The sequence below is a fragment of the Ruegeria sp. E1 genome, assembly GCF_056534225.1.
On the sequence record NZ_JBQFPE010000006.1, the window covers coordinates 170,286 to 283,853 of the forward strand.

Consider the following 113,568-nt stretch of genomic DNA (forward strand, 5'->3'; position numbering starts at 1 on the left):
CCGGTCAGCTTGACCTCGCCCACGCCCAACGCGTAGCCGCGCCCTTGCCAGCCGCGCCAGCCCAGGTTGAACCCGGTCAGTTGCCACAGCCCGTCCAGGCCAAGGCAGCCGGGCATGATCGGGTTGCCGGGAAAGTGGCAGTCAAAGAACCAAAGGTCGGGGGTGATGTCGAATTCGGCCACTACATGGCCTTTGCCATGGGCGCCGCCGTCACCCGAAACCTCGGTGATCCGGTCCATCATCAGCATCGGCGGGGCGGGCAATTGCGCGTTGCCGGGGCCGAATAATTCGCCGCGCGCGCATTTCAGCAGATCGTCTTTGTCAAAGCTGCTCGGGAATTGGGACATTCTGCCGCCTCTCGTGCCAGGGTCTGTTCGTTCGCTATATCTGGCCTCGTCTATCACCCGTATGCAAGGTCCTGCAAGAGCAGCGCGCCACATCATGTTGTGCTTACGACATTCTTTGCGAATGAATTTCATTTGAAATTGCCTATTGAGAGCACTTATATATAGGATCAGCGAAAATGGGTATCGGACATATGACACCTCAGAGCCGGAACATAGCGACGAACTGGCTGGTTGATGCCGGGCTGCGACCGACGCGTCAGCGGGTGGCATTGGCAGAACTGCTTGTGGGCGATGGCCGCCACCGCCATGTGACGGCGGAAAGCCTGTTTGACTCGGCCAAAAGCAATGGTGATGCCGTGTCTCTGGCGACGGTCTACAACACTCTGCGCGCGTTCTGCGATGCAGGTGTGTTGCAGGAAATCACTGTCGATGGCTCGAAAAGCTATTTTGACACCAACACCCATGATCACCCGCATTTCTTCTGGGAAGACGAAGGCCGCCTGAGCGATGCGCCGTCGGATCAGCTGGTGATTCAGCGCCTGCCCGAAGCCCCTGAGGGGGTCGAGATTGCATCGGTGGATGTGGTGATCCGCCTGCGGAAGAAGCCCTGAAGTTCCGATTTAGCTGACCTGTGCGGCTTGGCATCGTTGGATGGCGAGGCTGATGTGATTCGCGCGTGGTGTCACGGTGATTGAATACGCCCCCGAACTATGCGCAGATCGGTCGGAGCGATTCACGGAGACCGAAATGCCACACCCTCTTGTCACCCGGGAAATGATCGATGCCTATCAGGCGGATGGCGTTGTGCTGGTCAAAGGTCTGTTTGCCGATCACGTCGATGAGTTGCGCGAAGGGGTCGCCGCGAACATGGCGGAGCCGGGGCCTTATGCCTCGGAAAACAAAAAGGCGGGTGAAACGGGGCGGTTCTTTGACGATTATTGCAACTGGTCGCGTATCCCGCAGTTTCAGACGGTGATTCAAAACTCCCCGGCGGCTGAGGTGGCTGCGGATCTGATGCAGTCTCAATCAGTTCAGATGTTTCATGATCATGTGCTGGTCAAAGAACCCGGCACGTCGATGGCAACGCCGTGGCATCAGGATGGGCCGTATTATTTTGTTGAAGGGCAACAGACCGTCAGTTTCTGGTCGCCGCTCGATCCGGTGAAACACGCGACGCTGCGGTGTGTTGCGGGATCGCACAGGTGGGAGAAAGAGGTTCTGCCGACCCGTTGGGTGTCCGAGGAAGGGTTCTTTGCGGATGAGGGCCAGTATATGCCTGTGCCCGATCCGGATACTGAGGGTATGCGGGTGGTTGAATTCGAGATGGAGCCCGGCGATGCGGTTGCGTTCAACTATCGGACGCTGCACGGCGCGCGCGGAAATCAGTCGGACAGCCGCCGCCGGGCGTTTTCTTTGCGACTGGTCGGCGATGATGCGCGCTATGTCGAGCGGCCGGGGCGGACATCACCACCCTTTCCGGGGCATGATATGGTTCCGGGTCAGCGCCTGCGCGAGGACTGGTTTCCGGTTTTGTTGCAGCGTTGATTGGGGGCTCTGCCCCCGCCGCCTTCGGCGACTCCCCCGGGACATTTTTAGACAGATGAAGAACGGATCAGAACCACTGGCCCGGTTCTATCAGGCCGAGGTCGAGCAGTTGTTGTGAGGTCCATTGGAACGGGGTCGAATGGGTCCAGCAGAAACTGGGGATGTCGAAGGTTGATCCGGCGTTGGTTTTCAGCGCTTTGGCGGCGCGGAATGAGCAAATCGCTGCGGTCAGGTTGTGGTGCCACGGGCAGGCGTAGGTGTTGTATTCGGATATATTGAACGTGTGGTCCGGCAGGAGTTTCAGGCCCGACTGGGTCTTGAACAGCGCGATCCGGTCGATGCGGCGGCGGGCGTAGGGGATGTGATCCTCGAACCGCCAGCGCAGGCCACCGGACATGTCCAGTTGACGATCCAGCGCTTTGCCCGAGGCGTCATGGCGAGCATGGGCGTAATATCCGGTGCTGTCCAGCATGGCGCTGTCGGGCGCGACCCCGTTCGGATGGGCGGTCAGGTCGTCGGCATAGAGGTCGACCACATAGGTCATCATCGCATTGCGGCGTTCTTCGGTGTGAAAGGCCAGCAGTTCCCCGATGCTGCGCGTTTCACAGAAGGGATAGAACAGGTATTCGGCGTTGTAGCCGTAGTACATCCAGATACCCGGCGCGGCCTGAATGACGCGGTTGATGACGTCGAAGACGACATCTCGGGGGGCGCAAGTCAGGGGGACGCGGTGGACCCTATTGGCCAGCGCGTCGTCGACAGTGAACTCGGCTGGCGCAAAGAGGATCAAGGATTTGAAGCCAAGCCCCAGATGGTGGCGCAGGGTGCTGTCCAGTTCCACATCGTCTTCGGCGAAAATCAATGCCACCGGACCTTTCGATAGCGCCGCCCGTCCGGTTTTCAGAAATTGGTCCAGAGAGTCGTACTGCATGGCCCGGTTTGGTTCCGCATTGCTGGAAGTTTTCGCCAAACTCGGGTAAATGCGCCGCCATTGCAAGCGGCGTTCGTTGGGTATAGACGACGCCGATCCCGCGACTGCAAAGGCCCGTCCCATGTCTGAACCGAAAAAGCTGTTTATCAAGACCTATGGCTGTCAGATGAACGTCTATGACAGTGAACGCATGTCCGAAGCGCTGGGCGGGCAGGGGTATGTCGAGACCAAGTCACCAGATGACGCGGATATGATCCTGCTGAACACCTGCCACATTCGGGAAAAGGCAGCCGAGAAGGTCTATTCCGAGTTGGGGCGGTTCAAGGGGCTGAAGGCGGAAAAACCGGATCTGAAGATCGGCGTGGCGGGGTGTGTGGCGCAGGCCGAGGGCGAAGAGATCATGCGCCGCCAGCCTCTGGTCGATCTGGTGGTGGGGCCGCAAAGCTATCACCGTCTGCCCGAGATGGAGGCGAAGACTCGCGAGGGTGAAAAGGCGCTGGATACCGATTTCCCCGAAGAGGACAAGTTCGAGAAGCTCAAGAACCGGCCCAAAGCCAAGCGCGGCCCGACGGCGTTTCTGACGGTTCAGGAGGGGTGTGACAAGTTCTGTGCCTTCTGCGTGGTGCCCTATACCCGTGGTGCCGAGGTCAGCCGCCCGGCCGATCGTATCATCCGCGAGGCGCAGGATCTGGTCGAGCGCGGCGTGCGCGAGATCACGCTGCTGGGGCAGAACGTCAACGCCTATCACGGGGCCGGGCGAGACGGGGACATGACGCTGGCGGCGCTGATCTGGGAATTGAACAAGGTCGACGGGCTGGAGCGCATTCGTTTCACCACCTCGCACCCCAACGACATGAGCGAGGATCTGATCGAAGCGCATGGCACTTGTGACAAGCTGATGCCCTATCTGCATCTGCCGGTTCAGTCAGGCTCGGATCGGATTTTGAAGCGTATGAACCGCAGCCACACGGCGGAAAGCTATCTGCGGCTGATCGAACGGATTCGCGAAGCGAGGCCCGATATCCTGATGTCGGGTGACTTTATCGTGGGCTTCCCGGAAGAAACGGATGAGGATTTTCAGGCCACTTTGGACCTCGTGGAAGAGGTCAGGTATGGCTATGCCTATTCGTTCAAGTATTCGACGCGCCCGGGCACACCTGCGGCAGAACGGCCACAGGTCGATGCGGAACAGGCGGATGACCGCCTGCAGCGACTGCAGGCTGTGATCACGCGCCACCAGCGCGAGATTCAGGAATCGATGGTGGGTCGCTCCGTGCGTGTATTGTTTGAAAAGCCGGGGCGGCAGCCCGGGCAGATGGTTGGAAAATCCGAGTATCTTCACGCGGTTCACGTGGACGGGGCAGAGCTGGCTGTGGGTGAGCTGCGCGACGTCCGGATCAAGGCTTCGGGCGCGAATTCGCTGGCGGGCGAACTGATCTGAAGGTCGCTAGTTCTCGGGACTGAGGGTTTCACTAGAAATTAACCCTTGATTTAGGGGCGGGAACTATGCTCGGACATATCCCAGTTTTTTGACAGGGGTGCGCGTGCTCAGTGGCCTGGGTTGCAGGGTCGCTGGTCGCAACAAGAACGCACTGGAGGGTACGAGTGGTGAGTAGAGCGCGTTTTCAACGTTCGGAGTGTATAAGGTTTGCATCGGCGTTTCTGCTGTCTGCATTGTGTGCTGCACCGACAATGGCGGGGGACGTGATCGGGGATGTGACGGAACCCGACGTTATCTCTCCGGATATCGTTTCTCATGACATCAGCGCGTTTTATCTGGGCCTCAGCGCGGGCTATGGGTCCGGTGGGGATGACCGGTTCGGGCTGACCGTCCCCGGGGGCAGGCTGAATATCGGTGATCTTGAGCCCAGCGGCAGCTATGGCGGCATTCGCGGCGGCTGGCGCGGCACGGTGCCGACCTTTGGCGGGCGCGACTATGTGTATGGCATTGAACTGCTGTATGATTTCGGAACGCTGGATGATACGGCATCGACGCTTGTGGGAACAACCACTGTAGAGGCGGGATCCGAGATTTCGGATGTTCTGTCGATCCGGTTTCGCAACGGGATCACTAACCGCAGCCGTAACATGCTGTATTTCGTGACCATCGGGTATGTGCAGGGTGACATTCGAACCACCACCTCGCTAAGCAGCGAGGATTCGGTGATGGCGTTTGAGGACTCGGACAAGCGCAACGGGTTTTCAGCCAGCCTTGGCGCAGAGCATCGCTTTAACGAGAACTGGTCGATCACCGGAGAGTTCGAGTATTTTCAGTTCGATTCGAAAACGGTTGATTTCGGCCAGGGCTTTTCGACGAAATCCACTCCGAAATTTCAGGGGTTTCGGGTCGGTTTGAACTATACGTTCTGAACTGCGCGGTGATTTCGCGACGGATGCTGACGGTGGCGCAGACATGTCCCCGGATTTGGTTGGCCGAATTATCATTCCCGGATCAAAATTCCAAAGTGCCGCTTGCGTCCGGCCAGAGATGTTGTCTACGCTCAAGGTGAAACGCCGAGACAGGAGAACGTATTGGCCATCGGTGCACTGACCCCACCGCCAGATGACGACATGCCCCAACGTGAGGCTTTTGTTGAATTTCCCGACAACCGGTTATTGATTGATCTATGCGGCGAATATGACCGCAATCTTGCCGATATCGAGCAGAAACTGACTGTTCAGATCGTGCGGCGGGGGAATCAACTGGCCGTCATGGGCGAGGAAGATGCCCAGAAGCAAGCGATTGAGGTCTTGCAGGCGCTGTATACCCGTCTTGAGGGCGGGCGCGACGTTGAAGCCGCCGATGTCGATCGCGAGCTGCGCATGGGCAATTCCGAGGCCGGGACCGGCACGCGCGACGGCGATCAGCTTGAGATGTTCCGCGGCGGAACAGTCGAGATCAAGACCCGCAAAAAGCTGGTCGAACCGCGCACGGATGCGCAAAAGGCCTATGTGCAATCGCTGTTCAACAATGAACTGGCGTTTGGAATCGGTCCTGCCGGGACGGGTAAGACCTATCTTGCCGTCGCGGTAGGGGTTTCGATGTTCATCGGCGGGCATGTAGACCGGATCATTCTCAGCCGTCCCGCGGTCGAGGCGGGTGAAAAGCTGGGCTATCTGCCGGGGGACATGAAGGACAAGGTCGATCCTTATATGCAGCCCCTGTATGACGCGCTGAACGATTTTCTGCCGGGCAAGCAACTGGCCAAGCTGATCGAGGAAAAGCGGATCGAGATTGCTCCGCTGGCGTTTATGCGGGGCCGGACGCTGGCGAATGCCTTTGTCGTGCTGGATGAGGCGCAAAATGCGACGACCATGCAGATGAAGATGTTTCTGACCCGCTTGGGTGAGGGCAGCCGGATGGTTATCACCGGCGACCGGTCGCAGGTTGATCTGCCGCGCGGGGTGCAGTCGGGTCTGGCCGATGCTGAACGGTTGCTGAAGACGATCCCGAATATCAGCTTCAACTACTTCACGTCCAAGGATGTTGTGCGCCACCCGCTTGTCGCCGCCATTATCGAGGCGTATGAGGCAGATTCGGGACGCGAGACAGGTTGACCTGATCGGTCCCGAGCGAATTTGCAGCCCGGAACCGTTGGCATGAACCTGGACATATCGATTGAAGACGACCGCTGGCAGGCGCTTGAACCGCTCGCGCGTGGTGCGATTGTAGCGGTTCTGGACCATTGTGGCGTGGCGTCAGATGATTGTGAGGTCAGCGTTCTGGGCTGTGACGATTCGCGGATCGCAGAGCTGAATGCCGAGTTTCGGCAAAAGCCGACGCCGACAAATGTGCTGAGCTGGCCTGCAGAAGATTTATCAGCCGATGCCCCCGGACAAGTACCGGTCCCGCCGGAGGCGGATTTTACCGGCGAGATTGCTTTGGGCGACATTGCAATCTCATATGACACCTGCGCGCGCGAGGCGGCCACGGCGGGCAAGGCCTTTGACGATCATGTCACGCATCTGATCGTTCACGGAACATTGCATTTGCTGGGATATGATCACATTCGTGACCCTGACGCCACTTTGATGGAAGCTGTCGAGGTCGAGATACTTGGCAAACTGGGTATAGATGACCCATATACGATATGACATGGGGCTTCGGGCCCGATCATTTGGAACAGGATAATGGGCGATACAGACGGCAGTTCTAGGGCGGCGCACAGCGCGCAACCAGAGAATGGCGACGAACAGAGCGAAGAAAAGAGCGGGCTTTTTACCCGTTTGATAGATGCATTTTCTTCTCAAGGTGACGAGGGTGAACCGGAAAACGGTGCTCAGGTCATCCCCCCGCTATCCCGCGGCATGATCAACCTGCGACGCAAGCGCGTCGAGGATGTGGCTATTCCAACGGTCGAGATCATCTCGGTGCCGGTGACAACGCCCAAGGATGAGCTGGCGCAGGTCTTTCGCGACAGCGGATTGTCGCGCATCCCGGTTTATGACGGCACGTTGGACACGCCGCTTGGGTTTGTGCACCTCAAGGATTTTGCCCTGACCCACGGGTTCAACGGAAACTCCACCGAGTTTGATCTGAAGTCGATGCTGCGCACGTTGCTGTTTGTGCCTCCGTCGATGCCGATTGGTGTTTTGCTGACCAAAATGCAGACCGAGCGGCGGCATATGGCGCTGGTGATCGACGAATATGGCGGTGTCGACGGGCTGCTGACCATCGAGGATCTGATCGAGCAGGTCGTGGGCGAGATTGCCGACGAACATGATGTGGATGAAGATCAGCTTTGGGTGCAGGAAAAGCACGGTTGCTACGTCGTACATGCACGTGCGCCGCTGGAAGAGTTCGAGGCCGAGATTGGACGCTCGCTGACCAGCCACGAGGATGTCGACGAAGAAGAGATCGATACGCTGGGCGGTCTTGTCGTCATGTTGTCGGGCCGTGTTCCGGCCCGTGGCGAAGTCGTTTGCCATCCCGAAGGGGCCGAGTTCGAAGTGATCGATGCGGACCCGCGTCGGATCAAGCGGCTGCGGGTGATGTTGCCGGACAACGCGCGATGAACCCTGCCCCGGGCTGGCCCCTTTGGCTCAGGCTGGTCGTGGCGGGTTTGCTGGGGGCGGGTGCCGCCCTGGGGTTGGCCCCTTATGGATTCTGGTGGGCAACCCTGATTGGCCTTGTGCTGATCATGCCCTTGTATCTGGCCTGTGAAACACCCCGCCGTGCGGCTTGGCTGGGCTGGGCTTTTGCGACGGGGTATTTCGCAAACGCGCTGAGCTGGATTATCGAGCCCTTTCTGGTCGATGTTCAGCGTCACGGGTGGATGGCCCCGTTTGCGCTTGTGTTCATGGCAGGCGGGTTGGCCTTGTTCTGGGCGCTTGCCTTCTGGTCGGCGCGGCGCATCGGCGGTCGGCCCGGGCAGCAGGCGTTGTTGCTGGCCATAGCGGTGTCGCTGGTTGAACTGGCGCGGGGTTATGTGCTGACTGGATTTCCCTGGGCCGGTATCGCGCAGGTCTGGGTGGACACGCCGGTTGCGCAGCTATTGTCGCTGATCGGACCATACGGTCTGGCGGTGCTGACTTTGCTGGCGACGCTGCCTTTGGGGGCTGCGCTGGTCAGCGCAACGGGCGCGCGTGGATTTGTCGGGCCTTTGGTTTTGACCGCAGGGTTTGCCGCTTTGGCGACCGGGTACGCCGCCATGCGCCCACCGGTTTCGCTGTCGGAACATACTGTTCGCCTGATTCAGCCCAACGCCCCGCAACATCAGAAATGGGATCCGCTTTATGCCCCTATGTTCTTTGCCCGCCAGATCGAGTTTACCGCGGCTAAACCCCGGCCCGACCTGATCGTCTGGCCCGAAACAGCGATCCCTGCCTGGCTTGGCAGCGCACAGCCTTACCTGCAGGCGGTGACGGATGCGGCGCAGGGCAGTCCGGTGGTTTTGGGCATCCAGCGCGGCGATGGCCCGCGCATCTACAACTCGATGATCTATCTGGATCACGAGGGGACACAAACCGGGCTATATGACAAGCACCATCTGGCCCCGTTCGGAGAATACGTGCCCTTTGGTGATCTGATGGCGCGGTTCGGCATTTACGGAATGGCTGCAACCTCAGGGCAAGGATTCAGCAGCGGCCCTGGGGCCGCCTTGTTGGATACCGGTGCACTGGGCAAGGCCCTGCCGCTGATCTGCTACGAGGCGGTTTTTACTCAGGATGTGCTGTCCGCTCCGGGGCGGGCGGATTTTTTGTTGCAGATCACCAACGACGCGTGGTTCGGCACCCGGTCGGGGCCGTTTCAGCATCTGGCGCAGGCGCGGATGCGAGCGATAGAACAGGGCTTGCCGATGATGCGATCGGCCAATACCGGCGTGACAGCGATGATCGACCCGCTGGGGCAGATCACACAGTCGCTGGCCCTTGGGCAGGCCGGTTACATCGATGCGGCGTTGCCGGACCCACAGCCATCGACGCTTTACGCGCGGTTAGGGGATCGCGCGGTTCTGGTGGTTTTGCTGGCGCTGATGGCGCTGCTTTGGCGCAACGTTCGAATCGCAGGTGCAAATACGGATTGACCCTGTGTGCCAGCGGGCGTATGCCCGCCCAAACCCCTCACAACGGCTTCCTGGCGTGAAGGGAAAATCTTAATGGAGCACATTCATGTCCCGACAGAACTACATTTTCACTTCGGAATCCGTCTCCGAAGGACACCCGGATAAGGTTTGCGACCGGATTTCCGATGCCGTCCTTGACGCTTTTCTGCGTGAAGAGCCCGAGGCCCGCGTAGCCTGCGAAACCTTTGCCACAACCGACCGGGTTGTCATCGGCGGCGAGGTTGGCCTGTCGGATCAGGAAAAGCTGCACGACTATATGGGTCGCATCGATGAAATCGCGCGGGCCTGTATCAAGGACATCGGCTACGAGCAGGACAAGTTCCACCACGAAACTGTCGAGGTGACGAACCTGCTGCACGAGCAATCCGCGCATATCGCTCAGGGTGTGGATGCGTCCGGTGACAAGGACGAAGGTGCGGGCGATCAGGGCATCATGTTCGGCTATGCGACGACGGAAACGCCTGCGCTGATGCCAGCCCCGATCCAGTACTCGCACGCGATCCTGCGTCGCCTTGCCGAGGTGCGCAAGAATGGCACCGAACCTGCGCTGGGCCCGGATGCCAAGTCGCAGCTGTCGGTTGTCTATCGTGATGGCAAGCCGGTCGGTGTCAGTTCCATCGTGCTGTCGACCCAGCATCTGGATGAGTCTCTGACGTCAGACGACATTCGCGCCATCGTCGAACCCTACATCACCGAAACCCTGCCACAGGGCTGGTTGACTGCCGAGACCGAGTGGCACGTCAACCCGACCGGCAAGTTCGTCATCGGCGGCCCGGATGGCGATGCGGGCCTGACCGGTCGCAAGATCATTGTCGACACCTATGGCGGTGCCGCGCCGCATGGGGGCGGCGCCTTCTCGGGCAAAGACCCGACCAAGGTGGACCGTTCGGCAGCCTATGCCGCGCGCTATCTGGCCAAGAACGTGGTCGCCTCAGGCATGGCCGAACGCTGCACCATCCAGCTGAGCTATGCGATTGGCGTGTCCCGACCGCTGTCGATCTATGCCGACACGCACGGCACTGGCCAGATCGCCGACGCGGCCATCGAGCAGGCCGTCGGCCAGGTCATGGACCTGACCCCGCGCGGTATTCGTGAACACCTGCAACTGAACAAACCGATCTATCAGCGCACCGCCGCCTATGGCCACTTTGGCCGTGAGCCGGACGCCGATGGCGGGTTCAGTTGGGAACGCACCGACCTGATCGAGGCCCTAAAACGCGCCGCATAGAGGCCGCTGCTTCATCTTTTTGAAAATACTCCGGGGGCGTGGGGGCTGGCCCCCACTCCAGCCCCTTGCCACACGCCCAACGTCACAGTATGGCCACCGGCATGAGCACCCAGACCCCACAACGCCCGCGCAGAAACTTCTATGGCCGCTTCAAGGGCAAGACCCTGAAGCCCAGCCAAAAGACCTATCTGAACGAAGACCTTGATGCTTTGTCTCCCGGTGCGGTCGATTGGGACTCGAACCCCAACCGCGATCCGCTGGACCTGCAGGCGCTGTTCGGCGGCAAGGATATCTGGCTTGAGGTCGGCTTTGGCGGGGGTGAGCACTTGGTGCATCAGGCCGAAAGCAATCCCGATATCGGCATCATCGGGGCTGAACCTTATCTAAACGGTGTCGCCATGTTGCTGGGCAAGATCCGTAAGGCCGGGGTCGACAATCTGGCGGTGCATCCGGGTGATGCGCGGGACCTGTTCGATGTGCTGCCCGAGGCCAGCATCTCGCGGGCCTTTCTGCTCTATCCCGATCCATGGCCCAAAACGCGGCATCATCGCCGCCGGTTTGTAACGCCCGAGCATCTGGAACCACTGGCGCGTGTGCTGAAACCGGGCGCGATCTTTCGTGTTGCCACCGACATTCCGGACTATGTGCGTCAGACGCTCGAAGAAGTGCCGCGCGCCGGATTTGAATGGCTGGCCGAACGTCCCGGCGATTGGCGCGAGCCGTGGGGTGACTGGATTTCGACCCGCTACGAACAGAAGGCCCTACGCGAAGGCCGTACGCCGCATTACCTGACCTTCCGCCGCACAGGCTGATTGTCGCTGGACCAACCGGCCCCAATTCGCTAATCCGCCTTGAACTGATAGCGAAAACAGGAGCCCCCATGTCCGGACACGGCACGCCCATCCCGATGACCTCGCATCCTTGCGGCCCGCTGACCGGCACGGCAGAGGTGCCTGGTGACAAGTCGATCTCGCACCGGTCGCTGATCCTTGGCGCGATGGCCGTGGGGGAAACCAAAATCTCGGGTCTGCTGGAAGGCGAAGACGTTCTGGACACCGCCAAGGCTATGCGCGCCTTTGGGGCCGAGGTGACAGATCACGGCGGCGGTGAATGGACGGTCTATGGCGTTGGCGTTGGTGGCTTTGCCGAACCTGATCAGGTGATCGATTGTGGCAACTCGGGCACTGGCGTGCGGCTGATCATGGGCGCGATGGCGACCTCTCCGATCACTGCGACCTTTACTGGGGACGCAAGCCTGAACAAGCGCCCCATGGCGCGGGTCACTGATCCGCTGGCTCTGTTCGGGACGCAGTCGGTCGGGCGCAGCGGTGGGCGGTTGCCGATGACCATTGTTGGGGCCGCTGATCCTGTTCCTGTCCGCTACGAAGTGCCGGTGCCGTCAGCGCAGGTGAAATCGGCCGTGTTGCTGGCCGGTTTGAACGCACCGGGCAAAACCGTGGTGATCGAGAAAGAGGCAACCCGCGATCATTCCGAACGAATGCTGGCTGGGTTCGGGGCCGAGATCACGGTTGAGCAAACCGATGAAGGCAACGTGATCACCCTGACGGGACGACCCGAGTTGAAACCGCAGGTCATAGCCGTGCCGCGTGATCCGTCCAGCGCGGCCTTTCCCGTCTGTGCGGCGCTGATCACGCCCGGATCGGATGTGCTGGTGCCCGGCATCGGCCTGAACCCGACCCGGGCGGGGCTGTTTACCACGCTGCGCGAGATGGGGGCCGATCTGACCTATGAAAACGAACGCGAAGAAGGTGGCGAGCCGGTTGCTGATCTGCGGGCGCGGTATTCGCCCGATATGAAGGGCATCAACGTGCCGCCGGAACGTGCAGCCTCGATGATCGATGAATATCCCGTACTTTCGGTTGTCGCCGCCAATGCCACCGGCAAAACGCTGATGACCGGCGTGAAAGAGCTGCGCGTGAAGGAAAGCGACCGTATTGATGCGATGGCGCGCGGGCTGCGGGCCAATGGCGTGACCGTGGATGAGGGCGACGACTGGTGGTCGGTTGAGGGGCTGGGCATCGGCGCTGTCCCCGGCGGAGGCACCTGCGAAAGCTTTCTGGACCACCGCATTGCCATGTCGTTCATGGTTATGGGCATGGGTGCGCAAAAGCCGGTGACAGTGGATGACGGCGGCCCCATCGCGACCTCGTTCCCGATTTTTGAGCCTTTGATGGCCAGATTGGGTGCCAGGCTCTTACGCAACAACCGACCGGTTTGACCAAGATGCAGCGTTTCACAGTCGCCATCGATGGTCCGGCTGCCGCGGGCAAGGGGACCATTTCCAAGGGTGTCGCAGCGCATTTCGGCTTTGCCCATCTGGACACAGGGTTGCTGTACCGCGCGGTTGGGCGGCGCACTTTGGATGGCTTGGACCCGATCGAGGCGGCGCAGGCGCTGACGGCGGATGAGCTGGAACAGGGCGATCTGCGGACGGCTGAGATTGCACAGGCAGCATCGAAAGTTGCGGTCATCCCCGAGGTGCGCGCGGCATTGGTCGATTTTCAGCGAGCCTTTGCCCGTCGCGCCGGAGGGGCGGTACTGGACGGGCGCGATATCGGGACGGTGATCTGCCCCGATGCCGAGGTAAAGCTGTTTGTCACCGCAAGCGCCGAGGTGCGGGCGGAGCGGCGCTATCTGGAACTGAGCGGCAAGGGCGCGGGCGTGACCCGTGATCAGGTTCTGGCGGATGTACGCGAACGCGATGCACGCGACGCCGAGCGCAGCACTGCTCCCATGAAGCCAGCCCAAGACGCCGTTCTGCTGGACACATCAGAGTTGAGTATCGACGAGGCACTGGCGCAGGCCATCGCGGTCATCGCACAGGCAAAACCCGCGGCGTAGCAACGCCACGGGCAAGGGTTGAACAGCGGCTTACAATTCGCCGACCGCGATGCTTTTGATGTTCGCCCACTGATCGTCAGCGGTTTTTGCGGTGCCGGTGACGTCTTTCAGGAATGCCGCGCGGGTTTCTGCGTTCAGGAACAGATACAGCTTGCCATCGGCCAGAAGATACTGATCCGGGTCGCCATCGAATTTCTTGCCGACGGATACCCCGAACGAGCAGTAGCCGCCGTGCTGCGGCAGGTAGGCTGCCGGATTGGCCTCGAACGCTTCGCGGTTTTCTGCGCTGGTGAAGTAGTAGGATGCCCCGTCATAGGTGGCCGAGTGATTGGCGAAGCCGTCAACGGGATTGCCGCTGTTGACCAGCGCAACCAGATCGACGCCATGCGCGGCCAAGGGCGCACCCGCCGCCGAGATGCCTTTCGAGACGTTGATTTCATCGGCAGCAAAGGCGGGGGCTGCGATCAGGGGCAGGGTGGCGACAAGCGCCGTCAGAACGAGGTTTTTCATGGGTAAGTCCCTTTCAGTTGAGGTGCCTGGTCAGAGTGATCTCCGACCCGTGCAATGAAGTTAGGAGAGGTGTGTGGAACGTTTAATCTCAGATAAACCGCAAAACATTGCAGATCGTGCAAAGTGATGAACGTCAAATTCGGCGTGTTCACATAGCTTTGTTTGGTCAGCCTCGGCTTGGCCTCTTATGCTTGGATTATATCTGCAGGAGTGGCCCAATGATCCGTGTAATTCTGTTTCTGATATTGATCGCCGGAAGTCTGGCCGCTCAGGAGGTCGAGGGTCCGGTTCCGCAGACCGAACCGCCGATGACTTATGAACGTCTGGGCAAAATCCTGTTTGCGCTTGATCCCGAGACACAGCCGCAAGGGCCGGGGTTTCAGCTGACCGTCGCGGGCTTTACGGTTTTGGTGATCACCGACACCAGTACGGACAGGATGCGGGCGATGGTTCCGATCCGCAGTGCTGCGGACCTGTCGCAGCAGGATATGCAGCGGATGATGCAGGCCAATTTCGACAGCACTCTGGACGCGCGATATGCGATTGCCAACGGAACGCTTTGGGCGGCGTTCATTCATCCGTTGTCGGCGCTTGAAAAGGATCAGATGATCTCGGGCCTGGCTCAGACGGTGAACATCGCGCAGACCTATGGCACGCTGTATTCCAGCGGCGTGGCGCTGTTTGGCGGCGGCGACAGCAATGATCTGCAACGCGCACTGATCGAAGAGCTTCTGAAAAAAGGCGAAGAAATCTAGCCCAGTACCAGCGTCGCATGTCGGTTGCAGGGGGGCTTGTGTTGCTCAATGTTTATGTTATGAAATAACATATATATTAAGAGGCATCGATGACACTTTGTTTTGACACGCTTGTTGTGCACGCGGATGCGTCGATGGACTTTCGGAGGCCCAATGCGTAGCCGCCGGTCGGGCCGTAATCTGGGCACGTCGATGAAAACCCGGCGGCGTCGGGGATCACGGATGCAGGTCTATGATACGCTGCCCAAGGAATTGCGCGGATGGCTTGCCTCGGCCTGCCTGCCGTGGAGCCCGGAATCGGCGTTGAAAATCTGGCGCAGTGCCAATGGCGCGCACAGCCCTGGGGCTGCGATCTCGCGGCTGAATGCCATCGAAAGCGCGATGCTGGTGCTGGATGCAAAGATCTGGGGCGGAAATGCCAGTCAGGACCAGTAGCGGAACCGCCGATCTCCTTGCAGATATGGCTTTTTGCTTGCGCATGGTAGGAATACCGCCTATACGCGCGCTGTCTGAACAAGGGCGGTCAACGTCCGGATGACGTTTCTGAGCAGGGCCGGGTTACCTCGGCCCTTTGTGTTTGTTTGCTCGGGGACGTTCCGGATCACGCCTGAGGACATCATGAAACAAGACCGGCGGAGACAACCGCTCGGCCAGCAAAAACGTTTTGTAAAGGAAATGAACGCCACATGGCTAACGCATCCATGGAGGAATTCGAAGCCCTCCTGAATGAAAGCTTCGAAATGGACACGCCCGAAGAGGGTTCTGTTGTCAAAGGCAAGGTTCTGGCGGTTGAAGCCGGTCAAGCCATCATCGACGTAGGCTACAAAATGGAAGGCCGCGTTGATCTGAAAGAATTCGCAAATCCCGGCGAAGCCCCTGAAATCGCTGTCGGTGACGAGGTTGAAGTTTACCTGCGCGCCGCAGAAAACGCCCGTGGCGAAGCCGTCATCTCGCGCGAGATGGCCCGCCGTGAAGAGGCATGGGACCGTCTGGAAAAAGCATATGCCGACGACCAGCGCGTCGAAGGTGCAATCTTTGGTCGCGTCAAAGGTGGCTTCACCGTCGATCTGGGTGGCGCAGTTGCGTTCCTGCCCGGCTCGCAGGTTGACGTACGCCCCGTACGCGACGCTGGCCCGCTGATGGGTCTGAAGCAGCCGTTCCAGATTCTGAAAATGGACCGCCGCCGTGGCAACATCGTTGTGTCGCGCCGCGCAATCCTGGAAGAATCGCGTGCCGAACAGCGTGCCGAAGTCATCGGCAACCTGTCCGAAGGTCAGACCGTCGAGGGTGTTGTCAAGAACATCACCGAATACGGCGCATTTGTTGACCTGGGCGGCGTTGACGGCCTGCTGCACGTCACCGACATGGCATGGCGTCGTGTGAACCACCCGTCCGAGATCCTGACGATCGGCGAAACCATCAAGGTTCAGGTCATCAAGATCAACAAAGAAACCCACCGCATCAGCCTGGGCATGAAGCAGCTGCAGGAAGATCCGTGGGATCTGGTTGCTGCCAAATACCCGCTGGGCTCGGTCCATCAGGGTCGCGTCACCAACATCACCGACTACGGCGCGTTCGTCGAGCTGGAAGCCGGTGTCGAAGGTCTGGTGCACGTGTCCGAGATGTCCTGGACCAAGAAAAACGTCCACCCCGGCAAGATCGTTTCGACCAGCCAGGAAGTCGACGTCATGGTTCTGGAAATCGACGGCGCCAAGCGTCGCGTGTCTCTGGGCCTGAAGCAGACTCAGCGCAACCCATGGGAAGTGTTTGCAGAAACGCACCCCGAGGGCACCGAGGTCGAAGGCGAAGTCAAGAACATCACCGAATTCGGTCTGTTCATTGGCCTGGAAGGCGACATCGACGGCATGGTTCACCTGTCCGACCTGTCCTGGGACGAGCGTGGTGAAGATGCGATCCAGAACTACCGCAAAGGCGACATGGTTTCGGCCGTTGTCTCGGAAGTTGACGTCGAGAAAGAGCGTATCTCGCTGTCGATCAAAGCCCTGGGCGGTGACAAGTTCGCTGAAGCCGTGGGCGGCGTGAAGCGCGGCTCGATCGTGACCGTTGAAGTGACCGCAATCGAAGATGGCGGCATCGAGGTCGAGTACGAAGGCATGAAGTCGTTCATCCGTCGTTCGGACCTGTCGCGTGACCGCGCTGAACAGCGCCCCGAGCGTTTCTCGGTCGGTGACAAGGTCGACGTCCGCGTCACCAACGTTGACAGCAAGACCCGCCGTCTTGGCCTGTCGATCAAGGCACGCGAGATCGCCGAAGAGAAAGAGGCCGTGGAACAGTACGGTTCTTCCGACTCGGGCGCATCGCTGGGCGATATCCTGGGTGCAGCGCTGAAATCCGGCGACTAAGTCCGGGCCGCAGCCAAAGCCGAATTTACGGCCCCGCGTTGATGCGCGGGGCCGTTTTTGTTGCGAATCAATATGTTCCGATTTTCCGACATAATTGACGCCGCGTTCGCTCAATACGTGTGAAAACCGGGCTAATGGGTAAAAAATTGCGTGAGATTGCCACAATTAGAACCCTGAACGCCCAGAGTTTACGTTCCCCCGAACCGGGTTTTTTCTTATACTGTCCAGAACAATAGGCTTGATAAACCGGTCGCCTGGGAGGGTAACACGCATGATCCGTTCAGAACTGATTCAGAAAATCGCCGACGAAAATCCGCATCTTTATCAGCGCGACGTCGAACGGATTGTGAATACCGTTTTTGAAGAGGTTACCGATGCTATGGCGCGCGGCGACCGTGTGGAACTGCGTGGGTTCGGCGCGTTTTCGGTGAAAAAGCGAGACGCCCGGGTCGGTCGCAATCCTCGCACCGGCGAAACCGTGCAGGTCGAGGAAAAATGTGTTCCCTTTTTCAAGACCGGCAAGTTGCTAAGGGATCGCTTGAACGGTAAAGCGTGATCCCATGATGCGCTATATTCGCTATGCTTTTCTTGCGATCCTGGGGATCGTTCTTGTGTCTATCTCGCTGGCCAACCGCGAGATGGTTGAACTGAAACTGATGCCGGATGCTCTGGCCGAGCTTTTGGGCTTTAACCTGAGTACATCCTTGCCCCTGTTCATCGTGGTGCTTGGCGGTGTCGCCGCAGGTTTGGTGATCGGCTTCATTTGGGAATGGCTGCGCGAACACAAACACCGCAAGGATGCGTCCGTGAAACAGGGTGAAGTGCGCAAGCTTGAGCGCGAGGTCAAAAAGCTCAAGAAAAAGCAGAATGCCGACAAGGATGAAGTTCTGGCCCTGTTGGACGAAGCAAGCTGAGCGCATCCAATGCCCGATGTTTCTGTCAAAATCTGCGGCCTGACCGCGCCTGAACAGGTGCGTGCTGCTGTTGATGCAGGCGCGCGTTATCTAGGGTTCAACTTTTTCCCGAAGTCGCCGCGCTATGTCTCGCCCGAACAGGCTGCCGAATTGATGGCTGACGTGCCGGTGGGCGTGGCCAAAGTGGCGTTGGTTGTAAATGCTTCGGACGAGACGCTCGACGACATCACGCGGGCCGCTCCGTTTGACATGCTGCAATTGCACGGCTCTGAAACGGTCGAGCGGGTTCAGGAGGTCAAAGCCCGCTATGGCTTGCCGGTGATGAAGGTCATTGGCGTTGCAGATGCCGAAGATCTGGCCGCGATTGATGTCTACAGCGAGGTCGCAGACCAACTGCTGATCGATGCCAAGGCGCCTAAGAATGCTGTTTTGCCGGGCGGGAATGGCCTTGCCTTTGACTGGCGCTTGCTGGCCGGTCGCAAGTATTGGCGCAAGCCTTGGATGCTGGCCGGAGGGCTTAACCCAGCCAATGTGGCCGAGGCTATTCGCATGACCGGAGCCCGCCAGGTCGATGTCGCCTCGGGCGTCGAAAGCGCGCCGGGCGTCAAGGACGCACAAAAGATCCGGGACTTTATTGCCGCGGCCAATTGATCTGGTTGTCTACTAGGCGCGTACCTCCGATAGGAGGAATGCGGCACATGTTGGCAGCCATTGGCGGAGTTTCCCTGAAGCACTGGTACAACGCGCCTGAGTTTTTCTGGCGCGCACGCAAGGCGTTGAAACAGGCGCAAGGCGATCCGCTGTGTCTGCACGCGACTGTATTTCCGCACGATGGCTTCTATTTCTCGTTCAGCGTCTGGCAGGACATCGAGGCGATGCTGACCTTTTCCCAATCTGGCCCGCATCGTCGTGTCTTGCAGGTGTCTGAAAGATTGTCGGCAACGCACGCCTTTCATCATTTCCCATGTATTGCGGTTCCAACCCGGGAGCAGGCTTTGGCGATTTGGCGGCAACGCTATCAACCCGAGCGGTAATGCGTTTTGCGATGGCAAATCTCCGCGCCACCTCCTATGAACAACGGGTACGACGCGGGAGACTTCCATGGCCAACGATCTTTTCAATTCCTTCATGTCCGGCCCTGATGAACAGGGGCGTTTTGGCATTTTCGGCGGGCGGTTTGTCAGTGAGACACTGATGCCTCTGATCCTGTCGCTGGAAGAGGAATATGACAAAGCCAAGGATGATCCCACATTCTGGGCCGAGATGGACGATCTGTGGGCCAATTACGTGGGCCGCCCTTCGCCGCTGTATTACGCGGAACGCCTGACCGAGCATCTGGGCGGTGCCAAGATTTACCTCAAGCGCGATGAGCTGAACCATACCGGCGCGCATAAGATTAACAATGTGCTGGGCCAGATCATTCTGGCGCGGCGCATGGGCAAGACCCGGATCATCGCCGAAACCGGGGCAGGGCAGCACGGTGTGGCAACAGCCACTGTCTGCGCCAAGTTCGGTTTGAAATGCATCGTCTACATGGGTGCCCATGACGTGCAGCGTCAGGCCCCGAACGTGTTCCGTATGCGTCTGCTGGGGGCCGAAGTGATCCCGGTGACAAGCGGCAGAGGCACGCTGAAAGACGCGATGAACGACGCGTTGCGCGATTGGGTGACCAATGTGCGTGACACCTTCTACTGCATCGGCACCGTCGCTGGTCCGCACCCCTATCCGGCGATGGTGCGTGACTTCCAGTCGATCATCGGCAAGGAAGCCAAGGAACAGATGCATAAGGCCGAGGGTCGCCTGCCTGATACGATCATTGCCGCCATCGGTGGCGGATCTAATGCGATGGGCCTGTTCTACCCGTTCCTCGACGACAAGGATGTGAATATTATCGGCGTCGAAGCGGGCGGAAAAGGCGTGAACGAGAAGATGGAGCATTGCGCCTCATTGACCGGAGGTCGTCCGGGTGTGCTGCACGGCAACCGTACCTATCTGCTACAGGATGATGACGGGCAAATTCTGGAAGGGTATTCGATCTCGGCCGGTCTGGATTACCCTGGCATCGGGCCCGAGCATTCGTGGCTGAACGATGTGGGCCGCGCACAATATGTCTCGATCACCGATAAAGAAGCGCTGGAAGCGTTCCAGTTGTGCTGCGCGACCGAAGGGATCATCCCCGCGTTGGAACCCTGCCACGCGCTGGCCCATGTGATGAAGATCGCGCCGGATCTGCCCAAAGATCACTTGATCTGTATGAATATGTGCGGGCGGGGGGATAAGGATGTTCAGACCGTGGCGCGCTATCTGAACTTTGACATGTCGGATACCGAGGGTCGTTCGGCAGATTGATCCCGGGCTAGGCGGTTTGCCAGAATCGTGTCAGGTTGCGTGTCATGCGCAACCCCTCTGCCACCGCCGAGCTTGACCAGAAATACGATGCCGCTGCACCCGGCTGGGCCGATAAGATGCGGTTGCTTGGGTATTTCGACGCCTATCTGGGATTTCTGTCCGCTGACCCGCAGGCCGAGTTGGGCGAAAACGCTCTGGATGTCGGTTGTGGCACCGGCGCATTCGCTGAAGCCCGTGCAGTGATACGGCCCGAAGGGCGCGTGACGCTGTTGGAGCCGTCAGAGAAGATGCTCCGACAGGCCCAAAGTGCTCTGACCAAACGGGGTTCTACCGTCGAGCTTGCTCAGACGCGGTTGGAGGACTTTACGCCGTCGCGCCCATTCGACTGCGTGCTTGCCGCACATGTTCTGGAACATTGTCCGGACCCGGTTTCAGCGCTGCGTCAAATGCGTTCACTGGCCGAACCCGGCGCGACGCTTTGGCTGGTGGTCAGCAAGCCACATTGGTGCAACGCCATCATCTGGTTTCAATGGCGACATCGCACCTTTCGCCCGGAAATGGTGGCCGGGATGCTGGGGGAAACGGGATGGGAATTGCAATCGCAGCATAGCTTTCCAACCGGCCCGCCGTCGCGCACGTCCCGAGGGTATCGCGCGGTTGCGGTTTAGTATCAGGAATCGGCTTCATTCATCTTCAGGACGTCCAGCGTCACAATTTCCAACGCCCGTTTATGTGTCGCCTCAAGATGAACCTTGGGCGCGCAGCCCTCGTCATGGGCTTGCAGAAACCGCGCGGCGCACAGGCACCAGCTGTCGCCGGGTTTCAGACCGGGAAAGTCAAATTCGGGGCGCGGTGTGCTGAGGTCATTGCCCACATATTTGGAATAGGCCAGAAACTCTGCCGTCATGACCGCACAGACCGTATGGCTACCCTGATCCTCGGGGCAGGTGTTACACGCACCGTCACGGAAAAACCCGGTCAGCGGCTTGCGAGAGCAGGGGGCCAGAACGCCACCCAACACATTGATGCTATCTTGCTTTTGCATGACCGCACTCTACAGGCTTTGCGCGATCTTGCGGAACATTTCTATGTTGGCGTCGTTTACGCCCGGTTCGCGAAACTGACGATCGGCCCCGGTGGAGACGATCAGGACACCGCGCGGCTGATCGAAATAGATGTATTGCCCATAGACACCACGCGCCACAAACTCGCCCTCATGCGCGTTTTTGGGGATCCACCATTGGTAGCCATATCCCATCTTTCCGGGTTCAGTTGGTGCGCTGGGCCATGTCGAATCCGCAATCCAGTCTGCGGGCACAATCTGGTTGCCGTCCCGAACGCCATTCTGCAGGATCATTTGTCCAAACCGCGCGAAATCACGCGTCGTAAAGTTCAACCCGCCCAGCACAAAGGCGACGCCTGCGCCATCGGTGATGTAATACCCGTCATATTCCAGCCCCAGCGGCTGAATGATCCGTTCGACCAGCAACTCGGACACGCTGCGTCCGGTCGCCCCGCGAACCACCATCCCGACCACATGCGTGTCGATTGATACGTATTGCCAGCTTTCGCCGGGCTCGATGAAGCTGTCCTGCAAGGACGCGGCGAAATCATCCAGCTCTCCGCCCAGTGCCACCACGCGGCCCATGCGGTTGATGTCCGAGTTGTAGTCCAGATAATCCTCGTCAAATGTCACGCCGCTGGCCATGTTCAGAACATTGCGGATCGTAGCGCCGTCATAGGCGCTGCCTTCGAGTTTTGGCGCGTATTTCACAACCGGATCGTCCAGCGACCCGATTGCGCCTTCGGTAAGCAGGATTCCCAAAAGGGCCGACAGATAGCTTTTGGCAACCGACCACGAAATCCGCCGATCCTCGGGCGCGGTGCCCAGATAGTATTCTTCGAACCGAATTTGCCCATTCTGCATGACCAGCAGAGAGGTGACAGAGCGGTCCGCGATCCACTGGTCTGTCCCTTCGGGCAGGTCAAAACCGGGTCCATATGACAGCTCCCATGTCGGACCATTGCCGCGTGGCAGATCGACGGTCAGAAACGCGTCATCCATATGCGAGAAGTTGTGAACGATCTTGTCTTCGGAAAACAGAGAGTTAACGGCCAATAGGCGCTGAATTTCTTCTCGTTTCCAAATTCCGACGACCAGCGCTGCCAGAATCAGGGCCAGCAGGATGCGCAGCATCCACCTGAATAGGGTTCTCATGCGTTTCCTCCCTTACGCACGTCCCATAGGACCGGCACCAGACGCATACCGCAATCCGGAACGTTGCGGCACGGGCGATTTTGCTAGCGGAATTTGTCCAACAATTTTTGCATGGGTGAGCGATCGTCAGAGGCTGGTTCAACCGGTTCGGCTTGCCGCGGCTCGGCAGCAGGCTTGATAGGGGTCTTGGATGATCGCGCCGGGGCGGTGCGCAGGGCGACGGCATTCATGAACTTGCCACCCTCGTCTTCGGCCAGAAATGCAGCCCCGTCCGAAACACCACGCAGAACATCCTCAAGCCAGTCGGAATCCGCCTTGGCGAAATCGCTCAGAACATAAGGAGAGACCATTTCTTTCCGACCCGGATGGCCAATGCCCAACCGAACCCGGTCATAAGCCGGGCTGATATGTTCGTGGATCGAGCGCAGCCCATTGTGGCCAGCGTGGCCACCGCCCGCCTTGACGCGCACCTTGCCGGGGGCGAGGTCAAGCTCATCATGGAAAACGGTGACGTCCGTCGAGTCCAGTTTGTAAAACCGCATCGCCTCGCCAACGGACTGGCCGGAGCGATTCATAAACGTCTGGGGCTTCACCAACAGGACCTTTTCTCGCCCCAGACGACCTTCGGAGATTTCGGCCTGAAACTTGGATTTCCAAGGCCCAAAGCCGTGATCTGCGGCAATGCGATCCAATGCCATGAAACCGATGTTGTGCCGGTTGCGGGCATATTTTGATCCGGGATTTCCCAATCCGACAAACAGCTTCATCGCGTGGTCCTTTGCCTGCGCAAAATGCCCCTGGTTGATGGCACGAATTGGCCTTGGGTTTCCACCCCGTGCCGACCAAAAGAAAACGGGCCTCCAAGGGAAGCCCGTTTCAAAACTCCAGAAAGGCCCGGAATTATTCTTCCGCTGCCTCTTCCTTGCCGACAACTTCGACTTCATCTGCGGCGACTTCTTCTTCGCCCTCTTCATCGTCACTGGTCGACAGACCGGTCGGTGCCGAAACGTTGGCGATCACGAAGTCACGGTCGATGGTCGGCTTGGTGCCTGCAGGCAGATCAACCGACGAGATGGTGACAACGTCGTTGATTTCCATTCCGGTCAGATCGACAGTGATCTTTTCAGGAATGTCACCGGCGGTGCACATCAGCTCAACTTCGGGGCGGACAACGGTTAGAACGCCACCCTTTTTGATGCCGGGCGCTGCTTCTTCGTTGATGAACTCAACGGGGATAAACAGTGCGATCTTGGTGGTCCGACGCAGGCGCATCAGGTCCAGGTGGGTCGGCAGGTCTTTGACAACGTCGCGCTGAACGTCGCGGCAGATGACGCGGACGTCTTCGTGGCCTTCAACCTTCAGGTTCCACAGGGTCGACTTGAACCGGCCCGCTTTCAGGCGCTTGAACAGGACGTTGAACGGGATCTGGATCGGCAGCGGGTCTTTGTCGCCACCAAATACAATGCCCGGAACCATGCCGTCGCGGCGTGCCTGACGAGCGGCGCCCTTGCCTGTCCCCGTCCGTTCCAGAGCTACGAGATCAGGAATCTCTCCAGCCATGATAATTCTCCAAATGTTAGGGCGAGCATCCTCCAAGGCTGTATGCCCGCGTGAAACCGCGTCCTTAGCTTGATTCATTGGGTTTGGAAAGTGGTTTTTTGCGAGGCTCTGCCTCGCGCTCCGAGGTATTTCTGAACAGAAGAAGCAAGGGACGCCGCGCATTCTTCTTCTGTTTGAAAATACCTCGGGGGAGTCGCCGCTTGCCGCGGCGGGGGCAGAGCCCTCTTTTGCGCTGGTCAGCCTTGCCAGCGACCGCCGAAATCCTCTGGAACCAGCAGGTTGTGTCGCCCCAGATCACCCACTTTGCGTTCGCCGCACAGCGCCATGGTGGTGTCGAGTTCCTTTTGAATAACCTCAAGCGCGGCTGTTACGCCCTTCTGGCCCATTGCTCCGAGCCCGTAGATAAAGGCGCGTCCGATAAAGGTTCCTTTTGCCCCCAGTGCCAGCGCCTTGAGCACGTCCTGACCGGACCGGATACCGCTGTCCAGATGCACTTCGATGTCACCGCCGACGGCATCCATAATTTCGGGCAGAACGCGGATCGAACTCAGCGCGCCATCCAGTTGGCGGCCGCCGTGGTTTGACACGATGATGGCATCCGCCCCAAGTTTGGCGGCCATCTTGGCGTCTTCGGCATCCAGGATGCCCTTGAGAATGACCTTGCCACCCCATTGTTCCATCAACCTTTCGACCTTCGACCAATCAAGGCTGGGGTCGAATTGTTCTGCCGTCCATGCACCCAAAGCCCGCGTGTCCGATACATTGTCCACATGACCCACGATATTGCCGAACTCACGCCGTTTTGCGCCCAGCATCTCGATCCCCCAGGCCCATTTGGTCATCAGGTTGGCGATGGTTTTCGGGGTCAGTTTCGGCGGCGCGGACAGCCCGTTCTTAAGATCCTTGTGGCGCTGGCCCAGGATTTGCAGGTCCAGTGTGATCACCAGAGCCGAGCACTTGGCGTCTTTCGCGCGCTGGATCAGGCGCGAGACATAATCCTCGTCCTTCATGGTATAAAGCTGAAACCAGAACGGTTTGCTGGTCGCCTCGGCCACGTCTTCGATCGAGTTGATGGACATAGTCGACAGGGTAAAGGGCACCCCAAACGCCTCTGCGGCGCGGGCGGCTTTGATCTCGCCATCGGCGTGCTGCATCCCCGTCAGCCCAACCGGTGCCAGTGCAACCGGCATCGAGACATCCTGACCAATCATCTGCGACGCGGTTGTTCGCCCCGACATGTCCACGGCAACCCGTTGGCGCAGGCGGATATCTACGAAATCCGACGTGTTTTCGCGAAAGGTCTGTTCCGTCCAGCTTCCGCTTTCGGCGTAGTCGAAAAACATGCGCGGTACGCGGCGCTCATAGATTCGCTTGAGGTCTTCGATATTGGTAATGACGGGCATATTCGGGGCCTTCGAAGGATTGGTTAACATTCTTTACCAATTGAAGTGGGCCACCGCAACTATTCGGGGATGCGGCTGCTTGTCGCCCGACGCAAAAAAGCCGCACCCGATATCTATCGGCTGCGGCGCAAGCGGTGGGTCGGATATGTAAGGCTTCAGGCGGAATGCGCGCCATCGGCAAGGGATCTGACAAAATCGAGTATCTCGGGAACAGGTTTGCCTGCTCCGATCTGGCTTACGATGGCCGAGCCGACAACCGCACCATCGGCGACGCTGGCGATGGCTTTGGACTTGTCGGGGGTATTGATGCCAAATCCGACAATGACCGGAAGGTCGGTTCCAGCTTTGATCCGCGCAACCTCGGGGGCCACATCGGTGGCCTGCGCTTCGGCCGCGCCGGTGATACCGGTGATCGATACGTAATAGACAAACCCTGATGTGTTCTGCAAAACGCGCGGCAAGCGGGTGTCATCTGTTGTCGGGGTGGCCAGTCGGATGAAGTTCAGCCCCGCTGCCTGCGCGGGCAGGCACAATTCCTGATCTTCCTCGGGCGGCAGATCGACAACGATCAGGCCGTCGATCCCGGCCTCTTTGGCGTCAGCCAGGAACCTGTCGACGCCACGGCTGTAGATCGGGTTGTAATACCCCATCAGGACAATCGGGGTCGTGTCATCGGTTTCACGAAACGCGCGCGCCAGATCAAGGGTGCGCTGCAGCGTCATGCCGCCATCCAGCGCCCGTTGGCCCGCCGCCTGAATAGTGGGGCCGTCGGCCATCGGGTCGGTAAACGGCAGCCCCAGTTCGATCACATCGACACCCGCGCCAGGCAAGCCCTTCACCACCTCAAGAGAGGTGTCATAATCGGGGTCTCCGGCCATGACGTAGGCGACAAAAGCCTTTTTGCCCTGTTCCTTCAAAGCGGCGAATTTGGCGTCTATACGGGTCATCTGCGGTCCTTGCATACAGGTTTCGACCTGATGTGCAGAAAGTTTGACCGAAAATCAATCCCGGTTCCGCAGCGCAACCTCAGAACGCCCAGTGATACCGCAGCAGCACCGAGTTGACGCCGGGGTTGTCATCGTTTGTGCTGGCGTTGGATTTATGCGTGATGGCGACCGAAACTTTGTTGCCGTTGTCCAACGTATACCCGACGCCCAGAAGGCTGCGGATCTGAAACTCGCCCCCAAGGTCGTTGAGCTGATCGGATTCGGAAAAATACCCCGGCATCACGCTGCCTTCGACAAACCAGCGCTCGGCAAAACTGTAATACCCGACGAGACCGATGCCGACATGAACATTCCCGGCTTCGTCCACGGTCAGGGCGCTGCCCCAAGTCGCGGACAGGCGTGTCGCTTCGTAAAAAGGGCTGTGATGGTATTCGAGAGAGAAAACAGCATGATCATCAGCCTGATTATCGGAAAAGTCCGAGTATCCGGCGCCGAGAATGACGGATTGAGCCTGTGCGATTGTCGCGGACAGGCACAGCGCGGTTGCAATGCAGAGAGGTTTCATGGCGTGTCTTCACTCTTCAACTGTATCTGTACTTTTACCTTTGCGCCCGAGTGTGGCGTTTCAATGTTCGCAATCACACGAATGCGTGACAACCTGCCCGGGCAGCGTAACTGCCAACTGTGACCAATAAACCCAGCGTCTTGCGCATTGCGCCCGACCTGCATAGAAGCGGCGCTGATCTGGCATCAGGAGGCCGCTATGGGCTTTAAAATGGGAATCGTGGGTCTGCCGAATGTGGGCAAATCGACCCTCTTCAATGCGCTGACCAAAACCGCTGCCGCGCAGGCTGCGAACTTCCCGTTCTGCACAATTGAACCCAATGTGGGCGACGTTGCCGTTCCCGATGACCGGCTGGACAAGCTGGCGGCGATTGCGTCGTCGAAACAGATCATTCCGACGCGGATGACTTTTGTGGATATCGCCGGTCTGGTGAAGGGGGCCTCGAAAGGCGAAGGGCTGGGCAACCAGTTTCTGGCCAATATCCGCGAGACGGATGCGATTGCTCATGTGCTGCGCTGCTTTGAGGATGGCGACGTGACCCATGTGGATGGTCGCGTCGATCCCGTGGCTGATGCTGATACCATCGAGACCGAGCTGATGCTGGCGGATCTGGAAAGCATCGAAAAGCGCCGCGCCAATCTGGTGCGCAAGCTGAAGGGCAACGACAAAGAGGCTGCACAGCAGGATCGTTTGCTGGCCACCGCGCAAGAGATGCTGGAAAACGGCAAGCCCGCGCGACTGGTTGAGGTTTCGGACGAGGATGCCAAGGCCTGGAAGATGCTGCAACTGCTGACCACCAAACCGGTGCTCTATGTCTGCAATGTCTCCGAGGAGGAAGCCGCCGAGGGCAATGAATATTCTGCGAAAGTGGCTGAAATGGCCGCTGCGCAGGGCAATTCTCATGTCATCATCAGCGCGAAGATCGAAGAAGAGATCAGCCTGTTGGAAGCGGACGAGGCGCAGATGTTCCTAGAGGAAATGGGTCTGGAAGAACCCGGACTCGACCGTCTGATCCGCGCTGGTTACGATCTGCTGAAACTGGAAACCTATTTCACCGTCGGCCCGAAAGAGGCCCGCGCCTGGACCATTCGCACCGGCACCGCCGCCCCGCAGGCCGCTGGTGTGATCCACGGGGACTTTGAGAAAGGCTTTATCCGCGCTGAAACAATCGCCTATGACGACTACATCGCCGCCAATGGCGAGCAAGGCGCGAAAGAGGCGGGCAAAATGCGGGCCGAGGGCAAGGGCTACATCGTCAAGGACGGCGATGTGATGCACTTCCTGTTTAATACGTAACCCGACTTAAGTGCCCGACAACCGATTTCATTAAATGAAATCGTGCCGGAAACTTTTGAAGTTTCCGGCGCGTAGCCCTCGCTTTCAACGACACGCTTGCTCTTTTCTATTGCGTAAAAACTTCGCTAATGTTGCGGTGATCAGCCTACAGAGACACCCCCACATGATCGAAATCCGCGACCTCCAACTGCTCAGCGCCCTTGCGCGGCATCGCCATTTTGCCAAGGCGGCGGAGGAGTGTGGGATTTCGCAGCCCGCGTTTTCTATGCGTATCCGCAACCTCGAAGACCGGTTGGGCGTTTCGATCGTCCGCCGTGCCAATCGGTTTCAGGGTCTGACCGAAGAGGGCGAGATGATCGTTCTGCGGGCGCGGCGTATTCTGGATGACACCAAGGCGCTGGAACAACAGGTGCTGGCCTCGAAGGGTGAGATCACCGGAACGCTGATCCTTGGCGTGATCCCAACGGCGATTGCCTTCACGGGGCGGCTGATCAAGCGGCTGCAACAGGCGCATCCACGCATCCTGTCACGGATCGAGACCATGTCGGCATCGGCCATTCAGCATCGGCTGGACGAGGGCAGTCTGGACGCCGGGATCACCTATGGCGACAGTATCGGTACTGATTTCCGGCAGGTGCAGCCGCTTTATGAAGAAACCTATGTGCTGCTGATTCCGTCCCATATGACCGAGGAAACCGGCCCGATCCCCTGGGCGCAGGTGGCCGATTTCCCGATCAGCCTGCTTGAGCCGCAGATGCAGAACCGGCGCATTCTGGACCGGGTCTTTGCCGAACAGGGCCTGCACCCGCATGTGGTGGCCGAAACCAGCGGCTTTACTGCCGCAATGGTCATGGCCCGCGAGGGGCTGGCGGCCACCGTGGTGCCGCGCGTTCTGGTGCGCGCTTTTGGAGAGTTGCGCGGGACAAAAGTGCTTCCTCTGATCGATCCGGTCGTGAGCAAACCAATCTGTCTTGCGACCCTGACTCGCGCGCCGGAATTGCCCACGGTCGAAGCGTTGCGGGCCGTGGTCGCCTCATTGCGGTGATAAGCTGTCGTTATCGTGCGATTGCGACAAGAGATTTGACGATATGCTAGTCTGATGAGACACGGGGCCTGAATCGGAGGGCATCATGGCACCATTAGACACCAAGCCATCAGGCGCACCAAAGGGCGTCTGGAAGTCAGGTAAAGGCAAAGGGCGGCACACGCCGAAAGGCCGTCAATTCTCGGACGACGCACAGGCGGAAATTGCGCGCCTGCTGGGCGACCGTCCGCGCCGCCGCGATCTGCTGATCGAATTCCTGCATTTGATTCAGGATGAACACGGCCATATTAGCGCCGACCACATCGCCGCGCTGGCGGTTGAGATGCGGGTCGGTCAGGCTGAGATTTACGAAACCGCGACCTTCTATGCTCATTTCGATGTGGTGAAAGAAGGCGAGGCGCCTCCACCCGCCCTGACCATCCGGGTCTGCGATTCCCTGTCTTGTGAGATGGCAGGCGCCCAACAGTTGCAGAAAGCTTTGGAAGATGGGCTGGATGCGTCGCAGGTCCGTGTTGTGCGCGCGCCTTGCATGGGTCGCTGTGATACCGCTCCGGTACTTGAGATCGGCCATAACCACATCGACCACGCGACCCCTGAAAAGGTGCAGGCTGCGATTGCCGCCGATGACACCCATGCACATCTGCCCGATTATGAGATCTTCGCTACCTATGAGGCCAACGGCGGTTACGCCAAGCTGAAAGAGTTGCGCGACGGTGGCGATTGGGAGAAGGTGCAGGAAGATGTCCTGTCCTCGGGCCTGCGTGGTCTGGGTGGCGCCGGTTTCCCGTCCGGCAAGAAATGGGGCTTTGTTCGCATGAACGAAGGCCCGCGCTATCTGGCCGTTAACGGGGATGAGGGCGAACCGGGCACGTTCAAAGACCGTTACTATCTTGAGCGCACGCCGCATGTCTTTCTTGAGGGCATGTTGATCGCCGCTTGGGCGGTCGAGGCCGAGACCTGCTTTATCTACATGCGCGACGAATATCCGGCGGTACTTGAGATTCTGCGCCGTGAGATCGCTGCACTGGAGCAGGCCGGAATTGTTGAGCCCGGCTATGTCGATCTGCGCCGCGGTGCTGGTGCTTATATCTGCGGTGAAGAATCCGCGATGATTGAATCGATCGAAGGCAAGAAGGGCCTGCCGCGTCATCGTCCTCCGTTTGTGGCGCAGGTTGGGGTCTTTAACCGCCCGACCTTGGTGCACAATGTCGAGACGCTGTATTGGGTCACCAAAGTGTGCCGCGAGGGGCCGGAATGCCTGAGCAGCACCGAAAAGAATGGCCGCAAGGGCCTGCGCAGCTATTCGGTCTCGGGCCGGGTGGCGCAGCCGGGGGTTTACCTGCTGCCTGCGGGCTCGACCATTCTGGACGTGATCGAGGCGGCTGGTGGCATGGCCGAAGGGCAGACATTCAAGGCCTATCAGCCGGGTGGGCCGTCCTCGGGCCTGCTGCCTGCGTCGATGGATGACATCCCGCTGGATTTCGACACGCTGCAGCCGCATGGCACCTTTATCGGGTCGGCCGCCGTGGTGGTTCTGTCCGATCAGGACACCGCCCGCGATGCGGCGCTGAACATGCTGCGCTTCTTCGAAGATGAAAGCTGCGGCCAGTGCACGCCCTGCCGGGCGGGCTGCGAAAAGGCGGTCAAGCTGATGCAAGCCGACAAGTGGGACACCGATCTGTTGGAAGATCTGTGTCAGGTAATGGGCGATGCTTCGATCTGCGGTCTGGGGCAGGCGGCCCCGAACCCGATCCGCCTTGTCATGAAACATTTCGCTGACGAAATCTGAAGGGAGACAGAGCCATGCTAGACGCAAGCCCAAACAAGACCGTCACCTTCAACCTGAACGGCGAAGATGTCACCGTGCCCGAGGGCTGGACCATCTGGGAAGCCGCCAAGGGGCAGGGTTTCACCATCCCTCATCTGTGCCACAAGCCGCAGCCGGGTTATCGCCCCGACGGCAACTGCCGTGCCTGTATGGTCGAGGTGGAAGGTGAGCGCACGCTGGTCGCCTCGTGCATCCGTCCAGCGGCGGACGGTATGGTGGTGAAGACCGACAGCGCGCGGGCCGATAAATCGCGCGCGATGGTCATGGAACTGTTGGTCGCGGATCAGCCCGAGGAAGCACACGATGCCTCCAGCCATTTCTGGGACATGGCCAAACTGAACGATGTCAGCGACAGTCGTTTTCCGGCGAAAGAGGCCGAGAAAATCCCGCTGCTGGATGACAGCCACCTTGCGATGCGCGTTAATCTGGACGCCTGCATCAACTGCAACCTCTGCGTCCGCGCCTGCCGTGATGTGCAGGTGAATGACGTGATCGGCATGGCTGGTCGCGGCCACACCGCGCAGGTGGTGTTTGACCAGAACGACCCGATGGGCGATTCAACCTGTGTGGCCTGCGGTGAATGCGTTCAGGCCTGCCCAACCGGCGCACTGATGCCTGCCACCGTGCTGGACGACCAGCAGAAGGGTGACAGCAAGGATTACGACAGTGAAACCGAAAGCGTCTGCCCGTTCTGCGGTGTGGGCTGTAAAGTCTCGCTGAAGGTCAAGGACGGCAAGGTCAAGTATGTCGAGGGCATAAACGGCCCCGCAAACGAAGGCCGCCTGTGCGTCAAGGGCCGGTTCGGCTTTGACTATATCCACCACCCGCACCGCCTGACCAAGCCACTGATCCGGCGTGAGGATGCTCCTGAAAAGGGTCTGAACGTTGATCCGGGCAATCTCTCGACCCATTTCCGCGAAGCGACCTGGGAAGAGGCGATGGATCTGGCCGCCACCAAACTGAAAGCCCTGCGCGAAGAAGACCCGCGCAGCGTCGCAGGCTTTGGTTCGGCCAAGTGTACCAACGAAGAAGCGTATCTGTTCCAGAAGTTCATCCGTCAGGGGTTCAAGCACAACAACGTCGATCACTGCACCCGCCTGTGCCATGCGTCGTCTGTTGCTGCTTTGATCGAGAACGTGGGCTCGGGCGCCGTAACCGCGACTTTCAACGAGATCGAAAACGCGGATGTGGCGATCATCATCGGCTCGAACCCGATTGAAAACCACCCCGTCGCGGCGACCTACTTCAAGCAGTTCGCCAAGCGCGGCGGCAAGCTGATCGTGATGGATCCGCGCGGCGTCGGGATGCGCAAGTTTGCGGATGAGATGCTGCAATTCCGTCCGGGTGCCGACGTGTCGATGCTCAACGCGATCATGAATGTGATCGTCGAAGAAGAGCTGTACGATAGCCAATACATCCACCGCTGGACCGAAAACTGGGAAGCCGAGAAAGAGCATCTGCGCCAGTTCACGCCCGAGGCGATGGCCCCAATCTGCGGCATCGAGCCGGATCAGTTGCGCCGCGTCGCGCGGACCTTCGCGCAGGCCAAGGCCGGTCTGATCTTCTGGGGTATGGGCGTCAGCCAGCACATCCACGGCACGGACAATTCGCGCTGTCTGATCTCGCTGGCGCTGATGACTGGCAATGTCGGCAAACCCGGCGCAGGTCTGCACCCGCTGCGCGGTCAGAACAATGTGCAAGGTGCGTCCGACGCGGGTCTGATCCCGATGTTCCTGCCGGACTATCAGTCAGTGATGGATGACGGCATCCGCGCGAAGTTCAACAATGTCTGGAACTCGGATGACTTCTCGAACGAGAAGGGTTTGACCGTGACCGAGATCATCGACCAAGCCTATCAGGGCAACATCAAGGGCATGTACATCATGGGTGAAAACCCGGCCATGTCCGACCCGGATGTAAACCACGCGCGCGATGCGCTGGCCAAGCTGGACCTGATGATCGTGCAGGACATCTTCCTGACCGAAACGGCGAACTATGCCGATATCATCCTGCCTGCCTCAGCGCTGTATGAAAAGAACGGCACCGTATCGAACACCAACCGTCAGGTGCAGCGGGTGCGTCCTGCCGTGACGCCTCCGGGTGAGGCGCGCGAGGATTGGAAGATCACAGTCGAACTGGCGCAGCGGATCGGGCTGAACTGGGATTACACCGATGTGTCCCAGGTCTTTGCCGAGATGAAGTTGACGATGAACTCGCTCAACAACATCACGTGGGAGCGTCTGGAGACCGAGACGATCACCTATCCGTCGCTGTCCGAGACAGACCCGGGGCAGGCGATTGTGTTTGGCGATGGTTTCCCGCGCGCGGATGGCCGTGCTCGGTTCACCCCCGCCAGCGTCATCCCGCCGGATGAAGCCCCGGATGACGAATACCCGATGATCGCCACCACAGGTCGTCAGCTGGAACATTGGCATACGGGCTCGATGACGCGCCGGTCCAACGTTCTGGATGCGGTTGAACCGGAAGCGAACTGTTCGATGAACCCGCGTACGCTGAAACTGATGGGCATTGAACCGGGCGAAATGGTCCGTCTGACCACCAGGCGCGGCTCGATCGAGATCATGGTACGGGCCGACCGGGCGATTGCCGAAGATATGGTGTTTATCCCGTTCGCCTATGTTGAGGCGGCGGCGAATATCCTGACCAACTCGGCCATCGACCCTTATGGCAAGATCCCCGAGTTCAAGTTCTCGGCCATCCGCGTCGAAAAGATCGAGGACGCTATCGCAGCGGAATAGTCAGGGCATCCGCAGATGACAAAAAGGGTTGGCACGGTTTCGAGCCAACCCTTTTACGTTCGGGGCCCAGTCGCATCGCGTTGCGAAAGCCCGCCTTCAACAGGTTTTACTTCGAAACCAGCACTTTACCCTTCTGCGGTTTGGGCATTCGGCCCCGTGCCTGCTGGACCACATGCGTCAGCTCATGTGCGATGAGCTTGTTGTTTTTTGCATCCGCACCTTTAGCAAAGTAGATATCGTTTCCGTTTGTGAAAGCCTTTGCCTTCAGGTCTTTGCAAATATCTGCGGCGTTGCCGCCGACATGAATACGAACTTTCGACAGATCAGCGCCAAGAGCGCCTTCCAGACCCTCGCGCAGCTTTTTGTCCAGCTTGGTCGCCTTGGTGCCGGAAACTTCGGTTCCGATGGCCTTTACCTTCGCCTTTTTGTTCTTCAGCGCTCCGACGATTTTCTCGGCCTCGTTCGCTTGCATGGGATACTCCTAAGTGCAGATTTCTGGGTCTTTATAGCGCCAAATCGGGAACCTTGGTCTGTGATAAGAGTCACACTTAGCATGGCATTTTTGAGGCGGGTGGCTGTTCTTTTGTCTTGATGGTTTGGAAATTGCAGGTGTTAGTTGGCGTCATAGGCGCTTGATAATCGGAGAAGTGATCACATGCCCGACAGTCCTTTGGCCGGTTATGACGGCCCCTATCCGGCACCGGTTGAGGTCAGGGGGTTCACCGTTGATCCAGAGTGGATCGATTACAATGGCCATATGAACGTGGGCTATTACGGCGTTGCCTTCGACAACGCGTTAGAGATGGTGATGGTCGAACATCTGGGGCTGGGCGCGCCGCAGGTTCAGGCCGACGGGCAGGGCCCCTATATTATCCAATCCAGCCAGAGCTTCCTGCGCGAGATTGTCGCTGATATGCCGTTCTATTTCCGCTTTCGCCTGCTGGATGCCGACCATAAACGCGGCCACTATTTTGCGCAGATGATCTCAGAGCAGGACGACATGGTCTGCGCGACACAAGAGGCGCTGTTCATGAATGTCAGCCACGCAACCGGTCGCTCGGTTAACTATCCGGATTGGGCCGTCGCGCGATTGTCGCGGATGGTGGCGGATCACAAAGACCTTGAGGCGGTGCCTCAGATCGGCCAGCAGATCGGCATCCGGCGTTAATAGTCACGTTCAAAAAAGATACCGACGCCGGTTTCACCGCGCCCATCCACGGTGCCGCGCACGGTGAAGCTGTCGGTGACATCAAGGTTCAGGTTCACCTCGGTGTTGCCTTCGGTATTGACGGTGAAATCGGTATAGAGATTGTCGCTCAGATAGGCTCCGGCACCCAGTTGACCGGTTCCGCCTTCCGAGGCACCAACGTCGATTGTGTCTAGCCCGGTCGCCTCGCGTACGCCTTTGGTGGCATCCCCACCTGCGCCGCTGAGCTGCGCCAGCGAGGCGGCCATCTGGGCGATGACAAAGGGAGACAGTTCGGAAAAGCGATTGCCGAACAACAACATGGCCAGCGCCTCTTCGGTTGGGCGTTCGGGGTCCGAAAACACGTCGACCTGCGGCGAATCCAGCGGACCGGCGATTTCGATGGTCGCAGTGCCGTCGGACGTGCTGCTTGAGGATTCGAACTCGATATAAGGCGTCAGGTCGCCCTGCAGCGAGACCAGACCCTTGGTCAACGCCAGACGGCGGCCAAGTATGTCGATGTTGCCGCGGATCAGCTCGATCTGACCCGAAGGGACAATCGACGCGGTGGTCCCGCCAATATTGATGCGCCCACCCAGTTCGGCGTTCACACCGCGCCCGCGCACGAATACGGCCTTGGGGGCCAACAGGCTGACATCCAGCGCAATGCGCGAGTTGCTTTTGGTGGTTTCTTCCTTGGCCACCAACTGCGCGCGTTCCCGGGTGACATAGCTGGCGTTGCTTTCGTTGACGTGTTCAATGTCCGGGATCGGGGCTGCGCCAACCGCACCCGAGGCGGCGGCCAGATTGATGTTCGTTTCACCAAAGTTGATCTGCCCTGCGACGGAACTGTTGCCCGCGAGTGAGCCGGCCATGACGATTTGGCCGTTCAGCGTTGTCTCGTACAGCAGCTTGTCGGTCAGAACCAGATTGTTGATCGATGTAGTGATCTGGGCGTTGAAAGGCGGTGCCAGATCAACCGGACCGTTGACTGTGAACCCGCCGCCCGCGCGCATTCCGCCCTGAAGCGCAATCGTGGCGCGGCTTTGTCCAAGGGTGATTGTGCCGCCGATGCCGGTGATGGTTTGGCCGATGTTGGGCAAGGCCATAGCGGTTCCGGATGTCGAGACCGTGCCGCTGAGCGATTGCAGTGCGGGTGGGCCCTTAAGCGCCAGATCGAAGCTTGCGGTGCCCTCGATCGTATTGGGTGAGATAAATCGGTTGGCGATCCCGATATTGACGCCACCCTGCATTTTCAGATCGGCCTGACCACTGGATTCGTCGAATGTTCCGGCAACCGTGCTGTTGATCTGTGCCGGGCCTTCGGCCTTGGCATCAATGGTCCAGACACCGGCATTGCGGCGAGCTTTGCCATTGGCCGAGATTGTCCCCGGAAATTCGGGGGCGAAGCGTTCGACCTTGTTCAGGCGCGCCTCGAAATCCAGATCGGCGGCACCATCGGTGGTCACGGTCCCGTCGAGCGCGGCATAAGAGCTGTCGGGGCCTTGCAGCCTTACGTTGCCTTCCAACCCCGACCCGGTCGGCGCGACGTTGCCGTTCAGCGTTAGCGGGCCGCTGAGCGTGGGGGAAATACGGCCCAGATTGTCCAGCGCGGCCTCAAAATCCAGCCCGCCCTGCGTCCGGTCCAGCGCGCCTGAGGCACTGGCGGTCAGGGCCGTCCCGTTCAGGCGGAATGTGCGGATGTTCAGCCCCTGATCATCGTTCACGGCATCAACGTTCAGCGTCGTACGCCCTTGCGTCAGCGCGTCGATAGTGTCGATCCCGGTCGCGATATCGTTGGCTGTTACGTTGCCCTGAACGTCAAATGTCTTGTCCGCCAGATCGCCGCTGCCGGTGACATCCGCGCGGATGGACCCGCCAAGATCGCGCTGTGCGAGGCCCGAGAACAGCGATAGATCGGGCACGTTCAGCTTGGCCTGACCGTCGGCAGACACATCGCCGGTTGGATCATTGATCGTTGCTGCGACCTCGGCCGACAAAGCGGCACCGTTCACGGTCGCCTTGCGGATAACGATCTGATCGCCCGAACGGGATCCGTCCAGATCGATTGTGGTTTTGCCGGTCAGCAGCGGGTCAATCTCGGCCATGCCGGTCCGGATGTTGTTACCCACGACATTTGCGGTGCCGTCGAATTCCAGCGTCTGTACCGTACCCGTTCCATCCATTTGTGCCTGCAGTGATCCGCTGAGGTCGCGTTGGGCAAGGCCCGAAAATACTGACAGATCGGTGGCATTCACATTGGCCTGGCCGTCTATCGTCAGGTTGCCGCCGGGGGTTGTCACCACGCCGCTCGCCTCGGCGGTCAGGGCCTGCGATGAAATGGTGAATTCCCGCACCGAAATCCCGTCCGCGCCGCGTTTGGCGTCCAGAACGATGTCGGTTTCCCCGGCGATGACCGGATCGATATCGTTGCGCCCCGTGGACAGGTCGCGCCCGCTGACCGTCACCCGGCCATCAAAGCTTTGTTCCAGAGGTGAGCCGCTGCCCTCGACCCGGATCGAGGCGTTTCCGCCCAAATCCAGCTTGGCCACGTCGGAAAACCGCGATAGATCGTCGGCCAGCAGGGCTGCGGATCCGTCGATGTTCAGGCCGGTTTCCAGCCCGCTGATAACCGCGTCAACCTCAAGCGAATAATCGCTGCCGACGACTTCGAACCCTGAAAGCTCTACTGCCTTGTCGCTGCCATAGGCGAACTGCCCGTCCAGTGTGATGCGATCCCCCACGGCGGTGTTGAGCGCAGGAGCAGACATGTCGATGCCATCAAGTGCTGCCTGCAGGTCGCCATCCAGCGACAGACCGTTGCTTTGATCCAGTGTGCCTTGCCCGATGATCTGTGCGCGGCCCAGATCAAGCTGCGCCGCCTTGATGTCGTCTGCGGTCAGGCTGAGATCCCACAGATTGCCGTTCTTAACGTCATACAAGGCAGAAAGCTGTGCCGCACCGATCGAGGTCTCGCCGCCACTGACGGGCAGCACCACGCTGTCGCCCTCGGGCGGGGTGATGCGACCCTGAACCGCCACCAGTTGCAAGGCACCGCCAGCCGCAAGGCTCAATTGGCTTTCCAGTTTCAGGGCCTGCGACGTGATCTCGATGCTCGAGATATCCAGCGCGCCGTCGGAATGGGTGCGTCCGTCCACGAACAGTTTTGTCTCGGTGCCAAAGAACGTGTCCATATCCTCGGCCAGAAACGGCGTCAGATCGCCGCCCAGATCAGCGGTAAAGGCGATGCCGCCATCCGCACTGGCCGCCGCCGTCGGGGCCGAGCGCAGGCGGACCTGACCCGTCACGCGAAGTTGTTCGTCGCTGCTGAGCCCGATATCGGCGGTGAAATCCGTAACCGGGCCTGCGCCTTTGGCAGTCAGCCCTATCGGAGGGCTGTCGGGGATTTTCAGGGCGGTTGCGATCAACCCGCCCGACGCCTCGGCCACGGTCAGGTCCAGATTGATCTCGCGGCTGGAGTTTTCAAAGCCGGCGATCAGGTCCACCGTGTCGCCTGCACGGTCTGTTCGGTCGATGTCCAGCGTGGTGTCCAGCGCCCCGTCTGCAAGCGACAGATTGCCATTCACGGTCAGGTCCGCAGCCACGCCGATCAACGGTTCGCCCAGCGACAGATCGTCGATGCGCAGCTCTCCAATCTCGATCGAAACTGGCAGTTCCGGCAGTTGAAAGGGCTTTGTTTCAGCCGAGGGCGGCGGGGCCTCTTTCGTTGTGGTGCCCGGTGCGCGGGCGATGTCGATCTCTTGCGCGGTCAGGGTGTTGACGGAAAAGCGCCCGCGCAGCAAAGCCAGCCGGTTCCAGTCAAGCTCGGCCCCTTTGATGGTCAGCCAGACGCCTTCGTCATCAGCAACCGTGATCTCGCGGATCGTGGCGCGGGAACTCAGCGCGCCTTCCAACCCGATGACCCGCACGTTCTGATCGTCGCCCGACAGCGTGTCCTGCAGGAACCGTTCGATCATGCTGCCGCCGTCTTCGTCCTGTGCCGACGCAGGCAGCGGTGCGGTGAAGGCCACCGACCCAAGCAAAAGGGGATATGCAACACGACGCATCAAAAGGCTTGTCCGATCCCAAGATAGAATTGCAGCCCGCTGCCGGTGTCGCCCTGAACAGGCAAGGCCAGATCAAAGCGCAGCGGGCCAAAGCCCCCCAGATCGTATCGAACCCCGATACCCGCGCCAGAGTGAAACTCGGCATCCGTACCGACAAAGGCCGACGAATCGACCGCGCCATAGTCGTAGAATCCGACCAGCGAAATCGCTTCTGTCACCTTGCCTCGAATTTCACCGGAGAATCCCAGGAAGGATTTGCCGCCCGCCACGCCGCCGGCGACCGGAATGCCAAGGCTTTCAAATGGCTGGCCGCGCACTGTGCCTGCACCGCCTGAGAAAAACAGGAAATCCGGCGTGACCCCATCGGCAGACGGGCCAAAGACCGAACCGACCTGCACCCGACCAGCCAGCACCAGCCGTCCGCCTGTTCCCAGACTGGTATAGGCGCGGCCATCGAAGAACAGGCGCATACCCGAGTCGGTGCCCGATAGCCCGGCAAAGGGCATCGCCTGCGCATCCAGATAGAACCCGCGCGTGGCGCTGACCTTGCTGTCGCGTTCGTCCCACTCGGACCGGAAGGGCAGGATGAAATACCGGAATCTGCGATCAAAGCCATAGGCATCGTCGGCGCTCGACCACTGAAACCCGGCCGAGGCTTCGGCGTAGAGCCGGTCGGAAAATGTACGGCGGGCACCATACGCCAGCGAGGCGATGGTGACGTTGTAATTCTCGGTATTGCGTCGCTCGATCAGAGCGTTCCAGAATGTGTTGTCGTCTGGGCCCAGACGGTCGGGCTGATCCAGACGCAGGCCGAACCGGCCATCCAGTTCCTCGGCACCGCCAATATTGCGCAACGCAAATTCAAAGCGCAGGCGTTCCGCGCGCCGGAAGACGTTGCGATGGGTCCAGGTGGCGGTCAGGTCCACCCCATCGCGCGAGGCGATCTCGGCCCCGAAGGTGATGCGGCGCGGGGGCAAGTCCTCGAATGTGGCGTCGAAATCCAGTGTGCCGTCCGGGTTGGGTGTCTCGCGCTCTTTGATCGATACCGTGGCGAAGGTGCCTGTGCGGCGCAGACGGGTGCCGACTTTTTGCACCTGCGCAGGCGAATAGACCTCGCCCGAGGGAAAGCCTGCAATCTTCTCGATGGACCTGTGCTGCACATTTGTGTTGCCCTTGATGAACATCCTGCCGAATGTCAGCCGGGGTCCGGGGGCCAGTTCGATATCGGAATCCAGTCGCGCCTGCGCGTGGCGGGCGATGACCTTTTGATCTTCGACCCCGGCCTTGGCGTGGCCTGCATCCCGCCATGCCTGAACCCCGTCCGATGCCGCCTGTTGAATCGCGCCGGTGGTGGCGCGTTTGCCGGTGGCATATTCCTCGGGCAGTTCGGTTCCCGGTGTCAGGGGCTGCACAATGGCAGTACCAAATGTATAGGTTGGGCCCGGCTTGACCGAGATCACGGCGCGCCTGAATTGCTGCGGGGCTTCAAGCGAGTTGATATCGGCTGCTTCTTGCCCATCCAGCTTGATGCTGACGACAGGGGCAAAATACCCTTCGTCATACATGATCTGCACGATGGTGCGATAGTCAGACAGCGCCGCTGACAGGATTTCCAGCGAGGTGTCCAGCCCCCGGGATTCGGCGGTGAAAACGGATGAGGTCTCTTCGAGGCGATCAACCAGATCTTTCGACGCGCCGGGAGCAGACAGGCTGATTTCAAGGGCGGAAGCGAAGTTGGGGGCCAAAGCGGTCAGAGCGCTCAACAGCCAGCACCTCAGAACGCGTCGCGGTCTGCTCCCAGTCATCATTTGCCTCAACTGCCCCAAGCTGAAATCATTATGGCCGCGAAAATTCGGATCATGCGACCTGTTGAATGTATCTTAGAGCATCTGAGTGCAATCAGGGAAAGGTTTTATGTCAGGTCACGCTGGAAATGCGTCGGACGACCGGGGTTTGGCCAGTCAGAGACCGGCATTGCGGAACCAGCGGATGATCGCATCGCGATCTTCGGGTTCCATGTAGGTTACGTTTGCAGGCGGCATTGCGTGGGTTACGCCTGCCTGCAGGTATATCTGTTGCGCATTGCGGGCGATATCGGCTTCGGTTTCCAGCAAAACGCCCTTTGGTGCCCACAGGATGCCCTCCCACACCGGTTCGCGCGCGTGGCACATGGAACAGCGGCCAAGCACGATGTCATGGGCCTGTTCGAACCCGTCGGCGGCGGCAAAGCGTTGTTCATAGGGCGTAAGCGGCTGCGCCTCGGCCTCTTCGACTGGTTTGTACATCGGCGCGGTCGACAGCCACATGATGGCAATGAACAGCAGCGCAGTCACGAGCCAGGTCCATGTCGGGTTGCCTGCACGGGCATGGCGAGTGTTGAAATAGTGCCGGATCGTGACACCCATCAGGAACACAAGCGCGGCGATGATCCAGTTGTATTCCGTCGCGAAGGCCAGCGGATAGTGGTTCGACAGCATCAGGAACACGACCGGCAGCGTCAGATAATTGTTATGGGTTGATCGCAGCTTGGCGATTTTGCCGTATTTCGGGTCCGGCGTGCGCCCATTCTTGAGATCATCTACCACTATGCGCTGGTTCGGCATGATGATGAAGAACACATTCGCCGTCATGATCGTGGCCGTGAACGCCCCCAGATGCAGCATCATCGCGCGCCCGGTGAACACCTGACTATACCCCCAGCCCATGACCACCAGCAGCACAAACAGCAGCACCATCAGCAGGGTTGGACGCTCGCCCAGACCGGATTTGCACAGGTAGTCATAGATAAGCCAGCCAATTGTCAATGACGCGGCCGAGATCAGAATGCCTTGCCATAGGGCCAGATCAGCCTTTTCGGCATCGATCAGGTATAGCTCACCTCCCACCCAATAGACGATCATCAGCAACCCGGCCCCGCTGAGCCAGGTGGCGTAGCTTTCCCATTTGAACCACACCAGATGGTCAGGCATCCGTTCGGGCGCGACCAGATATTTCTGGATGTGATAAAAGCCGCCGCCATGCACCTGCCATTCTTCGCCATCCGCAGGGCCGGGGATGTCGCGGTTCAGGCCTAAGTCCAGCGCGATGAAATAGAAAGAAGATCCGATCCAGGCGATGGCGGTGATGACGTGCAGCCAGCGCACGGCAAAGGCCATCCAGTCCCAGAACACGGCGAAGTCGTACATGAGAAAGGTCTCCGATAGCGTCGCCCCAGACTAGGCAAACGCGCTTTTATTCGGTATTCCCGTATATTGCCAAACTGTATCAAAAAAAACGATAAGATGTCCTATCTCGACAACATTCGCACCTTCGTCAGGGTTTACGATCTGGGCAGCATGTCTGCTGCGGGGCGTGATCTAAGGATTTCTCCGGCGGTTACTTCGGCCCGGATTTCACAGATCGAGGATCATCTGGGCGTCAGGTTGTTTCAGCGCACCACGCGCAATCTGACCCCGACCGAGCAGGGCCGAGCCTTCTATCCCGGTGCGGTTGCCGTTCTGGATGCGGTGGACGAAGCAGAGGCGCAGGTCACGCACCTGACCGAAGCCCCGCGCGGATCGTTGTTCGTGGCAGCTCCGCTTGGGGTTGGGCGTCGGTTGCTTGCACCACATGTGCCTGATTTTCTAGCGGAATATCCTGAGATCGACGTTCGGTTGCGGCTGACGGATCGATCGGTCGATCTGACGACCGAGGGCCTTGATCTGGCGTTCTTCATCGGTCAGCCCGAGGACAGCACCTTGCGCATTCGCAAGATCGCGGATTGTCAGCGGATTCTGTGCGCCGCGCCAGACTACGTGAAGCGTCGCGGTATGCCGCAATCAGGCAGCGATCTGATTGCGGACAAGCACGAGTGCCTGAACCTTCGCTATCCCGGTGCGACCGAGTTCCAGTGGCTGCTGGACACGCCCGACGGTGCCAAACGGTTTGCCGTGACCGGGCGGTTTGAGTGCGATGACGGAGATGTGCTGACAGATTGGGCGCTGTCCGGTCAGGGTATCGCCATGAAGCCCGTGTTCGAAGTCGCCGACCACCTGAAAGCGGGGCGACTAATCGCAGTGGCGCAGGATACGCCGCCAACCCCGGTTCAAATGGCTTGCCTTTATACGCATCGCAGGCACCAAGACCCCAAGGCGCGGCTGTTCATGGATTTCATGATTGACCGGATCGGCAAAGTGGTGCGCCAGTCCGAGGCTTGAAACCTCAGCTGCCGCGATAGGTGGAATAGCCGAAGGGCGACAGCAAAAGCGGCACGTGGTAGTGGGCCTGCGGGTCTGACATGCCGAACCGGATCGGCACCTGATCCAGAAACATAGGATCCTCGGCCGACTGATCGGTTGCGCGCAGGTAATCTCCGGCAAAGAAAACCAACTCATAAGTTCCCGTTTCAAAATCGTCTTGCGGCAGGATCGGGCTGTTGGTCCGCCCGTCCGAATTGGTCTCTGTCTCGGCAAGCTTGTGGCGCGCGTCTTCGGACACACGGTAGAGCACGATTTTCAGCCCTTCGGCAGGGCACCCTCGTGCAGTGTCCAGAACATGGGTCGTTAGATAGCCTGCCACGTGGGGTCTCCTTTGGGTGTCTTGTTGGGTTTGTCACAGTGTGCGGCGAATCCCAAAACCATGGAAATGCCGAAAGAAATGGAAACAGCGTTCGGATTGATTTGATAATCCTGCCCCGATTTCTGCGATAAAGCTAATGTGAAGATCAAAAACAAAATCGGAAAACACCATGCAGCCCCCTCGTTATCCCCGCGACATGATCGGATACGGAGCGAACCCTCCGAACGCGCAATGGCCGGGTGGTGCGAAGCTGGCCGTACAAATCGTGCTGAACTATGAAGAGGGCGGCGAAAACTGCACCCTTCATGGGGATGCCGCATCCGAGGCGTTTCTGTCCGAGATTGTGGGCGCGGCGCAATGGCCTGGGCAGCGCCATTGGAACATGGAATCGATCTATGAATACGGCGCGCGCGCCGGGTTCTGGCGCTTGCATCGATTGATGCAGGGCCTGCCGATCACCGTCTATGGCGTCGCCAGCGCGTTGGCGCGGTCGCCGGATCAGGTGGCGGCAATGAAATCTGCCGGGTGGGAAATCGCCAGCCACGGTCTGAAATGGGTCGAACACAAGGACATGGCCGAAGACGAAGAACGCGCGCAGATTGCCGAGGCAATCCGCCTGCACACCGAGGTTGTCGGTGAACGCCCCTATGGCTGGTACACCGGGCGCTGTTCCGAGAACACCGTGCGTTTGGTGGCGGAAGAGGGCGGCTTTGACTATGTGGCCGACACCTATGCCGACGATCTGCCCTATTGGGTGCGGCTGGACGGGCGGGATCAGTTGATCGTGCCTTATACGCTGGATTGCAACGATATGCGGTTTGCTACGCCGCAGGGGTTCAACTCGGGCGATCAGTTCTTTGCCTATCTCAAGGACAGTTTCGATGCACTTTATGAAGAAGGTGAAGCAGGCGCGCCCAAGATGCTGTCGATCGGGTTGCATTGCCGCCTGATCGGACGCCCCGGACGGGTGGTGGCGCTGAAACGGTTTCTGGACTACGCAAGCGGGTTTTCCGATGTCTGGTTCGCGACACGGCAACAGATCGCGCAGCACTGGGCCGAACGTCATCCGCCACACGCAGCACCGAAGCCGTCCGAAATGGATCAATCGGAATTCGTCGCGACCTATGGCGGTATCTTCGAGCATTCGGCCTGGATAGCCGAGCGTGCCTATGATCTGGAGCTTGGCCCGGCCCATGACACTGCCGGAGGGTTGCACAACGCGCTCACCCGCATGTTCCGGTCGGCCAGTGACGAGGAACGTTTGGGCGTTCTGACCGCACACCCGGATCTGGCTGGCAAGCTGGCGCAGGCCAAGCGATTGACGCAAGAAAGCACGTCCGAGCAGGCCTCGGCCGGGCTGGATGCGTTGACGGATGAGGAACGCGCAACGTTCACCGATTTGAACGCGCAATATACTGAAAAGTTTGGATTTCCGTTTATCATCGCGGTGCGGGATCATGACAAAGCCTCGATCCTGAGCGCATTCCAGCGTCGCATCGGCCATGATCGCGAAACGGAATTTGCCGAGGCGTGCCGCCAGGTTGAACGCATCGCTGAATTCCGCCTGCGGGACATATTGCCGTCATGAGCCGTAAGATCGTGATCGAACCGATCTCGGCTGAGGTGTTCGCGCCATTCGGTGATCTGATCGATGCCTCCGGTGATCCAGACAAGATCATCAATCAGGGGCAATGTGGTCGGTTTCATGACCGCGCGGCGCTTGATTTTTCCGATGGCCGCGCCGGGATCAGCGTCTTCAACGCCAATCCGCGATCCCTGCCATACACGCTGGACATGGTCGAGCGGCATCCCGATGGCAGTCAGGCTTTTATCCCGATGACCCATCAACCCTTTCTGGTTGTTGTCGCACCGGATGAGGGCGACAAGCCCGGTCAGCCTCGCGCTTTCGTCGCGCAACCGGGGCAGATGGTGAACTACCATCGCGGCATGTGGCACGGCGTTTTGACCCCTTTGCACGGCCCCGGCCTGTTTGCCGTGATCGACCGCATCGGCGACGGCTCCAATCTTGAGGAATACTGGTTTGACGCACCCTACGAGGTGGTCGAACCGTAAAACCGAAGCCGCCGGAGAAGCGGTAAGACCCCCATCAGATCTTACGGAGGACACTGAGATCATGGCTGAAACTTCGATAGGGACGCCCGAACAGCTTCGGGATCCGAACTACACTCCTGCCTTGCACAAGGCGATACCGTTGGGCATTCAGCATGTGCTTGCGATGTTCGTGTCGAATGTGACGCCTGCGATCATCGTTGCTGGTGCTGCCGGGTTTGGGTTCGGGTCGAACTCACCCGATTTTCCGCAGCTTTTGTATCTGATCCAGATGTCTATGCTGTTTGCGGGACTGGCGACGTTGCTACAGACGGTGACAATCGGCCCTGTCGGGGCGGCGCTGCCGATTGTGCAGGGCACCAGCTTTGCGTTCCTGCCGATCATGATCCCGCTGGTTGCAGGTAAGGGGGTGGATGCACTGGGCGCGCTATTCTGCGGTGTGCTTGTGGGCGGGTTGTTTCACGCATGTCTCGGCCTCTTCATCGGAAAAATCCGCTTTGCCCTGCCGCCTTTGGTGACTGGTCTTGTTGTGACGATGATCGGTCTGGCGCTGGTCAAGGTCGGCATTCAATATGCCGCCGGAGGGGTACCGGCCATCGGGACGCCCGAATATGGCTCGCTTCTGAACTGGTCCGCCGCGCTGGTTGTGGTGGTTGTGACGCTGGGGCTGAAATTCTTCACACGCGGTATGCTGTCGGTTTCCGCCGTTCTGGTCGGGCTGGCAGTGGGCTATGTCTATGCGCTGATGATCGGGATGGTCACGTTCGAGGCGATTGGCACCAGTTGGAACCGCGCCGCAGCCTTTGCGCTGCCCGTTCCATTCAAATACGGGTTTGAATTCTCGGCGGCTGCGATCATCGGCTTTTGCCTCATGTCCTTTGTGTCGGCGGTTGAGACCGTGGGCGACGTTTCAGGCATCACCAAGGGCGGCGCGGGGCGCGAGGCGACGGATAAAGAGATCGCAGGCGCGACCTATGCCGACGGTGTAGGCACCGCCGTCGCAGGTCTCTTTGGCGGGTTTCCGAACACGTCGTTCAGCCAGAATGTCGGTCTGATCGCCATGACCGGCGTGATGAGCCGTCATGTGGTGACCTGTGGTGCGCTGTTCCTGATCCTGTGCGGGCTGGTGCCGAAGGTGGGCGCGATCATCCGCACCATTCCCATCGAAGTGCTGGGCGGTGGTGTGATCGTGATGTTCGGCATGGTTGTGGCCGCCGGTATCTCGATGCTGTCGGACGTGAACTGGAACCGCCGCAATATGGTGATCTTTGCAATCTCGCTGTCCATCGGGTTGGGGCTGCAACTGGAACCCGGCGCGGTTCAGCACCTGCCGGATACGTTGCGCATCCTGATGACCAGCGGATTGCTTCCCGCTGCGCTGATCGCAATTGTTCTGAACCTGGTCCTGCCTGAAGAACTGGCGGCGGAATCGACCGAAGAGGTCTCGGGCGGCATGGCAGGGCATGGCTCGGGCAGTTTGCCAGGCGAATAAATCATTCCCCGCAGCGCCCGACGGTGCTGCGGGTTCAACCCTTGTTCGTCATGAGCCTGGCGACATCCAGCATACGTGCGGAAAATCCCCATTCATTGTCGTACCAGCCAAAGACGCGCACCTGGTGGTCGCCGACCACGCGGGTTTCCGGGCCAGCGATGATCAGCGACTCGGGGCGGGCACGCAGGTCGGATGAGACCAGCGGCATATCGGTCCAACCAAGAACAGGCGAGGCATCGATGGCCTGCCGAAAAGCGGTATCGAACTGCTGAGCATCCATCGCCCGATCCAGCGTGACCATCAGATCAACTGCCGAGACACTGGCCGTAGGCACCCGCACCGCCGCGCCCGAAATGCGCCCTGCAAGATACGGCAGAACCACATCGATCAGATGCGTTGCGCTCGAGGTTGTAGGCACCATCGACATGGCCCCGGCGCGGGACCGGGCCAGATCGCCGCGCGGCGCGTCGACCATGGGCTGGCTGTTGGTGTAGCAGTGGATCGTCGTCATGTGACCCGCCGCAATACCGCCGATCTCGTCCAGAACCTTGACCAGTGGAGCAAGCCCGTTTGTGGTGCAGGAGGCGTTGGACACGATACGCGCAGCGCCAAGATCGCCTTCGTTTGCACCCAGAACCACGGTTACTTCGGCGGCGGGCGAAGGGCCAGAGATCAGAACCTTTCCGGCCCCGGCACTTAACCCGCGCCGCGCGACGTCAGAGGTTCGGGCGATGCCGGTGCAATCCAGCAGAACGTCAACGCCGCTAAGATCGACATTTGCCAGATCGGCGCTGTGGGTCATCGCAATCTCGCGCCCGTCGACAACCAGCATATCGTTTCGGCCCGCAACCTCTCCGGCGTAGGGGCCGAACGTGCTGTCGTATTTGAACAGATAGGCGCAGGTGTCCAGCGGTGCGATATCGTTGATCAGCACCAGTTCGATATCGCTGTCCTGAGGCAGCGCCAGAACCTGTCTTAGAATCGTGCGGCCAATGCGACCGAATCCATTGATTGCGAGTTTCATACGCAAGCTATGGCAGGCCGATCAGGCGACCTCAACGAAAGTATTGTACCAATTTCAGCCGCAGCTGACCTGCGAAAAGAACTGGCCCGAGATGTTCTGATACATGCTGGTATAGATCGGTTTGCACCCGGTTGCCTTTTGGATCGCAGCCATGGCCTGAATCGTGCGCAGGCGTGGTGGAGGGCCAAACGGGTTCAGATTGTTGTTGTCGCGGGTGGCGCGATAGATGACCGGTTCTTCGGAAACCTGTGTGACCGCCCATGTTCGGCTCATGACGAAAACGGATTTGGTTTCTTCCTTGGCTGCAACAGGTGTTGCTTCCAAAGCTGTCAGGCCAACCACTGCCGCAAGGGCCAAAATCGTTCCACGCAAAAACATCGAAATTCTCCAGTGCTGAAATTTCGACTGTATTTCAACAGATTCGGGCGATTCTGTGAACCCCTGTCAGGTCAGCGTCCGGACAGGCTCAGCGGCATGTGTCGGTTCACATCTTTATATAGCAGATAGCGGAATCGACCCGGTCCACCGGCATAGCAGGCCTGTGGGCAGAAAGCGCGCAGCCACATGTAGTCTCCGGCTTCGACCTCAACCCAATCCTGGTTCAGCCGGTAAACCGCTTTGCCTTCAAGGACATAGAGCCCATGCTCCATCACGTGAGTTTCGGCAAAGGGAATGACGCCACCGGGTTCGAAATTGACGATGTTTACATGCATGTCGTGGCGCAAATCCTGCGGATCGGTAAAGCGCGTCGTGGACCAGCGGCCTTCGGTGCCCGGCATCTCGGTCGGCGCAATGTCGCGTTCGTTGGTGATGATCGGATCGGGGGCGGCAAGGCCGGGTACGGCCTGATATGCCTTGCGCACCCAGTGGAAACGCGCAACCGCATCACCGCGATTGTGCAGGGACCAATCTGATCCCGGCGGGATATAGGCGTAGCCGCCGGTTTCCAGAACATGCTCGGTTCCGGCCAAGGTCAGGTTCACTGCGCCTTCGACAACAAACAACACGGCTTGCGCCTGTGGATCGGTTTCAGGCTTGTCGCTACCGCCGCCGGGCTGCACCTCCATAATGTATTGCGAAAACGTCTCGGCAAACCCGCTGAGAGGGCGGGACAAGACCCAAAGCCGAGTGTCTTCCCAAAATGGCAAAAAGCTGGTGACAATGTCGCGCATCGTCCCTTTCGGGATCACCGCATAGGCGTCGGTAAACATGGCGCGATCGGTCAAAAGCTGTTCCTGACCGGGATGCCCGCCGGTCGGCGCGAAGTAGTTCGGTTTTGCCATCAGAAGCCTCAGATTTGGTGGTCAAGGCACTATGCGTTTATCGCGCGGGATGTCCTAGCAGCGGTGTTGCAATAGGAACATTCGGGAAATTTTGAAGATGGCGCGGCAGGGCTTGGCCCCGGCGCGCGCGGGGTATAGTGTTGAATGCAAATCTATTTCAGTATTGCGAGGCCACAATGAAGGCTTGGATTCCCCCCGTATTGGCAACTGCAGTCGCGCTGAGCCTGAGTTGCGCTGTTCAGGCAAAGCCCCTGTCTCGGATCATATCGGAACTTGGATTGACCCCGGCTGATTTCGAAGTGCTAAGCGCGACCGCTGATGCAATGCTGGCCAGCGGCACACCCGGCACCGGGCAGGAACGTGAATGGGTCAATGCCGATTCCGGTTCAAAGGGCACAATCCGGGTTGTTGGGGTTCAGGACAATTGCGTTGATCTTCAGCACTTCGTCCGGCCCGCCGGGGCTGATCAGACACGACGTGCCACAACGCGCAGATGCCGGGACGCCGACGGCAACTGGCTGTTGGCGCCCTGACCTGATCATGCGCGGCTAGTACCCGCGCAGGCGATCGACTTCGTGCAGCAAAGGCTTGCCAGAACTTAGCCGCTGAAAGTTCTCAGCCACATCGGCCAGCGCGTCGCCCAGATGCCAGCCGGAAACATGCGGCGTAATGGTGACGCCCGGATGTGCCCATAGTGGACTTTCAGCCGGCAAGGGTTCAACGCGCGTGACGTCCAGAACCGCATGGCCCGGTGTGCCATGATCCAGCGCAGCGATCAGCGCGTCCTCGTCAATCAGTGTGCCACGCCCTGCGTTCAGCAATTGGCTGCCGGGTTTCATCGCTGCCAGCATCCGTTCTCCGAATAGCCCGACGGTTTCAGGGGTCGAGGGCAGGATCGCGCAGACATGATCGCATTCTGCCAATAGCGCGGGCAGGGCAGCGTTGCCGTGCAGACAGGTGACGCCATCAAGATCTTTGGGCGAGCGGCTCCAACCCATGACCTGAAATCCGACCGCCCGCAGCATATGCGCGGTGCGGGCTCCGATATGGCCAAGACCAAGTACACCGACCTTGGTGTCGGGGCTGAAAAGAGGCTCTTGCGGGGACCATTCAGCGCGGCTCTGAGCGGCTTGGTAAACCGCCATGTGTCGCTGTTTTCGCAGGATGTAGGCCAGGAACCACTCGGCGATCTCTTGCGCTGGCGCGTCAGGCTTCAGTCGCGCGACACGTATATGATCCGGCAGGTTGGGGTTGGCTACGATGGTTTCAACCCCGGCCCCCAGTTTTTGAACCAGTTGCAGATTGGGCAGGCGGCCCGGTTGATCGTCCCGCAGGCCAGCCACAGCCAGCATGGTGATCTCTGACGCATCCCCGACCGTATCGCCGGTTCTGACATCCGCTCCGGGTGCAAGTTTCCGGATTTCGCGGGCGATCTCATCATCGCTCATCCAATTGGTCAGGCCGGTTTCGATCAACAACGCCATTTGCATCCCCCCAAATTCAAATCACATTTTACGTCCCGTCACATGGCTGGACATGCCGACTGCAGCTAAGTCATTCTCGGACCCAAGGTAAAGCCGCGTTTGCGGCGAAAAGGAGAGATTTCTGATGATCATGTCATTCGGGTTGCGGGAAGAAAATCGCCAACTGTTGTCACGCGTGGCAGGCATGATCCGCGATGAGATCATGCCCTTAGAGCAGGAATATCAGGCCGAGATCGGCAAGGGCGACCGCTGGCAATACACGGAACGGCAGACAGAAATCCTTGAGGGTTTGAAAGACAAGGCCAAGGCTGCGGGCCTGTGGAATTTCTGGCTGACCGACAGCGACAAGGGTTTTGGCCTGAGCACGGTGGAATACGCCTATTTTGCCGAAGAGATGGGGAAAACCCCGCTGGGGGCCGAGGTATTCAACTGTTCCGCGCCCGATACGGGCAATATGGAAGTGTTCGAGCGCTACGGGTCTGACGCGATGAAGGAGCAGTGGCTGAAACCACTGCTCAATGGTGAAATCCGCTCGGCCTATTTGATGACGGAACCGGATGTGGCCTCGTCGGATGCCACCAACATTTCGATGTCCTGCGTGCGGGACGGCGACGCCTATGTTCTGAATGGCGAAAAATGGTGGGCATCAGGCGCGGGAGATCCGCGCTGCATGGTCTATATCGTCATGGTCAGAACCGGTGGGGATGAGCTGCCGAAACACAAGCGCCAGTCGATGATCGTGGTGCCCGCAAATACGCCGGGGATCGAGGTTTTGCGCCCGATGGAGGTTTATGGCCATGACGACGCGCCCCATGGTCATATGCATATCCGCTTCACCGATGTCCGGGTTCCGGCTGAAAACATCCTGCTGGGTGAGGGGCGCGGGTTCGAGATTGCGCAAGGTCGCCTTGGGCCGGGGCGGATCCACCACTGTATGCGCGCGATCGGGCAGGCCGAGGCCGCGCTGGAACAGATGTGCAAGCGATCGCTGCAACGCGAGGCGTTCGGTAAAAAGCTGGCACAGCTTGGCGCGAATTACGACATCATCGCCGAATGCCGGCTGGAGATCGAGATGGCCCGCCTGCTATGCCTCAAGGCGGCGTGGTACATGGATCAGGGCGATGCGCGGGCTGCCGCGCCGTGGATCAGCCAGGTCAAGGTCATTGCGCCCCGCGTGGCATTGAAAGTCATTGACGAAGCGGTGCAGATGTTCGGCGCGCAGGGCATCAGCCAGGACACGCCGCTGGCCTCGGCCTGGACCCATGTGCGTACCCTGCGGCTGGCCGATGGCCCTGATGCGGTGCATCGCCGTCAGGTGGCGCGGGCCGAATTGAAGAAGCACACGCAGGAAAAGGTCTGAGCAGGCGTTCATGGCAACAAACAAAGCCAAACCGGCGTTTTTTAATATCGCCGCCGATGGGTCCTTTGTCGGCAATGATCCGGCGCGGGGGCCGTGGTCGCCGGATCACTGTCACGCGGGCCCGGTCTCGGGGCTGATCGTGCGTGCGGCGGAAATCGAGGTCGGGCCAGATAAGATGCTGACCCGGCTGACAGTTGATCTGTTGCGCCCTTTGCCGCTGTCAGGACTGCGCGTCGCGGCAGAGACCACGCGCCACACCAAGACTTTGGCAACCACGCGGGTCACAGTGCACGATCTGGACGACACACTATGCGCGACGGCGACGACCATGCATATGGTGCGCAGAAATCTGGGACCGGTGCCGGATGCGTCAACCGAGCCCGTGGTGTTTGATGACGTCGTAAATGGCCCCTTCCCAATTGGTGAGATGCGCCATGATCTGCCCGGTTTCGCGCATTATGCTGATGTTCGATACCCGAAGGGCGGCAATCAGGGTGCAGGCCCGAAAACGATCTGGATGCATACGCCCGCGCTGTTGGAGGGTGAAACGCAATCTCCGATACAGGCGCTGTGCCCGTTGGCCGATTGCGGAAACGGTATTTCGTGGAACGCGCCAACGTCCGAGATGGGGTTCATGAACACCGACCTCACTGTTCAGATCCACCGCGAGCCGGTGCCGGGATGGTTCGCATCGCAGTCGATATCGCACTGGCAGCCAAACGGGATCGGCATGTCGCAATCCGTCCTCTATGACACCGAAGGTCCGGTCGGCACGGCCCTGCAAACGCTGGTTCTATTTCCGCCGCGATAGGCGGATGGGCCGGATTCCGCATCGATCGCCGGATTGGCATTGCCGCCAGATGGCAGGCAACCTATCTTCACCCCATGAGATGGCTGGCGACATTCCTGACCTGCTGTTTGCCCATCCAGGCGGCGGCGCATCCTCATGTCTTTATCGACACGGGGCTCGAATTCATTGTCGATGATGCGGGCAATCTTACGCATGTCCGTGTCACCTGGGTCTATGACGAGTTATACTCGCTGTTTCAGCTTGAAGATATGCGGCTTGATCAGGATGGCGACGGTATCCTGACCCAAGCTGAAGAGGGGTTTCTGGCCGGGTTCGACGCTCAATGGATGGAAGGCTATAACGGCGATCTGGTGGTGAAGGCAGCGGGCGAGCCGGTGCAGCTGTCGGGACCGGCCGAGGCGACAGCGACCACCGAAGACGGGCGCATCGTAACAACACATCTGCGCACGGTCGAAGGCGGGCCGGTTGCCGCACGAGCCCTGTCGGCGAAACCCTTTGATGAGACCTATTACACAGCCTATGAGGTGACGCGACCCGTCACCGTAACCGGCCCTGCAGTATGCGCGGTCGAGCGTATTGACCCCGATATCGACGGACAACTGGCACAGATGCAGGCGTTTCTGAGGACGTTGGATGCGGACTACGACCTTGAGGAAAACGATATCCCGCTGATCGGTGAGAACTTTGCCACCGAGATACGTGTTTCATGTCCCGGTACCTGATTATTCCGGTCGCGCTGGCCTGTGGCCTGTTGCTGTGGTTCTGGGGCAGCGGCGGTTTCGACAGCCTTGCGGCCTGGGCTGCCGGAGAGCAACGTGCGTTTCAGAACCAGATCGCCCGATCCCTGCGTGCCGCGCGGGCTGAGCAGCCTCAGGCCGTCGCGACGCTGTTGACGGTATGTTTTGCCTATGGGTTCTTCCATGCCATCGGGCCGGGTCACGGCAAGGTGCTGATCGGAGGCTACGGGCTGGGTCGTCGGGTTGCGTTCTGGCGTCTGTCGGCGATCAGCGTCCTGTCTAGCTTAGGGCAGGCGGTGACGGCTGTGGTTCTGGTCTATACCGGCGTTCTGGTGTTTCAGATGTCGCGCCAGTCGCTGATCGGCACGACCGAGCAGATCATGGCGCCGATCAGCTATGGGGCCATCGCGGCGATTGGATTGTGGCTGGTGTTCCGCGCCATGCGCAGTTTTGCAAAACGCCAGCGCAGCGAGGCGGCGCATCACCACCATCATCACGACCACAACCATGACCATGATCACGGTGTTTGCAGCGATTGCGGTCACAAGCACGGGCCGTCAGCGGAAGAGGTCGCCAATGTCGGAAGCCTGCGCGAGGCTTTGGTTCTGATCGCAGGGATTGCCGCACGACCCTGCACGGGCGCGCTATTTGTTCTGATCCTGACCTGGCAGATGGGTATCGCAATGGTGGGCATTGCCGGGGCTTTTGCGATGGCGCTGGGTACAGCAACCGTAACCACTCTGGTCGGGTGGACGTCGTTTGGATTGCGTGGCGGGTTGCTGGCTTCGGCCTCGGCCACGCGGTTTGCGTCGGTGCTTGCCCCGACAATCGAATTGGTTGCGGGGCTTGTGATTGCGGTGATTGCAAGCGGGTTGTTGCTTCGGGCGCTTTAGTCGAAAACCGGATCAGGATAACCAACCCGCGCAAGGTAAAGGCCCTGCGGCGGGCACACCGGCCCGCAGGCGGCGCGGTCGGCTGCCTCTAACGCATCGCGTACATCCTGCGGGGTCCATGAGCCCGCCCCAACCCGTTCCAGCGTGCCTACAAAACTGCGTACCTGATTGTGCAGGAACGACCGGGCGCGGACGTGAAAATGTATTTCGGGGCCGGAAAAGCCCTGCACCTGCTCAACCCGCAACTCATCCAGCGTTTTGACCGGGCTGGCGGCCTGACAGATCGAGGATCGGAACGTGGTAAAATCATGCCGGCCAATGAGCATATCCGCCCCGGCCTGCATCGCGTCGACATCCAGCTGGTGATTGATCTGCCAGACCTGCCCCGCGTCATGTGTGGCTGGCGCGCGGCGTATCAGGATGCGGAATAGATATTGCCTCTCAACGGCCGAGAACCGAGCGTGCCAGTCGTCGCCCACCTGCGCTGCTGCGACAATGGCAACCGGCTGCGGCTTGAGGTGATAGTTCAGCGCCTCGGACAGGCGGAACGGATCCCATTCCTTGTCCATGTCGCAATGAGCCACCTGACCCAGCGCATGAACACCTGCGTCCGTGCGTCCGGCGGCGGCAATCGTATGTGCCCCCGGTTGCAGGCGCGACAGGGCCTGTTCGATGGCACCCTGTACGGATGGCAGGTCTTTCTGCCGCTGCCATCCGGCAAACGGTTCCCCCTGGTATTCAATTTTCAATGCGTATCTGGGCATAGGCGCGCTGGTATCGCGGGACGCGCAAACGGGCAAGGGGGGTAAAAGCGCTGGCACATCGGCAAACCGCTACCTATCTTGGGAAAAACGATAATTGCGGGGCGACAGATTGGTCATCTCATCACTGGCAGACAGTCTTGTGCGCGGCGTCGAATCCATCGGCGACAGCGTGTCCGAGACGTTTTTTGAGCCGGTCATCCGTCTGGGCGTGACCGGTCTGGCCCGTTCAGGCAAGACCGTGTTCATCACATCACTTGTCGCGAACCTGCTGGACCGGGGGCGAATGACAGGGTTGGTGGCGCAGCAAGAGGGGCGCATCACCGCATCTTATCTGCAACCGCAGCCCGACGACACAGTGCCGCGCTTTGACTACGAATCCCATCTGTCCGCCCTGACCGGTGCCGCGCCCCATTGGCCGGACAGCACGCGCGCGGTGTCAGAGCTGCGCCTGTCGCTCAAGGTGCAACCGGCGGGGTTGTTGTCGGGCCTTCAGGGGCCGCGCAAAATCCATCTGGATATTGTGGATTACCCCGGCGAATGGCTACTGGATTTGGCGCTGTTGGAAAAATCCTATGCCGATTGGTCTGTCGAAACCCTATCACGGATCGAAAACCGCGCAGAAGCTGCCGAGTATCTGGCCGCAGCGCGCGGCGCTGACCCTGTCGCCGCCCACGATGAACCTGCGGCCCAAGCGCTGGCGCGCGGGTTCACAGCATACCTCAACGTGGCTCGGGATGCCGGGTTCTACGATTGCACGCCGGGCCGGTTCCTGCTGCCGGGCGATTTGGAAGGGTCTCCGGTACTGACCTTTGCACCTTTGCCAGTTTCCGGGGCCTCGCGCAGGCGGTCGCTTCAGCGCGAGATGGAGCGGCGGTTTGAGGCCTACAAGGCTCGGGTGGTTAAGCCGTTTTTCCGCGATCACTTTGCCCGCATTGACCGTCAGGTCGTACTGGTTGATGCGTTGGGCGCGATCCACAAAGGACCGCAGGCGGTCGAGGATATGCGTCGCGCGATGGCGGATATTCTGTCGGCGTTTCGCCCCGGTCGGAACGCATGGCTCAGCCAGTTGTTGCTGGGCAAGCGCGTTGAACGCATCCTGTTTGCCGCCACCAAGGCCGATCACCTGCACCATCAGCAGCACCCTCGCCTGACCGCGATTATCGAAGCCCTGACGCGCGAGGCCCGCGACCGGGCCAAATTCGCAGGGGCCGAAACGGCAGCCCTATCGCTGGCGTCCCTGCGGGCAACAACCGAAGAGATGCGCAGCCATAACGGCACGGACCTGCCTTGTGTGCGCGGCACCTTGCAGGACAGTGGCAAACAGGCGGCGTTTTACCCCGGAGAGCTGCCGGAAGACCCATCGCACCTGCTTGGCCCTGCGCGGGACGGGGCAGAAAGCTGGCTGGGGGCCGAGTATGGGTTCATGAGTTTTGCGCCGTCGCATCTGTCTTTGCGCCCAGGCGATGGGCCCCCGCATATCCGGCTGGACCGTGCCGCGCAGTTCTTGATAGGAGATCGCCTGTGATCGTTACTCTCCGCCCTGCGCGCAGTACCGATGCTGGGTCTACCGGGGAAATCCTGCACGGGTTTGCGCGCGAACATGACTGGATGCCCGAGTTGCACAGCCGCGCAGAAACCATCGCCTTTTGCGGGCACATGATCGATCAGGGCTGGGTGACAGTCGCCGAGTCCGATGCGGATGTGGTTGGCTTCATGGCGCGCAACGGGGATGAGATCCACGCGCTTTACCTGACGCAGGCGGCGCGGGGGCAGGGCATCGGGCGGCGTCTTTTGGACCATGCAAAGGCGGCCCGCTCCAAACTTTCTCTGTTCACGTTTCAGGACAATGTCCGAGCGCACAAGTTCTACGAGGCCAACGGATTTACCGAAGCCGCCCGCAGCGACGGGGCCGAGAACGATGAAAACCTGCCGGACATCAGATATGTCTGGCGCAGAAATGAGGCGAAGGATGGCTAAAGGCCCGGTTCTGATCGATCTGGATGCGGATGAACCCGTCGCGCATGTGGCCGAGGCTCCGCCGGTGCCTGATATCGCTCAGCCCGAAGGGCAGGCGATGCACGCCGCCGCGCGGTTCGCATCGCGCAAACCTTCGGCCTTGGCACGCTGGTTCTGGGGGCTGGCACTGGCAGTGATCGGCGCTGTCGCCTCGGTCGCGGCGTGGGATTTTGCAACATCGGTGATGGCGCGCGCTCCGATCCTTGGGTGGATCGTTACGGGTCTGTTTGCAGCGTTTGTTCTGGTGGCACTGATCATAGCCCTACGGGAACTGGCCGCGATTGCCCGCTTGTCGCGCGTCGATGGTCTGCGCCGTGCCGCGGATGCTGCATTGGCCGAGGATGATCTGGCGCAGGCCCGGTCGGTCACCAACCGTTTGCTGGCCTTCTACAAAGGGCGCGAGGAAACGCGATGGGGACGAGACCGCACGCGGGAACGGATTGAGGACCAATTCGATGCAAGCACGCTGCTGGCACTGGCCGAGGACGAAATACTCGCGTCCTTAGACGCTGCTGCCAGCCGCGAAGTCGAAGCTGCTGCGCGGCAGGTTGCGACGGTGACTGCATTGGTGCCTCTGGCGCTGGCGGATGTGGTGACTGCCCTTGCAGCCTCGCTGCGCATGATCCGGCGCATTGCTGAAATCTACGGTGGCCGCGCTGGGTTTCTGGGCAGCTGGCGCCTGACCCGGGCGGTCTTTGTGCATCTGGTCGCAACCGGCGCGGTGGCTGTCGGTGACGACCTGCTGGAACCGGTTCTGGGTGGCTCGATCCTCAGCAAACTGTCGCGTCGCTTTGGCGAAGGGCTGGTCAACGGCGCGCTCAGCGCAAGGGTTGGCGTTGCTGCGATGGAGGTCTGCCGCCCGTTACCATTCTCTGACCGGCACAGGCCATCAACACGTGGCATGATCAAGCGGGCGCTGAGCGGCTTGTTCTTCAAAAACTGACTTGCTGCATCGTCGATATCTGGATTGAACACCTATGCCGTACTCGGAAGAGAACGATAAGACAGTGCTGGTTCTGGGCGCGTACGGGTTTATCGGGGCGGCGATCACGCGCGCTTTGCGCAGCGAAGGGTTCCGTGTCATCGGCATGGTGCGAGACCTTGAAACCGGGCGGAAAGTGCTGCCTGATATCGACTTGATCCGGGGCGATCTGCGCGATTTGCAGGCCGTGACCGATTGGACCGATGCACTGTCCGACATCAACGTTGTCGTGAACTGCGCCGGAGCGCTGCAGGACGGGGGCGAGGACGATCTTGAAGCCGTCCATCATTTCGCAATTGCTGCATTGGCAAAGGCATGTGCTTTGCGTGGTGTGGCGATTGTTCAGATATCGGCCATCGGGGCCCAGCCAGACGCGTCAACAGCATTCATGCGCACGAAGGCAGCAGGGGATGCGGCGTTGCGGGACAGCGGTGCGCCCTTGTGGGTGCTCAGACCGGGATTGGTGATCGGGCAAAACGACTATGGCGGAACCGCTCTGCTGCGGATGCTGGCAGCGGTTCCTTTGGTGCAGCCAGTCGCTTATCCCGACGTCCCTGTACAGTCGGTTGGAATGCCTGATCTGTGCCATGCGGTTATCGACGCCGTTCATAACCGGCTACCACCGGGAAGTTACGATCTGGTCGAGGATACGCCGCGACCGCTGATCGAGGTCCTGTCAACCACGCGCCGTTGGCTGGGCTTCCCAACGGCGCGTGTTAACATCCGAATTCCACCGCTGCTGACCCGCGGGATTGCGGCGGTTGCCGACCTGCTGGGTCTGCTCGGCTGGCGCTCGCCGCTGCGTACAACCGCGATGACTGTGATGGCGCAGGGTGTAACCGGGGATCCGGTGCCGTTTCGCACAGCAAGCGGGCGTTCCGTGGTGCCGCTGGACAAAATCTATCAAAATCTGGCCTGCACACGAGAGCATCGGCTTGCCGCGCGGATGGCTTTGTTTCTGCCGCTCGTGCTTGCGACGCTTTGTTTGTTCTGGGTGATGTCCGGTTTGTTTGGTTTGATCGGTTTATCCGAGGCCACGCAGGTGCTGACGCAGGTTGGCTGGCCTGTCTGGGTTGCGGCGGCCAGCGTTGTCATTTGGTCCCTCGTCGATGTCGGTCTGGGGCTTGCGCTACTTTGGCGGCCCTGGGCTGCACGGGTCTGTCCGGCTCAGGCCGGTGTGGCGCTGTTCTATCTGCTGACTGCATCGTTTGTGGTTCCCGCCCTCTGGATTGATCCGTTGGGGCCGCTGGTCAAGGTGATCCCGGCGCTGATACTGTCTTTACTGGCGCGCGTCATGTTAGAGAGCCGATGATGGACCCGGAACTGATCTTGCGTTGGTTGCACGTCATCGGGGCCTGCGTTCTGCTGGGCACCGGAGCGGGCATCGCCTTTTTCATGCTGATGGCTCATCGCAGCCGCGACGCACATCTGATCGCGCATACGGCAGGGATCGTGGTTCTGGCCGATCTGCTATTCACGACCACTGCTGTCATTGCTCAACCCGTGACCGGAGCATTGCTGGCCTGGCATCTGGGTTGGTCACTTAGCGAGGGCTGGATCGCGCTGTCGCTGGCGTTGTACGTACTGACGGGGCTGTTCTGGCTGCCGGTGGTCTGGATTCAGATCAAACTGCGCGATCATGCGGTCGAGGCCAGCCGTATGGGTGTTGAACTGCCGACGGCCTATGATCGTCTATTCCGGATGTGGTTTTCTTGTGGTGTGCCTGCCTTTGGTGCCGTTTTGATAATCCTATGGCTCATGCTGGCGCGTCCAGACATACCGCTTTGGTGATACACCCGCTGGTGCAACAGTTTGAAAACGTCCGAAATTCCGGACTGTTCGCCAAAAGCGCGCAACGTTAGCGTTGAGGCAATTTTCGGAGGTCACGCTTGGAATCCCTGATTGCGCTTATTGGTCTTATCGTGCTGGCGATACCGGTTTCGATCGTCGTCCTGCTGGTCAGCCAGTCGCGAATGCGCCGCCGCCTTGAAGAGCTTGAGCGTCAAATGACGCTGCTGAAAGGGGACGCTGCGCCGAGCGAGCCAGAGGCCAAGATACGGCCAGAGCCATCAAAACCGGCACCTTGGTCGCGATCGAAACCCAGTGAGAAACCTGCGCAGATTGAACCCAATAAATTGGACCGGCCCGCGAAAATGCCGACAGAGCAAGCGCGCCGAAATGATCTGTTTGTCAGATTTAGTGCATGTATGCGGGAAAACTGGTTCTATGCGGTTTCTGCTTTGTCGCTGGCGCTGGCCGGTATCTTTCTGGTTCAGTACGGCGTTGAAAATGGCCTGCTACCACCAGCGGCGCGTGTGATCGCGGCTCTGTGCTTCGGCGTTGCTCTGATCGTAGTCGGAGAGATTGTGCGACGTCGCTTTGGTGACGATGAGGCGTCGGCCTCGGCCTATATCCCATCCGTTTTTTCCGGAGCGGGTCTGGTCACGTTGTTCGGCGGCGTGTTGGCCGCGCGACAATTGTACGATTTGATCGGGGCCGAGTTTGGTCTGGTCGCAATGATCCTGATCGCTCTGATCGGTTTGGTCCTTGGATGGTTTCATGGGCCCTTGCTGGCCGCTGTTGGCCTGATCGGGGCTTACGCTGCGCCGTTTGTCGTCGGCGGTTCGTCCGAGGATCCAAGCTGGCTCTACGGCTACTTCTTTGTCACTGCCATTCTGGGGTTGGGGATCGACACGGTCCGGCGTTGGGGCTGGATTTCGGTTTTGACGCTGCTTGGGGCCTATGGGGCGGCGCTGCTGTTGGTGCTGTCAGCCCCATCGACTGAACCGGTCTATCTGACTTTTGTCACCGCAATTGCCTTGATTGCCATCGCCATACCCGTGCGCCGCCTTTGGCCGAACCACGAAGGGCCGATGGTTCTGGAAATGGTCATGCGCAAAAAAGCAGACGCATGGCCTCGGTTCCCAACTTGCCTGGCCTTTGGCGCGGTCACTGCAACGTCTGGAATTTTGGCGCTGCATTGGGCCGAATCCTCGGCCGAGTTTTGGTTGGCTGTGGCACTGCTTGCGGCACTGACTTTGGCGCTTGTCCTCTGGGCTCGGGGGGCACCTGCGTTGCAGGATGCCGCAGCGCTGCCTGCATTTGGGTTGATCTGGTTTGTGCTGGCGCATGGTTTGGGCGGTGGAGCGGTCTTACGGGACTTTGCGGCGACCTATGCCGAAACGCTTGAGGCTGATTTTCCTTGGGCTGCAACCGTTCTTGTAGCGCTTGGTGTGCTTGTGTCCATTTGCACTGCGATCCGGTCCTTTGCATCGGGACGATATGCCAAGATTTGGTCCGGTGCGGCGGTTGTTTTGGCGCCGTTTGTGGCGATTGCCGTCGAGATTGGTTGGCATCCGGCTGAGGTGATCGGAGCTTACCCTTGGGCTTTGCACGCGGTTGCGCTTGCCGTCCTGATGGTGGTTCTGGCCGAGCGTTTTGCCCGCGTGGACGGGCCGGACAGGATGCGCGCGGCGCTTGCCACTCTGTCGGCGCTGTCCTGCCTGACATTCGCCTGTGTGATCGTTCTGAGCTCGGCGGCCCTGACCATTGCGCTGGTTGTCATGATCGTTGTTGCGGCGGTGCTGGACCGTCAGTTCACCTTGCCGCCGATGAGTTGGTTCATCTGGGCTGGGGTGTTCACCGTTACAGTGCGTTTGGTTCTGGACCCCGGATTGGAATGGGCCGAGGCAGCGCCATTGACCGAAATGGCGCTGGTCTATGGCGGTGCAACGGCGGGCTTCATCCTTGGATGGTACGTGTTGCGACCCCTCGATCGCCCTGTCGCAACCCTGTTGCTGGAAAGCGCTGCGTGGGCGACAGGTGGTATCTTGTTGTCGCTGTTGCTGCTGCGCTGGCTGGATGGGTTCGGCGAAGGCGGGGCGCAGGACAGCCACTGGGGTCTGGGACTGCTTGCGGTGATCTGGTTGCTGCTGGCCTATGCACAGGTGCAACGGTTCGAGCTCGGCGGCAAGCTGACTTATCTGCGCTATCTGTTTGCGGCGTTCTTTGCCGGTCACGCGGTGTTTCGGCTGGGGCAGGCCCTGTCCGAAGCCAACCCGCTGCTGACCTCATATGCCGACCCGGTTCTGGGTCCACCTGTCGTCAATACCCTTGCGGTGGCCTATCTGCTGCCCGCGCTTGCCATGGGGTTCTCGGCATGGCGTATTCGTTCGATGCCCGTACGGCTGAGGCAACTTAGCTATGGTCTTGCCGGGCTTTTGTGTGCCGTTTGGTTGGGTCTTGCCATCCGCCATTTCTGGCAGGGTGCGGATGGCATGTATGAAGCGAACGGGGTGTCTCAGCCCGAGCTTTACACCTACACCCTGACCCTGTTGTTGATCGGAGGGGCGCTGTTCTACCAGTCACTGGCTCGCCAGTCGGACGTGATGCGCAAGGCGGGTTTGGTGGTGATCGGGTTGGCCGTGGCCAAGGTTTTCCTGATCGATATTGCCGGTCTTGGCGGATTGATCCGGGTCTTCTCGCTGCTGGCGCTTGGCCTGGCGTTGGCGGGGCTTGCGTGGCTGAACCGCTGGGCCAAGCTGCGCCATTCGCCGCAGGGGCCGGAACCTCTGGACCATTGAGGGCGGGCGTCCTATAAGCGCGGCCATGTTTGCCCGTCTGGCCATCATTATTCGAATTATATCCCCGGCGCTCTGATATCGCGAGACGCCGGGCAAAGGTGCTTGAGATATCGCACTGACCGCTTCGATCCATACGACGACAAGACCATCCAAGGGACGCCCCCAATGTGCGCCGAAACACCTGACTACAAAGACACGCTGAACCTGCCCAAAACCGATTTCCCCATGCGCGCGGGCCTGCCCAAGCGCGAGCCAGCCTGGCTGGAACGCTGGGAAAAGATCGGCGTCTATGACCGCCTGCGCGAGAAACAGGGCCGTAAGCCGTTCACGCTGCACGACGGCCCCCCCTACGCCAACGGTCACCTGCATATCGGCCACGCGTTGAACAAGACCATCAAGGACATGATTGTGCGCAGCCATCAGATGATGGGCCATGACGCGCGTTACGTGCCCGGCTGGGACTGCCATGGCCTGCCCATCGAGTGGAAAATCGAGGAACAGTACCGCAAGAAGGGCAAGAACAAGGACGAGGTGAACATCGTCGATTTCCGTCAGGAATGCCGCAAGTTCGCCGAGGGTTGGATCGACATCCAGCGCGAGGAATTCAAGCGTCTGGGCATCACCGGCAACTGGCCCGATCCCTATATCACCATGGACTATCACGCCGAGGCGGTGATTGCCGACGAGTTCATGAAGTTCCTGATGAACGGCACGCTCTATCAGGGTTCGAAACCCGTGATGTGGTCGCCCATCGAAAAGACCGCTCTGGCCGAGGCCGAGGTTGAGTATCACGACAAGGAAAGCTTCACCATCTGGGTGAAATTCAAAGTCGTGAACACAGGCGACGTGACGCTGGATAACGCTTATGTTGTGATCTGGACGACGACTCCGTGGACCATGCCGTCGAACAAAGCTGTGGTTTATGGCGAGGACATTTCCTATGGCCTCTATGAGGTTATCGGCCGACCGGAGGAATGCTGGGCGCGGATCGGTGAGAGGTACCTGCTGGCCGATGACCGCGCGGCGGATGTGTTTGCCCGCGCCCGTCTGGATGACACGATGTATCGCCGCCTGTGTGATGTGACGCAGGAAGATCTGGCCAAGATCCAGCTGACCCACCCGCTGGCCGGGGCCGAGGGCGGCAATGGCGAATGGGACGACATCCGCGACTTCCGCGCGGCGGAGTTTGTGACCGACACCGAAGGCACCGGTTTCGTTCACTGTGCACCGTCGCACGGGATGGAGGAATTCGAGCTTTACCGCGATCTGGGCATGTTGGAGCAGGTCATCACCTATAACGTGATGGACGATGGCTCTTTCCGTGCCGATCTGCCGTTCTTTGGTGGCACATACATCCTGTCACGCAAGGGTGGCGAGGGTGACGCCAACAAGACGGTCATTGACAAGCTGGCCGAGGTCGGCGGACTGCTTGCGCGTGGCAAGATCAAGCACAGCTATCCGCATTCGTGGCGCTCGAAAGCTCCGATCATCTATCGCAACACGCCGCAGTGGTTTGCGTCCGTTGATCGCAAGCTGGATGACGGCATGGGCGAGATGGGCGACACCATCCGCGAACGCGCCCTGCGGTCGATTGATGAACTGGTCAAGTGGACGCCGCAGACCGGCCGCAACCGTTTGTATTCGATGATCGAAGCGCGCCCGGACTGGGTTCTGTCCCGCCAGCGTGCATGGGGCGTTCCGCTGACCTGTTTCACCAAGAAAGGTGCTCTGCCCACCGACGCGGATTACCTGCTGCGCAATGAGGACCTCAACGCCCGTATCAAGGCGGCGTTTGAAAAGGACGGCGCGGATATCTGGTACACCGACGGGTTCAAGGAACAGGTGCTGGACGGCATCGCCAACCCCGAGGACTACGACCAGGTCTTCGACGTGCTGGACGTGTGGTTCGACTCGGGCTCGACCCACGCTTTTGTTCTGCGCGACCGCGAGGACGGGACCGAGGACGGCATCGCGGACGTCTACATGGAAGGCACCGACCAGCATCGCGGCTGGTTCCATTCGTCCATGCTGCAGGCGTGTGGCACTAAGGGACGTGCACCGTATCGCAACGTGGTGACCCATGGCTTTACGCTGGATGCCAAGGGCAACAAGATGTCCAAATCGCTGGGCAACACCATCGTGCCCGAGGAAGTCGTCAAGCAATACGGCGCCGATATCCTGCGGCTGTGGGTGGCTCAGACCGATTACACCGCCGACCAGCGGATCGGGCCGGAGATTCTGAAAGGCACCGCCGACAGCTATCGCCGTCTGCGTAACACCATGCGGTTCATGCTGGGATCATTGGCGGACTTCACCGAGGCTGACCGCGTTGATCCGGCAGATATGCCACGTCTGGAACGCTGGGTGCTGAGCCGTCTAGCGGAACTGGATGAGCAGGTGCGCAAAGGCTATGCCTCGTTCGATTTCCAGGGTGTGTTCAGCGCGGTCTTCACCTTTGCGACCGTCGATCTGTCGTCCTTCTACTTCGACGTCCGCAAGGATGCGCTGTACTGCGACGGCGACAGCCTGCGCCGCCGTGCGGCGCGCACGGTGTTGGATATCCTGTTCCACCGCCTGACCACCTGGCTGGCCCCGGTGCTGGTCTTCACCATGGAAGAGGTCTGGCTTGAGCGGTTCGGAGCCGACGACAGCTCGGTCCATCTGGTCGACTTCCCGGACACGCCCGCCGACTGGCGCGACGCGGAACTGGAGGTCAACATGGCCAAGGTGCGCCGCGTGCGTCGGGCCGTAACGGCTGCGCTGGAAATTCAGCGTCAGGACAAGGTCATCGGATCCAGTCTTGAGGCTGCCCCGATTGTTCATGTCGAAGATCAGGAAACCCGCGATCTGCTGGCCACGTTCGACGTGGATGACATGTGCATCACGTCAGGGCTGACCGTTTCGGCGGACCCGGCTCCGGCCGAGGCATTCCGCGTGCCCGAGATCGAAGGCGTGGGTGTGGTGTTCGAGAAGGCCGATGGGGCAAAGTGCCAGCGGTGCTGGAAGATCTTGCCCGATGTCGGTCTCCACAAACACGCTGGCGTCTGTGGACGTTGCGATGAGGCATTGAGCTAAATCCGCGTCGGAGCGTGTGTGGTCGGGGTCTTTTTCGAGGCTCTGCCTCGCGCTCCGAGGTATTTTTGAACAGAAGAAGCAGGGGCGGGCGCGATGTGGGTTGCGCTCTGCCCTGAAATGCGGGCAGCATTCGGGTATGCCGATGATAGCCGTAAGAACCCAGTTTGGTTGCCTTGGTGTCGAAGAAATTGACGGTGCCATTACGCGTCTTGTCTGGAATGGCCAGGACGAAGGACCAGCGACCCCTGTGCTGCAAGAGGCCGCGGCGCAGTTGCGTGCCTATGATGCCGGGCGGCTGCATCGGTTCGACTTACCATACCGAATTAACGGGTCCGAGTTCCAGCGGCAGGTGTGTGATCTGATGTATGCGATCCCCTTGGGCGACACGCGAACCTATGGCGACATTGCAAAGCAGCTAGGCCAGCCAGCGCAACCGGTGGGGCAGGCCTGCGGGGCCAATCCGATCCCGGTGATCATTCCCTGCCATCGTGTGCTTGCCGCTAACGGGTTGGGCGGCTTTTCTGGCGATGGCGGGATCGAGACCAAGGTGGCGTTGCTGCGTCACGAAGGGGCGGCGGGCCTGTTGATTTGAACGTGGAAAGCGGTTGCAATCGGCAGGGTTGCGGCCCAACTTATGTGCATTGTTGAATTTGAGGACGAAATTGCATGACCTCCACACCCGATCCGGCTACCCGGAAGAAAACCATTATCGATCGCCTTATGTCGCTTGAAGAACAGGAACTGGCGACCGCTCAGGCGCACTATGATGCTTACTTGAAAGATGCCCAATTGGATGATCGCGAAGGGCATGACAAGGATGACATTGCCGCTTCGCGCGAGAATGCTGATCTGGCGGCAGCGTTTGATGCGCCGGTCCACGCGCACCATGCCAAGATTGATGTGATCGAGAATACCGATTTCGGCCTGACCGACACGGTAAAGCCGGGCGCGGTGATCAAGTTCAACAACCGGCGGTTCGTGGTGTGCGTTTCAACCACCCGGTTCGATGTGGACGGAAAAACCTATATGGGCATCTCGACTCAAAGCCCGATCTATCTGGCCATGGCGGGCCTGCAAGAGGGCGATGTCTTTACCCATAACGGGACCGAGTTCGAGGTGCAGGAGGTTCTGTGACCTCAGGTGTTGCGCGGCGGGATGATCTGCTGCGCGATCCCGGCAAAGACCAGATACAGGCTGGTGACAACAAGCCCCCAATGTGCCCAGCTTTCGGGGTGGAAATCGACCCATGCAGCCCAGCCGGCAAAGAAGGTCCAGGCAAAGGCGATGGGCAGAGACAGGCTGCGCCAGCGCTCGGTGCGCACGGGGTGGATGAATTTCAGCGGCAGGAACATTGCCAGCGACAGCAGCGTCACAAGCATCAGGATCACCCAGAAGTTGGGTTCGAGCGCGAAGATCACAATGACGAACATGTTCCAGCAGCCGGGAAAGCCGGAAAACGAGTTGTCTTTGGTTTTCATTCGCGTGTCGGCAAAATACATCGCGCTGGCAAAGGTGATCACGATGATCGCAAACCAGCCGGTCCAGCCATCCATCAACCCTGACTTGAACAGGGCAAAAGCCGGAATGAATACATATGTCAGGTAATCGATGATCAGATCCAGCAAAACGCCGTCAAATTCGGGCGCGTTTTTCTTGACGTGATAGTGGCGGGCAAGCGGCCCGTCGATGCCATCGACGATGAAAGAAACCACCAGCCAGAGATACATCAGGCTCCATTTTTCCTCGACAGCGGCCAACATGGCCAGCATCGCAAAAACGGCGCCGGTGGCGGTGAACAGGTGGACTGCGAGGGCTTTGAATCTGAGAGTCATGGGCGTGTCATGGACCAAGCGCCGCCGGGATGCAAAGCAAAAGACGCGTGGCGTCAGGCTTTAGGGTGGGCGCGGTTGTAGACCTCCATCAAACGGGCGGTGTCGACGGCGGTATAGGTCTGGGTTGTTGACAGCGACGCGTGGCCCAGCAATTCCTGAATGGCGCGCAAATCGCCGCCTGCGGACAGCAGATGCGTCGCAAAACTGTGCCGCATGGCGTGTGGTGTGGCGGTTGCGGGCAGGCCAAGCTGCATCCGCGCCTTGGCCATCACTTTTTGAATGATGCCGGGGTTCAATGCGCCGCCGCGCACGCCGCGGAACAGAGGCGCGTCGGCCGATTGTGCATGTGGAGATGCTGCAAGATAGCGGTCCACGGCGGCGCGCGCCGCAGGGATCACGGGAACAATCCTTTCTTTGCCACCCTTGCCGAGAATGCGAAGCGTTTCAGGCAGCGGCGCATCCGCGCCGGTCAGCGACAAAGCCTCGGATATGCGCAGGCCGCAGCCGTATAGAAGCGTGACAACGGCGACATCCCGCGCTGCGACCCAGTCTGAAGTCGATTGCAGCTCGACCGTGTCGATCATCGCGCGAGCGGCGTCTTCGGCCAAGGGGCGGGGCAGTTTCTTGGTGAATTTGGGCGCGCGGGTGGACAGAACCGCCGTGGGTTCAAACCCCTCTCGCTCGGCCAGCCAACGGTAAAAGCTTTTGACGGCCGAGAGTTTGCGGGCCAGTGATCGGGCACCCACGCCGTTGTTGCGCTGATCGGCCATCCAGGCCCGCATATCGGCGACCGTGATGCGTTCCAGCGCCGCCAGCCCCTGACGCGCGCTGTGATGCAGGGTCATGAAAGACAGGAACTCGGTCACATCCCCGCGATAGGCGGTCTGAGTGTTCTCGGACCGTCCTGCCAGAGCCCCCAGACTGTCCAGCCAATGCTGCAGCGCATCGCGGCAGGCCGGGGAGATCAGGCTCATGACAGCCAGTGGCGCATGGATCGTTCGAATACGCCTGCGAAGAACGCCAGAAGATCAGTTCCCAATTGTGGCGTGAAATGCCGGGGGTCGTTTGCGGCCATGACGATCATGCCGGGCAGTCTGCCAGCGCCCAGATCCAGTTTCAGACACGCCTCGGACCGAAGTTGTGTGGCCTTGTCGCCATAGATCTTGGGGCAGGGTTGCTGGATTTCGCGCAACACAACCTCACGCGATGGATTGCCGCGATCCAGGGTCAGGTGTTTGTCGACAAAACCCGGTTCGGCAATAGTCAGCACTCCGCCCAGATTGTCGACCGAAGGATCATCCTGAAACGCGGTTGTTTCCAGCACCAGTGTGATGTGATCAACGCGCAGGATTTCGGCAACATCATTGCCCAGCGCGTGCAAAAAGCCTTCGAACTCGACAGGTTCCAACAGGCGCAGGATCGCGCGGTGGACCTGATTGGTGCCTGCCAGATTTTCATAGGCGGCAGCGATGACCGAACGATGCGTATCCTCCAGCCGGTCCAGCCGCGCCTCGAGCCGTTGCATGGCGATGCCACGCAGGTCGATGACATTGTCACCGCGCGCCTGCTCATTGGCGGCCACCAACGCCTGCATCAGGTCCTTGTCATCCAGCACAGCATCCGGTTCAGCCAGAATCGCGGCGCGGAGATTATCCTTGAGTTTGGGGTTACTGCTCATGTCCCGTCCGGTCGTTTTTTTGTTTTGGCGGTTTATAACACGCCTTGCCGGATTTGCCTTGGGAAAAATGCACGTTCTGGTGGATTTCGTCTGAACTGTGCCGGAACGGCTCCCGCCTGCAAATCGCTGATCACAGATCAGCTTCTTGCAGTTGGGCCGGGCGCGGAGCCTTACGGCTCCGCGCGGTAGCGCAATGGATCAGAGGATTTTCTGACCGGTTTTGGCCCAATCCGCCAGGAAGGTTTCCAGACCTTTGTCGGTCAGCGGGTGATCGGCCAGCTTCTTGATCACGCCCGGAGGTGCGGTGATGACATCGGCCCCGATCCGGGCGCTGTCGGTCACGTGGTTTACCGAACGGATCGACGCGGCGAGGATTTCGGTCTCGAACCCGTAATTGTCGTAGACCTGACGGATATCGGCGATCAGGTCCATGCCGTCGAGGTTGATATCGTCCAGCCGTCCGATGAAGGGCGAGATGAAGGTCGCACCTGCCTTGGCGGCCAGAATCGCCTGATTGGTCGAGAAGCACAGGGTAACGTTGACCATCTGACCTTCGTCCGAAAGTGTCTTGCAGGTTTTCAGACCGGCCCATGTCAGCGGCACTTTGACGGCGATGTTCGGGGCGATCTTGGCCAGCTTGCGGCCTTCGGCGATCATGTCGTCGGCTTCGGTCGCAACCACTTCGGCAGAAACCGGCCCGTCGACCAGATCGCAGATTTCCTTGGTCACTTCCAGAATGTCGCGGCCCGATTTCAGGATCAGCGAGGGGTTGGTGGTGACGCCGTCCACCATGCCCAGATCATTCAGTTCGGCGATGGCGTCGATCTCGGCTGTGTCTACGAAGAATTTCATGAGGGCAGTCCTTTGATGGGTTGGCCTTGGTCGCGGATGGCTTTACCTCAATAAGACCCATGCTGGAACCCCCTGCGAAGGATATGCCGTGAGCGCTAACGGATTTTTCGACGAAGGAGAGCTGGTTGCGGTGCTAACTACGCAGCCGCTGGACCGGACGTTGGACTATAAAGCGCCCGAAGGCGGGTGCTTTCTGGGTGCGTTTGTCGAGGTGCCTTTGGGCCCGCGCAAGGTTTTGGGTGTGGTTTGGGGGACAGGGCAGGGTGGCTTTGATCTGGCCAAGGCGCGGTCGGTCATCCGGGTGCTTGAGGTCGCGCCGATGCGCGAAGAAATGCGCGTGTTTCTGGGCCGGGTCGCTGATTACACGTTGACGCCTATGCCGTCGATGCTGCGTTTGGCGACGCGCGCGCCGGGGTTGAGCGATCCGCCGTCGATGCGGACAATCTACCGTTTGGGTAGCGCTGAACCAGACCGCATGACCGATGCCCGGACCCGTGTGCTTGAGGTGCTGCGCAACTATGGCGGCTTGGCGTTCACGCTGAAAGAACTGGCCGAGCAAGCTGGGGTAACGTCATCGGTCGTCAAGGGTTTGGTGAAACAGGGCGCCGTTCGCGAGGAAGACAGCCCGCGTGATCTGCCCTATCCGCATCTTGATCCCGATTTGCCGGGGAAATCGCTGACCGAAGATCAGGCCGCTGCCGTTGTGCGGCTACAGACGGGCCAGCGTACAGGCGACTATGGAACAACGCTGCTTAAAGGCGTGACAGGTTCGGGCAAGACCGAGGTTTATCTGGAAGCTGTGGCCGAAGCCCTGCGCAAGGGGCGGCAAGCACTGGTTTTGCTGCCTGAGATCGCTCTGACCGCAGAATTTCTGACGCGGGTCGAGGCGCGGTTCGGTGCGCGCCCAGCGGAATGGCATTCAGGCGCAACCATGACCGAACGCCGCCGGGTCTGGCGGATGGTCGGGCAGGGCGATGCGCAATTGGTCGTGGGGGCTCGGTCGGCGCTATTCCTACCGTTCCGCGATCTGGGGCTGGTGGTCGTAGATGAGGAGCATGACACTTCGTACAAACAAGAGGACGGCGTGCATTACAGCGCGCGGGATATGGCCGTGCTGCGGTCCTCGATCTGCGGGGCGCGAGTTGTGCTGGCCAGTGCGACGCCGTCGCTGGAAAGCTGGGTCAATGCCGAGGCGGGGAAATATGAACGTCTCGACCTGACCTCACGCTTTGGCGCGGCGGTGCTGCCAGAGATGAAGCCCATCGATATGCGGGCCGAGCAGATGCAGCCGGGGACGTGGATATCGCCGTCGCTGCGGCAGTCCGTGACCCAGCGAATCGAAAAGGGCGAACAATCGCTGCTGTTCATCAACCGTCGAGGGTATGCGCCAGTGACACTGTGTCGGGCATGTGGGGAACAGATCGCTTGTGACCATTGCGACGCGCGGATGGTTGAACACCGGTTTCTGAAACGCCTGATGTGCCACCAGTGCGGTGAGACCAAGCCGATGCCCGACACCTGCCCGTCCTGTGGCGTCGAAGGCAAGCTGGCTCCGGTCGGGCCGGGGATCGAACGGCTGGCGGAAGAGGCCGAGGCCACTTTCCCTGAGGCCAAGATTGCGATGCTCAGCTCTGACCTGTTTGGCTCGGCCCGGGCGTTGAAGGCCAAGATCGAAGAAATTGCCGAGGGCGACGCCGATATCGTGATTGGGACGCAGCTAGTGGCCAAAGGGCACAATTTTCCCAAGTTGACACTGGTGGGTGTCATTGACGCAGACCTCAGCCTGCACGGTGCAGACCTGCGGGCCGCCGAGCGGACGTTCCAGTTGATGCGGCAGGTTGCCGGTCGCGCGGGGCGGGCCGACAAGCCGGGACAGGCCTTGTTGCAGACCTTTCAGCCGGAACATCCTGTGATCCGTGCGATTTTATCGGGTGACGAGGAAGGATTCTGGAAAGCCGAAGCCGCCGGACGGCAGGCGGCAGGCGTACCGCCTTACGGGCGCATGGCGGGGATCGTCCTGTCCGGTCCCGCGGTCGGGCCGGTTTTCGACATTGGCAACGCGATGGCCCGCAACGACGCGCCGCTGCGCGAGATCGACGCGCAGGTGTTTGGCCCGGCCCCGGCCCCCATCGCCCGCATTCGCGGCAGGCATCGTGTGCGCCTTTTGGTCAAGGCCCCGAAAGGTGCGCCGATCCAGGACGCCATCGCCCGATGGATTGCACCCCTGCGCCTGAAGGGCGATATTCGCCTGACTGTCGATATCGACCCGCAGAGTTTTTACTGACCTCTGCATCAGTGCAGAACCCTTGTGCGCGCGCTGCTTTGGTCTCGCCAAGTCATGGAAATGGGCGTAGAGAGCTCTCATGCTGAAACCCGTTCCTCTTTCCGAGGCGCAGAGCCTTCCGTTCTGGCGCCGTCCCATCACACTGCTTTTTGTGATGGCGTTGACCATGCCGATTGCATTCAACGGGTGGAGCGCGCTGCTGAACAACTTTGTTATCGAGGTCGCAAACTTCGATGGGGCCGATATCGGCCTGTTGCACACAGTGCGCGAGATACCGGGGTTTCTGGCCGTTGGCGTGATCGCGGTGATCCTGTTCATCCGCGAGCAGGTTCTGGCGATGATCTCGTTGATGATGCTGGGGGTTGCCACGGCAGTGACCGCATGGTTCCCAAGCTTGGGCGGCTTGTTGTTCGTGACGCTCTTCAGTTCGATCGGATTTCATTACTATGAGACGGTGAACCAGTCGCTGCAGTTGCAATGGCTGCCTAAAGACCGGGCGCCGCAGGTGCTGGGCTGGCTGGTCGCAATGGGCTCGGCCGCGACGGCAGTTGTTTATGGCCTGATCGTATTGACCTGGGATCGATTTGACCTGTCCTACAACACGGTTTTCATGATCACCGGCGGAGTTACCGCCTTGTTAGCGCTGTTCTGCTTGGTCGCATTCCCACAATTCGATGCTCCGACCCCCCAGACGAAAAAGATCGTTCTGCGTCGCCGCTATTGGCTGTACTACGCTTTGCAATTCATGGCTGGTGCCCGGCGGCAGATATTCATCGTCTTCGCCGGGTTCATGATGGTCGAGAAATTCGGCTTTGAAGTACATGAACTGACCAGTCTCTATCTGATCAACCTTGTGATCAATATGTTGGCCGCCCCGCTGCTGGGCAAGGCCGTAGCGCGGTTCGGAGAGCGTCGAACGCTGATCTTTGAATATACCGGGCTGGCCATCGTTTTCGCGGCCTATGGCGGGATCTACTGGTTCGGTTGGGGCGTTCTGCTGGCGGCGATCCTTTATGTGATCGACCATGTATTGTTCGCGTTGGCGCTGGCGCTGAAAACCTATTTCCAGAAGATCGCCGACCCGGCGGATATTGCTCCGACGGCGGCGGTGGCCTTCACCATCAACCATATCGCGGCGGTGTTCCTGCCTGCGCTTCTGGGATTGCTTTGGGTGATTTCGCCGGGTGCAGTGTTTGGTCTCGCGGCGGCAATGGCTCTGGTCTCCCTGGCGTTGTCTCTGCTGATCCCGCGTCATCCCGAACCGGGCAACGAGACCACCCTGTCGAAATACGCGCCAGCCCCTGCAGAATGACGGCCAGCGCTTGACCTTGTGTTCGACTGGCCCTAGGCGCTTGGTCAGTTTGGACAGGAGGCCCCCATGCCCACATTCACCGCGCTGACGACTCTGACCGGTAAGGCCGCAGCCGAAGGGCTGGGCGAGGCGATGGAGCGTTTGGATCCGGAACCCACCGGCGTAGGCGTGTTCGAGGTCGAAGATGGCTCGGGCCTGTGGGAGGTTGGCGGCTATTTCACCGAAACACCCGACGAAACGGCGCTCGCGGTTCTGGCTGTGGCGTTTGAGGCAAAGCCGTTTGTGGTCTCGGAACTGCCCGAAACCGATTGGGTTGCTCATGTCCGCCGCGAACTGGCCCCGGTCGAGGCTGGTCGGTTCTTTGTCTACGGCAGCCACGATGCTGACAAACTGCCCGAGGGGCGAATTCCGTTACTGATCGAGGCTGCAATGGCCTTTGGCACCGGGCATCACGGCACGACGCTGGGGTGCCTCAAGGCGCTGGATCATCTTTTGGACGAAGGGTTCACCGCGTCCAAAGTGGCGGATATCGGCTGCGGCACCGCTGTGCTTGCAATGGCCGCAGCCCGGGTTTGGGGCGGGGATATCATCGCCAGCGACATCGATCAGGTTGCCGTAGATGTGGCCGAGGCCAATCTCAAAGCAAACGGCATGTCCGGCGCGGTTCGCTGCGTCGAGGCGGCGGGCTTTGATCACCCCGAGTTGCAGGCGCACGCACCCTACGATCTGATCTTCGCAAACATCCTGAAAGGCCCGCTGGTGGCCCTCGCGCCCGAAATATCGGGCAATTTGCGTCCTGGAGGGCAGGCGATTCTCTCGGGAATCCTCAATGAGCAGGCTGATGATGTGCTGTCCGTTTATTCACGAAACGGATTTAATCTGCATCTTCGGAACGAGATTGGTGAATGGACGACGCTAATCTTAACGAAACAGGGCAGAATTTAGGCCATTTACAGGAGTTTTATGGAATTTCGCCACGGATTCGTCGCATTCTCGATCTAGCGTAACTAGTGAGATCGGGGGGCGGTTTTTGGAGGCTGCCATGATGGAAAAACAACTGGAGTTTGGTCAACGCGTCACGCGGTTGAACAAGAAACACGAAAAACTAAGCCGCGGCTATCGTGCCACGATGCGCTCGGATGGCTTGGTCGTAATGAAGCCGCAGCGCGTCAGATCGGCTGTTCCAGCCAAGGTTCTGCTGCTGTGCGTCCTCGCCTTCTTTGGGTTCAAGGCGCTGTTGCTGTTCAATTTGGGCGAATCTGCCTATGACGGTCGTGTCGAGGCCCTGAAAGAAGGGACCGAGGTTGAGGTCGCGGGTGCCTGGATTATGCAGGCCGATCCGGTAACGCAGTTCCTGTCAGCACAGATCACCAAATTCTGGTACTGACCTGATCCGCGCATTGGAAGTCAAAAGAAAACACCGCCTGCTGGTACGCAAGCGGTGTCTTTGTTTGCTTTCCGATACCGAAAAACAGGTGAGTGGTGGTTTGGTCCGGCCTTAGCGACGGGCGTCGGCGACAAGGTCGATGTCACCACGGCACATGCCGATATCTTCCAGTTCGCGGTCAGTCAGACCGTTCAGCGCGTTGCGCGTGACGCGGGCGTTGTTCCAATCGACAACGGCGTTTACCACCGATGCGAAATAAGCGCCGATACGGCCGACAAGGCCGAATGAGCCAGTGGCGATTTGGGTGTGATCCAGTGCAGCCATATCCTGTTTCCTTCTGGTTTGTGTGAACTTGTGATCTTGCGATCTGAGCGGCACTTAGTGACGAGTTTGCCTCAGCGCAAGCGCAGAATTTGCATGTGTCCTATGCAATTTCTGCATTGCTCGATCAGTGTGTAATTACTTTAAATTACAGGTTAATTTCCGTTCACCTTTGGGTCGATTTCAGGCATTTCTCTGTCGCATCCCGACCTTTAGGTCGCGCTTTGGCTGCCGATGTCGTTTTTAGACTTTTGGTCAAATCGCTTGGAAAATGTTCACGCTTCGTGCTAGTCCGGTAAAAAGAACACAAAAACCCGAGCGGGCCGAGGCAAAGGATGCGAATTCTGGGCATTGATCCGGGTCTTAGGACCCTGGGATGGGGCGTCATCGAATCGCATGGCAGCCGAATGAGTCACGTCGCCAACGGCCTGTGCAAGTCCGACGGGGACGATCTGGGCGAGCGGCTTTTGTCGTTGCACAACCAGATCGTTGAAGTGATCGCCGAACATCAGCCAGATCAGGCGGCGATTGAGCAGACTTTTGTTAACAAGGACGGCGCCGGGACGCTGAAATTGGGTCAGGCGCGCGGCGTGGCTTTGCTGACGTTGGCGCAGGCCGGATTGCCGGTTGGTGAATACGCGCCGAACCGGGTCAAGAAAACGGTTGTCGGCGTTGGTCACGCGGAAAAAGAGCAGGTCTTGCATATGGTCAAGCTGCAACTGCCGGGGTGTCAGCCCAAGGGCGCGGATGCGGCAGATGCGCTGGCGATCGCTATCTGTCACGCGTATTACGGAAAGGCCACGCCAGGACAGCTGAAAGAGGTGCGCGCATGATCGGCAAATTGACGGGGCGGCTGGACTACCGTGCGGCAGATCACATCCTGATTGATGTGCGGGGGGTCGGCTACATCGTCTATTGCTCGGACCGGACCATGGCGGCCCTGCCGGGCGTGGGCGAGGCGGTGGCGATCTATACCGATATGGTCGTGCGCGAAGACCTGATGCAGCTCTATGGGTTCCTGTCTCTGGTCGAGAAAGAATGGCATCGCCTTCTGTGTTCTGTGCAGGGAGTTGGGGCCAAGGTTTCGCTGGCGATCCTTAGCGCATTGGGGCCGGACGGGGTCAGCAGAGCGATAGCATTGGGTGATTGGGGGGCTGTCAAAGCCGCAAAAGGGGTTGGCCCCAAAACAGCCCAACGGATCGTGCTGGATCTGAAGGACAAGGCTCCGGGCGTGATGGCGATGGGCGGCACGATTGTTGAGGCGACAGATGGTCCCGCGCCCGAGGTTGTTGAGGCGCCAGATGCCGCGCCCATTGCGAAACCCACGGTGCGCGCGTCCTCGGGATCTGCGGCGGCTTCGGCTGGGGCTTTATCGGCACTTTCGAATTTGGGTTATGGTCCGTCAGAGGCTGCCTCGGCCGTGGCCGAAGCTGCGGCCAGTTTGCCAGACGCGGGCGAGGCTGACCTGATCCGGGCCGCGTTGAAATTGCTGGCTCCGAAAGGGTGATTGAATGGTAGACGCTGATCCCGCCCTGCGCCCCGAGCCTTTGCCGGAAGACAATGATCGGGCCTTACGCCCGCAGGGTCTGGACGAATTCATTGGTCAGGCTGAGGCACGCGCCAACCTGCGTATTTTCATTCAGTCTGCGCGACAGCGCGGCGAGGCGATGGATCACACGCTGTTCCATGGCCCGCCGGGATTGGGCAAGACCACACTGGCGCAGATCATGGCGCGGGAACTGGGCGTCAACTTCCGCATGACTTCGGGGCCGGTTCTGGCCAAGGCAGGCGATCTGGCGGCGATCCTGACCAATCTTGAGGCGCGCGATGTGCTGTTCATCGACGAAATTCACCGCCTGAATCCGGCGGTCGAAGAGGTGTTGTACCCGGCGATGGAGGATTTCGAACTTGATCTGGTCATCGGCGAAGGTCCGGCCGCGCGGACCGTCCGGATCGAGTTGCAACCCTTCACGCTGGTTGGTGCCACAACGCGAATGGGTCTGCTGACCACACCCCTGCGCGATCGGTTCGGTATCCCGACACGGCTCCAATTCTACACGGTGGACGAATTGCACGAGATCGTGACCCGCAACGCCCGCAAGCTGGGTGCCCCTGCCGACACAGATGGCGCGCGCGAGATTGCGCGACGCTCGCGCGGCACCCCCCGGATCGCAGGGCGCTTGCTGCGCCGGGTTGTGGATTTTGCCATTGTCGAAGGTGACGGGCGGATTACGCGTGAACTGGCGGACAGTTCCCTGACCCGACTGGGCGTGGACAATCTGGGGTTGGATGGCGCGGACCGGCGGTATCTGACGCTGATTGCCGAGAACTATGGCGGTGGTCCGGTGGGGATCGAGACGCTCTCGGCGGCGCTGTCTGAAAGCCGGGATTCCCTGGAAGAAGTGATCGAGCCCTATTTGCTGCAGCAAGGTTTGATCCAGCGCACACCGCGCGGCCGAATGTTGGCGCAAAAGGCGTGGACGCATTTGGGAATGAAAGCGCCCAAAGGGCAGAGCGATCTGTTTGATTGAAATGGCGCGCCTGAGATTTTAAGCCTCCGGCGGGAGTATTTTGAAAAGATGAAGGGCGAGGCGTGACACCGGACGAGATCGAAGCGCATTTTACGCGCGAAAGCGGAGAGTTCCTGTTTGCGCGTTGGGGTCGGCCCATCGTTCCGATCGTCTTTGGTGTCGAGGATGAAACACTGCGCACCATCAAGGGCGCGTTCGAGGCGGTGGTGGCGCTGGCCGGGCACAAGATGGCCGAGACGGACCCGGAACTGGGCGCTAACTGCATGGTCTTTTTCTTTCGGGATTGGCGGGAATTGTTGGAAGTGCCTGATCTGGATCGTCTGATCCCTGATCTTGCGCCCTTGGTCGAGCGGCTGGTTGAGGCGGGTGCCAATCAATATCGGATTTTCCGATTTGAAGAAGATGGTGCGATCCGGGCGGCGTTTGTGTTTCTGCAGATGGAAGGTGAATTGGCCAAAGTGCCTGCTGAAACGTTGGCGCTGGGGCAAGTGGTGCAGACGGTTTTGTTGTGGTCAGACACCGCGTTCCGGTCCCAGTCCCCTTTGGCTGTTGCAGGTAGCACGACGATCTTGCGGCCTGAGATTGCAGCGTTGATCCGGGCGGCCTACGATCCGGTTTTGCCGGGCGTGGCGCAAGATCCGTCTCATGCGCTGCGCCTGTTCGCCCGAATGGAGGCACCGCAATGAGCCACAGCTATACTGTGCGTGTCTATTATGAAGACACCGACATGGGCGGTGTGGTTTACCACGCGAACTATCTGAAATTCATTGAACGGGCGCGGTCCGACTATGTTCGCGGGCTTGGCAATGATCAGAACGCGATGCGCGAGGACGGGATCGTCTGGGTCGTAAGGCGGATCGAGGCAGATTACATTGCCCCGGCCAAGTTCGACGACGAGTTGGAGATTGAAACCGAAGTTATCTCGTTGTCTGGCGTGCGCCTGACAATGGCGCAGGTCGTGCGGCGCGGAGGGCAAGAGCTGTTTCGCGCCACCGTCACTGCCGTTTGCATCAACAAAGACGGCAAGCCGATCCGCCTTCCGGCAGAGATTCGCGCATTGATGTAACAAATTGCCCGGTCGGGGTGGTTCTGTTGGCTTTTTGGCCCCATCTGCGTTAGCGTTTGGCAAAACAAGGCCAAATGGCCATCAGGCAAAACAAAGAGCAGGTTCATGGAAGCTGAAACGCTGGCGCTGGCGCAGGAGATCGATTTCTCCATGTGGGGGCTGTTTGCCCGTGCAACATTTATCGTCAAACTTGTGATGTTGATGTTGATCGTCGCATCGATTTGGTCTTGGGGGATCATTATTCAAAAGCTGATCAACTACCGCGCGGCACGACGTGAGGCGCAGGTGTTTGACGAAAGCTTTTGGTCCGGCAATCCACTGGATGAACTATTCGAGCGGATCGGCACGCAGCCCGATGGCAGTTCGGAAAAGATATTTGCATCCGGCATGATCGAGTGGCGACGCTCGCACCGAACCGATGGTGGGTTGATCGCAGGCGCAACCGCTCGGATCGACCGGTCCATGGATGTGGCAATCGCCAAAGAGGCCGAGACGCTGCAAAAAGGGCTACCCATTCTGGCGACCGTCGGATCGACCGCACCCTTCATTGGTCTGTTTGGCACGGTCTGGGGTATCATGAACGCCTTTATCGAGATAGCCGAGCAGCAGAACACCAACCTAGCCGTTGTTGCGCCCGGTATTGCCGAGGCGCTATTGGCCACCGGACTCGGTCTGTTGGCTGCGATCCCGGCGGTGATTTTTTACAACAAGCTCAGCGCGGATAGCGATCGGATTGTCGGCGGGTATGAGGCCTTTGCCGATGAGTTTGCCACTATCCTGTCGCGTCAGTTGGATAGCTGACGATGGGTGCGGCGGTTCAACAATCAAACGGCAACGGGCGCAGGCGCGGGCGGCGGCGCGGGCGCGCTCAGCCGATGGCAGAGATCAACGTGACACCCTTTGTCGATGTCATGCTGGTGTTGCTGATCATCTTTATGGTCGCAGCCCCGCTGCTGACGGTTGGCGTGCCGGTTGATCTGCCAAAGACCGCTGCCAGTGCGTTGCCGGGGGATAACGAGGAACCACTGACCGTGACATTGACGGCAAATGGTCAGGTCCAGATACAGACGACAGATGTGTTGCGCGAGGAACTGATTGGCAAGTTGCGGGCCATTGCGGCGGAGCGCAGCAGTGACCGGGTGTTTTTACGTGCCGATGGCTCGATTCCTTACGCTCAGGTGATGGAAGTTATGGGCGCATTGAACGCAGGCGGGTTTTCGAACGTGGGTCTGGTGACGGATACCGGCGGGCCAACGCTGGACGACGGGTAAAGGTGAGGTTGCGCGGTGGATACCGGCACCAAAATTTCAGCGTTTGCGCATGTCAGCCTGATCGGCTGGGCGCTGTTCGGCGGCACTTTCCGGTCCGAGCCGTTGCCGATGGCTGTGCAGGAGGTTTCGTTAGTTACTGCCGAGCAATTCGCGGCGATGACGGCGCAGCGCGAGGCCCCCGAGATTTCGACGACTCCAAGCGAATTGCAACCGCCCGAAGTGCCTGTTGAAGAGGTGTCGGCCCCGGAGCCGGTCCCCGAATTGCAACCCGATCAGGAACCAACCCCTGCGGTCGAGCCCGAACCGGAACTTGCGCCCGAACCGCTGGAGTCGCCACCCGAACCCGAGGTGGTCGAAGAGCCGCCGGTTCTGGAACAGCCGGATACCGAGCTTGCTGCACTGCCCGTACCGCCGGGGCCTGAGGCAGAGCCAAGCCCAGCTGACAAAGTGGCACCCGAACCGATCGCGCCACCGCCGCCCGAGGCCAAGCCGGATGACATCGAAACCCCGCCCGTTTCGCTGGACGAGGGGGCTGAGATTCAGCAGGAGCAGCAGGATCAAACCGCACCCGAAGAAGCCGCACCCGAGATCGTGACCGAGGCCGAAGAAGTGGACAACCCCGCGCCCAGAACTTCGCCTCGCCCGCGGGTCAGGCCAAGCCGTCCCTCCCCTCCGGCGGAACCGGAAGTGGCCGAAGCGCCCGAACCCGAAGCGGAAGAACCCGCGCAAACAGATCAGGCGGCAATCAATGATGCCCTGACCGAGGCACTGCAGGAGGCCGCCGCGCCGTCTGGTCCACCACTGACCAGCGGAGAGAAAGATGCCATGCGCCTGGCCGTGTCAAAGTGTTGGAATGTCGGCTCGCTATCGACGGATGCTTTGAATGTCGTCGTTGTTGTTGGGTTCTCGCTGACACCTGATGGCAAAGTGAAAGGCGGCACTCTGCAATTGATCGACAGCTCCGGTGGTTCATCCGGAGCTGCGAAGCAAGCCTACGAGGCCGCCCGGCGCGCGATTTTGCGCTGTGGTGCCAAAGGATACGACCTGCCTGCTGACAAATATGCTCAGTGGAAGGATATTGAGATTACCTTTAATCCCGAGAGGATGCGGATCAAATGATGAAACTTCTGACCAGCCTCTTTGTCGGTCTGACCCTGCTGTCGGCACCGGTTTATGCGCAAAGCGGACCTCTGCGTCTGGAACTGGACCAGGGGATCATCGAACCCTTGCCCTTTGCGGTGCCGAATTTTGTGCCCGATGGGGCGTCGGCCGGGCAATACGCGCAGGATATCTCGCGCGTTGTGGCCGCTGACCTGACGGGAACGGGATTGTTCCGCGAAATCTCATCAGACGCGTTCATCAGCCGGGTCAGCAGCTTTGAAGCCCCGGTTCAGTTTGCTGATTGGAAAGCAATCAATGCCGAGGCCCTGGTGACCGGCGGTGTTAATGTGTCGGGCAATCGCCTGACCGTCCGCTTCCGGGTTTGGGACGTGTTCTCGGGTCAGGAACTGGGCGAGGGTCTGCAATTTGCCGGAACCACCGAAGGCTGGCGGCGCATGGCGCACAAAGTGGCGGATCAAGTCTATAGCCGTGTCACGGGCGAAAGCGGGTACTTTGACAGCCGCGTTGCGTTTGTCTCGGAAAGCGGGCCTAAGAACCAACGGGCCAAGCGGTTGGCAATCATGGACTATGACGGTGCCAATGTGCAGTACCTGACAGACAGCTCCGCCATCGTTCTGGCCCCACGGTTTTCTCCGAACGGGGATCAGCTGCTTTATACCAGCTACGAAACAGGCCAGCCCAGGATCTACGTGTTGGATGTGGGCCGCGTGAAACGGCAGGAGCTGAACACCCAGGAAGGCACGATGAGCTTTTCGCCACGCTTCTCGCCAGATGGTCAGTCGATTGTTTATTCGCTGTCACAGGGTGGCAATACCGATCTGTGGAAGATGGATCTGGCCACACGGCAAAGCGTTCGCCTGACCAACACACCCGCAATTGAAACAGCGCCCAGCTATTCTCCGGATGGCAGCCGGATCGTTTTCGAAAGCGACCGCTCAGGCACGCCGCAGCTGTATATCATGCCCGCCAACGGGGGTGAGGCGACGCGGATCAGCTTTGGTCAGGGTCGCTATGGCACGCCGGTCTGGTCGCCGCGCGGTGATCTGATCGCCTTTACCAAGCAGAACAAGGGCCGGTTCCATATCGGGGTCATGCGCACCGATGGCAGCGAGGAACGGCTGCTGACCGCCTCGTTCCTGGATGAAGGTCCGACATGGTCGCCAAATGGCCGGGTCATCATGTTCACGCGTGAAACCCAAGGGGCCAGCGGGCGGTCGTCGCTTTACTCGGTGGACATCTCGGGGCGAAACCTGCGCCCGGTTCGGACGCCGGATGGCGGCAGCGACCCATCCTGGGGACCGTTGCAGAATTGATCGCGGCACGGCGCGGGTGACGTTCACAACAAACGCGCCCTGTGTTAAACAAATGATAATAAACAAATCGAAAACGAGGCACATGAGATGAACCTTTTGAGCAAAGTGGCGGCGGTAGGTGCATTGGCGCTGATGGCTGCCTGTACGAACAATGATCCATCGGCATTGGGTGGCGGCGGTGCTGGTGGCAACGGCGCGCTTGTGCCCGGATCGCCCAGTGATCCGCGTTCGCCCGCTTATTTCCAGCAAACCGTTGGCGACCGGGTGTTGTTCGAAGTCGACCAATCAACCCTGACCCCGGCGGCGCAGACGGTATTGCAGGGACAGGCCGACTGGCTGTTGGCCAATACCGATTTCGTGGCAACCATCGAAGGCCACGCGGACGAGCAGGGCACGCGGGAATATAACCTTGCTCTGGGTGCGCGCCGGGCCAACGCTGCGCGTGAATACCTGATCTCGCGCGGGGTGGCGGGCAACCGGCTGACCACGGTCAGCTTTGGCAAAGAACGACCGATCGAAATTTGCAGCACCGAGGAATGCTATTCCAAGAACCGCCGCGCGGTGACGGTGCTGACCGGTTCAACCTTGGGGTAAGATGATGAGACTTGCGGGTTTGGTTCTGGCGGCGGTTGTGGCCGTCGCTGGTGTGGCGCAGGCGCAGGATCAGCAGACATTGGCGGATATCCGGCAAGAGCTGACGGTGCTGCATGTGGAAATCCAGCGGTTGAAGCGCGAGTTTTCGACCACGGGCGCTCCGACGCAGAACCTGTCAGGCAGTTCCATTCTGGAACGCGTCGACGCGATCGAGGCCGAATTGCAGCGCCTGACCCGCCAGACCGAACAATTGAACCAGCGGGTGCAGAACATCGTCACCGACGGCACCAACCGGATCGGTGATCTGGAGTTTCGTCTGGTTGAACTGGAAGGCGGCGACCTGAGCACGTTGGGCGAAACCAGTACTCTGGGCGGTGAGGATCAAGGCACGGTTGCAGCGATTCAACCCGCTACGCAACCTGCCGAGGTCGATCAGGGCGAACTCGCTGTTGGCGAGCAGGCTGATTTCGATGCCGCGGCACAAGCTCTGGCGGACGGAGATTTTCAGGCGGCGGCGGATCGGTTTGCCCAGTTTGATCTGTCCTATCCCGGCAGCCCGCTGGCCTCGCAAGCCAATTTGCGGCGTGGGCAGGCACTGGAAGGTTTGGGGGACACCCGCGAGGCGGCGCGCGCGTTCCTTGCAAGTTTCACGGGCGATTCCGAAGGTCCGCTCGCCCCCGAGGCCCTGTTCGAACTCGGCGCGGCGCTGGGGCGTTTGGGGCAGACGGATCAGGCCTGCATAACGCTGGGTGAGGTTGGCGTACGCTTCCCAGGCTCGGCCCCTGCTGGATCGGCAGAGCAGGAAATGGCATCGCTGGGCTGTTCTTGACCTCAAACGCTGACACTCTTCGCAAGGAAATCCGTGCGAAACTGCCAGACCCGATGCCTAAACGCTTGGGTATTGCCGTATCAGGCGGCAGCGATTCGACCGCATTGCTGTACCTGCTGTCGGATATCGCGCGGCACGAGCAGTGCGCGCTTTACGCGGCCACCGTCGATCATGGGTTGCGGCCTGAAGCGGCGAATGAGGCCGAGGTGGTCGCCGCGCTGGCCCGCAAGCTCGGCATCCCGCACCAAACACTGAAATGGCGAGGCTGGGATCAGACCGGTAACCTGCAGGATAAGGCGCGCCGTGCGCGGTATCAGCTGTTGCAGGGCTGGGCCGAACGCCTTGGGCTGAGGGCTATTGCGTTGGGTCATACGGCAGATGATCAGGCCGAAACCGTTCTGATGCGCTTGGCTCGGTCGGCGGGCGTGTCCGGGTTGTCCGCGATGGCAGGTATTCGCAGACAGGGCGAGGTCGACCTGCTGCGCCCGATGCTGTCCATCTCCCGCCAACAGTTGCGGGATTATCTGACCGAAAGGGGCGTGGCGTGGATCGATGATCCATCGAATCAAGACGAACGCTTTGACCGGATCAGGATGCGGAACGCCCTGTCTCAGCTTGATCAGATCGGGGTCACGGCGCTGTCCCTGTCGCGGGTTGCTGAAAACCTTGCACAAGCGCGTGAGGCGCTGGCGCAATACGCGCAGGAATCCGCGCGACGTGTCGTCAACGTGGTCGATGGGGATCTGAGTCTGGATCGCAGCGAATTTTGCGAACTGCCCGAAGAAATCCAACGCCGCCTTGTCGTCTCGGCAGTGGCTTGGATCGCGGGTGGTGACTATCCGCCCCGCCAGAGTTCGACGGATCAGGCACTGAATGCGATATCCGCTGGACAGACAGCGACGCTTGGCGGGTGTCTGTTGCTTTCGGATAACGGAAAAGCGTGGATTTGCAGAGAGCTAAAGGCTGTTTCTGATCAGATCACCCGGCCAGATGCGCTTTGGGACAACCGCTGGATTCTACACGGGCCTGTAACTGATGGTGTTGAAATCCGCGCATTGGGCGAACAGGGGATTCGTCAGCTTGCCGACTGGCGTTTGTTGGGCAAACCGCGCGCCTGTCTGTTGTCTTCGCCCGCCGTTTGGTTGGGGGATGCCTTGATCGAGGCGCCGTTACTGGGTTTTGGCAGCGAATGGCGGGCTGAAATGTCCCCTGACAGGTCCGATTTCTACGCATCCATTTTATCGCATTGAACCTGCCTCAATCATCTCTATTTTAAAGAGCAACTCCGGCAGAACCCCATCTGCCGAAACCGTTTGGGAGATTTTCCTTGGGCAACGCTCGTAACATCGCCTTTTGGGTCGTTCTGTTCCTGTTGATCCTTGCACTGTTCAATTTGTTCAGCGGATCGGGCGGATCGCTTCAGAACAACGAAAGAACCTATTCCGAATTTGTCAGTGCCGTGGATGCCGGGGACGTCACCAATGTGACGCTGGATGGCGAACAGATCCGCTATCGCACCAGTGATAATCGCGACTATGTCACCATCAAGCCCGGCGATGCCGAGGTGACAAAACTGCTGATCGACAAGAACATCCCCGTTCGCGCTGAAAAGCAGCAGCAATCGGGATTCCAGTCGTTCCTGATCACATTGCTGCCCTTCCTGCTGCTGATCGGTGTTTGGGTCTATTTCATGAACCGGATGCAGGGCGGCGGCAAAGGCGGCGCGATGGGCTTTGGCAAGTCCAAGGCCAAGATGCTGACCGAAAAGCATGGCCGCGTGACCTTTGATGATGTCGCTGGCATCGACGAGGCCAAGGAAGAGCTGGAAGAGATCGTCGAATTCCTGCGCAACCCGCAGAAATTCTCGCGCCTTGGCGGCAAGATTCCCAAGGGCGCGCTGCTGGTTGGCCCTCCGGGCACCGGTAAAACGCTGCTGGCCCGCGCGATTGCGGGCGAGGCGGGCGTTCCGTTCTTCACCATCTCGGGCTCGGACTTTGTTGAAATGTTCGTCGGTGTCGGTGCATCCCGTGTGCGCGACATGTTCGAACAGGCCAAGAAGAACGCGCCTTGTATCGTGTTTATCGACGAAATTGACGCCGTGGGTCGCCATCGTGGTGCCGGTTACGGCGGAGGCAACGACGAACGCGAACAGACGCTCAACCAGTTGCTGGTCGAGATGGACGGGTTCGAAGCAAACGAAGGCGTGATCATTTTGGCGGCTACCAACCGCAAAGATGTTCTGGACCCTGCGCTGCTGCGCCCGGGCCGGTTTGACCGGAACGTGACCGTGGGCAATCCTGATATCAAAGGCCGCGAGAAGATTCTTGGCGTGCACGCACGCAAGACGCCTCTGGGTCCTGATGTCGATCTGCGCATCATCGCGCGGGGTACTCCGGGCTTCTCGGGTGCGGATCTGGCGAACCTTGTGAACGAGGCCGCGCTGATGGCCGCGCGTGTGGGCCGTCGCTTTGTCACCATGGAAGATTTCGAGAACGCCAAGGACAAAGTGATGATGGGGGCCGAGCGTCGCTCGATGGTGCTGACCCAGGATCAGAAGGAAAAGACCGCCTATCACGAATCGGGCCACGCCGTTGTTGGCATGACCCTGCCGCTGTGCGACCCGGTCTATAAGGCAACGATCATTCCACGCGGTGGAGCGCTGGGTATGGTTGTCAGCCTGCCTGAGATGGATCAGCTGAACTATCACCGGGATGAGTGCGAACAGAAGCTGGCGATGACTATGGCGGGCAAAGCTGCCGAGGTGATCAAATATGGCGAAGATCACGTCTCGAACGGCCCGGCTGGCGACATCATGCAGGCCAGCCAGTTGGCCCGCGCGATGGTAATGCGCTGGGGCATGTCCGACAAGGTCGGCAATATTGACTACGCCGAAGCGCATGAGGGGTATTCGGGCAATACCGCCGGGTTCTCGGTTTCGGCCCATACCAAAGAGTTGATCGAGGAAGAGGTGAAACGCCTGATCCAACAGGGCTACGAACGCGCCCATGGCATCCTGACCGAGAAGAACGAGGAATGGGAGCGTCTGGCGCAGGGTCTGCTGGAATACGAAACCCTCACCGGCGATGAGATCAAGCGCGTCATGAATGGTGAGCCGCCCACCGCGGACGATGACGAAGGCGACAGTCCCGATGAGGGCAACGCGCCAAGCGTCACGGCCATTCCCAAGACCAAGGCCAAGAAGTCGCCGCCCGAGGGCGGGATGGAGCCTGAGCCTTCGGCTTAAAAGACAAAACCCGGGCGAAGGTCCGGGTTTTCTTTTCTTACCCACCAATCTGCCGTCCGATTTCCACCGGATGCATGGAACGAAAGGGGCAGCTATGCCGGTCTTGCGCGAAACGGAATTCACGGCCGAGGTCGTGTGGCTGGGGCATGTGCCTGAGGGCGGCACCATCCGGGCCGAGGAAGCCAAGGTTCTGCCCCTCGGGTTCTCTGGCGCTGAGGGTGAGCGGCATGAAGGCGTCAACCGCGCCTCATGCGTGCGGGTCAGGAACCTTTACCCACAGGGCACCGAAATTCGCAACGTGCGCCAGCTTTCAATCCTGTCCGAGGAAGAGATGCAGGCCACTGCAGTCGAGATGGGGCTGGACCGGCTTGATCCGTCTTATCTGGGCGTCAGCATCCTGTTGCGTGGTATCCCCGATTTCACCCATATCCCGCCCTCGTCGCGCCTGCAGGGGCCAGATGGCGTGACGCTGACGGTGGATATGGAAAACCGCCCCTGCGTCATTCTGGGCCGAGAGGTCGAGGCTGATCTACCCGGCCACGGCGCCGCATTCAAACCCGCCGCGCAGGGACGGCGCGGTGTGACCGCATGGGTCGAGCGGCCCGGGACATTGCAGCCCGGTGACAGATTGAAACTGTTCGTCCCCGACCAACGGGCATGGGCCCCTTAAGGGCAGGCGGCTCTGATCGGGCACGTTCAAAGTCATGTGATATGGGCGGCTAAGTGACCCAACGCCGTTTCGCGGCATGAATATGTCGGAATCCATATTCACCATCTTTGTACACAACGGTATGGATTGACCAGCACCGACGCCCTGCGTCGGTTTTGCACGGCATTCAATCAGGGACCCTGGCCAATGAGCTACAAATCCGACATCGAAATCGCTCGCGAAGCGAACAAAAAGCCGATTCAGGAAATCGGTGCAAAGATCGGCATCGAATCTGCGGATCTGCTGCCCTATGGCCACGACAAGGCGAAGGTCAGCCAGGACTTTATCAACTCGGTTCAAGGTCGCGAAGATGGCAAGCTGATCCTTGTCACCGCGATCAACCCGACCCCTGCGGGTGAAGGCAAAACCACGACCACCGTTGGTCTGGGCGACGGTCTGAACCGTATCGGCAAGAACGCGATGATCTGCATCCGCGAAGCCTCGCTTGGCCCGAACTTCGGCATGAAGGGTGGCGCTGCGGGTGGCGGATACGCGCAGGTTGTTCCGATGGAGGAAATGAACCTGCACTTCACCGGCGATTTCCACGCCATCACCTCGGCGCACTCGCTGCTGTCGGCGATGATCGACAACCACATCTACTGGGGCAACGAATGCGACATCGACACCCGCCGCGTCGCATGGCGTCGTGTGGTCGACATGAATGACCGCGCACTGCGTCAGATCACCGCCTCGCTGGGTGGCGTGTCGAACGGCTTCCCGCGTGAGGCCGGGTTTGACATCACCGTTGCGTCCGAGGTTATGGCCATCCTGTGCCTGGCAAACGACCTGAAAGACCTGGAAAAGCGTCTGGGCGACATCATCGTAGCTTATCGCCGCGACAAGACCCCGGTCTACTGCCGCGATATCAAAGCCGAAGGCGCAATGACCGTTCTGCTGAAGGACGCCATGCAGCCAAACCTTGTGCAGACGCTGGAAAACAACCCGGCATTTGTTCATGGTGGTCCCTTCGCGAACATCGCGCACGGCTGCAACTCGGTCATCGCGACCAAGACTGCGCTGAAAGTCGCTGACTACGTCGTGACCGAAGCGGGCTTTGGTGCTGACCTGGGCGCCGAGAAGTTCATGAACATCAAGTGCCGCAAGGCGGGCATCGCTCCGTCGGCTGTGGTTCTGGTTGCCACTGTGCGCGCGATGAAGATGAACGGCGGCGTGGCCAAGGCCGATCTGGGTGCTGAAAACGTCGAAGCCGTTCAGTCGGGCTGCGCCAACCTGGGTCGCCACATCGAGAACGTGAAATCGTTCGGCGTCCCGGTTGTTGTTGCCATCAACCACTTTGTCACCGACACCGACGCCGAAGTGCAGGCTGTCAAAGACTATTGCGGCGATCACGGGGTCGAGGCGGTTCTGTCGCGTCACTGGGAACTGGGTTCGGAAGGCTCGGCCCCGCTGGCCGAGAAGGTTGTCGAAATCGTTGATGGTGGTGCCGCGAACTTCTCGCCGATCTACCCCGACGAGATGCCGCTGTTCGAGAAAATCGAAACCATCGCTAAACGCATCTACCGTGCTGACGAAGTTCTGGCTGACAATAAGATCCGCAACCAGCTGAAGGAATGGGAAGACGCGGGATACGGCAACCTGCCGGTCTGCATGGCGAAAACCCAGTACTCGTTCTCGACCGATCCGTCCCTGCGCGGCGCGCCCACCGGCCATTCGGTTCCGGTGCGTGAGGTCCGCCTGTCCGCCGGTGCCGGTTTCATCGTGGTTGTCTGCGGTGAGATCATGACCATGCCCGGTCTGCCCCGCAAACCTGCCGCGGAAACCATCTGCCTTAACGACGCAGGTGAGATCGAGGGCTTGTTCTAAGCCGCTGAATAAGACATCTCGTGGTCCGGGGACTACCCCGGGCCATGAGGAGATCACGATGCCCACTCTGACACCGCCGCAAGACTGTCATTCGATGCGGGACTTGCGGGTTCAGATTGACCAGTTGGACAGCCAGCTGATCAGGTTGCTGGCAACGCGAGCCAGCTACATTGACCGCGCATCCGATCTGAAACCAGGCGCTGGTCTGCCCGCGCGCATTCCGGCCAGGGTCGAGGAAGTGGTGCAGAATGTGCGCGCCAGATCCGGTGAATCGGGAATGGACCCCGACCTTGCCGAGACGCTGTGGCGCATCCTGATAGACTGGTCGATTGCGCGCGAAGAGCGCGTGATCGGCGCCGAGTAAAGACCGGGCGCGCTTTGCGCCCGTTTGGGTTTTGAAAGAAGGGACCAAAGAATGGTAGCGCAGGTAATCGACGGTAAGGCTTTTGCGGCCAAGGTACGCGCACAGGTAGCCGATCAGGTTGCGAAGCTTAAGGAAGAAAACGGCATCACCCCCGGTCTGGCGGTGGTTCTGGTGGGCGAAGACCCGGCCAGCCAGGTCTATGTCCGTTCCAAGGGCAAGATGACCGTCGAAGTCGGCATGAACTCGTACGAGCACAAGCTGGATGTGGACACGTCCGAAGAAGACTTGCTGGCGCTGATCGACACGCTGAACAATGATCCGGCTGTGCACGGCATTCTGGTGCAACTGCCGCTGCCCAAACACCTGAACGAAGATCTGGTGATCAACTCGATCGATCCGGCTAAGGATGTGGACGGGTTCCATATCTCGAATGTGGGCCTGCTGGGCACCGGTCAGAAATCGATGGTACCCTGCACCCCGCTGGGCTGCCTGATGATGCTGCGCGACCACCACGGCTCACTTTCGGGGATGGACGCGGTTGTGATCGGCCGCTCGAACATCGTGGGCAAGCCAATGGCGCAGCTGCTGCTGGGTGACAGCTGCACCGTGACCATCGCGCATAGCCGCACCAAGGACTTGCCCGATGTTGTCCGCCGCGCCGATATCGTTGTCGCCGCCGTTGGCCGCCCCGAGATGGTGCCCGGCGATTGGATCAAGGAGGGCGCGACCGTCATCGATGTGGGCATCAACCGGATCGAGCGGGACGGTAAGAACAAACTGGTCGGCGACGTGGACTATGCCAGTGCGGCGGAACGCGCCGGTGCCATCACTCCGGTCCCTGGTGGCGTCGGCCCGATGACCATTGCCTGTCTGTTGGCCAATACGCTGACCGCCGCGTGCCGCGCGAACGGCTTGCCAGAGCCTGAAGGGCTCACCGCGTAGCACAAAGTATCTTCAGGCAGGCTCATTGCCGGTTTGAAATGCGGGGTTGAAGGGACGTTCCTCCCTTCAACCCCTTTTTTTGTCGTTCACGGTTTCATGAATTCGCACATATTGGGCTTTGACTGTGTCTGAGCTGATGATAAACCTTGTATTCCAAGTGGTTAGGTCTGGAGTTCGAACTGCCGACTACCACGGGATCGAAGGCGAGGGAGCGTGTGTTAGCGAGTGTGAAGCTTAAGTGGAGGCTGGTTTGTGCCTTGTGCTCGCCGCAACGGGTGGTAGCAGGGCTCGTATTCATTCCATTGCTGGCCTATTCGTTTGCGCCCTTCAGGGACGCCGCCTTGTCTTTCCCACAGCGTCTGGTGTTCTGGACCGGAGTAATGGTTCTGGCCATCGGTGTGACCGGAGTGGTTGGTCATCTGCTGCGAAATCGCCTGCATCATTACGCGCTGCTGACCCGCGATATCGTGTTTTCTGCGCTGATTCTGGTGCTTTTTGCACCTGCATTGTGGGTTCTGGCCGGGTTGGTTTTCTGGTGCGGCGGCCAGAATGCGCCGGGTCTGACGGCGGTTCTGCCTTATGGGGGCCTGTTCGCAACCGGGTTGCTGTTGGTTCGCCGCCGCGAAGACCCCAAAGGGCAACCAGTTCGGCAACCGGCCAGACTGTGCCGTCGGTTGCCGCAAGAGTTCGACGGGCAGATTTATCGTCTCACCTCGCGCGATCATCTTGTGGACGTTGTCACTTCCGAGGGGGTGTTTACCATCCGATCCCGTTTCACCGACGCAATCGCCGAGATGGAGCCCGAACCCGGATTTTGCGCGCACAGGTCTCATTGGGTCGCGACAGGGGCTATAGCGGGGGTCGAAAAGCAGGGTTCCAAAACCCATTTGCGTCTGCACAATGGTGATCTGGTTCCCGTCAGTCGCAAATATGCGCCAGAGTTAGAGGCGGCAGGCCTGCTCTGATTGCCGCCTATCGCGGCATAGGCATTTTTTGCGGCTGCGGACCTGTCAAAATGGCCTGTGCATCAGCTGCCATAAGGTCTGCCAAAACCTGCTCGGAACTGCGCAGGCCGCCTGTATAGGCGCCATAGGCCGGTAGAATCAAACGGGACTGATCAAAGAGAAAAGCCGCGCGCGAGATCGAGCGCCCCCGGACCCTTAACCGGGCCTTGGGATGAAAATGACCAGAAACCTCACCACGGCCGTTCTGCTGCGCTATATGGCGAAACACCAGCGGCCCGCAGGACCATTCCGCCAGATGCGCACCGCCCAGTTCCACAGGGCCGGGATCATGGTTGCCCTCGATCCAGATCCACCGCCGTCCGGCCTGAAGCGCTGTGATCTGTAGCCGATCGCTAGAGCAAAGTGATTCCGAGGCTTCCAGATCGTCGAAACTGTCGCCCAGACAGACGACTGTTGTGGCCGGGCAAACTTCCAGGTCTCTTGCAAGCCGGGACAGGGTTTCCCGGCTGTCATAGGGCGGCAGAACCTGCCCGCTGCGGCGCGCAATCCGTTCGGATTTGCCCAGATGCAGGTCAGACACGCACAAAAGCCTCTGGTCGGGCCACCAGAGCCCACCGGTGCCCAATGCCGCCAACCTTTGACCGGCGAAGACAAATTCTAGTCCGTTCATGATACGTTCTTCGCGTGTTGTCTCCAATTTTGCAAGAGGGATCAGCCAGGGGTCAGGCCGGCCTCGTGCAACAGCCGCGCGGTTTCTTCGGCCAGCAAACGCTCTTCGGCTTCTCCTTTGACGGGAACCTTTCCAACCTCAAGGAACAGTGGAGCGGCAAGGGGCGAGACGCGATCCAGACGCAGCAAATCAACTCGCCCGTCGATGCGGTTCAGCATCTCTTCGATCCGTCCGAAATCGACCAGACCGCGCATAGCCTCTTCGCGGGTGATTTGCATCAAAAGATGATCAGGATCGTATTTCAACAGCGTGTCATACAGGATGTCCGAGGAAAACGTCGCCTGCCGCCCGGATTTGCGCTGGCCACCTGTGTTGCGTTCGATCAATCCCGCAATCGTGGCCGAGGCGCGAAAGGTCCGTTTCATCACCGCATTTCCTGCCAGCCAGGTATCCAATCCCTGCCGCAGGGCATCCGGTTCTAACAAAGGGCGCGGGTCGGTCACGGCGTCCAGGCCCCAGATCAGCGTGGCATAGTCGGTGGCGACAAAGCCCAAAGGCGCAAGGCCGATTTCCTCCATGCGTTTGGTCAGCAACAGGCCCAGCGTCTGCTGCGCGTTGCGTCCGGCAAAGCCGTAGACGCACAGATGCTCGTGCCCTTTGTCGGGAAAGCTTTCGATCAGCAGGCGGTCCCGCCGGGGCAAGCGGGACATGTCGCGCTGCAAAGCCAGCCAATCAGCGGTGTGCTGCGGCAATTGCGGCCAGTCGGGCTGCGCGAACATGTGCAAGATACGGTCGCTCAACTGGGTTGAGGTGGCGAATTTCGTGCCCGAGAACGTGGCGATCTTGGGCTTGCGGTCCGCGCGGCGGCTGACCTCGACAACCATCTCGCGCAGGCCTTCGTAGCGGACGATCTGGCCTCCGATCAGAAAGGTGTCACCGGGTGTCAGCGAGGCGGCAAAACCTTCCTCGACCTCTCCCAGTGGCTTGCCGCCCCGGTTGCGTTTCAGGCGCACTTTTAGAGTATCGGTATCTTGAATTGTGCCCAGATTCATGCGGATACGCTGCGCAGCGCGGGGGTCGCGCAATTGCCAGCGCCCGTCAGGACGCTGTTGCAGCCGTTGCCAGCGATCATAGGCGCGCAAGGCGTAACCTCCGGTGGCGCAGAACTCCAGACAGGCATCAAAGGCTGGGCGGGTAAGGTCTGCATAAGGCCCCGCCGCCGTCATTTCGGTGAAAAGAGCATCTGCATCGAATGGCCCCGCAGCGGCAGCGATCAGGATGTGCTGACACAGTACATCGCGCGGGCCAGAGCCGCGCGGATCTCCGTCCAGATCATGTGCCAGCACGGCCTCAAGCGCGGCAATGCACTCAACCACTTCGAACCGGTTTGCAGGGACAAGCAGGGCCTTGGACGGCGCATTGTAGCGATGGTTTGCCCGTCCAATCCGCTGCACCAGCCGTTTGACATTCTTGGGCGCGCCGATCTGTATCACCAGATCCACATCGCCCCAGTCGATGCCCAGATCAAGGCTGCCGGTACAAACAATGGCCCGCAGATCGCCACGCACCATTGCAGCCTCAACGCGTTCGCGTTGCTGTCGGTCCAGACTGCCATGATGGATGCCGATGGGGAGACCATCCTCATTCGCAAGCCATAGATTGTGAAAGAAGATCTCGGCCTGCGCGCGGGTATTGTGAAAGATTAAAGTGGTCTTGTGCTCCCTGATCTGCGCAAGAACCGCCGGGATCGAATAGGCTGCGCCACCACCGGACCAGGGCGGCATCTCTTCGGTTTGCAGCATTGCAATATCGGGGTTGGGGCCCGGATCTGCCTGCACAATCTGGCACGGGTCGGGGTGACGGGCCAGAAAACGGGCAATGGCCTCGGGGTCCTCGACCGTTGCCGACAAACCGACGCGGCGCATATCCGGGCACAGGCTCTGCAATCGGGCCAGGGCCAGCATCAGTTGATCGCCGCGCTTGCTTTCCGATAGCGCATGGATTTCATCGACGATGACGCGCTGCACGCCGTCAAACATGCGCGGTGCATCCTCGTAGGATGTCAGCAATGCCAGACTTTCCGGTGTGGTCAGCAGAATATGAGGAGGGTCCGCGCGCTGACGTTTCTTTTGCGTGGCCGAGGTATCGCCGGTTCGATCCTCGATGCGGATGGGCAAGCCAATCTCATCTGCGGGTACACGCAAGTTGCGACGGATATCGGCTGCCAGCGCCTTGAGCGGCGATATATAGATCGTATGCAGCCCCTGATGCGATCCATCGGCAAGTTCTGCCAACGAGGGCAGAAAACCCGCCATGGTCTTGCCGCCGCCGGTTGGCGCAATCAGCAAGGTCGCAGGGTGGTGCGCCCGGTCAAACATCTCTTGCTGATGCGGATGGATGGACCAGCCTTTGCTGTCAAACCAGTCAGTCATTCGGGCGGGTATCTGCGTCATGCTCGCAGACTACCCGGCCCTGAGTGGAATTGGCACGTCTCTAAAGCGTTTTGCGTTTTATCTGAGGCAAAGCTATCGAAATGCGCGTTCGACCGCAGGAAGAGGCAGCGTATTTCGATTCAAATCAAACGCAAAGCGATCTAGTGGACGATTTTCTCTTCTTTGACGAACATGTTTGCCCAGGCGCGGTCGATCAGATCGGGGCTCATTTGATAGGGGATACCTTCAAATTCGCAGATCGAGATCATCTGGTCGATCAGGAAGATCGGCTGATAGTTTGCATAGATGTTCTGGATGGTCGGATATTTTACCTTCAGCAGATGCACCAGCGCAGCCTCGTCCAGAGGCATCCCGCGCTTGCGGGCCACCATGGCAAAGATTTTCAGGAAGTTTTCCTGATTTGGACCATCGATTTTGATCTTGAAGAAAATCCGGCGCAAAGCCGCTTGGTCGAAGATCTCGTTCGGGTGGAAGTTGGTCGAGAAGATGACCAGCGTGTCAAAAGGCACCTCGAACTTCTCACCCGATTGCAGGCCAAGGATATCCTTGCTTTCTTCCAGCGGAACGATCCAGCGGTTGATCAGGGCCTGAGGGGGTTCGGCCTGACGTCCAAGGTCGTCCACGATGAAGATGCCACCGGTCGATTTCAGCTGCAACGGCGCCTGATAGGTTCGCGCTGTGGGGTTGTAGACCAAATCCAACATGCTGAGTGAAAGTTCACCACCGGTCACAACGGTCGGGCGTTCGCATTGAACATAGCGCGTGTCGAACCGTTTGCGGCGGCGCAGGCTGTTGGGGTCATCGGCCTCTTGCTCGATCGCGGTGTGCACGATTGGGTCATACACCGTGATCACCTGACCGGCATATTCGATGGCGCGCGGGACATAGACGTTGTCCCCCAGCGCGTCGCGAATACCGTTCGAGATCGAGGATTTACCGTTGCCCGGCGGGCCATACATCAGGATCGACCGGCCAGCACTGACCGCGGGGCCAAGGTGGTCCAGCAGACTGTCGGGCAGAACCAGATGGCCCATGGCCCCGACCAACTGGTCACGCGTGACCTGAATGTTGCGGATGGATTGGCGTTTGACCTGTTCGCGATAAACGTCCAGCGGCACCGGCATCGCCCCGAAATATTCCGACTGGCTCAGCGCGTCCAGCGCGCGCGCCTTGCCCGCATCTGTCAGCTGATAACCCATTTCGTTGCCCGAATTGGCATTCAGCGTACCGGTCGCCTCAAGCAGTTTCTGCTCGCGCGCGATGTCGATCAGTTCTTGCGTCACCGAACCGGGCAGGCACACGGCCTCGGCCACTTCGGTTACGGTGTCCACGTTCTTGCGGAAAATCGTCTTTAGCAGAATGTCCCGCATCATCACCAGCGGAAGCTGCATTTCAGCCAGACCCTTGGGGGCAGGGGGGGCCACAACGGAATTGTTTTGCATATTCATGAGCGTTGCTCGTCTATCTGTCCATCGCACCAAATGTCCGAAAACCGGACTGCTTGGGGAAAATCTGGCCCGGCTTTGTGGCAGCACCAAGGCGCGGGCGTGGCGTACAGATGATTGTTTACGAGCCGTAAATAATGCCCAATATCAGATACATGATCAGGCTGCCCGCCAGGGTCAGCCCCATCGGGAATTTCTTGCCGCGATCCCAGCTTTCCCAATGCGGTGCGATCCGGCGCAACGGCGTGTGTTTGGCGAGGCGATGCGCCGCCACGGCGCCCAGCGTCGTGGACATCAAGATCACCATGACAACCATGATATCCCCCACCCAGACGAAAGGGGCCGCCGCTGCGCAGAACTTGGCGTCGCCTGCCCCCATGATACCAGCTGCGTTCATCACGATCCCAGCGATCAGGACAACCGGAATGTGGACAAGTTGCCATGCATAGACCGGCAGCGAGAAAGAAAGAGGCCCGACCTCACCCGTGGCCCACGCTGCGGACCAAGGGGGCAGGACAAACAGGCCGAGTACGACAAATACAAAGGCCAGTGCACCAACCGCATGATTCTTGATCCGCATTTCACGCATGTCGGTGAATGCGACGTAAAAACAAATCGGCAGCACGAATGGTAAGAACCATGCAGCCGCCGATACGGGGATGGCCATAGATCAGGCTTCCTCGAGCGCGCGGAGCGAGCGGACGGCCTCGTCGAAATGCTGCGGATGGGTGGCTATTGCCTCGCGGAACAGGTTCTTGGCCGTGTTCAGATCACCTTGCTTGACCGCAGAAATACCCATCGTGTTCAGCAATTGCGCGCGTTCCACTTGCGTCATCGGAACAACGGGCATCCCGTAATTCCCCTGCGCGCTGCGAGCCAGAACCAGATTGTTTTTGGCTGTAAACAAGGACTTGTCCTGACGGATCGCTTCGCTAAACAGGCGTTCCGCCTCGGCATAGTCGCCTCGGGTCATCTTGGAATAACCCCAGTTGTTCATAACCCCCGCAGGGCGCGTGGTCAGTCCAACGGCGGTTTCATAGAAGTGATCGGCGCGTTTCCAGTCTTTGCGCGAATCCGCCACCAATGCTTCAAGCCTGAGACGCTGAAATGTCTCATGAGTTGGCGGGATCTTGTCCAGCGTCGCTTTTGCCTTGCTCCAGTCTCCGCTGCGCACCAGTGCACCGGCGTATTCGACCCGGTCGGTGTTGTTCGCGCCTTTCATCTCGGTCACGCGTTTCCACGCCGAGGCCGCTTCGGTGCTGCGCTTGGCACGCGTGAGACTGATGGCCAGCCCGCGTTGCAGATCGATGCGATCAGGGTTCTTGAGCGCGGCGTTCTGGAAGTAGGTCACGGCCTCGTTCGGGTCCGAGGCCGTCAACAGCACATCATTCAGGTTTGTTTCGTCAATGACGTTCACTTCCTGAAAGGTGCGTTCGACTTTTTCTTCTTCGGTTTCTTTCGCGCAGGCGGACAGGATCACTCCGCACGCGATGGCTGTCGGAATCAAGAAGGGGTGGCGCATTTTTGCGTCCTTTTACTGCTCTAACCTCTGTTACTGGTTCTTGCGCAGCACGTATTCGCCGTCCCCGCGCCGTTCCAGCTCAAATTCTTGTTCTTGTGGGGTATTATTAACAGGATTTTCCATTTTTGCGAGTGCTAACCGCAGATTGTCGCGGATTGCGTCACTTTCGCCATTGTCCAGCGCAAAGGCCCGCTGAAAGACCTGCGCGGCCTCGGCATATTCGCCCTTTTCCACCAGAAACACACCCAGATTGTTCCACGCCACGGGCCAGTCCGGGTCTTCCTTTACGGCGCGGCGCAGCAATGGCTCAGCCTGACCCAGACGGCGCAGGCCCAGATTGGCAGTGCCCAGCGACGTCAGGATTTGCGCAGTCATGCCCTGTTCCAGTGCAGCGCGGGAAAACGCCTCAAGCGCAAGCTCGTATTCACCTGCTGTCATCATACGGTTTCCAACCGTAACCTGATCTACGTCGGGCCCTTCCAGGTCAACGCCCGGCGCAAACGGGTCTTCCGGCAGTTCCGGTTCCGTGCAAGAAGCCACCAGGGCAAGAACCGCAGTGGCTTTGAAGAGATTGCGCAGCCCGGTCAGGGCTGCGCCAAGGTCTGGGTTCATTCGGTTATCCGCCGACTCCTGGCCCGTTGCCACTTCCGAAATCCATGATGCCTTTTGCCGATGGACCAACAAGGATCAGAAGCAGTGGGGGAACTGTCAGCATCATTGTGGCAAGCGTCATTTTGGTTGGCAACTTATTCGCGGCCTCTTCGGCGCGCATTACGCGTTTGTCACGCATCTCGCCAGCATAAACCCGCAGGGCTTCGGCGATCGATGTACCAAAAGTTGCCGACTGGATCATCACCGTTACAAAGGCGCTCACGTCCTGAACCCCGCAGCGCGTTGCAAAGTCACGCAGAACGACGTCCCGTTCCTTGCCCGCCTTCATCTCATAGGCGACAACTTCGAACTCTGTCGCGATATCGGGGTACGAGGCCTTCATCTCAGCCGCGACACGAACGATAGCCTGATCCAGCGCCTGACCGGCTTCGACGCAGACCAGCATCAGGTCGAGCGTATCGGGGAAACCGGCCACAATCGCTTCTTTCCGTTCCTCGACGCGGCGCGTGATCCAGTATTTCGGGATGAAGTATCCGATCGCTCCGGGAACCAGCAGTCGAATTCCGATTTGCGTTCCGTCGAATTCCTGATCCCCCGCAAAGACTGTGACCAGCAGAACGCCGACTAACAATCCGATGATGCCCAACGCAAACTGAGCAAAGTGGAAGAATCGCACCGCATCCTTGGACTGATAGCCAGCCTGCCGCAGCTTGAGCTGTACGGCTGAAAACTCTTCCTGGTTTTTGGGTTCCAGAAAGGTTGCGAATTTCTCAAGTTGTTCGTTCTGACCGGCCTGCCGCAGGCGTTCTTTCTTTTCTTTCTTACCCTTCTTGGGTGCCGCATTCGTCCGCTGCAGCTTTTTCAGCGGATCTTCCGGTTGATTCAGCATCAGCGGGATCGTCACAAGGATCATGAACAATCCCAGAATGCCGACGACGATCAACGGACCGAATTCACCAAGCTGGTCGGTGAGAAATGCGTTGATGGAGCTTAGAAATTCCATGGCAGTGTCCTCAGACCTTGATGTTTGTAAGGATTTTCATGACGATGACGTTCAGCGTCAGCATGATGCCAACAAAGAAACAGGCCGGAATGAAATAGGGTTCATTCAAGACACTGTCATAGTAGTTGGGATCCTTGACCAGGATGAAGACCAGACAAGCCAGAGGGAAACCCGACAGGAACTTGCCGGACCATTGTGCCTCGGCTGTGATGGCCTTGACGCGCCGGAACAGGCGGAACCGGGCGCGGATCACCTTGGCCAATCCTGCCAGAATCTCGGCAAGGTTACCGCCGGATTGCTGCTGGATCGACACGGCCACCGCAAGAAAGCGCAAATCCTGCATACCCAGCCGTTCGGCCATATCCTTGAGCGCTTCACCGACATCGCGGCCATAGGCGACTTCGTCCGAAATGACACCAAACTCGGTCGCCAGCGGGTCTTCGACCTCTGAGGCGACGATCTGAACCGAGGATACAAACGGGTTACCAACACGCAGCGACCGGACCATCAGTTCCACTGCGTCGGGTAGTTGTTCTTCGATCATGCCCATGCGTTTCTTGGCCTTGTTGTTGACCCAGGCATAGACGGCCCCGATTCCGATCGCGCCGGACAGCGCCGCGCGCAGAGCGACATCAGTGGTTGTCGCAAAACTCAGCGCCATAAAGACCAGGCCCGACACCAAAGCCATGACCATGACCAGTTGCTTGGGGCTAAAGGCGATTGCCGCCTTTTGCGCCTTGTCGGCCAGCAGCGAGTAGAGCGGGATGCTCTGACTTTTCATATGCTGCTGCATTTCCTTGCGCAGCTTTTCCAGAACCTCTTCGCGACCAACGCCTTTGTCGATCATGTCCAGACGACGGTTGACGCGGCTGTTCAGGCTGATCGATTTTCCGAACGCTACCAGATAGATACCTTCGACCAGCAGCAGGACTGCGACGAAGATCACGATATAGATAAGGGCCTCGACAGGCAGGGTCATATCCGGTTCTCCTAGACTGTCGTTGGGTCGTAGATGGAAGCAGGCAGGTCAAAGCCCCACAGGCGGAAGCGCTCGGAAAAGTGGCTGCGCACGCCGGTGGCGGTGAAATGACCGATGATCTTGTTGTCGGGGGTCAGGCCAACACGCTGGAACTTAAAGATTTCCTGCATCGAGATCACGTCGCCTTCCATCCCTGTAATCTCGGTGATCGAGGTCATCCGGCGCGAACCGTCCTGCAAGCGGCTGGCCTGCACGATCAGGTTCACAGCGCTTGAGATCTGGCTGCGGACGGCTTTGATCGGCATCTCAATCCCAGCCATCGCGATCATGTTTTCCAGACGCGAAATCCCGTCACGGGCCGAGTTGGCGTGGATCGTGGTCATCGAACCATCGTGGCCGGTGTTCATGGCCTGCAGCATGTCGATGACCTCGGCGCCACGCGTCTCGCCCACGATGATGCGGTCAGGACGCATACGCAGGGCGTTTTTCAGACAGTCGCGCGGGCTGACCTCACCTTTGCCTTCCACGTTGGGTGGGCGGCTTTCCATCCGGCCCACATGGGTTTGCTGCAATTGAAGTTCCGCCGTATCCTCGATGGTCAGGATGCGTTCGGCGTCGTCGATAAAGCTGGACAGGGCGTTCAGGGTTGTCGTTTTACCGGAACCCGTACCGCCCGAGACGATCACATTCAGGCGGGTCGACACCGCAGCCTGCAAATAGGCGGCCATTTCTTCGGTAAACGCACCGAAATTAACGAGATCGTCAATGCCCAGCTTGTCCTTTTTGAACTTACGAATGGACACCAGCGAGCCGTCCACAGCAATCGGCGGGACCATGGCGTTGAAACGCGAGCCATCTGCCAGACGGGCGTCAACATAAGGGTTGGATTCGTCAACGCGACGACCCACAGCGGACACGATCTTGTCGATGATCCGCATCAGGTGCTTTTCGTCCTTGAACGTAATGTCGCTGAGTTCCAGCTTACCGGCGCGTTCCACAAAGATCTGCTGCGGGCCGTTGACTAGAATATCGTTGACCGTATCATCCTGCAGCAGGGTTTCCAGCGGTCCTAACCCGGTGACTTCATCATACAGCTCTTTATTCAGCTGCACGCGGTCTTCGCGGTTCAGAACGATGTTGCGGGATTCCAGAATCTCGCTGGAGATTGCGCTGATTTCAGTCCGCAGATCAGATTCTGCTGCGTTTTCCAGCGCCGCGAGGTTCAGGTTTTCCAGAAGTTCGCGGTGCAACTCCTGCTTGATCTCGCCCAGCCGCTCTTTGCGCTTGCGTTCGCGGTCACTGCCGACCACTTCGGCTACCTTTTTGGTCACAGGTTTGCGAGCAACAGCGGTGGACTGGCTTTGAGGTTCCGGCGTCGCGGCTGGCGCGGCTTTGGGGGCCTGCGATTCAACCGGCTGTGCGGTGGGTTGTTTCTTGTATCGTGAAAACACGTCGGCTCTCCCTCGTGTTACGCAGCCTCGGCGCTGCTGCTGCCCAGGCTATGAAGCGATTGCGCGAGTTTGGCGATTTCCCGGCGCAGCGGGTTTTTGGCGGCCGAACTTGCCAGCGGCAAACCGTGGTCACCGCTTTGCATGACGTGCTTGCCACCGTCGGGCAAATGCAGGTCGATGGAAATTCCAAGGCTTTCGCCCATGCGCTTGACGCGGCCCTTGCCATTGAGGTCGGTGAACTTTGGTGCCCGATTCATGGCAAAGCGCAGCTTGTTGAACGGCAGTTCCTCGGCCTGCAGCGCCCGTTTCAGGCGCAGCGCGTTCTGGGCCGAGCGCATATCAAGTTCGATCAGCGCAAAGTAAACATGTGCCGCTTGTAGAACGGTCTCGGACCAGTGCACCAGCGTCTTGGGCATATCGACGACGACATAGTCGAAATTGCTGCGTGCGGTGTCGATGACCTTCTGAATGTCGGCGGGGGTGATGATGTCCAGCGGCACCATATCCGACGGTGCTGTCAGAACCTGCAGTTTATCCTCAAAGGTCTGCAGCGAATGCGCAAAGGATTCTTCGTCCATCGAATCCGTGTCTGAAAGCATCTCGAACACGGCTTCGTGTCGCGGCAGGTCCAGATAGGTGGAAACCGTGCCATACTGCATATCCAGATCGATCAAACAGACCGAAGGCGCGTCCTTGTCTGATACTGTTGCCAGTTCCCAGGCCAGATTCACCGCCAGAGTGGTCGCGCCGACGCCCCCGGCCAGCCCGTGAACGACAAACAGGGCGCCTTCTTTCGATTCGCCCTGCGCCATCGCCATCGCGGCCTGCGGTGCAACCACCGGGTCGGGTTTGTTCATCCGGTCGATGGCCTCCTGCAATTCGTTTTCCGGAAGAGGGTAGGGGACAAATTCGTCCGCACCTTTGCGCAGAAGCTGATGCAATGAGGCCGGGGTGACATCTTCGGCGATCAAGACGACCTTGATGCCCTTTTCCTTGGCCTGGGTTATGATCTCACCCATCAGCGTCAGATTGTCTTCGTCTTCGCCATCCAGCGCAAGTGCCACAAATTGCAGCGATTCGGCTTCGGGTTGGCTGAAGAATGCAAGCGCCTCGGCAAATCCCAGATCGCCCCAACGTTCGCCCAGGGCGGATTCCATGTCTTCAATCAGAAGGTCGAAGTTCTGGACATCCCGGCTGATGGTGCAGGCCTGGATGGCGGTGTCGTCGTTTTGCGGCGTTGCGCTCGTCATTAACTCAATCCTCGTCGAAAGGGCTGAACAAACCGTACGAGCGTGAAAGGAGCTGTTCTGATTTGCTGTTGCCCTGTGCGGTCAATTCTGGCCGCAGGTCACCCAATTGTTTCGTAACGTCGCTTGGAAGTTGGGCAAGAATTGGGCGCAAAAGAACCAATTGTAGGGAATCGGGCGACGATGCCGCCCGATTTCTGATTATTGTTCCGGCTTATTCGTCACCGCCAGCAGCAGCGTCTTCGCGCTGGATGTAGCTGGCGCGCGTCGCGCTATCGACATATTCGCGATAGACCACTGCGGCGTACTTGCCGTCGAGCAGGTTGGGGTGGTTGTCCACAAAGCCCGAAACCTCGGTCACAGTGCGGCGATTGCGGCGATCCCGGCTTTGGGTTGCAATCAACGGTTTGGTCTTGCCAAAGGATGCAACCGCCTCAAGCCGCGAGCGCGAGATGCCCTGCCGCGTCAGGAAGGCAACGGCCGCATTCGCGCGGCGCAAACCCAGTGCGTTATTGTAAGCCTGCGAACCAACAGCATCCGTGTGTCCGTAAACGCGGAACCGCGCCTCGGGGAACTGTTTGATCCACGCGGCCTGCTGCAACAGGATGCGCTGCGCCGACGCGTCCAGTTGGGCGCTGTCGAAGGCAAAGTTGATCTGGCTGGGAACCTCGGCAGCGAATCGCTGTGCAAGGATCTGCCCATAGCTCAGTTCGCCATTCAGGACCTGGATGTTGTTCAGCGTCGCGTTGCCGAATGCACCCTGGTCGACTTCGTAACCGGCTTCGCGTGTGCAACCTGCAACGGCAGCCGAAAGACCCAGTGTTATAAACAACTTATACATTGGTTCTATCCTCTCCATCAATCCAGGACATAGCCGTAGGAGCTGCCAAAATCTTGTCTGGCCACTTCCGAGGCTGCGCCGCTGCCGACGCGTTCGGTCCGCGCCACCTTGCCGTTGACGAACAGATCGAACTCGCTGGGCGGTTTGACCCGGTCGGTCGGCAAGGCCAGAGCCTCACCACGCGTCGGAGACACCAGATGCACCGTCACGATGATCACCAGTTCGCTTTGTGCACGCTGATACTGCGCGCTGCGGAACAGTGAGCCCAGAACCGGCACATCACCAAGCCACGGCACCTGATTGTTCAGGTCGGTAAAGTCGTCCTGAATCAGACCCGCGATCGCAAAGCTCTCGCCATCCCGCAGTTCCACGGTTGTCTTTGTATCGCGAACGATAAAGCTGGGAACCGCATCACCCTGAATGGTGAAGTTAGACGATTGGTCGATGCTTGAAACCGATGCAGCCATTTCCAGGTTGATCAGGTCTCCGTCAGCGACGCGTGGGGTAAACAGCAGGTGCACACCAAAGTTGCGATATTCGATGGCAACAACACCGTCATCCACAGGAACCGGGATCGGCACCTGGCCACCGGCCAAAAACTCGGCTTCCTGACCGGACAGGGCCGACAGGTTCGGCTCGGCCAGGCTGCGCGCCAGACCCTTTGATTCCAGGGCTTCGATCAGCAGGCGAACCTGTGTGGAGCCAACACCGAAACCAAACAGAATCGCACCAGAATTGGTCTGCCCAAACGGGATGTTGTTTGCCAACGCGTTGGTCAAAGCGCCCTGCGTATTCAGTGAGTTAAAGCCCGCTGTAACATCGCCGCCGCCGAAACCAAGCGAGGCCGAAAGGTTTTTCGCCACCGAGCGATTCATCTCGGCAAAGCGCACCTTCAGCATCACCTGCTGGATGCCGCCAACACTCATCAGGTTGGAAACACGCTCGGGTGCGTAGCGTTCGGCCAATTCCAGAGCCCGCGCAAGACGTGCACTGCTTGAAACCGTACCAGACAGCACGATGCCGTCATTCGCGGTGCGCACTTCGATCTGCTCATTCGGCAGAATCTGGCGAAGCCGCTCTTTGAACTCGGACACATCCGGTGCGACACGGACCCGAACATTTGTGATCAGGTTACCCGCCCCGTCGAACATCGTCAGGGTTGTCAGACCCGGCGCGCGGCCAAGGATGTAGATTGTGCGGTCCGAAAGCGTCGAAATATCAGCGATACCCGCGTTTGCGATACTGATATCCGCAAAAGGTTGTTCGCTTTCCACCACGATTGCGCGGTTGATCGGGACATCCAGCGTTTCGGCTGTACCCTTCTTAACCACACGAAGATTTTCAGCCCAAGCGGCATCGCCGATTGGGCCCATAACTAGCGTCAACCCCAGCAGGGTTGCGCTGATCCAGGAACGTATTGTCATGTGACCTGCCTCTCCGATCACCACTCGATTTTTATCGGGTCTTATGCCCTATGTTCTGAACCCTGCGCCAAATCCGGATTTATTGCAATAATCAATGGTTTCCGGAATTTTCCTTATGTGGATAATGCGCAACATCGAAACAATTGGGGCCGCGCAATCTGCGCGGCCCCAATCTGTTAAAGGTCTGAATTTGCGTCAATTTGTGCAGGGGATCACGGTTTCGACCGTCTCTCCGCCGCGACGTGTCCGGATCGTGCAGACTTCTTCCTGTTCGACAACCGGTGCAGGTGCGGCTTCCTGAATATCCAAAAGCTTGCGCTGGTCGACTTCGATGGCGCTGGCGATGGTTTCATCCTGAACACCAACAAGAGCCAGCGACAGGCGTCCCGTGTTCTGCGCCTGCGCCAGCGCAGCGATCTGTTCGGGCGTTGCCACTACCGTTACCGTGCGTGCAATGGTTGCGCCGGTCACATCTGACCCCGCACTTTGGTCGACGGCGATAAGTTCAATGCTGGTCTGGATCAGACGGGTGATCTCACCCCGGGCGCCTTCGCCGGTGCCACGCAGCGATCCGGTCCAATAAACGTCAACCCGGTCTCCGGGGCGCAGGAAGCCCGAAACGCCCGAGGCAACGTCAACGCTGATTGCAAAGGCCCGCATTCCTTTTTCAAGCTGCGAGGTAAGCCCAGCCGCCTTTCCCGGTTCGGTAACTTTGACTGTCATCAGCGCTTCGTCTTTTTCCATCGCGCGCAATGCAAAGCGTTTGTTGTCGCCCGTTTCAGGGAAAAGGGTGGTCATCTCGAGGAACGAGCCTTCGGGAATCGCGTTCTCGGGCCATTTCACAATTCGCACATCTTCAGGCAGTAATTGTTCGCCATATCGCAGCGACCGGTTCAGCACGATGACATCCACCGTCGGAATGATTTCCACCTGCGCGTTGGCCAGCGCCTCTTCCCGCAGCTTACGCTCCAACGCCAGTTTGGCCTGATTCTCGGTGATATATTCGCGTGCCATATAGACCGCGCCACCAGCCAGTGCGACCCCGACGATCAGAACAAGTCCAAAAACAGCTCGCATTTTTCCCTCGTTACCATTTGGTTTGATTCTTGATGTGACTATCCGAGTCACATGTGTTCAGTCGTCACATTAATTCTGAATTGTGTCGAAAAATGGGACAATATCGAATCTTGTTTCGATCTCTTCGACAAAACTGATCAGCACCGAAGTTGCCGCGCATGACTTCGCCACTAGTCGAAGGTTATTTCCTCAACCTCGATACCTGCCAAGGCCTGTCCGGTGGATTCGTCGATGTTCTGGATGGGCTCGTTGAGGTAAAAGTACATCAGCGCACCAAGGCCGACCACACCAGCGGTCATCACGACCCAATCAACGGTAATCGCGCCTTCTTCATCACCTATAAATTCATACAACCTGTTCAACATAGCGGGCACCAACCATTGGGGATTTAAAAGCAAGGGCCATGCCTTCGCAGAAAGACATGGCCCCCATCAAAGCTTTAGTCAGCCTAGGAATTAGTTGCTGTTGCCCAGGTTGATGCTGCCAACAGTTGCGCCTTCCAGCGCGGTCTGTACGTCGCCGGCCAGATCGCTGGCACCAGTGCGGACCTGGTTGTATGCGATAGCTGCCAGAGCAACAACGGCTGCGGTCAGAACGACCCAGTCTACAGTTACGGCGCCGTCTTCGTCTTTGCGGAAGTTCTTGATGAACTTGATCATGTTACGTCCCTCCTAAAGGATCAAAAAAGTAATCTAACCTCGGCGTCTTTCAGAGCTTTCTCTCTCAGTCCGCTCCCGATCGTCTCGGCATGGGAATATGTTTGCCCTTGGTGCGTGGCAGGAATTGGGCCAAACACCGTTTTTTTTGCTCAAAGCTTAACTTTTTCTTCGAAAAATTCGTAACTCCTTGTAAAATAAGCAAAAAAACCACAAACTTTTTTTTTCTCCCTCTCATGAGCGATGCAAAATTGCGGCAAATGAGGCGAAATTGCCCCATTTCGCTTTGTTTTTCTGGTCTTGCAGGGGAATCCGGTGTTCAGAATGGACCAAAATATAAAATGAGGCAGGCAAAAATGAATTTCCGGGACGCAGTAACATGCGCCGGCATTGCGGCGTTTCTTTTAACAAGTGTTGTACCGGTATCCGCGAACGAACAGGTTCCGCGCGGCGTTTACAAAAGGATCAAGGCCCCGGCACCGGGAACGCGACCGCGTGTCATGATCCAGATTACCCCCGAACAACACGCGACGGCCCCGTTCGCGCCCAGTACTGGCGCAGAACTGGACGTGCCCGAGGTGGTCGTAAAGGCCGAACCGCCCGCATCGGTGACGCCCCGGGTTGGTGAGCCGGCAAAACCCGTCGGATCCTATAAGGCGTTCTGGAACAGGGTCTCACCCGATATGGCCGAGGCCAATGCCGGGCGGTTGCGACAGGCGGTTCAGGCGGCATCACAGGTCGGTGTTGCAGCCCCGCGACTGCAAACCCTGCAGAGCATTGCCGAACAACGCGGGGTCGACATCTTGCGATCCACGGTCGGTACCGATGTTTCGCCAGCGCTGGTTCTGGCGGTAATTTCGGTTGAATCTGCCGGACGCGCGGATGCGGTCAGTTCCGCCGGGGCGCAAGGTTTGATGCAGCTAATGCCCGCAACCGCAGCCCGGTTTGGCGTCACGGACAGCCTCAAGCCGGAACAGAACATCCGGGGTGGGGTGAAATATCTGGACTGGCTGATGAATGAGTTCGGAAACGATCCGGTTCTGGTGCTGGCCGGGTATAATGCGGGCGAGGGCGCCGTGCGCAAACACAGCGGCGTGCCGCCCTATGCCGAAACCCGTGACTATGTGCCCAAGGTGCTGGCGGCGTTTCAGATCGCAAGCGCGCTCTGTACCTCGCCTCCGCAGTTTCTGTCCGACGGATGTGTGTTTCAGACCATGAACTGAAAAAGGCCCGCGATACTGCGGGCCTTTCCTGTTTTGCCGGATCTATCTGATCAGTTGACCAGATTCGCCTCGGTCGCGGCGTGAATCTCATCCTCGGTGACGCCTTCGGCCAGTTCGACGATCTTCAGACCACCCTCGACCACATCCAGAACGCCCAGATTGGTGATAATCCGGTTCACCACCTTCTTGCCGGTCAGAGGCAGGGTGCATTTCTTCAGCAGCTTGGATTTGCCGTGCTTGTTGGTGTGATCCATCACCACGATGACCCGGCCCACACCGGCCACCAGATCCATCGCACCGCCCATGCCCTTGACCAGCACGCCGGGAATCATCCAGTTGGCCAGATCGCCTTCTTCGTCGACTTCCATCGCACCCAGCACGGCCGCAGCGATCTTACCGCCCCGGATCATGGCAAAGGATGTGGCGCTGTCGAAATATGAGGTGCGGGACAGTTCAGTGATCGTCTGCTTGCCAGCATTGATCAGGTCCGGGTCTTCCTCACCCTCGTACGGGAAAGGACCCATGCCCAGCATCCCGTTTTCCGATTGGAGCGTGATGTCCTTGTCGCCCACATAGTTCGCCACCAGCGTCGGAATCCCAATGCCGAGGTTTACATACATGCCGTCTTCCAGCTCTTGCGCCGCCCGCGCGGCCATCTGATTGCGGTCCCAGGGCATTATGCTTGCTCCTTCTGACGGGTGGTGCGCTGTTCGATGCGCTTTTCGTGGCTGCCCTGAATGATGCGGTGCACATAGATGCCGGGCAGGTGAATCGCGTCCGGGTCCAGCGAGCCTCGCGGCACGATCTCTTCGACCTCAGCGATGCAGACCCTGCCGCAGGTGGCCGCTGGCACGTTAAAGTTGCGGGCGGTCTTGCGGAAGATCAGGTTGCCGGTATCGTCGGCTTTCCAAGCCTTGACGATGGCCAGATCGGCAAAGATGCCTTCTTCCAGAATATAGGTCTCGCCGTTGAAATCCTTGTGCTCTTTGCCCTCGGCAATCACGGTGCCCACACCGGTCTTGGTATAGAACCCGGGGATGCCAGCACCACCTGCGCGCATCCGCTCGGCCAGCGTGCCTTGCGGGTTGAACTCCAGCTCAAGCTCTCCGGCCAGATACTGACGCATGAATTCGGCGTTTTCACCAACGTATGAGCTGATCATCTTTTTGACCTGCTTGGTCTGCAGCAGGATGCCGATGCCGAAATCGTCCACACCGGCGTTGTTGGACGCAAAAGTCAGATCTTTGGTCCCGGCGGCCTTGATGGCCTCAAGCAGCAGTTCGGGAATGCCGCACAGGCCGAATCCGCCCGCGGCGATGGTCATGCCGTCCGATAGCACCCCATCGAGCGCCTCAGAGGCATTGGCATAGACTTTCTTCATGGAAAACTCCCCAATGACATGGTGTTGGGCCGAGTTGTGCCGCCACGTCACCGGGAAGTCAACGAATCCGGGGGCAGGTGGTATTTCTACCTAACCTGCCTTTTTGGTGGATTTCTTCGCGGCCGCTTTCTTTTTAGGGGCTGCCTTCTTCTTTGTCCCCTTCTTGGCCGCGCGTTCGTTGACCAGTTCGATGGCCATTTCCTGGGTCACATCCTCGGGCTTGATGTCCTTGGGGATGGTCGCGTTGACCTTCTCCCATTTGACATAAGGACCGTAACGCCCGTCCAGAACCTGCATCGCACCGCCATCGGGATGCTCGCCCAGTTCTTTCAGCGGTTTCACAGCGGCCTGCCGACCTCGACCCGGATTGGCGCGCTTTTCGGCCAGCAGTTCCACCGCACGGTTCATGCCAATTTCGAACACGTCATTGGGGTCCTTGACGTTGACATAGACCGGCTTGGCCTCTTCGGGCAGTTGGTGCATGACATATGGTCCGAACCGACCGAAGTTCGAGCTGATCATGCCGCCCTCAGGGTGTTCACCGATCTGGCGGGGCAGCGACAAAAGCGTCAGCGCCTTGTCCAGATCCATGTCATCCTTGCTCCACCCACGGGGCAGGGACGCGCGTGGGGGTTTCTTGTTTTCCGGCGTGGGCTCGCCACGCTGGACATATGGCCCGAAACGGCCGGACTTCAGCCAGATCTCATCCCCCGCATCTTCGCCCAGCAGACGTTCATCCCCCTCGGCCCCTTCGCCCGCGATGGGGCGGGTATAGGTGCATTCCGGGTAATTGCCGCAGCCGACAAACCCGCCTGTGCGCGAGGTTTTCAGGTGCAATTGCCCCACACCGCATTTCGGACAGATGCGCGGATCGCTTCCATCCTCGCGCGGCGGATACAACTGAGGGGCCAGCGCCTCATCCAGCTTGTCCAGCACTTCCGAGATACGCAGTTCGGACGTCTCGCCAATCGCGGCCGAGAAATCACGCCAGAACTTGCCCAACAGGTCCTTATAGTCGCGGTCGCCCGCGCTGACATCGTCAAGCTCTTCTTCCAAGTTGGCGGTGAACTCATAGCCCACATACTGACGGAAGAAGTTCAAAAGGAATATCGTGACGATCCGGCCCTTTTCCTCGGGGATCAGCCGGTTCTTGTCCTTGCGCACATATTCCCGGTCCTGAATCGTGGTCACGATTGAGGCATAGGTTGACGGTCGCCCGATCCCCAACTCTTCCATCCGCTTGACCAAAGTGGCCTCGGTATAGCGTGGCGGTGGCTGGGTGTGGTGCTGCAGCGCCAGAACAGCCTCATTTTCGGACAGAACTGCGGCCTTGTCCTCGGCTTTCGCAAATTGATCCTTCAGCGAGGTTTTGGCAAACCGCGCTGGATCGCCCTGCATGATCTGCGGCAGACGTTTTTCATCGTCATCGGCCACATCGTCGCGGCCTTCTTCATAGACGCGCATGAACCCGTCGAACAGCACCACCTGACCGGTGGCGCGCAGGCCGACCTGCCCGTCAGCGCTACCGATCTCGACTGTCGTACGCTCCAAACGCGCGGCGGCCATCTGACAGGCGATGGTGCGTTTCCAGATCAGATCATACAGCTTGCGCTGATCTTCATCCGTGACCTTTAGCGCCTTGGCATCGCGCGTCATATCCGTTGGGCGGATACATTCGTGGGCTTCCTGCGCGTTCTTGGCTTTGTTCTTATAGATACGCGGGCTGTCGGGTACATATTCCGCCCCATATCGGTCCGCAATTGCATCGCGTGTGGCGGCGACGGCCTCGGGGGCCATGTCGATGCCGTCGGTTCGCATATAGGTAATGTAGCCCGCCTCATAGAGCCGCTGCGCCACCTGCATTGCATGGCGCGCGCCCATGCCGAACTTGCGGCTGGCCTCTTGCTGCAGGGTCGACGTCATGAACGGGGCAGAGGGGTTCCGCGCAGCAGGTTTGGCCTCGACCGAAGTCACGCTCAGCGCGCGGCTGGTGATCGCCTGCACCGCCAATTCGGCCTGCGTGGCGTCTTTCAGGTCGTGCTTGTCCAGCTTTTTGCCAGCATAGGTAACAAGGCGCGCCTCATAGGTCTGCCCGCGCGGCGTCTCGATCAGCGCCCGGACCGACCAGTATTCGACGGGTTTGAACGCCTCGATCTCCATCTCGCGTTCGACGATCAGACGCAGGCAGACGGATTGCACACGACCAGCGGATTTCGCGCCGGGCAGCTTGCGCCACAGGACCGGGGACAGGTTGAACCCCACCAGATAATCCAGCGCGCGGCGGGCCAGATAGGCCTCGACCAAGGGCATATCAACCTCACGCGGGTTCTGCATTGCCTCGGTCACGGCGTCCTTTGTGATCGCGTTAAAGGTTACGCGGCTGACCGGCGTGTCCTTCTTGATTGAACGCCGCTTGGTCAGCGCTTCTTGCAGGTGCCAACTGATCGCCTCACCCTCGCGGTCGGGGTCAGTGGCGAGGATCAGGGCGTTGTCCTCTTTCAGCGCGTCGGCGATGGCTTTGACATGCTTGCGGCTGTCGTTGCCGACCTCCCATTTCATCTCGAATTCATGCTCGGGATCTACCGAACCATCCTTGGGTGGCAGGTCGCGCACGTGGCCGTAAGAGGCCAGAACCGTGTAGTCTGGGCCAAGATATTTGTTGATCGTTTTTGCTTTGGCCGGAGATTCTACAACAACTACAGGCATTTAGGGGGAAACCTCGCTCGACGGATTTGGCGCCTTTTATGGTCGTGCAAAATGTGTGGGGCA

The 113,568-nt window shown here is 59.4% G+C and carries 110 protein-coding genes and 1 riboswitch (1 of these 111 cut by a window edge); of the genes, 67 read left to right on the forward strand and 43 right to left on the reverse strand.

What is annotated here, in order from left to right; genetic code table 11:
* On the reverse strand, positions 1-347 hold the 5' portion of the coding sequence (fabA, locus tag ACR0FG_RS09525; RefSeq protein WP_170713122.1) for a bifunctional 3-hydroxydecanoyl-ACP dehydratase/trans-2-decenoyl-ACP isomerase. The gene continues 163 nt to the left of window position 1, outside the view; 347 of the gene's 510 nt are visible here — the first part of the coding sequence; it begins with the start codon at positions 345-347; its stop codon lies beyond the left edge, outside the window.
* A gap of 191 nt (positions 348-538) precedes the next feature.
* Here fabA and irrA point away from each other — a divergent pair, with 191 nt between their 5' ends.
* Together irrA and ACR0FG_RS09535 are read left to right on the forward strand one after the other, a co-directional pair.
* Entirely contained in the window at positions 539-958 is a 420-nt protein-coding gene (gene irrA / locus ACR0FG_RS09530; protein ID WP_170713369.1) for an iron response transcriptional regulator IrrA, read from the forward strand.
* Positions 959-1,094: 136 nt separating this feature from the next.
* A complete protein-coding gene (locus ACR0FG_RS09535) occupies positions 1,095-1,892 on the forward strand; it encodes a phytanoyl-CoA dioxygenase family protein (protein ID WP_480892390.1) in 798 nt (265 codons plus the stop codon).
* A 67-nt stretch (positions 1,893-1,959) separates the two neighbouring features.
* On the opposite strand, the gene ACR0FG_RS09540 is transcribed toward ACR0FG_RS09535, so the two are convergent.
* A complete protein-coding gene (locus tag ACR0FG_RS09540) occupies positions 1,960-2,823 on the reverse strand; it encodes a glycosyltransferase family protein (protein WP_480892393.1) in 864 nt (287 codons plus the stop codon).
* A 121-nt stretch (positions 2,824-2,944) separates the two neighbouring features.
* On the opposite strand from ACR0FG_RS09540, the gene miaB reads away from it, so the two are divergent.
* The 10 genes from miaB (at position 2,945) to cmk (ending at position 13,479) form a co-directional block, all read left to right on the forward strand.
* Positions 2,945-4,264, forward strand: a complete 1,320-nt coding sequence (gene miaB / locus ACR0FG_RS09545; RefSeq protein ID WP_480892395.1) for a tRNA (N6-isopentenyl adenosine(37)-C2)-methylthiotransferase MiaB — start codon at positions 2,945-2,947, stop codon at positions 4,262-4,264.
* 167 nt (positions 4,265-4,431) lie between these two features.
* On the forward strand, positions 4,432-5,193 hold the full coding sequence (locus ACR0FG_RS09550) for an outer membrane protein (RefSeq protein ID WP_480892397.1): 762 nt from the start codon (positions 4,432-4,434) through the stop codon (positions 5,191-5,193).
* Positions 5,194-5,355: 162 nt separating this feature from the next.
* Positions 5,356-6,381, forward strand: coding sequence for a PhoH family protein (locus ACR0FG_RS09555; RefSeq protein WP_170713112.1), 1,026 nt, complete (start codon positions 5,356-5,358; stop codon positions 6,379-6,381).
* Between the two features lie 42 nt (positions 6,382-6,423).
* Entirely contained in the window at positions 6,424-6,918 is a 495-nt protein-coding gene (ybeY, locus tag ACR0FG_RS09560; RefSeq protein WP_480892400.1) for an rRNA maturation RNase YbeY, read from the forward strand.
* A gap of 36 nt (positions 6,919-6,954) precedes the next feature.
* Entirely contained in the window at positions 6,955-7,839 is an 885-nt protein-coding gene (locus tag ACR0FG_RS09565; RefSeq protein WP_480892402.1) for a hemolysin family protein, read from the forward strand.
* Positions 7,836-9,350: an apolipoprotein N-acyltransferase gene (lnt, locus tag ACR0FG_RS09570; RefSeq protein ID WP_480892404.1), complete on the forward strand. Its 1,515-nt coding sequence runs from the start codon at positions 7,836-7,838 to the stop codon at positions 9,348-9,350. Before ACR0FG_RS09565 ends, lnt begins: the two co-directional genes overlap by 4 nt.
* A gap of 31 nt (positions 9,351-9,381) precedes the next feature.
* A riboswitch (SAM-SAH riboswitch) is annotated at positions 9,382-9,430 on the forward strand.
* A 5-nt stretch (positions 9,431-9,435) separates the two neighbouring features.
* Complete coding sequence (metK, locus tag ACR0FG_RS09575) at positions 9,436-10,617, forward strand: methionine adenosyltransferase (RefSeq protein ID WP_170713104.1); 1,182 nt, start codon at positions 9,436-9,438, stop codon at positions 10,615-10,617.
* Between the two features lie 101 nt (positions 10,618-10,718).
* Positions 10,719-11,429 (forward strand): tRNA (guanine(46)-N(7))-methyltransferase TrmB, encoded by a 711-nt coding sequence (trmB, locus tag ACR0FG_RS09580; protein WP_480892407.1) that lies wholly within the window; start codon positions 10,719-10,721, stop codon positions 11,427-11,429.
* Between the two features lie 68 nt (positions 11,430-11,497).
* On the forward strand, positions 11,498-12,856 hold the full coding sequence (aroA, locus tag ACR0FG_RS09585; protein ID WP_480892408.1) for a 3-phosphoshikimate 1-carboxyvinyltransferase: 1,359 nt from the start codon (positions 11,498-11,500) through the stop codon (positions 12,854-12,856).
* A 5-nt stretch (positions 12,857-12,861) separates the two neighbouring features.
* Positions 12,862-13,479 (forward strand): (d)CMP kinase, encoded by a 618-nt coding sequence (cmk, locus tag ACR0FG_RS09590; RefSeq protein ID WP_170713099.1) that lies wholly within the window; start codon positions 12,862-12,864, stop codon positions 13,477-13,479.
* Between the two features lie 30 nt (positions 13,480-13,509).
* On the opposite strand, the gene ACR0FG_RS09595 is transcribed toward cmk, so the two are convergent.
* Positions 13,510-13,989, reverse strand: a complete 480-nt coding sequence (locus tag ACR0FG_RS09595) for a YHS domain-containing (seleno)protein (RefSeq protein ID WP_170713097.1) — start codon at positions 13,987-13,989, stop codon at positions 13,510-13,512.
* Positions 13,990-14,207: 218 nt separating this feature from the next.
* Between ACR0FG_RS09595 and ACR0FG_RS09600 the strand changes: the two genes are divergently transcribed.
* The 9 genes from ACR0FG_RS09600 to ACR0FG_RS09640 all read left to right on the forward strand — a co-directional run bounded on the left by ACR0FG_RS09600 (position 14,208) and on the right by ACR0FG_RS09640 (position 21,038).
* Positions 14,208-14,744 carry a hypothetical protein gene (locus ACR0FG_RS09600; RefSeq protein ID WP_170713095.1) on the forward strand — a complete coding sequence of 179 codons (537 nt, stop codon included), beginning with the start codon at positions 14,208-14,210 and terminating at the stop codon, positions 14,742-14,744.
* 153 nt (positions 14,745-14,897) lie between these two features.
* Positions 14,898-15,179 carry a DUF6525 family protein gene (locus ACR0FG_RS09605; RefSeq protein ID WP_480892411.1) on the forward strand — a complete coding sequence of 94 codons (282 nt, stop codon included), beginning with the start codon at positions 14,898-14,900 and terminating at the stop codon, positions 15,177-15,179.
* A gap of 251 nt (positions 15,180-15,430) precedes the next feature.
* Positions 15,431-17,107, forward strand: coding sequence for a 30S ribosomal protein S1 (gene rpsA, locus ACR0FG_RS09610; RefSeq protein ID WP_170713093.1), 1,677 nt, complete (start codon positions 15,431-15,433; stop codon positions 17,105-17,107).
* Positions 17,108-17,378: 271 nt separating this feature from the next.
* On the forward strand, positions 17,379-17,663 hold the full coding sequence (ihfB, locus tag ACR0FG_RS09615; protein ID WP_050603110.1) for an integration host factor subunit beta: 285 nt from the start codon (positions 17,379-17,381) through the stop codon (positions 17,661-17,663).
* A gap of 7 nt (positions 17,664-17,670) precedes the next feature.
* A complete protein-coding gene (locus tag ACR0FG_RS09620; protein WP_480892610.1) occupies positions 17,671-18,021 on the forward strand; it encodes a LapA family protein in 351 nt (116 codons plus the stop codon).
* 9 nt (positions 18,022-18,030) lie between these two features.
* Positions 18,031-18,672: a phosphoribosylanthranilate isomerase gene (locus ACR0FG_RS09625; protein ID WP_480892414.1), complete on the forward strand. Its 642-nt coding sequence runs from the start codon at positions 18,031-18,033 to the stop codon at positions 18,670-18,672.
* A 47-nt stretch (positions 18,673-18,719) separates the two neighbouring features.
* Positions 18,720-19,055, forward strand: coding sequence for a hypothetical protein (locus ACR0FG_RS09630; protein WP_480892416.1), 336 nt, complete (start codon positions 18,720-18,722; stop codon positions 19,053-19,055).
* 67 nt (positions 19,056-19,122) lie between these two features.
* Positions 19,123-20,370: a tryptophan synthase subunit beta gene (trpB, locus tag ACR0FG_RS09635; RefSeq protein ID WP_480892418.1), complete on the forward strand. Its 1,248-nt coding sequence runs from the start codon at positions 19,123-19,125 to the stop codon at positions 20,368-20,370.
* Positions 20,371-20,414: 44 nt separating this feature from the next.
* Positions 20,415-21,038, forward strand: coding sequence for a class I SAM-dependent methyltransferase (locus ACR0FG_RS09640; RefSeq protein ID WP_480892420.1), 624 nt, complete (start codon positions 20,415-20,417; stop codon positions 21,036-21,038).
* Between the two features lie 2 nt (positions 21,039-21,040).
* Here the strand turns inward: ACR0FG_RS09640 and ACR0FG_RS09645 are convergent, their stop codons facing one another.
* From ACR0FG_RS09645 to ACR0FG_RS09675, 7 genes are all read right to left on the reverse strand, one after another.
* Positions 21,041-21,415: a DUF2237 family protein gene (locus ACR0FG_RS09645; RefSeq protein ID WP_480892421.1), complete on the reverse strand. Its 375-nt coding sequence runs from the start codon at positions 21,413-21,415 to the stop codon at positions 21,041-21,043.
* 9 nt (positions 21,416-21,424) lie between these two features.
* Entirely contained in the window at positions 21,425-22,588 is a 1,164-nt protein-coding gene (locus tag ACR0FG_RS09650; protein ID WP_480892424.1) for a serine hydrolase domain-containing protein, read from the reverse strand.
* 83 nt (positions 22,589-22,671) lie between these two features.
* Complete coding sequence (gene pth / locus ACR0FG_RS09655; protein WP_480892427.1) at positions 22,672-23,355, reverse strand: aminoacyl-tRNA hydrolase; 684 nt, start codon at positions 23,353-23,355, stop codon at positions 22,672-22,674.
* A 133-nt stretch (positions 23,356-23,488) separates the two neighbouring features.
* Positions 23,489-24,148, reverse strand: a complete 660-nt coding sequence (locus ACR0FG_RS09660; protein WP_480892430.1) for a 50S ribosomal protein L25/general stress protein Ctc — start codon at positions 24,146-24,148, stop codon at positions 23,489-23,491.
* Between the two features lie 236 nt (positions 24,149-24,384).
* Complete coding sequence (locus tag ACR0FG_RS09665) at positions 24,385-25,551, reverse strand: alpha-hydroxy acid oxidase (RefSeq protein ID WP_480892432.1); 1,167 nt, start codon at positions 25,549-25,551, stop codon at positions 24,385-24,387.
* A gap of 155 nt (positions 25,552-25,706) precedes the next feature.
* Positions 25,707-26,498 carry a tryptophan synthase subunit alpha gene (gene trpA / locus ACR0FG_RS09670; protein WP_480892434.1) on the reverse strand — a complete coding sequence of 264 codons (792 nt, stop codon included), beginning with the start codon at positions 26,496-26,498 and terminating at the stop codon, positions 25,707-25,709.
* A 79-nt stretch (positions 26,499-26,577) separates the two neighbouring features.
* Positions 26,578-27,063, reverse strand: a complete 486-nt coding sequence (locus tag ACR0FG_RS09675; RefSeq protein WP_170713071.1) for an acyloxyacyl hydrolase — start codon at positions 27,061-27,063, stop codon at positions 26,578-26,580.
* A 198-nt stretch (positions 27,064-27,261) separates the two neighbouring features.
* Here ACR0FG_RS09675 and ychF point away from each other — a divergent pair, with 198 nt between their 5' ends.
* The 4 genes from ychF (at position 27,262) to fdhF (ending at position 33,991) form a co-directional block, all read left to right on the forward strand.
* The gene (gene ychF, locus ACR0FG_RS09680) at positions 27,262-28,359 is read left to right on the forward strand and encodes a redox-regulated ATPase YchF (protein ID WP_480892437.1); all 1,098 of its coding nucleotides are present in this window, start codon (positions 27,262-27,264) and stop codon (positions 28,357-28,359) included.
* A 163-nt stretch (positions 28,360-28,522) separates the two neighbouring features.
* A complete protein-coding gene (locus tag ACR0FG_RS09685; RefSeq protein WP_170713065.1) occupies positions 28,523-29,404 on the forward strand; it encodes a LysR family transcriptional regulator in 882 nt (293 codons plus the stop codon).
* Positions 29,405-29,489: 85 nt separating this feature from the next.
* Entirely contained in the window at positions 29,490-31,193 is a 1,704-nt protein-coding gene (locus tag ACR0FG_RS09690) for an NAD(P)H-dependent oxidoreductase subunit E (RefSeq protein WP_480892440.1), read from the forward strand.
* Between the two features lie 14 nt (positions 31,194-31,207).
* Positions 31,208-33,991: a formate dehydrogenase subunit alpha gene (gene fdhF, locus ACR0FG_RS09695; RefSeq protein WP_480892442.1), complete on the forward strand. Its 2,784-nt coding sequence runs from the start codon at positions 31,208-31,210 to the stop codon at positions 33,989-33,991.
* Positions 33,992-34,097: 106 nt separating this feature from the next.
* Here the strand turns inward: fdhF and ACR0FG_RS09700 are convergent, their stop codons facing one another.
* Positions 34,098-34,463, reverse strand: a complete 366-nt coding sequence (locus ACR0FG_RS09700; protein WP_170713060.1) for an eCIS core domain-containing protein — start codon at positions 34,461-34,463, stop codon at positions 34,098-34,100.
* Between the two features lie 183 nt (positions 34,464-34,646).
* On the opposite strand from ACR0FG_RS09700, the gene ACR0FG_RS09705 reads away from it, so the two are divergent.
* Complete coding sequence (locus tag ACR0FG_RS09705; protein ID WP_480892445.1) at positions 34,647-35,159, forward strand: thioesterase family protein; 513 nt, start codon at positions 34,647-34,649, stop codon at positions 35,157-35,159.
* Here the strand turns inward: ACR0FG_RS09705 and ACR0FG_RS09710 are convergent.
* The 3 genes from ACR0FG_RS09710 to ACR0FG_RS09720 form a co-directional block, all read right to left on the reverse strand.
* Positions 35,156-39,244 (reverse strand): translocation/assembly module TamB domain-containing protein, encoded by a 4,089-nt coding sequence (locus tag ACR0FG_RS09710; protein ID WP_480892448.1) that lies wholly within the window; start codon positions 39,242-39,244, stop codon positions 35,156-35,158. The genes ACR0FG_RS09705 and ACR0FG_RS09710 overlap by 4 nt on opposite strands.
* On the reverse strand, positions 39,244-41,049 hold the full coding sequence (locus ACR0FG_RS09715) for an autotransporter assembly complex protein TamA (RefSeq protein WP_480892451.1): 1,806 nt from the start codon (positions 41,047-41,049) through the stop codon (positions 39,244-39,246). Before ACR0FG_RS09715 ends, ACR0FG_RS09710 begins: the two co-directional genes overlap by 1 nt.
* A gap of 156 nt (positions 41,050-41,205) precedes the next feature.
* On the reverse strand, positions 41,206-42,429 hold the full coding sequence (locus tag ACR0FG_RS09720; protein WP_480892453.1) for a urate hydroxylase PuuD: 1,224 nt from the start codon (positions 42,427-42,429) through the stop codon (positions 41,206-41,208).
* Between the two features lie 96 nt (positions 42,430-42,525).
* Between ACR0FG_RS09720 and ACR0FG_RS09725 the strand changes: the two genes are divergently transcribed.
* Positions 42,526-43,440: a LysR family transcriptional regulator gene (locus tag ACR0FG_RS09725; RefSeq protein WP_480892456.1), complete on the forward strand. Its 915-nt coding sequence runs from the start codon at positions 42,526-42,528 to the stop codon at positions 43,438-43,440.
* Between the two features lie 4 nt (positions 43,441-43,444).
* Here the strand turns inward: ACR0FG_RS09725 and uraH are convergent, their stop codons facing one another.
* Complete coding sequence (gene uraH / locus ACR0FG_RS09730; RefSeq protein WP_480892458.1) at positions 43,445-43,801, reverse strand: hydroxyisourate hydrolase; 357 nt, start codon at positions 43,799-43,801, stop codon at positions 43,445-43,447.
* Positions 43,802-43,970: 169 nt separating this feature from the next.
* Between uraH and puuE the strand changes: the two genes are divergently transcribed.
* The 3 genes from puuE (at position 43,971) to ACR0FG_RS09745 (ending at position 47,363) form a co-directional block, all read left to right on the forward strand.
* The gene (puuE, locus tag ACR0FG_RS09735) at positions 43,971-45,389 is read left to right on the forward strand and encodes an allantoinase PuuE (protein WP_480892461.1); all 1,419 of its coding nucleotides are present in this window, start codon (positions 43,971-43,973) and stop codon (positions 45,387-45,389) included.
* Positions 45,386-45,874 carry an ureidoglycolate lyase gene (locus ACR0FG_RS09740; protein WP_480892463.1) on the forward strand — a complete coding sequence of 163 codons (489 nt, stop codon included), beginning with the start codon at positions 45,386-45,388 and terminating at the stop codon, positions 45,872-45,874. Before puuE ends, ACR0FG_RS09740 begins: the two co-directional genes overlap by 4 nt.
* Positions 45,875-45,935: 61 nt before the next feature.
* Positions 45,936-47,363 (forward strand): nucleobase:cation symporter-2 family protein, encoded by a 1,428-nt coding sequence (locus ACR0FG_RS09745; RefSeq protein WP_480892466.1) that lies wholly within the window; start codon positions 45,936-45,938, stop codon positions 47,361-47,363.
* Positions 47,364-47,397: 34 nt separating this feature from the next.
* Here ACR0FG_RS09745 and ACR0FG_RS09750 read toward each other — a convergent pair whose 3' ends face one another.
* The 3 genes from ACR0FG_RS09750 to ACR0FG_RS09760 all read right to left on the reverse strand — a co-directional run bounded on the left by ACR0FG_RS09750 (position 47,398) and on the right by ACR0FG_RS09760 (position 49,670).
* Positions 47,398-48,387 carry a type I glyceraldehyde-3-phosphate dehydrogenase gene (locus tag ACR0FG_RS09750; RefSeq protein WP_480892470.1) on the reverse strand — a complete coding sequence of 330 codons (990 nt, stop codon included), beginning with the start codon at positions 48,385-48,387 and terminating at the stop codon, positions 47,398-47,400.
* A gap of 54 nt (positions 48,388-48,441) precedes the next feature.
* A complete protein-coding gene (locus ACR0FG_RS09755) occupies positions 48,442-48,765 on the reverse strand; it encodes a hypothetical protein (RefSeq protein WP_480892473.1) in 324 nt (107 codons plus the stop codon).
* Positions 48,766-48,836: 71 nt separating this feature from the next.
* Positions 48,837-49,670, reverse strand: a complete 834-nt coding sequence (locus ACR0FG_RS09760; protein ID WP_480892475.1) for a bifunctional allantoicase/(S)-ureidoglycine aminohydrolase — start codon at positions 49,668-49,670, stop codon at positions 48,837-48,839.
* 176 nt (positions 49,671-49,846) lie between these two features.
* On the opposite strand from ACR0FG_RS09760, the gene ACR0FG_RS09765 reads away from it, so the two are divergent.
* The gene (locus ACR0FG_RS09765; protein ID WP_480892478.1) at positions 49,847-50,203 is read left to right on the forward strand and encodes a hypothetical protein; all 357 of its coding nucleotides are present in this window, start codon (positions 49,847-49,849) and stop codon (positions 50,201-50,203) included.
* A 15-nt stretch (positions 50,204-50,218) separates the two neighbouring features.
* On the opposite strand, the gene ACR0FG_RS09770 is transcribed toward ACR0FG_RS09765, so the two are convergent.
* The gene (locus ACR0FG_RS09770; protein WP_480892479.1) at positions 50,219-51,154 is read right to left on the reverse strand and encodes a 2-hydroxyacid dehydrogenase; all 936 of its coding nucleotides are present in this window, start codon (positions 51,152-51,154) and stop codon (positions 50,219-50,221) included.
* Positions 51,155-51,278: 124 nt separating this feature from the next.
* Here ACR0FG_RS09770 and ACR0FG_RS09775 point away from each other — a divergent pair, with 124 nt between their 5' ends.
* From ACR0FG_RS09775 to ACR0FG_RS09790, 4 genes are all read left to right on the forward strand, one after another.
* On the forward strand, positions 51,279-52,514 hold the full coding sequence (locus tag ACR0FG_RS09775) for an acyl-CoA dehydrogenase family protein (RefSeq protein ID WP_480892482.1): 1,236 nt from the start codon (positions 51,279-51,281) through the stop codon (positions 52,512-52,514).
* Between the two features lie 10 nt (positions 52,515-52,524).
* Positions 52,525-53,325, forward strand: a complete 801-nt coding sequence (locus ACR0FG_RS09780) for a thioesterase family protein (protein WP_170713024.1) — start codon at positions 52,525-52,527, stop codon at positions 53,323-53,325.
* 74 nt (positions 53,326-53,399) lie between these two features.
* Positions 53,400-54,047 (forward strand): DUF1007 family protein, encoded by a 648-nt coding sequence (locus ACR0FG_RS09785; protein ID WP_480892484.1) that lies wholly within the window; start codon positions 53,400-53,402, stop codon positions 54,045-54,047.
* Entirely contained in the window at positions 54,032-54,955 is a 924-nt protein-coding gene (locus ACR0FG_RS09790) for a nickel/cobalt transporter (RefSeq protein WP_480892487.1), read from the forward strand. Before ACR0FG_RS09785 ends, ACR0FG_RS09790 begins: the two co-directional genes overlap by 16 nt.
* Here ACR0FG_RS09790 and truA read toward each other — a convergent pair.
* Positions 54,952-55,719, reverse strand: a complete 768-nt coding sequence (gene truA, locus ACR0FG_RS09795; RefSeq protein ID WP_480892490.1) for a tRNA pseudouridine(38-40) synthase TruA — start codon at positions 55,717-55,719, stop codon at positions 54,952-54,954. The genes ACR0FG_RS09790 and truA overlap by 4 nt on opposite strands.
* A gap of 109 nt (positions 55,720-55,828) precedes the next feature.
* On the opposite strand from truA, the gene ACR0FG_RS09800 reads away from it, so the two are divergent.
* The 9 genes from ACR0FG_RS09800 to ACR0FG_RS09840 all read left to right on the forward strand — a co-directional run bounded on the left by ACR0FG_RS09800 (position 55,829) and on the right by ACR0FG_RS09840 (position 67,509).
* Positions 55,829-57,244, forward strand: a complete 1,416-nt coding sequence (locus tag ACR0FG_RS09800; RefSeq protein WP_480892493.1) for a YcjX family GTP-binding protein — start codon at positions 55,829-55,831, stop codon at positions 57,242-57,244.
* Positions 57,241-57,696: an N-acetyltransferase family protein gene (locus tag ACR0FG_RS09805; protein WP_480892496.1), complete on the forward strand. Its 456-nt coding sequence runs from the start codon at positions 57,241-57,243 to the stop codon at positions 57,694-57,696. The genes ACR0FG_RS09800 and ACR0FG_RS09805 overlap by 4 nt, the downstream gene beginning before the upstream one ends.
* On the forward strand, positions 57,689-58,678 hold the full coding sequence (locus tag ACR0FG_RS09810) for a YcjF family protein (protein WP_480892499.1): 990 nt from the start codon (positions 57,689-57,691) through the stop codon (positions 58,676-58,678). The genes ACR0FG_RS09805 and ACR0FG_RS09810 overlap by 8 nt, the downstream gene beginning before the upstream one ends.
* A gap of 34 nt (positions 58,679-58,712) precedes the next feature.
* Entirely contained in the window at positions 58,713-60,029 is a 1,317-nt protein-coding gene (locus ACR0FG_RS09815) for an SDR family oxidoreductase (protein WP_480892500.1), read from the forward strand.
* Positions 60,029-60,508, forward strand: a complete 480-nt coding sequence (locus ACR0FG_RS09820) for a DUF2269 family protein (protein ID WP_480892611.1) — start codon at positions 60,029-60,031, stop codon at positions 60,506-60,508. The genes ACR0FG_RS09815 and ACR0FG_RS09820 overlap by 1 nt, the downstream gene beginning before the upstream one ends.
* Positions 60,509-60,606: 98 nt before the next feature.
* Complete coding sequence (locus ACR0FG_RS09825) at positions 60,607-63,300, forward strand: DUF2339 domain-containing protein (protein WP_480892503.1); 2,694 nt, start codon at positions 60,607-60,609, stop codon at positions 63,298-63,300.
* 165 nt (positions 63,301-63,465) lie between these two features.
* Positions 63,466-66,375: an isoleucine--tRNA ligase gene (gene ileS, locus ACR0FG_RS09830; RefSeq protein WP_480892505.1), complete on the forward strand. Its 2,910-nt coding sequence runs from the start codon at positions 63,466-63,468 to the stop codon at positions 66,373-66,375.
* Positions 66,376-66,511: 136 nt separating this feature from the next.
* A complete protein-coding gene (locus tag ACR0FG_RS09835) occupies positions 66,512-66,967 on the forward strand; it encodes a methylated-DNA--[protein]-cysteine S-methyltransferase (protein WP_480892508.1) in 456 nt (151 codons plus the stop codon).
* Between the two features lie 74 nt (positions 66,968-67,041).
* The gene (locus tag ACR0FG_RS09840; RefSeq protein ID WP_480892511.1) at positions 67,042-67,509 is read left to right on the forward strand and encodes a hypothetical protein; all 468 of its coding nucleotides are present in this window, start codon (positions 67,042-67,044) and stop codon (positions 67,507-67,509) included.
* Between the two features lie 2 nt (positions 67,510-67,511).
* Here ACR0FG_RS09840 and ACR0FG_RS09845 read toward each other — a convergent pair whose 3' ends face one another.
* The 4 genes from ACR0FG_RS09845 to fsa form a co-directional block, all read right to left on the reverse strand.
* The gene (locus tag ACR0FG_RS09845; RefSeq protein WP_170713003.1) at positions 67,512-68,207 is read right to left on the reverse strand and encodes a CDP-alcohol phosphatidyltransferase family protein; all 696 of its coding nucleotides are present in this window, start codon (positions 68,205-68,207) and stop codon (positions 67,512-67,514) included.
* Between the two features lie 53 nt (positions 68,208-68,260).
* Positions 68,261-69,181 (reverse strand): tyrosine recombinase XerC, encoded by a 921-nt coding sequence (locus ACR0FG_RS09850; RefSeq protein WP_480892514.1) that lies wholly within the window; start codon positions 69,179-69,181, stop codon positions 68,261-68,263.
* The gene (locus ACR0FG_RS09855) at positions 69,178-69,885 is read right to left on the reverse strand and encodes a DUF484 family protein (protein WP_480892517.1); all 708 of its coding nucleotides are present in this window, start codon (positions 69,883-69,885) and stop codon (positions 69,178-69,180) included. The genes ACR0FG_RS09850 and ACR0FG_RS09855 overlap by 4 nt, the downstream gene beginning before the upstream one ends.
* Before the next feature lie 198 nt (positions 69,886-70,083).
* Positions 70,084-70,737, reverse strand: coding sequence for a fructose-6-phosphate aldolase (fsa, locus tag ACR0FG_RS09860; RefSeq protein ID WP_480892518.1), 654 nt, complete (start codon positions 70,735-70,737; stop codon positions 70,084-70,086).
* Between the two features lie 88 nt (positions 70,738-70,825).
* On the opposite strand from fsa, the gene ACR0FG_RS09865 reads away from it, so the two are divergent.
* The 4 genes from ACR0FG_RS09865 (at position 70,826) to ACR0FG_RS09880 (ending at position 75,720) form a co-directional block, all read left to right on the forward strand.
* Complete coding sequence (locus tag ACR0FG_RS09865) at positions 70,826-73,021, forward strand: primosomal protein N' (protein WP_480892520.1); 2,196 nt, start codon at positions 70,826-70,828, stop codon at positions 73,019-73,021.
* A gap of 79 nt (positions 73,022-73,100) precedes the next feature.
* Entirely contained in the window at positions 73,101-74,333 is a 1,233-nt protein-coding gene (locus ACR0FG_RS09870; protein ID WP_170712992.1) for an MFS transporter, read from the forward strand.
* Between the two features lie 66 nt (positions 74,334-74,399).
* Complete coding sequence (locus ACR0FG_RS09875; protein WP_480892521.1) at positions 74,400-75,278, forward strand: 50S ribosomal protein L11 methyltransferase; 879 nt, start codon at positions 74,400-74,402, stop codon at positions 75,276-75,278.
* A 97-nt stretch (positions 75,279-75,375) separates the two neighbouring features.
* Positions 75,376-75,720 (forward strand): hypothetical protein, encoded by a 345-nt coding sequence (locus ACR0FG_RS09880; RefSeq protein WP_170712988.1) that lies wholly within the window; start codon positions 75,376-75,378, stop codon positions 75,718-75,720.
* Between the two features lie 111 nt (positions 75,721-75,831).
* Here ACR0FG_RS09880 and ACR0FG_RS09885 read toward each other — a convergent pair whose 3' ends face one another.
* The gene (locus ACR0FG_RS09885; protein ID WP_170712987.1) at positions 75,832-76,044 is read right to left on the reverse strand and encodes a DUF1127 domain-containing protein; all 213 of its coding nucleotides are present in this window, start codon (positions 76,042-76,044) and stop codon (positions 75,832-75,834) included.
* A 332-nt stretch (positions 76,045-76,376) separates the two neighbouring features.
* Between ACR0FG_RS09885 and ruvC the strand changes: the two genes are divergently transcribed.
* The 18 genes from ruvC to ACR0FG_RS09975 all read left to right on the forward strand — a co-directional run bounded on the left by ruvC (position 76,377) and on the right by ACR0FG_RS09975 (position 92,815).
* The gene (gene ruvC, locus ACR0FG_RS09890; RefSeq protein WP_170712985.1) at positions 76,377-76,874 is read left to right on the forward strand and encodes a crossover junction endodeoxyribonuclease RuvC; all 498 of its coding nucleotides are present in this window, start codon (positions 76,377-76,379) and stop codon (positions 76,872-76,874) included.
* Positions 76,871-77,548, forward strand: a complete 678-nt coding sequence (gene ruvA / locus ACR0FG_RS09895) for a Holliday junction branch migration protein RuvA (RefSeq protein WP_480892524.1) — start codon at positions 76,871-76,873, stop codon at positions 77,546-77,548. Before ruvC ends, ruvA begins: the two co-directional genes overlap by 4 nt.
* Before the next feature lie 4 nt (positions 77,549-77,552).
* Positions 77,553-78,572, forward strand: coding sequence for a Holliday junction branch migration DNA helicase RuvB (ruvB, locus tag ACR0FG_RS09900; RefSeq protein WP_480892526.1), 1,020 nt, complete (start codon positions 77,553-77,555; stop codon positions 78,570-78,572).
* 62 nt (positions 78,573-78,634) lie between these two features.
* On the forward strand, positions 78,635-79,258 hold the full coding sequence (locus tag ACR0FG_RS09905; protein ID WP_480892528.1) for a hypothetical protein: 624 nt from the start codon (positions 78,635-78,637) through the stop codon (positions 79,256-79,258).
* Positions 79,255-79,638, forward strand: a complete 384-nt coding sequence (gene ybgC, locus ACR0FG_RS09910; protein WP_480892531.1) for a tol-pal system-associated acyl-CoA thioesterase — start codon at positions 79,255-79,257, stop codon at positions 79,636-79,638. The genes ACR0FG_RS09905 and ybgC overlap by 4 nt, the downstream gene beginning before the upstream one ends.
* A 105-nt stretch (positions 79,639-79,743) precedes the next feature.
* Entirely contained in the window at positions 79,744-80,439 is a 696-nt protein-coding gene (tolQ, locus tag ACR0FG_RS09915) for a protein TolQ (protein ID WP_170712973.1), read from the forward strand.
* A gap of 2 nt (positions 80,440-80,441) precedes the next feature.
* Positions 80,442-80,909: a protein TolR gene (gene tolR, locus ACR0FG_RS09920; protein WP_170712971.1), complete on the forward strand. Its 468-nt coding sequence runs from the start codon at positions 80,442-80,444 to the stop codon at positions 80,907-80,909.
* A 15-nt stretch (positions 80,910-80,924) separates the two neighbouring features.
* A complete protein-coding gene (locus tag ACR0FG_RS09925; protein ID WP_480892535.1) occupies positions 80,925-82,028 on the forward strand; it encodes an energy transducer TonB in 1,104 nt (367 codons plus the stop codon).
* Positions 82,025-83,344, forward strand: coding sequence for a Tol-Pal system beta propeller repeat protein TolB (tolB, locus tag ACR0FG_RS09930; protein WP_480892538.1), 1,320 nt, complete (start codon positions 82,025-82,027; stop codon positions 83,342-83,344). The genes ACR0FG_RS09925 and tolB overlap by 4 nt, the downstream gene beginning before the upstream one ends.
* An 87-nt stretch (positions 83,345-83,431) precedes the next feature.
* Positions 83,432-83,938 (forward strand): peptidoglycan-associated lipoprotein Pal, encoded by a 507-nt coding sequence (gene pal, locus ACR0FG_RS09935; protein ID WP_480892541.1) that lies wholly within the window; start codon positions 83,432-83,434, stop codon positions 83,936-83,938.
* Between the two features lie 4 nt (positions 83,939-83,942).
* Positions 83,943-84,767, forward strand: coding sequence for a tol-pal system protein YbgF (gene ybgF, locus ACR0FG_RS09940; protein ID WP_480892614.1), 825 nt, complete (start codon positions 83,943-83,945; stop codon positions 84,765-84,767).
* Positions 84,764-86,017, forward strand: a complete 1,254-nt coding sequence (tilS, locus tag ACR0FG_RS09945) for a tRNA lysidine(34) synthetase TilS (RefSeq protein WP_480892544.1) — start codon at positions 84,764-84,766, stop codon at positions 86,015-86,017. Before ybgF ends, tilS begins: the two co-directional genes overlap by 4 nt.
* A 77-nt stretch (positions 86,018-86,094) precedes the next feature.
* On the forward strand, positions 86,095-88,011 hold the full coding sequence (gene ftsH / locus ACR0FG_RS09950; protein ID WP_170712959.1) for an ATP-dependent zinc metalloprotease FtsH: 1,917 nt from the start codon (positions 86,095-86,097) through the stop codon (positions 88,009-88,011).
* 94 nt (positions 88,012-88,105) lie between these two features.
* Positions 88,106-88,681 (forward strand): MOSC domain-containing protein, encoded by a 576-nt coding sequence (locus ACR0FG_RS09955; protein ID WP_480892547.1) that lies wholly within the window; start codon positions 88,106-88,108, stop codon positions 88,679-88,681.
* Positions 88,682-88,867: 186 nt separating this feature from the next.
* The gene (locus ACR0FG_RS09960) at positions 88,868-90,544 is read left to right on the forward strand and encodes a formate--tetrahydrofolate ligase (RefSeq protein WP_480892548.1); all 1,677 of its coding nucleotides are present in this window, start codon (positions 88,868-88,870) and stop codon (positions 90,542-90,544) included.
* Positions 90,545-90,602: 58 nt separating this feature from the next.
* On the forward strand, positions 90,603-90,908 hold the full coding sequence (locus tag ACR0FG_RS09965; protein WP_170716283.1) for a chorismate mutase: 306 nt from the start codon (positions 90,603-90,605) through the stop codon (positions 90,906-90,908).
* 51 nt (positions 90,909-90,959) lie between these two features.
* Positions 90,960-91,850 (forward strand): bifunctional methylenetetrahydrofolate dehydrogenase/methenyltetrahydrofolate cyclohydrolase FolD, encoded by an 891-nt coding sequence (folD, locus tag ACR0FG_RS09970; protein ID WP_170716280.1) that lies wholly within the window; start codon positions 90,960-90,962, stop codon positions 91,848-91,850.
* 341 nt (positions 91,851-92,191) lie between these two features.
* Complete coding sequence (locus ACR0FG_RS09975; protein WP_480892553.1) at positions 92,192-92,815, forward strand: LytTR family DNA-binding domain-containing protein; 624 nt, start codon at positions 92,192-92,194, stop codon at positions 92,813-92,815.
* A gap of 7 nt (positions 92,816-92,822) precedes the next feature.
* On the opposite strand, the gene pdeM is transcribed toward ACR0FG_RS09975, so the two are convergent.
* The 15 genes from pdeM to ACR0FG_RS10050 all read right to left on the reverse strand — a co-directional run bounded on the left by pdeM (position 92,823) and on the right by ACR0FG_RS10050 (position 108,198).
* Positions 92,823-93,485 (reverse strand): ligase-associated DNA damage response endonuclease PdeM, encoded by a 663-nt coding sequence (gene pdeM, locus ACR0FG_RS09980; protein WP_480892555.1) that lies wholly within the window; start codon positions 93,483-93,485, stop codon positions 92,823-92,825.
* A 41-nt stretch (positions 93,486-93,526) separates the two neighbouring features.
* Positions 93,527-95,938, reverse strand: coding sequence for a ligase-associated DNA damage response DEXH box helicase (locus ACR0FG_RS09985; RefSeq protein ID WP_480892557.1), 2,412 nt, complete (start codon positions 95,936-95,938; stop codon positions 93,527-93,529).
* A gap of 140 nt (positions 95,939-96,078) precedes the next feature.
* Positions 96,079-97,386 carry an ATPase gene (locus tag ACR0FG_RS09990; protein WP_170716273.1) on the reverse strand — a complete coding sequence of 436 codons (1,308 nt, stop codon included), beginning with the start codon at positions 97,384-97,386 and terminating at the stop codon, positions 96,079-96,081.
* Between the two features lie 118 nt (positions 97,387-97,504).
* Positions 97,505-98,050, reverse strand: a complete 546-nt coding sequence (locus ACR0FG_RS09995) for a prepilin peptidase (protein ID WP_170716271.1) — start codon at positions 98,048-98,050, stop codon at positions 97,505-97,507.
* 3 nt (positions 98,051-98,053) lie between these two features.
* Complete coding sequence (locus tag ACR0FG_RS10000; RefSeq protein ID WP_170716269.1) at positions 98,054-98,905, reverse strand: tetratricopeptide repeat protein; 852 nt, start codon at positions 98,903-98,905, stop codon at positions 98,054-98,056.
* A gap of 30 nt (positions 98,906-98,935) precedes the next feature.
* Positions 98,936-99,517: a tetratricopeptide repeat protein gene (locus tag ACR0FG_RS10005; protein WP_170716267.1), complete on the reverse strand. Its 582-nt coding sequence runs from the start codon at positions 99,515-99,517 to the stop codon at positions 98,936-98,938.
* Positions 99,518-99,521: 4 nt separating this feature from the next.
* Complete coding sequence (locus ACR0FG_RS10010) at positions 99,522-100,520, reverse strand: type II secretion system F family protein (RefSeq protein WP_480892562.1); 999 nt, start codon at positions 100,518-100,520, stop codon at positions 99,522-99,524.
* 10 nt (positions 100,521-100,530) lie between these two features.
* The gene (locus tag ACR0FG_RS10015) at positions 100,531-101,499 is read right to left on the reverse strand and encodes a type II secretion system F family protein (protein ID WP_170716263.1); all 969 of its coding nucleotides are present in this window, start codon (positions 101,497-101,499) and stop codon (positions 100,531-100,533) included.
* 11 nt (positions 101,500-101,510) lie between these two features.
* Complete coding sequence (locus ACR0FG_RS10020; RefSeq protein WP_170716261.1) at positions 101,511-102,950, reverse strand: TadA family conjugal transfer-associated ATPase; 1,440 nt, start codon at positions 102,948-102,950, stop codon at positions 101,511-101,513.
* A gap of 17 nt (positions 102,951-102,967) precedes the next feature.
* Positions 102,968-104,200, reverse strand: coding sequence for an AAA family ATPase (locus ACR0FG_RS10025; protein WP_170716259.1), 1,233 nt, complete (start codon positions 104,198-104,200; stop codon positions 102,968-102,970).
* 211 nt (positions 104,201-104,411) lie between these two features.
* Complete coding sequence (locus ACR0FG_RS10030; protein WP_170716257.1) at positions 104,412-105,038, reverse strand: OmpA family protein; 627 nt, start codon at positions 105,036-105,038, stop codon at positions 104,412-104,414.
* Positions 105,039-105,055: 17 nt separating this feature from the next.
* Complete coding sequence (locus tag ACR0FG_RS10035) at positions 105,056-106,462, reverse strand: type II and III secretion system protein family protein (protein WP_170716254.1); 1,407 nt, start codon at positions 106,460-106,462, stop codon at positions 105,056-105,058.
* A 195-nt stretch (positions 106,463-106,657) separates the two neighbouring features.
* Positions 106,658-107,539, reverse strand: coding sequence for a Flp pilus assembly protein CpaB (cpaB, locus tag ACR0FG_RS10040; protein ID WP_170716251.1), 882 nt, complete (start codon positions 107,537-107,539; stop codon positions 106,658-106,660).
* Positions 107,540-107,709: 170 nt separating this feature from the next.
* Entirely contained in the window at positions 107,710-107,904 is a 195-nt protein-coding gene (locus ACR0FG_RS10045; RefSeq protein ID WP_480892568.1) for a hypothetical protein, read from the reverse strand.
* Positions 107,905-107,994: 90 nt separating this feature from the next.
* Positions 107,995-108,198, reverse strand: a complete 204-nt coding sequence (locus ACR0FG_RS10050) for a hypothetical protein (RefSeq protein WP_170716247.1) — start codon at positions 108,196-108,198, stop codon at positions 107,995-107,997.
* A gap of 353 nt (positions 108,199-108,551) precedes the next feature.
* Here ACR0FG_RS10050 and ACR0FG_RS10055 point away from each other — a divergent pair, with 353 nt between their 5' ends.
* Positions 108,552-109,418 (forward strand): lytic transglycosylase domain-containing protein, encoded by an 867-nt coding sequence (locus ACR0FG_RS10055; protein ID WP_480892570.1) that lies wholly within the window; start codon positions 108,552-108,554, stop codon positions 109,416-109,418.
* 50 nt (positions 109,419-109,468) lie between these two features.
* Here the strand turns inward: ACR0FG_RS10055 and ACR0FG_RS10060 are convergent, their stop codons facing one another.
* The 3 genes from ACR0FG_RS10060 to topA form a co-directional block, all read right to left on the reverse strand.
* Entirely contained in the window at positions 109,469-110,095 is a 627-nt protein-coding gene (locus tag ACR0FG_RS10060) for a CoA transferase subunit B (RefSeq protein ID WP_170716245.1), read from the reverse strand.
* Positions 110,095-110,799 (reverse strand): CoA transferase subunit A, encoded by a 705-nt coding sequence (locus ACR0FG_RS10065; RefSeq protein ID WP_170716242.1) that lies wholly within the window; start codon positions 110,797-110,799, stop codon positions 110,095-110,097. The genes ACR0FG_RS10060 and ACR0FG_RS10065 overlap by 1 nt, the downstream gene beginning before the upstream one ends.
* A gap of 90 nt (positions 110,800-110,889) precedes the next feature.
* Positions 110,890-113,505, reverse strand: a complete 2,616-nt coding sequence (topA, locus tag ACR0FG_RS10070) for a type I DNA topoisomerase (protein WP_480892575.1) — start codon at positions 113,503-113,505, stop codon at positions 110,890-110,892.
* Positions 113,506-113,568: the final 63 nt, after the last annotated feature.

Excerpts from the sequence above, each read along its gene's own strand:
- ybgF (WP_480892614.1), top strand. The coding sequence starts at position 83,943 with ATGAGACTTGCGGGTTTGGTTCTGGCGGCGGTTGTGGCCGTCGCTGGT.
- ACR0FG_RS09960 (WP_480892548.1), top strand. The coding sequence starts at position 88,868 with ATGAGCTACAAATCCGACATCGAAATCGCTCGCGAAGCGAACAAAAAG.
- trmB (WP_480892407.1), top strand. The coding sequence starts at position 10,719 with ATGAGCACCCAGACCCCACAACGCCCGCGCAGAAACTTCTATGGCCGC.
- ACR0FG_RS09885 (WP_170712987.1), bottom strand. The coding sequence starts at position 76,044 with ATGGCTGCACTGGATCACACCCAAATCGCCACTGGCTCATTCGGCCTT.
- ACR0FG_RS09745 (WP_480892466.1), top strand. The coding sequence starts at position 45,936 with ATGGCTGAAACTTCGATAGGGACGCCCGAACAGCTTCGGGATCCGAAC.
- ruvB (WP_480892526.1), top strand. The coding sequence starts at position 77,553 with ATGGTAGACGCTGATCCCGCCCTGCGCCCCGAGCCTTTGCCGGAAGAC.
- ACR0FG_RS10015 (WP_170716263.1), bottom strand. The coding sequence starts at position 101,499 with ATGACCCTGCCTGTCGAGGCCCTTATCTATATCGTGATCTTCGTCGCA.
- ACR0FG_RS09840 (WP_480892511.1), top strand. The coding sequence starts at position 67,042 with ATGACCTCCACACCCGATCCGGCTACCCGGAAGAAAACCATTATCGAT.
- ACR0FG_RS09535 (WP_480892390.1), top strand. The coding sequence starts at position 1,095 with ATGCCACACCCTCTTGTCACCCGGGAAATGATCGATGCCTATCAGGCG.
- ACR0FG_RS10005 (WP_170716267.1), bottom strand. The coding sequence starts at position 99,517 with ATGAACCCAGACCTTGGCGCAGCCCTGACCGGGCTGCGCAATCTCTTC.
- ACR0FG_RS10045 (WP_480892568.1), bottom strand. The coding sequence starts at position 107,904 with ATGTTGAACAGGTTGTATGAATTTATAGGTGATGAAGAAGGCGCGATT.
- ACR0FG_RS09685 (WP_170713065.1), top strand. The coding sequence starts at position 28,523 with ATGATCGAAATCCGCGACCTCCAACTGCTCAGCGCCCTTGCGCGGCAT.
- ACR0FG_RS09835 (WP_480892508.1), top strand. The coding sequence starts at position 66,512 with ATGCCGATGATAGCCGTAAGAACCCAGTTTGGTTGCCTTGGTGTCGAA.
- ACR0FG_RS09780 (WP_170713024.1), top strand. The coding sequence starts at position 52,525 with ATGGCAACAAACAAAGCCAAACCGGCGTTTTTTAATATCGCCGCCGAT.
- puuE (WP_480892461.1), top strand. The coding sequence starts at position 43,971 with ATGCAGCCCCCTCGTTATCCCCGCGACATGATCGGATACGGAGCGAAC.
- ACR0FG_RS09595 (WP_170713097.1), bottom strand. The coding sequence starts at position 13,989 with ATGAAAAACCTCGTTCTGACGGCGCTTGTCGCCACCCTGCCCCTGATC.
- ACR0FG_RS10065 (WP_170716242.1), bottom strand. The coding sequence starts at position 110,799 with ATGAAGAAAGTCTATGCCAATGCCTCTGAGGCGCTCGATGGGGTGCTA.
- ACR0FG_RS09620 (WP_480892610.1), top strand. The coding sequence starts at position 17,671 with ATGCGCTATATTCGCTATGCTTTTCTTGCGATCCTGGGGATCGTTCTT.
- pdeM (WP_480892555.1), bottom strand. The coding sequence starts at position 93,485 with ATGAACGGACTAGAATTTGTCTTCGCCGGTCAAAGGTTGGCGGCATTG.
- ACR0FG_RS09995 (WP_170716271.1), bottom strand. The coding sequence starts at position 98,050 with ATGGCCATCCCCGTATCGGCGGCTGCATGGTTCTTACCATTCGTGCTG.
- ACR0FG_RS09880 (WP_170712988.1), top strand. The coding sequence starts at position 75,376 with ATGATGGAAAAACAACTGGAGTTTGGTCAACGCGTCACGCGGTTGAAC.
- ACR0FG_RS09875 (WP_480892521.1), top strand. The coding sequence starts at position 74,400 with ATGCCCACATTCACCGCGCTGACGACTCTGACCGGTAAGGCCGCAGCC.
- ACR0FG_RS09705 (WP_480892445.1), top strand. The coding sequence starts at position 34,647 with ATGCCCGACAGTCCTTTGGCCGGTTATGACGGCCCCTATCCGGCACCG.
- ACR0FG_RS09630 (WP_480892416.1), top strand. The coding sequence starts at position 18,720 with ATGTTGGCAGCCATTGGCGGAGTTTCCCTGAAGCACTGGTACAACGCG.
- ACR0FG_RS09540 (WP_480892393.1), bottom strand. The coding sequence starts at position 2,823 with ATGCAGTACGACTCTCTGGACCAATTTCTGAAAACCGGACGGGCGGCG.
- ACR0FG_RS09765 (WP_480892478.1), top strand. The coding sequence starts at position 49,847 with ATGAAGGCTTGGATTCCCCCCGTATTGGCAACTGCAGTCGCGCTGAGC.
- ACR0FG_RS09820 (WP_480892611.1), top strand. The coding sequence starts at position 60,029 with ATGGACCCGGAACTGATCTTGCGTTGGTTGCACGTCATCGGGGCCTGC.
- ACR0FG_RS09985 (WP_480892557.1), bottom strand. The coding sequence starts at position 95,938 with ATGACGCAGATACCCGCCCGAATGACTGACTGGTTTGACAGCAAAGGC.
- ruvA (WP_480892524.1), top strand. The coding sequence starts at position 76,871 with ATGATCGGCAAATTGACGGGGCGGCTGGACTACCGTGCGGCAGATCAC.
- ACR0FG_RS09855 (WP_480892517.1), bottom strand. The coding sequence starts at position 69,885 with ATGAGCAGTAACCCCAAACTCAAGGATAATCTCCGCGCCGCGATTCTG.
- ACR0FG_RS09770 (WP_480892479.1), bottom strand. The coding sequence starts at position 51,154 with ATGGCGTTGTTGATCGAAACCGGCCTGACCAATTGGATGAGCGATGAT.
- truA (WP_480892490.1), bottom strand. The coding sequence starts at position 55,719 with ATGCCCAGATACGCATTGAAAATTGAATACCAGGGGGAACCGTTTGCC.
- ACR0FG_RS09665 (WP_480892432.1), bottom strand. The coding sequence starts at position 25,551 with ATGCCCGTCATTACCAATATCGAAGACCTCAAGCGAATCTATGAGCGC.
- ACR0FG_RS09640 (WP_480892420.1), top strand. The coding sequence starts at position 20,415 with ATGCGCAACCCCTCTGCCACCGCCGAGCTTGACCAGAAATACGATGCC.
- ACR0FG_RS10010 (WP_480892562.1), bottom strand. The coding sequence starts at position 100,520 with ATGGAATTTCTAAGCTCCATCAACGCATTTCTCACCGACCAGCTTGGT.
- fdhF (WP_480892442.1), top strand. The coding sequence starts at position 31,208 with ATGCTAGACGCAAGCCCAAACAAGACCGTCACCTTCAACCTGAACGGC.
- ACR0FG_RS09790 (WP_480892487.1), top strand. The coding sequence starts at position 54,032 with ATGTCCCGGTACCTGATTATTCCGGTCGCGCTGGCCTGTGGCCTGTTG.
- fsa (WP_480892518.1), bottom strand. The coding sequence starts at position 70,737 with ATGAAATTCTTCGTAGACACAGCCGAGATCGACGCCATCGCCGAACTG.
- ACR0FG_RS09660 (WP_480892430.1), bottom strand. The coding sequence starts at position 24,148 with ATGGCTGGAGAGATTCCTGATCTCGTAGCTCTGGAACGGACGGGGACA.
- ACR0FG_RS09755 (WP_480892473.1), bottom strand. The coding sequence starts at position 48,765 with ATGTTTTTGCGTGGAACGATTTTGGCCCTTGCGGCAGTGGTTGGCCTG.
- ACR0FG_RS10000 (WP_170716269.1), bottom strand. The coding sequence starts at position 98,905 with ATGCGCCACCCCTTCTTGATTCCGACAGCCATCGCGTGCGGAGTGATC.
- ileS (WP_480892505.1), top strand. The coding sequence starts at position 63,466 with ATGTGCGCCGAAACACCTGACTACAAAGACACGCTGAACCTGCCCAAA.
- ACR0FG_RS09990 (WP_170716273.1), bottom strand. The coding sequence starts at position 97,386 with ATGAATATGCAAAACAATTCCGTTGTGGCCCCCCCTGCCCCCAAGGGT.
- ACR0FG_RS09785 (WP_480892484.1), top strand. The coding sequence starts at position 53,400 with ATGAGATGGCTGGCGACATTCCTGACCTGCTGTTTGCCCATCCAGGCG.
- tolQ (WP_170712973.1), top strand. The coding sequence starts at position 79,744 with ATGGAAGCTGAAACGCTGGCGCTGGCGCAGGAGATCGATTTCTCCATG.
- ACR0FG_RS09605 (WP_480892411.1), top strand. The coding sequence starts at position 14,898 with ATGCGTAGCCGCCGGTCGGGCCGTAATCTGGGCACGTCGATGAAAACC.
- ACR0FG_RS09600 (WP_170713095.1), top strand. The coding sequence starts at position 14,208 with ATGATCCGTGTAATTCTGTTTCTGATATTGATCGCCGGAAGTCTGGCC.
- tolB (WP_480892538.1), top strand. The coding sequence starts at position 82,025 with ATGATGAAACTTCTGACCAGCCTCTTTGTCGGTCTGACCCTGCTGTCG.
- ACR0FG_RS09810 (WP_480892499.1), top strand. The coding sequence starts at position 57,689 with ATGGCTAAAGGCCCGGTTCTGATCGATCTGGATGCGGATGAACCCGTC.
- aroA (WP_480892408.1), top strand. The coding sequence starts at position 11,498 with ATGTCCGGACACGGCACGCCCATCCCGATGACCTCGCATCCTTGCGGC.
- ybgC (WP_480892531.1), top strand. The coding sequence starts at position 79,255 with ATGAGCCACAGCTATACTGTGCGTGTCTATTATGAAGACACCGACATG.
- ACR0FG_RS09725 (WP_480892456.1), top strand. The coding sequence starts at position 42,526 with ATGTCCTATCTCGACAACATTCGCACCTTCGTCAGGGTTTACGATCTG.
- ybeY (WP_480892400.1), top strand. The coding sequence starts at position 6,424 with ATGAACCTGGACATATCGATTGAAGACGACCGCTGGCAGGCGCTTGAA.
- folD (WP_170716280.1), top strand. The coding sequence starts at position 90,960 with ATGGTAGCGCAGGTAATCGACGGTAAGGCTTTTGCGGCCAAGGTACGC.
- ACR0FG_RS09690 (WP_480892440.1), top strand. The coding sequence starts at position 29,490 with ATGGCACCATTAGACACCAAGCCATCAGGCGCACCAAAGGGCGTCTGG.
- pal (WP_480892541.1), top strand. The coding sequence starts at position 83,432 with ATGAACCTTTTGAGCAAAGTGGCGGCGGTAGGTGCATTGGCGCTGATG.
- ACR0FG_RS09625 (WP_480892414.1), top strand. The coding sequence starts at position 18,031 with ATGCCCGATGTTTCTGTCAAAATCTGCGGCCTGACCGCGCCTGAACAG.
- irrA (WP_170713369.1), top strand. The coding sequence starts at position 539 with ATGACACCTCAGAGCCGGAACATAGCGACGAACTGGCTGGTTGATGCC.
- ACR0FG_RS10055 (WP_480892570.1), top strand. The coding sequence starts at position 108,552 with ATGAATTTCCGGGACGCAGTAACATGCGCCGGCATTGCGGCGTTTCTT.
- ACR0FG_RS09750 (WP_480892470.1), bottom strand. The coding sequence starts at position 48,387 with ATGAAACTCGCAATCAATGGATTCGGTCGCATTGGCCGCACGATTCTA.
- ACR0FG_RS09720 (WP_480892453.1), bottom strand. The coding sequence starts at position 42,429 with ATGTACGACTTCGCCGTGTTCTGGGACTGGATGGCCTTTGCCGTGCGC.
- ACR0FG_RS10035 (WP_170716254.1), bottom strand. The coding sequence starts at position 106,462 with ATGACAATACGTTCCTGGATCAGCGCAACCCTGCTGGGGTTGACGCTA.
- ACR0FG_RS09675 (WP_170713071.1), bottom strand. The coding sequence starts at position 27,063 with ATGAAACCTCTCTGCATTGCAACCGCGCTGTGCCTGTCCGCGACAATC.
- ACR0FG_RS09955 (WP_480892547.1), top strand. The coding sequence starts at position 88,106 with ATGCCGGTCTTGCGCGAAACGGAATTCACGGCCGAGGTCGTGTGGCTG.
- ACR0FG_RS09740 (WP_480892463.1), top strand. The coding sequence starts at position 45,386 with ATGAGCCGTAAGATCGTGATCGAACCGATCTCGGCTGAGGTGTTCGCG.
- topA (WP_480892575.1), bottom strand. The coding sequence starts at position 113,505 with ATGCCTGTAGTTGTTGTAGAATCTCCGGCCAAAGCAAAAACGATCAAC.
- ACR0FG_RS09845 (WP_170713003.1), bottom strand. The coding sequence starts at position 68,207 with ATGACTCTCAGATTCAAAGCCCTCGCAGTCCACCTGTTCACCGCCACC.
- ihfB (WP_050603110.1), top strand. The coding sequence starts at position 17,379 with ATGATCCGTTCAGAACTGATTCAGAAAATCGCCGACGAAAATCCGCAT.
- ACR0FG_RS09565 (WP_480892402.1), top strand. The coding sequence starts at position 6,955 with ATGGGCGATACAGACGGCAGTTCTAGGGCGGCGCACAGCGCGCAACCA.
- ACR0FG_RS09645 (WP_480892421.1), bottom strand. The coding sequence starts at position 21,415 with ATGCAAAAGCAAGATAGCATCAATGTGTTGGGTGGCGTTCTGGCCCCC.
- ACR0FG_RS09870 (WP_170712992.1), top strand. The coding sequence starts at position 73,101 with ATGCTGAAACCCGTTCCTCTTTCCGAGGCGCAGAGCCTTCCGTTCTGG.
- ACR0FG_RS10060 (WP_170716245.1), bottom strand. The coding sequence starts at position 110,095 with ATGCCCTGGGACCGCAATCAGATGGCCGCGCGGGCGGCGCAAGAGCTG.
- ACR0FG_RS09710 (WP_480892448.1), bottom strand. The coding sequence starts at position 39,244 with ATGCGTCGTGTTGCATATCCCCTTTTGCTTGGGTCGGTGGCCTTCACC.
- ACR0FG_RS09815 (WP_480892500.1), top strand. The coding sequence starts at position 58,713 with ATGCCGTACTCGGAAGAGAACGATAAGACAGTGCTGGTTCTGGGCGCG.
- trpA (WP_480892434.1), bottom strand. The coding sequence starts at position 26,498 with ATGACCCGTATAGACGCCAAATTCGCCGCTTTGAAGGAACAGGGCAAA.
- ACR0FG_RS09775 (WP_480892482.1), top strand. The coding sequence starts at position 51,279 with ATGATCATGTCATTCGGGTTGCGGGAAGAAAATCGCCAACTGTTGTCA.
- rpsA (WP_170713093.1), top strand. The coding sequence starts at position 15,431 with ATGGCTAACGCATCCATGGAGGAATTCGAAGCCCTCCTGAATGAAAGC.
- cmk (WP_170713099.1), top strand. The coding sequence starts at position 12,862 with ATGCAGCGTTTCACAGTCGCCATCGATGGTCCGGCTGCCGCGGGCAAG.
- trpB (WP_480892418.1), top strand. The coding sequence starts at position 19,123 with ATGGCCAACGATCTTTTCAATTCCTTCATGTCCGGCCCTGATGAACAG.
- ruvC (WP_170712985.1), top strand. The coding sequence starts at position 76,377 with ATGCGAATTCTGGGCATTGATCCGGGTCTTAGGACCCTGGGATGGGGC.
- ACR0FG_RS09760 (WP_480892475.1), bottom strand. The coding sequence starts at position 49,670 with ATGGCAAAACCGAACTACTTCGCGCCGACCGGCGGGCATCCCGGTCAG.
- ACR0FG_RS09715 (WP_480892451.1), bottom strand. The coding sequence starts at position 41,049 with ATGACTGGGAGCAGACCGCGACGCGTTCTGAGGTGCTGGCTGTTGAGC.
- tolR (WP_170712971.1), top strand. The coding sequence starts at position 80,442 with ATGGGTGCGGCGGTTCAACAATCAAACGGCAACGGGCGCAGGCGCGGG.
- ACR0FG_RS09650 (WP_480892424.1), bottom strand. The coding sequence starts at position 22,588 with ATGAGAACCCTATTCAGGTGGATGCTGCGCATCCTGCTGGCCCTGATT.
- cpaB (WP_170716251.1), bottom strand. The coding sequence starts at position 107,539 with ATGCGAGCTGTTTTTGGACTTGTTCTGATCGTCGGGGTCGCACTGGCT.
- ACR0FG_RS09965 (WP_170716283.1), top strand. The coding sequence starts at position 90,603 with ATGCCCACTCTGACACCGCCGCAAGACTGTCATTCGATGCGGGACTTG.
- ychF (WP_480892437.1), top strand. The coding sequence starts at position 27,262 with ATGGGCTTTAAAATGGGAATCGTGGGTCTGCCGAATGTGGGCAAATCG.
- pth (WP_480892427.1), bottom strand. The coding sequence starts at position 23,355 with ATGAAGCTGTTTGTCGGATTGGGAAATCCCGGATCAAAATATGCCCGC.
- metK (WP_170713104.1), top strand. The coding sequence starts at position 9,436 with ATGTCCCGACAGAACTACATTTTCACTTCGGAATCCGTCTCCGAAGGA.
- ACR0FG_RS10025 (WP_170716259.1), bottom strand. The coding sequence starts at position 104,200 with ATGACGAGCGCAACGCCGCAAAACGACGACACCGCCATCCAGGCCTGC.
- ACR0FG_RS09700 (WP_170713060.1), bottom strand. The coding sequence starts at position 34,463 with ATGCAAGCGAACGAGGCCGAGAAAATCGTCGGAGCGCTGAAGAACAAA.
- lnt (WP_480892404.1), top strand. The coding sequence starts at position 7,836 with ATGAACCCTGCCCCGGGCTGGCCCCTTTGGCTCAGGCTGGTCGTGGCG.
- ACR0FG_RS09850 (WP_480892514.1), bottom strand. The coding sequence starts at position 69,181 with ATGAGCCTGATCTCCCCGGCCTGCCGCGATGCGCTGCAGCATTGGCTG.
- ACR0FG_RS10050 (WP_170716247.1), bottom strand. The coding sequence starts at position 108,198 with ATGATCAAGTTCATCAAGAACTTCCGCAAAGACGAAGACGGCGCCGTA.
- ACR0FG_RS10030 (WP_170716257.1), bottom strand. The coding sequence starts at position 105,038 with ATGTATAAGTTGTTTATAACACTGGGTCTTTCGGCTGCCGTTGCAGGT.
- miaB (WP_480892395.1), top strand. The coding sequence starts at position 2,945 with ATGTCTGAACCGAAAAAGCTGTTTATCAAGACCTATGGCTGTCAGATG.